The organism is Intrasporangium sp. (assembly GCF_040414665.1).
Lineage (GTDB): Bacteria > Actinomycetota > Actinomycetes > Actinomycetales > Dermatophilaceae > Intrasporangium.
In genome coordinates this window covers 1-85523 of the sequence record NZ_JBEDUL010000168.1, presented here as the reverse complement: position 1 = coordinate 85523, position 85523 = coordinate 1, and the positions used below count along the sequence as shown (strand labels likewise).

Below are 85523 nucleotides of genomic sequence, written 5' to 3'. Positions count from 1 at the left end.
GGGACGCAATCCCATCGAGAAAGGAAAAATCATGACAGAGCCCAACAAGCGAGTAGTACAGCGCCGAAGCGATGGCGACTGGGAGGTACGGAAGCCAGGAGCCGATCGCGCCAGCGCCGTCACCTCGACACAGGCCGAAGGAATCCAGCGCGCCCGCACCATCCTCGGCAACGACGGGGGCGGCGAGTTGCAGGTCCGTTCACTCAAGGGGACGATCCGCGCACAAGACACGGTTGCGCCGGGGAACGACCCAAGGTCATCCAAGGGGTGACCTCGGCGCGCATGTTGGTAATGGAGTTCCTTGCATAGGCGAAGGCGAAAGAGGCTCGACGTGGGATACCGGACCGAGGATGTTTGGGCGACGCCGCACGTCGCGGGCAAGAACGTAGTCCGTCAGCTGCTGGTCCCGGCTCACGACAACGTCGAAGTACTTGAGACTGAGTCGGGCCTCGAAGTGGTGAACACCCCATTCGGGCACTGGTCCGTAACCCGCGCCGATAAACTCCCAACCGAGGGGCCGCTTGCAGCGAGGCTTCCGGCCCGCCGATCAAAGAACTCCCAGATCAGATGGGCAGGTGGTCGAGAGGCGGTTCAAGCGAGCGACGTCATCCGATCCTTCGACGGTGCCATCGGGTTCACCGCGCATGACCAGCCTCACAGCCTGCGGCGCCCGCAGATCGCGGCACTTCACTCCATTGTTGGCTATCAGTCCTCCGGCCTGTCCGAGCCTGGGGTCGTCGTCATGCCAACCGGCACCGGCAAGACGGAGACCATGCTGGCATGGCTGGTCGCGCAGCAGCCCGAACGCGTTCTCGTGGTCGTCCCCTCAACCGCGCTTCGCGATCAAATCGCAACCAAGTTTGAGACCCTGGGAATCCTTCAACTCGAAGGCATTGTCGACCGCTCTGCACTACGCCCCAGGGTCGGACGGCTAGAAGGACGGTTCGTCGATGAAGCCGAAGCGAGATCCTCACCGACCTGCAACGGGCCGGGAAGATTCTGCACTTCGGAACCTCCACCTTCCCCGCCCACTCTATCGTCGAAGGGCAGTGGATCGCACGAGACCGCGGCTTGTCCCGGTTCATGACCGAGCAAGTGACCTACTCGATCTTCTCCCGAGCGATCGAAGCAGACGTACTTCCCATCACCCAGCAGTACCGGATGGGCGTGCTGGTCTGGTCACCCCTGGCAAACGGATGGCTCGCGGGAACCGTCACGCGCGACCAGCCCGTCACCACCCACCGCGCTGCCCTCGCCAGGAACGACTTCGACCTGACCCTGCTGGAGAATCAACGCAAACTCGACATCGTCGACGCTCTCCGCGACATCGCCGCGGACCTTCAGGTGTCCCTCGCCGAACTCGGGCTCGCATTCGCGACGTCCCACCCGGCTGTGACCTCCGTGCTCGTCGGCCCCCGTACTCCGGAACACCTCCGCCAAAACCTCAAGGCCGCAGACCTCACCCTCGACGACGCGACCCTCGACAAGATCGACCAGCTCGTCGCCCCCGGCACCGACGTCGCCCCGCAGGACCGCTACCCCGTACCGCCCAAAGCGATCACCAACCCCCGGCTACGACGCCGATGACTCCCTCGGGAAGCACGCACAAAAGTGCTAACGAAAAGTGCTAAGCAACCTGTAGCTCGGCGTATCGCGGTGGAGTCATCCACAGGTCACATGTCACAGTTGATTTCATGCGGCAGAACGCCCTGTCGAGATTCACGGCGTTCGGGGGTCGAGGTCAGTTCAAGTGGTCCATCCACGGCGGCCCATAGATGCACCGGCCGTCCGGCGAGGTTTAAATCCAAGCCATCTGTGGGGTCTTGGACCCTGGTGCGTACCTCCTGAGCACGACCCGTGCCAGGAGGTTCTCAATGCCCACGTTTTTCGATTCCAGTGCCGACGCCGCTGAGGCGTCTGAGGCGCTGCGGGGTCTCGCGCACGCGAGTCGCACGTTTGATCAGCCTGCGCAGATGTATGGGGTGATCGGTGACCTGTCCTCTGGGATGCGGTCGCTGCTCCAAGTACTGGAACAACTTGCTGACGTGCATGAGCGGAAGGCAGCGCACGCGTTCAATGACGACGGCGACCATGCGGCCGGTGTCCGCGACGCGCTCGCGACGGCCGAAGAGCTGCGCCGGTCGGCTCGCCTGGTCGATCAGGCCTATGACCGCCTCGCGGAGGGATTCGTTTCGGCGGGGCGGATCGCGTGGCATCCCGAACCCGCCGTCGAGGAAGCGATGCCGTCGCGGTGGATCAACGTGGTGTTCCTCCAAGGCGACGAGGCGGATCGGCCGTTGCGCATCCTCGGTGAGCTGGGGCATGTCGATGCGGTGGACTACCTCGCGCAGTGGGACTACGGCGAGGAGACCACGCAGGCGGCGTTGGAGAACGGGTACGTCTACGACGAGCCCGGCGAGGGCACCAGCGACCAGGTGATGATGTCCGGCGACTACGCGCTGGTCGTGAACCCGCACGTCGGGTACGTGTCGCTGTTGCGCCGCCATCCCGAACCCGACGCAGACGCCGAAGTGATCGATGAGCCGTCGCCGTCGCAGGATGGGCCGGAGTTGCTGGTGTCGTACTCGTCGCCGGGTGCTCCGAAGCGTCGTGACGTGCCGCCAGCGAAGCAGGGGCGGTCGTGGTTCGAGCCCGCGAAGATCACGGCGGTCAAGCAGGCCCGGGGGCTCGAACTGTGAACCAGGATCGTGAGCGGCTGCACACTGCCGTGCTGGTCGCGCCGTCGAAGGAACGCCGCAAGCTCCGCAAACAGCGCCGCCGCGCCGAAGCCCGGCTACACGCCGAGCAGCACAAGACCGAACTCGCCGTCGCGAAAGCACGGGCTGAGGCGGAGCGGGCGGAGCGACGCGCCACGATCTACCTACCGAGGAGTGGTGAGGCGGGTGGCGCGCAGCTCGGGACGCCGGGGCGGTTCCGGCTCCCGCGCCATCAGGACACCTCTGCGACCTTGGCGGGGGCGTACCCGTTCGTCGCCGAAGGCGGCCTCGGTGCCGATGGGGTGTTCGTCGGGCAAGACCTCTACTCGGGCGGTTCGTTCGTGTACGACCCGTGGGTGCTGTACGCGCGCGGCATCATCACCGCCCCCAACGTGGTCTTGGCGGGGATCGTCGGCTCGGGCAAGTCCTCTCTTGCGAAGTCGCTGTACACGCGGTCGCTGCCGTTCGGGCGGCGGGTCTATGTGCCGGGTGATCCGAAGGGTGAGCACACTGCGGTCGCTGAGGCCGTCGGCGGTCGAGCGATCGTGCTGGGCCACGGGCTCAACACCCGGCTGAACCCGTTGGACGAAGGGCACCGCCCGTCCGGGTTGTCGGATGAGCAGTGGGCCTCCACTGTCGCCGCCCGCAGGCGCGACCTGATCGGCGCGCTCGCCGAAACGGTGCTGGCGCGGGGGTTGTCGCCGTTGGAGCACACCGCCATCGACCTGGCGTTGACGCATACGGTGCGGGAGAACGAGGTGCCGATCCTGCCGATGGTCGTTGACCGCATCCTCAACCCCAGCACCGACACCGACGGACGCCTCGCCGAAGACGGCCGCCTCGCCGGGCACGCCCTGCGGCGTCTGGTCGCAGGTGACCTCGCTGGACTGTTCGACGGCCCCTCCACCGTGGCTTTCGATCCGACGCTGCCGATGATCTCGCTTGATCTGTCGCGGGTGACGGAGAACTCGACGCTGATTTCGGTGTTGATGACGTGCTCGTCGGCGTGGATGGAATCGGCCCTGCTTGATCCGAATGGTGGGCAGCGGTGGGTGATCTACGACGAGGCCTGGCGGCTGATGTCCCACCCCGCGCTGTTGCGGCGGATGGACGCGCACTGGCGGCTCGCCCGGCACTACGGGATCGCGAACATGCTGATCTTCCACAAGCTCACCGACCTCGACAACGTCGGCGACCAAGGCTCCGCCATGCGCTCGCTCGCCAACTCGTTGCTGGCGAATGCGGAGACGCGGATCGTGTACCGGCAGGAATCCGACCAGCTCGGACCCACCGCCCAAGCACTCGGCCTGACCGGCACCGAGCAGCAACTCCTCCCGAACCTCGGCGTCGGCCAAGGGCTCTGGCGGATCAAAGCCAGGAGCTTCGTGACCCAGCACCAGCTCCACCCCGCCGAGCTCGCCCTGTTCGACACGACGGCGCGGATGGCGACCAGACAATGATGCTGTTCAGGAGACCGGCGGCGTGGTAGATGAGCGCGTGCTTGTCATAGCGGGTCGCGATGGCCCCCCATTGCTTGAGGTGCCGGAGACGGCGTTCGATCATGTTCTGGCTCTTGTTTGACGGGTGCCCCAGGGCAGGCGGACCGTATCTGCTTGTCCAGGGACTGAGGGTGGATGCCACAGCGCGGAGTCACGGCTTGGTTCGAGCGCTAGTCGAAGCGTTTTGGGACTATGCGGGGAGGCTTGACGGATATCGAGGTCGGATCGCCGTCGGAGTCGTTCGATGGTGTGCGGCGCACCCACCCGCTTCTACGAAGGGTGCGGGTTCACGGGAGTTGGGACGCGCGCCCGCGCCAGGCACACCTGCCTCCCACGTTCTCATGGAACTGGTGGGCCTATCGAGTGCTTGCAGGTTCCTCTTGACGCTGTGAACGGGAGGCGGATTCGTCTCGACTGCTGAGACCGAGGAGTACCCCCGCGAGGACGAGTGCGGCACCTATGAGCTGGGTGAGAGCGATCGAGCCGGTGCCGACCAGGGCGACGGAAAACAGCGACGCGAGCGGCACGAAGCCATTGAAGAGTCCTGTTCGACTGGCGCCAAGGCGTGACATCGCCCCGTACCACAGCAGCATGACGAGCACGGTAACCCCGATCGCCAGGAACGCCAGCGCCCCGAGTTCAGTCGCGTCGGGGACACGGAGCATCGTCGCCCCGGTGCTGATCTGGATGCCCGCCGAGGTACCAAGTAGGACAATCGCGGCGATGGTGCAGCCGTAGGTGGTGACGGTGTAGGAGCCGAGGGTGGGGATCACGGGTGCGCCCAGCAGCGTGATCGAGGCAGCACCGATCATCGCGGCGAGTGACCACACCACCCCTTCCACGCTCCACTGCAGGCCGCTATTCGCAGATGCCTGGGCAATGAAGGTGCCGGCGAACACGATCGTCGCAGCCGCCATGAGCCGCAGAGCGGGCCTGGTGCGGGTCTGCGCGGCGCGCACGAGCACGATGAACAAGGGGGCCGCGCCGATGGCGACGCCGACGTTACCGGGCTCGGTGACCGAGGTGGCGTGTACGAGCATCACCCCGTACCCGGCCATCCCGCACACGGCGAGCAGCACCAGCCAGACGGTCTCTCGTCCCGTCGGGAGCCGGAACCGATGCCGTCGGGCGAGCCCCCAGGCGAACAACACGAGAGTGGCGACTGCGAAGCGCACGGCTTGTCCGCCGAGGAGCGGGTAGTCGTGGAGCAGGCTCGCTGCGGCGACCGATCCGCCGATGAGCGCCACGGAGAGCGCGCCAAGGCCTGCGCCGATCCGTTCCTGCTGATTCCATGTCACCCGACCATCCTCACGTCTCCCTGTCATTAGCAGAAGTGGCAGAATGCTTACAGTCCAATCAGCATTGCTAACAACAGTCCGGTTGATAGGTCGGAGGGTCGATGATCGAGCTACGCCACTTGGAGATGCTGCTCGCGGTCGCAGAGCACGGCAGTTTCACCGCCGCCGGACACGCGCTCCGGATCACGCCGTCGGCGGTGTCGCAGCAGATGTCGGCGCTGGAACGGATGACCGGCAGCGTGTTGTTCGAGCGCAGCACGCGCGGCGTGACGCTGACACGGGCGGGCCGCCTGCTCGCCACGGCCGCGCAGTCGATTCACGGCGAGCTTGCCCGCACCCGTCAGAGCCTCGCAGCGTTGGAGACGGGCACGCCGACGCTGACGATCGCGTCGTTCACGAGCGCCGGGGAGCGCATCCTCGCGCCCGCCCTCGCTGATCTCTCCGAACGCTACGGGCAGCCCGTCGATGTGACCGTCCTGGAAGCCGAACCCCACGACGCAATCAAGGCCGTGCGAGACGGTCGCGCCGACCTTGCCATCACCTACCGGCTCGGCGACACCGCACCGCCCGAAGTGGGCCTGCGGTACCGGCCGCTCGTAACCGACGCGCTGCGCCTCGTCGTGCCCGCGCGCAGCCCACTGGGCCAGAGACGGAAGGTGGCGTGGTCTGACCTGGTCGGAGAGTCATGGATATGTGGGTGGGGAGGTCTCGGCGACATCTTCGACCGGTTCGCCCGGGAGCATGGGCTCGAGCCGCAGGTGGCGTGCCGGTCGAGCGACTACGACTTCATGCAGGCCCTTACCGGCGCAGGCGTCGGCCTCGCCCTCATACCGGAACTTGCGCTCACCAGCCGCCACGACACCACTGCGCTGCCGATCAGCCCGACAGCGAACCGGCACATCGGCGTCCATGCCGCCCCGCGCCTTGGGCCGGATCACCCGGCGCACGCGCTCGAAGCTCTCCTGCACGAACGTGCCCGCCCTGCCCTGTAGCGGCCCGCACGGCATCAGCATGCAGACTCGGCTCTGTGCGACGTCCGTTTGACGGAGGTTGATCAGGTGCGTGTCGTGCACCTGAACTGCATGGCTCATCACCAGTTCACCGACCCTGCGGAATCGGCACCCGTCGAGCTGCCTAACGTCGTCGTCACCGTCGATGACGACGGGACACTCGCCGCGACAGTCGATGGCGTCGACCATCCGCAACCAGCGGCGGGTGCGTGGACTCGGGCGACGTTCGGGCCGTTGATGGACGAGATCACCAAAGACCGCACCGTCTCGGTCCGGGTCGAGGTCCGCGAGTGCGACGGCGGGGTGTTCACCGATATCATCCACGCCCGCAAATCAGCCCCACCCGCACGAGCGGCCGAGCAGGAACCGGTGCCAGGCACGCGGCGAGGTCGCCGCGCCGCCGCGCCGCGAGCCCTGCGGCTCATGGAGGTTGAGGGCGAGGGCTTCGTGGCGGGTGAGGATGTCGCCGTCGCGGTCATCGTGAGCCACACCGACGCCGCCGGAACCGGTACCGCTCGGGCGCTGGTCGATCTCGACGACCTCCCGCCCGACGCGACGGGCGAGGTGATCCTGTTCGGGCGCATCTCGGGCAAGACCGCGATTCGGCGGCTGCAATGAACCCGAGACAGGGCGGGAGCATGGGTGACGAACTCACCAACGCCGCCCTCATCGCCCTGATCGGAGCCTTCGGCCTCGCCCTCGCTCTGCGCGGTGCCGGATCGGTCGCCGCGTTCCTCTCCGGCACACCCCAACCGACGGCAGGACCGGCGTCGGGGCTCGGTGTGCTGTTCAACCCCGCCGACCCCGCTGGGGCGCTCGGCGCGGTAGGTCTCAGCCCGGTCGTCTACTGGATCGTCACGACCCTGCTGCTCGCGGTGCTCGTCGTCGGTGTCGCGTGGGCGTGGATGTGGCTGCGCCGCCACAACCGCAAGACCGAGACCCACCCGCACCGCCTCGCCGGGATCGCCACCGCGCACGAGGTCAAGACCACGGCATCCGCGAAAGCACTCCTAGGCCGCGCCGGAACCCTACGCCCATCCCTGACCACGCCGACCCCCGAGGATGTCGGCTACCTCCTCGGCTCAAGTCGCGGCACTGGGGTGTGGGCGTCGGTCGAGGACTCGATCCTGCTGATCGGCCCGCCCCGTTCCGGCAAAGGTCTGCACGTCGTCATCAACGCGATCCTCGACGCACCCGGAGCCGTCGTCACGACGAGCACCAGGCCAGAGAACCTCACCGCCACGCTCCGCGCCCGCCGACGCATGGGTGGGCCGGTCGCGGTGTTCGACCCGCAACACCTGGCCGAGGGCATCCCCGCCGGGCTGCGCTGGTCACCCGTGCGCGGGTGCCAGGACCCTCTGACCGCGATGATCCGCGCCAACGGCCTCGCCGCCGCCACCGGCCTCTCCTCCGGGGGCGTTGAATCCGGCGGGTTCTGGGAAGGCAAAACCCGCACCGCGCTCCAGGCACTGCTGCACGCTGCCGCACTCGACGGCCGTCCGCCCGCTGAGTTGTTCCGGTGGACCCTCGACCCCAGCTCTGCGGCCGAGGCGGTCTCGATCCTGAACTCGTACCCGAACGCGGCGATGGGGTGGGGCGACTCTCTCGGCGCGATGATCGACGCCGACCCCAAGACCCGCGACAGCATCTGGCAAGGCGTCTCCCTCGCCCTCGCAGCCCTCGCCGACCCCCGCGTGCTCGATGCCGTCACACCCGGACCGCACGAGCAGTTCGACCCCGAGACCTTCCTTACCCAGCACGGCACCCTCTATCTACTCGCCACCGGAGCAGGGGCCGGCGCGTCCGCAGCGCTCGTCGCCGCGTTCGTGGAAGACCTTATCGAAACCGCCCGCAGACTCGCAGCACGCTCACCCGGAGCCCGACTCGACCCGCCTTTACTGCTGGCGCTCGACGAGATCGGCAACCTCGCACCCCTGCCGTCGCTGCCGATGCTGATGGCCGAAGGCGGCCGCACCGGGATCACCACCATGCCCGTCTTGCAGTCCCTCGCCCAAGCCCGCGACCGGTGGAGCGAGAACCAGGCCAGCGCGATCTGGGACGCCAGCATCGTCAAGATCATCCTCGGCGGCGCGTCCAGCAGCCGCGACCTCCAAGACCTCTCCACCCTGATCGGCGAACGCGACGAATACACAGACTCGGTGACCCTCGGTGATCGCGGCACCCGTTCGAACCAGCGCTCCGTACGGCGGGTTCCGATCCTGCCACCCGACCGCATCCGCACCCTGCCCTTCGGCACAGGGATCACCCTGCTGCGCTCCGCACCACCCATCGTCACCGACCTACGCGCCTGGCCCAGCCGCCCCGACGCTACCCAGCTCCGCAACGACCGCACCGAACTCGAAGCCCTCCTACGCCGCCCCGCCCCCTGACGCCACGGTCTGGGCGCCGGGGCGCACCTGCCTGATACAGCGGCCACGACGAGCTGGCCGCCTGAGATCAGGAGGAGGCCATCATGGCCATTCGCACTCATCAGTCCATTTCAGGCTTCGTCGCCTCGGAGCCGCAACTGAGCTACACCGAACGCGGGGATGCGCGGCTCTACATGAAGGTCGGAATCGAGCACTACCGCAAGGAGCCCGACAACACCTTTACGCAGTTGGAGACTACCTTCCACGACCTCATCGCATATCGCGGGGCCGCCGAGCAGGGGGCCGAGCGGATCGCCAAGGGCGACAACATCATCGCCGACGGCCGTGTGCGGGAGTACTCCTACGAGCGCAACGGACAGCGCTACGAAGGTGAAGAGTTCATCGCAACTCGCATCGGCCACGACCTGGCGCGCACGCGCTACGAGGTAGATCGAACCGAGCGCATCTCTGGCCGAGACGGCACCGCCTTCACCGCGCCACAGCGTCCCGCACCGTCGAACGCCGCGACCATCGGAATGTGAACGGCGAAGCCATGACTGACTCGTCCGGCCCCGAACACGATGACCTACCGCCTGAGGCAGAATCGCGGTCGCCTCGGTTCGATACTCCTGAGCCGCCGCACCCGGTCAACTGGAATCTGCTCACGGCCAATGATCTCGAAGCGGAGCTGCTCGAACTCAACCGCTGGGTGGATTGGCTTCGCCACACCTACGGCCTTCCGGCCAGTGTCGTGCCGCCGTACTGGCATCGGCACCCCGAACTCCTCTGGGAGCTATCCGCCCTGCACCTGCACTGGTTGTCCGCCTACGACCCCGAGCAGGACGGCTCAGCACCCCTCGGGTGGCACCGCGACTTCGCAGACGCACGCGCCCGACTTCGAGACTGGGTCGCGGCGTGCGGCACACGCCTCGACAGGGACCGACCAACCCGCCAGACGAGCTGGCCCGGCGAAGACCCTGCTGCGCCCGTCGAGGACTCACCCATCACGGATCGCGATGAAGACTTCGTACGGTTCGTGCTCGATCAGGTCGCAGCGCGCCAGGAGGCCGAAGACGCCTTCTTCGCGGCCTTCGACCCGGACACCGGCGAGGTGTGAGTCATGGCGCGGCGGTACACGCGAAAGACGGGCCAGCGGCAGCAGAGCGAGCGCGAACTGACGATCCGCGCCGACTTCCACGAACCGCCCGACCTCGACAAGCTGAGCGAGCTGCTCATCCGTATCGCACTCCAGCGGTCCGGGTCGTGCCCCTCGGGCGGATCGACCACACCGAAGCGTCCCCGTGCCTCGGTGGACCCCTCGTCGTAGAATGTACGCATCCGTCGCGGATGGCGGATGTTGTGGTCCTAGCGCTTCGTCCTCGTGGCGAGGCAAAGTAAACGTGGCCGACTCGGCCTAGTCCTACAGCCTTCGGGCTCTTCTCACGATCAACATCCGCCGTCACATCAGTCCGCGTCGGCAGGACCAGTGACTGTGGACAAGAGCCATGACGACCACCGACGCGAACCGCGCCGCAATAGACAGCCTCGTAGCGCCGACGCCTTTCGTCGGCACGATCGCCGTCTCCTACCTCCGGGTCTCGACCAAGGAGCAGGCAGAGAAGGGCGGCAGCGCCGAAGGCTTCTCGATCCCAGCCCAGCGGGAAGCGAACCAGCGCAAGGCCGACCAACTCGGCGCGACCATCGTCGAGGAGTTCGTCGATGCTGGCGAGTCCGCTCGCAAGGCCGATCGCCCTGAGCTGATGCGGATGATCCAGTACGTCACGAAGTACAAGACGAACTACTGCATCGTCCACAAGGTTGACCGGCTGGCTCGCAACCGCGCCGACGACGTGACCATCCACCTGGCACTCAAGGACGCCGGGGTGACGCTGGTGTCGGCGACCGAAAACATCGACGAGACGCCCTCGGGGATGCTGCTGCACGGCATCATGTCGTCGATCGCCGAGTTCTACTCGCGGAACCTGGCCACGGAGGTCGTCAAGGGCCTGTCGCAGAAGGCAGCGCAGGGCGGGACGGTGTCGAAGGCGCCCATCGGCTACCGCAACATCGGAGTGCGCGACGAGTTCGGTCGCGAGGTTCGTACCGTCGAACTGGACGAGGAACGGGCACCGTTGGTTCGGTGGGCCTTCCAGGTGTTCGCGTCCGGGGATTGGTCGACGAGCCAGCTCCACCATGAGCTGGTGGCACGAGGCCTGACGACCGCACCTTCACCGCGTCGTCCTTCTCGGCCAATCGGCAAGTCGTCGGTGCATCGGATGCTCACGAACCCGTACTACAAGGGCTGCGTCCGCTATCAAGGCGTCACCTTCGCCGGAGCACACGAAGCACTCGTCCCGAACGAGGTGTGGGATCAAGTCCAGACCGTGCTCGGCACTCACCGATCAGCGGCGGACGCGACGCAGATACACGAGCACTACCTGAAAGGAACGGTGTTCTGCGGGCAGTGCGGCTCCCGACTGATCGTCTGCAACGCGAAGAGCAGCCAGGGCACGATCTATCCGTACTTCGTCTGCGGCAGCAGGCACGGCGGCAGGGGCGACTGCACCCGCCAAGCGATGCTCATCGAGCACGTCGAGCGGCTCGTCGAGCAGTTCTACGATCACGTCCAGATCAGCGCGGAGACCAAGCTCGCGCTCTCGTCGATGCTGCACGCACGGTTCGACGAGATGATGTCCGAGGGTGCCGCGGAGCTCGCGGACCTCGCCACGCGTCGGACCCAGCTCGAAGACGAGCAGGAAAAGCTGCTCCGTGCTCACTACGCGGGAGCGGTCCCGTTGGAGCTGCTCAAGCGGGAGCAGGATCGGATCACGGCATCGCTCGAGACGATCCAGAACCGGATCGACGCCCACCACGGCGAGTACGCCTTCGCCCGCACGAACCTCGATGACTCGCTGACCCTGCTGTCGAACGCGGCCGACATCTACAAGACAGCCGACGACGCGAACCGTCGGCTGTGCAACCAGGCGCTGTTCAAGGCGATCTACGTCGATGAGGACAACGACGTTCGGGTCGGCTACAGGACACCGTACGACGGGCTGAGCATCGAAGGCTTGCAGGCCGACGCCCTCACCTGGGCCGCCGAGGCAAGAAAGTTGGGCCAGGCTCGAACCTCGACCAAGGGCGGTCCCTTGGTCGAAAGTTCAAACCTGACCCATTTGGGGTGAGTGACGGGACTTGAACCCGCGACCACCTGGACCACAACCAGGTGCTCTACCAGCTGAGCTACACCCACCAAGTCGCTGCTGACAGCGACGCCAATCGTACATGGTCGACAGGGGTGCTCGTGACACCCGTCAACCGCTCAGCCGGGGTCTCACGGCTCGACGACGTGCGCCTCAGCAAGCGCCTTGGCCGTCGCGCTGTCCGGACCCGGCTGGGGCACGAATACCGCCTCCCGGTAGTACCGCAGCTCCGCGATCGACTCCTTGATGTCGGCCAGCGCGCGGTGCCCGCCGGCCTTCTTCGGGGCGTTGAAGTACACCCGCGGGTACCACCGGCGGGACAGTTCCTTGATCGACGACACGTCGATGATCCGATAGTGCAGGTGCGCCTCGAGATCGGGCATGTCGCGGGCGAGAAAGCCCCGGTCCGTCGCGACGCTGTTGCCACCCAGCGGCGCCTTGCGCGGCTCGGGGACGAACTGCCGGACATAGTCGAGCACCAGCGACTGGGCCTCTTCCAGACTGACGCCTCCGTCCAGCTCGTCAAGGAGCCCAGAGGTGGTGTGCATGTCACGGACGAACTCGTCCATCTGCGCGATGGCCTCGGCCGGGGGTTTGATGACGACGTCGATTCCGTCGCCGAGCACCGTGAGCTCGAAGTCGGTGACGAGCGCCGCAACCTCGACAAGGGCATCGGTCCGAAGCGAGAGGCCGGTCATCTCACAGTCGATCCAGATGATCCGGTCGGAGAGTGCGCGCTGGTTCGCCGCGTCGTTCGTCGTCGTCACCGCACCACCATAGAGGCGCAGGGCCATCGCTCCTGCACTAGCCTTCCGTCATGACTTCAGGGGATCCGTCCCGAGAGCTTGACCGGCTGGAGACCGAGGAGTGGAGCCGCAAGCCGAACCCCACGTGGCGGCCCATGCTCCGCCGCATCCTCACCTTCGGAGTCGCCGCCGTCCTGCTCCTTGTCGCCCTGCTCATCCTGCTCGGCATCATCGGGAACCAGCTCGACGCGCAGGTCGCGATCCTTTCCGCGCTCATGGCGCTCATCCCGCTGCTCATCATCGTGCCGACCTATCTCTGGCTCGACCGCTACGAGGCTGAACCGGTCCGCTACCTCGTGGCCGCATTCCTGTGGGGTGCCCTCATCGCCGTCGTCGGCGCCTTCTTCCTCAACTCGCTCGGCATGGCGCTGCTCGTCGAGTCCCACTGGAGCGATCCGTTCGAGACCGGGGCTGTGTACCTCGCGCCGGTCACGGAGGAGACGCTCAAGGGCCTCGGCATCTTCCTCATCTACCTGTTACGCCGGCACGAGTTCGACGGGATCATCGACGGGATCGTCTATGCGGGGCTGATCGGGGCCGGCTTCGCATTCAGCGAGAACATCCTCTACCTCGGCCAGGCCTACACCGAGATGGGCAACGAGGGCCTCACCGCGACCTTCATCGTCCGTGGCCTCATGGGGCCGTTCGGCCACTCGCTCTTCACGTCGCTCATCGGCATCGGCATCGGCATCGCGGTGTCGACGCGGAATCGTGGCATCAAGGTGGTCGCCATCCTCGGTGGCTGGGTCTGCGCGGTCCTGCTGCACGGCGCGTGGAACCTCGCGGCCATCGCCGGGATCGAGGGCTTCCTCAGCGCCTACATCACCTTCCAGGTGCCGCTCTTCCTCGCCTTCGTCGGCTTCCTCCTCTGGCTGCGCCGACGCGAGGGCCGGCTCATCGGGCAGTACCTGTCTGCGTATGCGGATGCGGGATGGCTGACCCACGCCGAGGTCAGCATGCTCTCGCACCTGAGCGCCCGGAGGTCTGCCCGGGCCTGGGCCAAGGAACGTGGCGGCGTGCCGGCGCAACGGTCCATGGATGCCTTCCAGGACAGCGCGAGCGACCTTGCGCTGCTTCGCTCCCGGATCGTTCACGGCACCGCCGAGCAGGGTGCGGCACAGCGCGAGCAGGTGCTGCTCGAGGCAATCACCGAGCATCGCAGGGACTTCATCGGCACGCCCGTGAGCTGAGCTAGCGGTGGCGTCAACCACGACGCCGTATGCCGCTGAGCTCCCTTCCGCGTCAAGGGTCGAGACGGGGTGGCTGAGTCAACGGAAACGGGGCCTGGAGTGCACGGGCCCAAAAGCGGCTGTGAGCAGGGGAATTCGGCGTGTCGACAATGGCGCCCCCGGCAGGACTCGAACCTGCGACCAAGAGATTAGAAGGCTCTTGCTCTATCCACTGAGCTACAGGGGCTCGCCCGCGTCCGGGCGCTCTTATGATAGGCGGGAGCGCGTCTCCCTTCTCCGCCACCCACTCCCTCAGGCGGTCGAGCGGAGCGAGCTCAGCGGCATACGACCGCGTGTCCCTCCACGACGGCGCTGACGACAGTTTTGATTGGTCCGAGGGGACACGAAAGGATGACACGCGTGTCTGGTTCAGGGGATGGCAACGCCCGGCTGCTCAGGGCGGTGAAGGGCCTTCGCGACGCAGTCGACGCGTCCTCGCTACCCATTGACCTTCCCCAGGTGGACGAAGTCCGCATTGCACGCTCGCGACTGCTCGACCAGCTCGACGACTACGTCATCCCGCGACTTGAGTCCCTCGACGCACCCTTGCTGGCCGTGGTCGGCGGCTCGACCGGTGCCGGGAAGTCGACGCTCGTCAACTCGGTCGTGGGACGTGAGGTCTCCCTGCCGGGAGTGCTGCGCCCCACGACCCGGTCGCCCGTCCTCGTCCACCATCCCGACGACGCAAGGTGGTTCGCGGACCAGCGCATCCTCCCCGGTCTGGCTCGCATCACCGGCAAGCACTCCGCATCGGACGGACCCGGGGCGGTCCGCCTCGTGTCGACCGACGCCATCCAGCCGGGGCTGGCACTACTCGACGCGCCCGACATCGACAGCGTCGTCTCGGCGAACCGCGACCTGGCCGCACAGCTGCTCGCGGCCGCCGATCTCTGGGTCTTCGTGACGACTGCGGCGCGCTACGCCGATGCCGTGCCGTGGGACCTGCTGCGACAGGCATCGGAGCGGGGCACCTCGGTGGCCGTCGTGCTCGACCGGGTCCCGGCTGCCAGCCTCGACGAGATCAGGGTGCACTTGGCCGCGATGCTGCGTGAGCAGCGGCTGGAGCAGGCCCCCATCTTCACGGTCCTGGAGTCGGACCTCGAGGGCGGACTGCTCCCCGCCCCACAGACCCAGCGGCTGCGTGGCTGGCTGGATGCTCTCGCGGGAGACGCCCAGGCCCGGGCCGAGGTCGTCCGGCATACCCTCACGGGGGCCTTGGCATCCCTCGACGCACGGGCGACCGCGCTCTCCGCCGCCTCGGCTGCCCAGGTCAAGGCGGCCGAGGAACTGGTCGACGCCGCTCGAATGGCTTACGAGGACGCGGTGGCCCACGTCAAGGAGGGGATGTACGACGGGACCCTGCTCCGGGGCGAGGTCCTCGCGCGGTGGCAGGAGTTCGTCGGGACGGGCGAGTTCTTCCGCCAGGTCGAGTCGACCGTGTCGCGCGTCCGCGATCGAGTGACGGCGTTCATCAAGGGCGAGCCGGCCAAGGCCGAGCACCTCGGCGAGGCTCTCCAGACGGGGGTGGAGGCGCTCATCTCCAACCGGGCCGAGCTTGCCGCGACGGCGACCGCTCGGGCCTGGCGGACCCTGCCCGGCGGTGAGCCCCTCCTGACCGGCGCGGCGGGTCTGCTGCGCTCGAGTGGCGACCTCGACACCCGGATCCAGCGACTCGTGCGGGACTGGCAGGGCGACATCCTCGAGATGGTGCGCAGCGAGGGGCGCGATCGACGGACGAGCGCGCGAATCATGGCTTACGGGGTCAACGGCCTCGGTGTCGTCCTCATGCTCGTCACCTTTGCCTCGACCGCGGGGATCACCGGAGCCGAGGTCGGAATCGCCGGTGGCACAGCGGTCGTGGGGCAGAAGCTGTTGGAGGCGGTGTTCGGGGACCAGGCCGTGCGCGAGCTGGCCAGGCAGGCTCGCGTGAAGCTGCTCGACCGCGTGGAGGAGCTGTACGCCGCGGAACGGGCCCGCTACGAGGCCGCGGTCGAGACTCTGGAGGTGCGGACCGGTCAGGCGAAAGACGTGAAGAAGGCTGCTGCACAAGTGAGGTCGGCTCGGTGAGCCCCATCAGGATGGGCAGGGCCATGGTCAAGGGCGCCAGCGCCGCCGAGCTGGGGGACCGCACCACGGCCCTTTCCCTCGCGCTCTTCTCGGCTGCCGGGGAGCTGGACGGCGCTGCGGTCGAGCAGGCCCGGCGTGTGCTCGACCGGGCCCAGGAGCGCTCCGCGATCGCGGGCGACCACACCGTCGTCGCCCTGGCGGGCGCGACGGGCAGCGGCAAGTCCTCCCTGTTCAACGCCCTCGTGGGCGAGCAGGTCGCGGAGATCGGCGCGCGCCGGCCGACGACCGCCAAGCCGACCGCCGCCGTCTGGGGAGAGTCCGACGCGTCTGAGCTGCTCGACTGGCTTCGCGTCGATGCCAGGCACCTCGTCGGTCCCGCCGGAGAGGGCGGGCCGGAGGCAGCCGACAAGCCCAACGACAAGCTCACTGACAAGCTAACTGACAAGCTCAACGGCCTCGTCCTGCTCGATCTGCCCGACTTCGACTCGCGTGAGCTGTCCCACCGGCGCGAGGCCGAGCGGATCCTCGAGCTCGTCGACATGTTCGTCTGGGTGACGGACCCGCAGAAGTATGCCGATGCGCGGCTCCACGACGAGTTCGTCGCGCTCATGGCCCACCACGATGCCGTGACCCTGGCAGTGCTCAACCAGACGGACCGGCTCGACGTCAATGCGGTCCAGGTCCTCAAGAAGGACTTCGGCAAGCTGCTCGGCGCGGACGGCATACACGGTGCGTCGGTCCTCGCCACCTCGGCCGTGACCGGGACCGGCGTGCCTGAGCTGCTCCAGCGACTTGCCAATGCGGTTGCGGGACAGGCGGCGTCGCGGCAGCGTCTCAATGCCGATGTCGTTGCGGCAGCACGGCGGCTGCGACACGGGGTGGCCGACCAAGAGGTCGCTGTCGCGCGGCTCGACCGAGATGCACTGGATGCATCGCTCGCCCGAGCGGCCGGTGTGCCGATCGTCCTCGATGCCGTCGGCCGGGACTACCGACGAGAGGCCTTCGCCCACACGGGCTTCCTCTTCGCGAGGTGGACGCGTGGCTTCGCGGCTGATCCCCTCCGGCGCCTGCGGCTCGACCGCACGGGGGGTCGTCCGCCGATCGCCGTCGAGATTGATGGCTCGGATGTGCGTGCCGTCCTTGGCCGGTCGTCCATCCCTGCCCCGAGCGCCTCGGCCGTGTCGGCGGTTGACCTTGCCACTCGCAGCTTCGTTCGCCAGGCGTCCGATGGCCTGCCCGTGAAGTGGGCCCAGGCCGTCGAGGACGCGGTCGACCAGGGGGAGGGAGCATTGGGTGACGCCTTGGACCAGGCGATCGTGGGCACGTCGCTCCGCGCTCGCCGACCGATCTGGTGGCTCCTCGTCAACGTGATCCAATGGATCCTGGGTGTCACGGCGGTTCTGGGGCTGCTCTGGCTCGCGGCACTGTGGGTCGTGGGGTTCGCCCAGATCCCGACACCCGAAACGCCCACCGTGGGCTTCCTGCCCGTCCCTCTCATCATGCTCGTCGGCGGCGTGCTCCTCGGTTTGCTCCTCGGCGTGCTCTCCAGGTGGTGGGCGCGGGTCGGAGCGAGGCGGCGAACGGCCGTCATCGGGAAACGGCTCACCGAAGCGGTCGCCAAGGTTGCTGACGAGCGCATCGTCGTCCCGGTCGACGCGGTGCTGGACCGTCACCGCCAGACGCGCGAGCAGCTGGACCGGGCGGCGGCCTGACTGCGCGTTGCGCGCTGTCCCCATCCCCTCCTGTTCGGCGCCGTCGTCCACAGCGGCCATGGTGCCGCTGGTTGCGGCCCGGTGAAGCGACGACCGTGGTGGAGGAGCGGCACCCACACCGCACCCGCACCCGCCGACACCAGTCGGCGCCGACAGGAGGTTGCACCATGAACGAGACCCGCATCACGGTCCACGGCAACGTCACGGCCGCGCCCGTCGAGCGCACGTCGCGCAATGGCAACGTCTTCACGACGTTCCGGGTCGCGAGCACGCCCCGCCGACGCACTGCCGACGGCACCTACGTCGATCTCGACACCAACTTCTTCAGCGTCATCAGCTGGAATGCACTCGCCGCCAACACCGCGGCGGCCCTGCAGAAGGGGCAGCCGGTCATCGTCGAGGGCAACCTGACGATCAAGACCTACCTCACGAGCGACGGGCAGCCTCGTACCGATGCCGAGATCGAGGCGCAGCACGTCGGGCACGACCTCGTCTTTGGCCGCGCCTCGTTCGAACGGCTGAGCCGGGCGGCCGCCCTCGGGATCGACCGCAACGCCGACCCTGCCGTTCGGCACGCGATGGCCGAGACCAACGGCGTCTCCGTCCCGGTCGACCCCCACCGGCCGGCGAACGTCGACGTCAACGGGGAGGCCTTCGACGGACCCGTGGAGGGCGGGGGTTCCGGTCCCGTGCAGCCGTTCGGCGACCCGGACACGGACGACTACCACGTCGAGGAGACGCCTGCCGCGTGACCGGAGGCGCCAGGGCGCGTGCCCGAGGCCGCCGGCGGGTGTCCCACCAGCCGGCGGATTCGGTGCCCCGGCTGATCGCGGATAGCCTTCTGCGCATGGCCGAGTACATCTACACCATGACCCGGGCGCGCAAGGCGCACAACGAGAAGGTCATCCTCGACGACGTCTCGATGTCGTTCTACCCGGGCGCGAAGATCGGCATGGTCGGCCCGAACGGTGCCGGCAAGTCGACGATCCTGAAGATCATGGCGGGACTCGACCAGCCCTCCAACGGCGAGGCCCGTCTCGCCCCGGGCGCGACGGTCGGCATCCTCCTCCAGGAACCCCCGCTCAACGAGGACAAGACGGTCCTCGGCAACGTCGAGGAGGGTGCGGGCGAGATCAAGGCGAAGCTTGACCGGTACAACGAGATCAGTGCCGAGATGGCCAACCCGGACGCCGACTACGACTCGCTCCTCGAGGAGATGGGCAAGCTCCAGGAGCAGATCGACCACGCTGATGCCTGGGATCTCGACAACCAGCTCGAGCAGGCGATGGACGCGCTGCGCTGTCCGCCGCCGGACCTGCCGGTCACCAACCTGTCCGGTGGGGAACGACGCCGGGTGGCCCTGTGCAAGCTCCTCCTCCAGAAGCCCGATCTGCTCCTGCTCGACGAGCCGACCAACCACCTCGATGCCGAGTCGGTCCAGTGGCTCGAGCAGCACCTCGAGAACTACCCCGGCGCCGTCATCGCGGTCACCCACGACCGGTACTTCCTCGACAACGTTGCCCAGTGGATCGCCGAGGTCGACCGAGGTCGGCTCTACCCCTACGAGGGCAACTACTCCACCTACCTGGAGAAGAAGTCGGAGCGCCTCCAGATCCAGGGCAAGAAGGACGCCAAGCTCGCCAAGCGCCTCAAGAGCGAGCTCGAGTGGGTGCGCTCCAACGCCAAGGGACGCCAGGCCAAGTCGAAGGCCCGTCTGGCGCGTTACGAGGAGATGGCGGCCGAGGCCGAGCGGACGAGGAAGCTCGACTTCGAAGAGATTCAGATCCCGCCGGGCCCCCGCCTCGGCTCGGTCGTCATCGAGGTCAAGAACCTGCGCAAGGGTTTCGGCGACCGCCTGCTCATCGACGACCTCTCCTTCACCCTGCCGCGCAACGGCATCGTCGGCGTCATCGGCCCGAACGGTGTCGGCAAGACGACCCTCTTCAAGACCATCGTCGGCCTCGAGCACCCCGACGCCGGTGAGGTGAAGATCGGCGACACCGTCAAGATCGCGTACGTCGACCAGGCGCGGGCGGGCATCGACCCGAACAAGACGCTGTGGGAGGTCGTCTCCGACGGGCTCGACCACATCAAGGTCGGCAACGTGGAGATCCCCTCGCGCGCGTACGTGTCGCAGTTCGGGTTCAAGGGTCCCGACCAGCAGAAGCCCGCAGGCGTGCTCTCGGGAGGCGAGCGCAACCGCCTCAACCTGGCCCTCACGCTCAAGCAGGGCGGCAACCTGCTCCTGCTCGACGAGCCGACCAACGACCTGGACGTCGAGACCCTCGGCTCGCTGGAGAACGCGCTGCTCGAGTTCCCCGGCTGCGCCGTCGTCATCTCGCACGACAGGTGGTTCCTCGACCGGGTGGCCACCCACATCCTCGCCTACGAAGGCGATGAGGAGAACCCGGCCAAGTGGTACTGGTTCGAGGGCAACTACGCGTCCTATGAGGAGAACAAGGTCGAGCGTCTCGGCCCTGAGGCAGCGCGCCCCCACCGGGTCACCTACCGCAAGCTGACCCGCGACTGACCGAGCGGTCGAGCGGCGCGACATCGTGCGACCCGACGAGCTTCGCGACCTCTACCGAGGCGGTCGCCCCAACGACCGGGCCAAGGCAATCCAGGCGCGCTTCATGCGGATCGCGCGACTCGGGATCGTGCCCATCGCCGGGGTCCTCGAGGTCGTCGGCCGTCGGACCGGCACCGTGTCGCGACTGCCGCTCGCGGTGGCGTGGTATGGCGGACACCGGTACCTCGTCGCGATGCTCGGCCCCTCGACGAACTGGGTCCGCAACGTCGAGGCGTCGGGCGGTCGCGCCGTCTGGGAGCAGGGCACCCGGCGGCACGTGACCCTCGTCCCGGTCCCGGTCGAACAGCGCGCGCCGATCCTGCGCCGCTACCTGCTGACGGCGTGGTCTGCGCGGCCACACCTGGCGGTCCGCTGGAACGCGCCCCTGGCCGACTTCGAGGCTGTTGCGGACCAGTATCCCGTCTACCGAATCAGCCGGGCAGCCACCGGCGGGCAGGCGCTGCCGTGACCACGCCGAAGATCCCGTGGCCCCGACGGGCCGGTCGCCTGACCCTGCGACCGCCGACCCGAGCTGATCTCGACCAGGTCCTCACCTGGCGGAACCGGCCCGAGGTCGCTCGGTGGCTGCTGCGCACGGAGATCGAGCCGGACACCTTCCGTGCGATCTGGCTCGCCGCCGTCGAGGACCCCAGCGACCACTCCGTGGTGGCCGTCCTGGCCGACCCGTCCGGAGACCTCGTCGTCGGAACGGGCTCGCTCAGGGTCCTCGATGCGATGACCCAGTCCCACCTCGCCGACGGCCCGTGGCGCTCGGCCCAGGGTGACCTCGGCTACATGGTCAACCCGGCCCACGCCGGCCGGGGCTACGCCACCGACATCGCTACCGCCCTGCTCGACCTCGCCTTCCACGAGCTGCGGTTGCACCGCGTCACGGCGGGGTGCTTCGCCGACAACGTGGCTTCGTGGAAGGTCATGGAGAAGCTCGGGATGCGACGGGAGGAGCACAGCGTCAAGGACGCGTGGCACGGCGAGCTGGGCTGGGTGGACGGCTACACCTACGCCATCCTCTCGGACGAGTGGCGCTCAGGGACCGGCATCTGACCCGTCCCACCCACGGTCTCAGCAACCTGTCCGTATGCCGCTGGGCCGACTCCTCGTCGAGTGTGCAGTCCGCGCCGGGCTGGGCCCTCGTCGAGTGTGCAGTCCGCGCCGGGCTGGGTCCTCGTCGAGTGTGCAGTTCGCGCCCGGCGTGTTCTGCACACTCGATCAGGAGGGTTGGGCGGGCCGGCTATCCCGAGTGTGCAGTCCGCGCGCGGCGTGTTCTGCACACTCGATCAGAAGGGTCGGGCGGGCTGGGTCCTCGTCGAGTGTGCAGTCCGCGTTCGCGCATTTCCTGTCCACTCGATCAGGGGGTGTGGGCCGCGTCGTCGGCGTGGAGCCACTTCACCAGGGAGGCGACGGCGGCCCGTCCGGCTCGGTTCGCGCCGATCGTCGAGGAAGAGGGGCCGTAGCCGATGAGGTGCACTCGGGGCTCGGCGGCGACCTGGGTGCCGTCCATGACGATGCCACCGCCGCGGGCGCGCAGCTTGAGTGGCGCGAGGTGGTCCAAGGCGGCTCGGAAGCCGGTGGCCCAGAGTATGACGTCGGCTCGCACCAACCTGCCGTCGGCCTGGCGCACCCCATCGGGCTCGATGGCGACGAACATCTGCTGTCGCTCGAGGACCCCCCGCTCGGCGGCCGCGCGCAGCGCGGGAGTCCAGATGAGGCCGGTGACCGAGACGACGCTCTGCGGTGGCAGGCCCCGTCGCACCCGCTCCTCGACGAGCGCGACCGCGTCGTGGCCAGCCTGTGGCGTGAACTCGTCCTCGCGCCAGACCGGTTCGCGGCGCGTGAACCACGACGTGGTCGTCACCTGGGAGATCTCGTCGAGCAGCTGCACCGCAGAGATCCCTCCGCCGACGACGATGACATGCATGCCCCCGAACTCCTCAGCCGACACGTAGTCGGCGACGTGCAGCTGTCGCCCCCGGAAGCTGGCCTGCCCCGGGTAGATCGGCCAGAACGGCTTGGTCCACGTGCCGGTTGCGTTGACCAGCCCGCGGGCGGACCAGACGCCCCGGCTCGACTCGACGAGGAGTCGCCCGTGCGGGTCGTCGTCCTCCCGACGGACTGCCGAGACCCGGACGGGCCGCAGGACGTGCAGGCCGAGCTCCCGTTCGTAGTCGCCGAAGTAGCGCGTCAGGAACTCGGAGCTCGGCTCGCAGGGGTCGACGTCCGGCTGCGGGACGCCAGGCAGGTCGCTGATGTCGTTCACGGTCGCCATCCGCAGAGACTGCCACCGATGCCGCCACGCCCCTCCGGGGCCAACCTCGTCGTCGAGGACGACGTACTGCTCCCGGTCCCGGGTGCCGCTCGGTGCGAAGCCGCGCCGGCGGAGGTGGTAGGCGGCGGAGAGCCCGGCCTGGCCCGCTCCGATGACGAGCACGTCGACGGCCGCCGGGGTGGACACGAGCTCAGTGTGTCAGGTCGAGGCGCATGACCGGCCGGGTCGCGCCGGTGCTGCCGACAACCTCGAAACCGGCGGCTGCAAAGGTCGAGGCCGCTCCGTGGTAGAGCTCGCTCCCACCCACCCGCGTCGACCTGGCCGCGACGTCGACGGGGTGGCCCACGACGGCGGATGCTCCTGACTCGCGGGCCAGCTCGACCGCAGCGCCGAGCAGGCCAGCGGCGATCCCGCGGCGGCGCCATCCGACCTTCACGACGAAACACGTCACCGCCCAGACCGACTCATCACCGAGGTCATCGTTCTGCGCCTCGGCCACGGCGCGCAGTGCGCGATTCCCGGTGACCCGGACGAACGAAGGTCGGGGTCCGACACGGACCCAGCCAACAGGGGTCGTGGACCCAGCCCCGCTGGGACCAGCGGGTCGTCCGGAACCCGGCTCAGCGGCATACGCGATCAGTCCGACGGGACGCGTTGCCGACTGCACCTGGTCGCGGAGGCGGCGTTTGTTGTGCGTCGCCGACCGCTCATACGAGCTGCCCGACGTGACGAAGTACTGGCACCAACACCACGACGGGTCCCCGCGGGTGCCGAAGAGCTCGACCACGTCCTCGAAGCGCTCAGGAGTCACCGGGAGGATCGACATGAGGCTCATGGCCCCAGTCTGCCGAGCCACGCGGAGTCAGCGCGAGAGGGCGAGGAGGACGTGCGCCTCGACGGGTTCGTCCTTGCCCTTGAGCTCGAGCGGACCGAGGGGCTCGGTGACCGCGTCGGGCAGCAATGCCAAGGTGTCTGCCGTGACGGCCACCCCGCCGACGGGTGCCTGGCCCTCGATGCGGGACGCGACGTTGACGGCGTCGCCGATGACGGTGTGGGTCCGGCCGCCCTCGCCGCCGAGCACGCTGACGAGCACCTCGCCGGTGTTGATGCCGACGCGGAACCGGGGCCATCCAGGGTGCTGGGCCGCGATCCGCCCGGTCTCCGCCTGGAGCTCCAGACCGGCGAGGGCCGCCCGCCGCGCGTGGTCGTCCTGGTCGCCGATCCGGTTGAAGGTGACCATCAGGGCGTCACCGATGATCCGGTCGACCTGACCGCCGTGCCTCTTGGCCACGGCCGGGATCGCCACGTTGAAGTACTCGTTGAGCATCTGGGTCACCTCGGCAGGAGTGTGGCTCTCCGAATAGCTGGTGAAGCCCTTGAGGTCGGCAAACAGGATGCTCATCACGCGACGACCTGCGACGGTTGCCTCCTCGTACAGCCCGGCGAAGCGCTCCTCGTGCCAGGACTGCTGCGCGCCCCACGCAACCAGGACGAAGGCCGCGAGCAGGAGCAGGTGCCACTCCCACCAGCTGAGGAACCAGTTCGGCGCCACCGTGACCGCGACCAGTGCCTCGGCGAGGAGGACGAGGGCGGCGGTCATGGCGGCGGGAAGCAGGCCACCGCGCCGGCTCCACAGCCGGAAGTAGAACACGGCTGCGCCGAGGTAGAGCCCGGTGCCCACGATCGCGGCAACGAGCAAGGCACCGCTGGCCCGCTCGGGACCGATGCCCTCGTCGAAGGGTGGCAGCCGCCACAGTGAGAGTGCGGCCCAGACCACCATGAGCAGGAGGAGGCCGAGCCGCAGGATGCGGGCGGTGCGCAGCGCTTGGGCGTTCCGCTCCGGCGGCACCTCGACGACCGAGGCGACCGCGAAGGCCGAGCCGATGATGATCCCGACCGGTGTCGAGATGTTGAAGCCGGCGCTGGCGGCGGGCAGCAGCACGTGTGGAGTTGCCAAGGCGTGCAGGGCGAGAAAGCCGGAGGCCGACAGGAAGGTGAGGGACAGGTACATGACCCGGACGTCACCGCGGCGTGCTGCTGCCGACCCGGTGCCATAGGCGGTGATGGCGCTGAGCACGGCCGCGGCGAGGACGATCCAGAAATGGGCCGGGTCGTGCTCGATCTTGGAGTCCAGCGCCGGTCGGCTGCGCAGCAGGATGAGGCCCGCGAGCGGGATCGCCAGCAGCAGCACGCCGACGAAGCGCCCGGTCCGTGCGCGTGGAGCAGCCGGGCCTGCAGTCCGGATCGTCTCGGCCAACCTCACCTCCCGGCCGGCGCAGGGGAGAGGGCGAGGTAGCGGTGCACCTCCGACACGACGACAGAACCCTCACCCACGGCTGAGGCAACCCGCTTCACGGAGTCGCTCCGGACGTCGCCGACGGCGAACAGGCCCGGCACGCTGGACTCGTGTGGCAGCGGCGGCCGGGGCAGGGTCCAACCGGCGTCGTCGACACCGGCGCCGGTGACGACGAAACCCCACTTGTCACGGAGGACCGCCTCGGGTAGCCAGTCCGTGTGTGGTGCGGCGCCGATCATGACGAAGAGCCCGTCCGCGGGGAGATCGCGCTGCTCACCGGAGGTACGGTCGGACACCACCACGTGACTGAGCCAGCCCTCGCCGCCGCCGCCCACGACTTCGGCGTTGGGGACCACGGTGATGTCAGGACTCGCCTCGATCTCGTCGATGAGGTACTGCGACATGCTCGCGGAGAGGTCCGGCGTCCGCACGACGATGGTGACGTCCGCTGCGTATCGGTGCAGGTGCAGCGCAGCCTGACCCGCGGAGTTCCCACCACCGACAATGACGGCGTGAGCGCCGGTCAACCCGTGCGCCTCGGACACGTTGGCGCCGTAGTACACGCCTGAGCCCGTCAGGGCCTCGAGCGAGGGCACGCCCAGCCGGCGGTAGGCAACGCCGCTCGCGAGGATGACCGACTTGGCCTGCACGCTGCCGGCATCCCCGATGTCCACCCGGAAACCACTGCCCACTGGGTCGTTCGCGACGAGGCCGGTCACCCGTCGGGTGAGCACGAACCTGGCCCCGAAGACCCAGGCCTGCTGGAACCCCCGCTGTGCGAGCTCGGCGCCGCTGAGGCCCCTGGAGAAGCCGAGGTAGTTGCGGATGAGCGAGCTCGTTCCGGCCTGTCCGCCAAGGGAGTGCTCCTCGAGGCAGAGCACCTTCAGTCCCTCGGAGGAGCCGTACACCGCCGCCGCCAGACCCGCGGGCCCGGCGCCGACGACGACGACGTCGACATCGCGGTCCTCGGGCTCGAGGTCGGTCCGGATGCCCCACGCGGTCAGGATCTCCTGGTCGGTCGGGTCGACAAGCACCTTGCCGCCCAACGAGGCGAACCACACGACCAGGGGCCCGGAGGACTCGTCGGGGTCCGGAGCGGTGATGGTGTCGAGGACCTGTCTGGCCTCGGGTGTCCCGCGGTCGAGGTAGGCGTGCGGGATCCCGTTGCGGCTCAGCAGGCTGCGCACCTCATGTCCCCGGCTGCTTCGGGCAGCTCCGACCACGACGACCTCGCGTCTGCCGTCGACGACAGTGCGTGACCAGCCCTGGACGAACTCCGCCACCGTCCGGTGGAACAGCTCGTCGGGGGAGGTCCACGGCTTGAGGACGTAGTAGTTGATCTCGCCGTGCGCCATGGCCTTGAGGATCGCATCGGCGGTGCGACGGTCCGCCCAGGCGCCCCAGGGCACGAGCAGGGCGCGGCCCGCGTCGGGGTGCAGCGAGCGGACCCTCCCGAGCAGCTCCGTGCCCGGCACGTCCTCCAGCCACGGGTCGGCGAGCACGAGAGCAACGGGATCGCCCCGCTCGGCGGCCTTCTCGAGGGTCGCCAGGGCCGCATGGCCGTCCGACTCACCGCGGACGCGGAAGTCGATCCCGAACCGCCGAGACAGCTCGTGCTCGATCCGTGACAGGCTCTCGGGATCCGGATCGACGGCGAGGAGGAGGGGTCGGGTCATGTCGACTCCTGTCGGTGCGGGGCGCGTAGGAGGCGCTGGAGGTGGTGTGGCGTCACCACCCCTCAGTGACGACGGTACGCTCGCACGCCGGTCCGAGCCCGCGGTTTCGGGGAGTTCGGCGGTCAGGCGATGAGGGGGGTGCTCGGCACCTGAGACGACCGGCTGTCGAGCGCTCGTCTCCACGCCACGGCGAGGCGTCGGGCCACTTCGTCGGTCTCGTCGGCGGGCACGCTGAACGGAATCCGCACGAATCGGTCCATCCCGCCGTCCGTGCCGAACTGGGTGCCCCGCGCCAGCCGGACGCCCGCCGACTCCGCAACGTGCGACAGCGCCTCGCCGCGGTCGACCGGCAGCTCGCACCACAGGTTGAGCCCGCCGGGCGGCACGGTGAAGCGCCAGTCCGGAACGTGCTTGCGGAGGGACGCAACCATCGCGTCGCGCCGCCTGCGCGCCTCGGCCCGCCGTTCGTCGAGAAGGGGCTCGCCGGCCTCCAGCAGCTCGACGAGCACGAGCTGCTCGAGCACTGCCGTTCCGAGGTCGAGGCTGTGTCGGGCCTCGAGGATCGGCGAGGCGAGCGCGTGGGGCGCGCGGACCCACCCGACTCGGAGCCCGCCCCACCAGGCCTTCCCGGAACTGCCGAGGGTGAGTGCTCCGCGGGAGCTCGCGGCGAAGGGCGCCGGTGGTCGGGCGTCCAGGCCGAGCTCGACGAAGGTCTCGTCGATGACGGGGACGGTCCTGGTCCGACGCAGGACCTCGGCGACGGTGGCCCGCTCGTCGGCGGTCATGAGTCGTCCGGTCGGGTTCTGGAAGTCGGGCACGAGGTAGGCCACGCGGGCGCCTGCCTGCCTCAGGGTGAGCTCGAGGTGCTCCGGGTCCCAGCCCAGCGGGTCGATGGGCAAGGCCACCGGCCGCAGTCCCGAGCGCCGCACCCCCACGATGGCGTTGGGGTAGGTCGGAGTCTCGAGCAGCACCCTGTCACCCGGATCGAGGGCCGCCCTGAGCACCGCCGACAGCGCCGCGTGGGCACCGGACGTGACGATGACGTCACCCGGGTCGGTCGGCAGGCCACGAGCGTCGTACCAGGCCGCCAGGGCCCGGCGCAGCTCCGGCAGGCCTCGAGGGTGGTAGCCCGGCGTGGCGAGATGCCGGGGCAGGTGCTCGAGAGCGCGCTCGTACGCGCCGGTGAGGCCAGGAGCCGCGGGCAGCACCGCGTAGGTGAGGTCGATGACGTCGTCGGGAAGGTCGCTGGGCACGAGACCGGCCCCCGACAGGGCGAGCCCGGACCGGTCCTCGGGGATCGCGGTCACGCTGCCGGACCCCCGCCGCGTCACGACGAAGCCGTCCTCGCGGAGCAGGTCGAGGGCGGCCCCGACCGTCGTCCGGCTGAGCCCGAGCTCTGACATCAGCGCCCGCTCGCTGGGCAGCCGCGTGTCGACGAGGATCCGCCCGTCGGAGACCAGTCTCCGGATCCCCGTGGCCAGGCTGCGATAGGCAGGTCGCGCCAGGGGCGCCGGCCCGAGCAGCTGCCCGACATTGCGGGCGGAGATGGTGCGCACCGGTCCAGTATCCCAGAACTGGCCATGGAAAAGCGGTCCACTTGCCGAGCAGGATGGGCACATGCGCCGCTCTGTCCCCCTGCTCAACCTCTCGCCCCGTGACCAGTTGCGTGCCGGCAAGCTGCCGCGTCGCCTCGTCCAGCTGCTCGTGGGCCTCATCCTCTATGGCGTCTCCATGGCGATGATGCTGCGCGCCACCCTGGGCCTGAACCCCTGGGACGTCTTCCACGCCGGCCTGACGGGTCGCGTCCCGATCACCTTCGGCCAGGTGACCATCATCGTCGGCTCGCTCGTCCTCCTGCTCTGGATCCCGCTCCGACAGTGGCCGGGGCTCGGCACCATCGCCAACGTCGTCGTCATCGGCCTCGCCGTGGACGCCGCGCTGGCCGTGATGGACTCGCCGTCGGGGCTCCCGGCACAGCTGGCGCTGTTGGTCGCCGGTCTCGTGCTCAACGGCCTCGCCGGCGGGCTCTACATCGGCAGCCAGCTCGGACCGGGCCCACGGGACGGGCTCATGACCGGGCTCGCCCTTCGAACCGGGCTCAGCATCCGCCTCGTCCGCACCGGACTGGAGCTGACGGTCCTCGCGGTCGGCTGGCTGCTCGGCGGCCCGGTCGGCCTCGGCACGGTGCTCTACGCGATGACGATCGGCCCTCTCGTCCAGTTCTTCCTGCCCCGCGTGACCGTGTCCCTCGAGGCCCCGGCGCAACGCCGGGCGCCTTCTCGTGCCGTCAACCCTGTATGAGACGACGACCGAGTCCTAGGCTTGACCAATGCGCCTCGGACTGCAGGTCTCGCACTTCAGCTGGCCGGGAAGCCCGGCCTCCCTCGGGCCGACGTTCGGGCGGATCGCCCGCGACGCGGAGGAAGCGGGGATGGTGTCGCTGTGGGTCATGGACCACTTCTTCCAGATCCGCGTGATCGGACCGCCGGAGCTCGAGATGCTCGAGGGCTATACGGCGCTCGCCTTCGCGGCCGGGCAGACCTCGAGGATCGAGCTCGGCACGCTGGTGACCGGAGTGACCTACCGCCATCCCGGCATCCTTGCCAAGACGGTGACGACCCTCGACGTCCTGTCGGGCGGTCGCGCCTGGCTCGGGATCGGCGCGGCCTGGAACGAGCAGGAGCACCGAGGGCTGGGGGTGCCGTTCCCGCCTGTGCGCGAGCGCTTCGAGCGGCTCGAAGAGACCCTCCAGATCATGCTCCAGATGTGGTCGGAGGACGAGGGCCCGTACCAGGGCGCGCACTACTCGCTCGAGCGGACGCTCAACAGCCCCCAAGCCATCCGTCGCCCGCATCCGCCGATCCTCATCGGAGGAATGGGGGAGAAGAAGACGCTGCGGCTGGTCGCGAAATACGCCGATGCCTCCAACTTCTTCGACGTCGGGGCGAGCCAGCTCAAGTCCACGTGCGAGGTCCTTCGCGGCCACTGCGCCGACGTGGGCCGCGACTACGACGACATCACCAAGACGGTCCTGACGCGCCTGAGCCTGTCCGAGTCGGGCGCGCCGGCCCCGTCGGGAGAGCCGACCGTGTCCGTCGCGGCAGCCGTCGACAAGCTCGGGGCGCTTGCCGACGCCGGCATCGACGACGCGATCCTCGGCATGGGCAACACGACGGATCCGGACGCCTACCCGCTCGTTGCCGAGGTCGTCCGTCAGGTCTCCGGGATCACGGCCGCCGGACGCTGAGGCCCGGCGAGCGGCCACGAGTCGAGGACCCGGCACGCGCGGTTGCCCCACCAGGCAAGGTCGAGCCGCTCCGCCCTGCACTGGGCCGGCACGAGCGACCCGAGCAGGCGCCGGGTCGACTCGACGGTCACGCCGTCCGAGCCGGCAGTGCGCGCGTCCAGGGTCAGGTGCGGCCGGACGTCCGGAAACGCCCCGCCATAGGGTGGACATGACGGGAACTCCGTGAACAGCTCGGCGGTCAGCGAGCGAAAGGGCTCGACGGGGTCCGGGACCAGGTGGATGACACCGTTTGGGAAGACGTCGACCTGCTCGAGCCGATAGCCGAACCCGCCCATGCCGCGAGCGATCTCGTCGATGGTCGACACGACTCGGTCATCGATGTCCGCCGGTGGGAGGAAGGGCCCGAGCACGGTGATGTGCGCGTGGACGAACGCGGGGTCCGCCGAGACGAAGTCCGGGTCGTAGTGCTCGTGCCGCTGTCGTACGAACGGCTCGAGCTCGGGGACGGGGATCTGCAGAACGGTGTGGCCACCGGTCACGAGCGCGACCCGACGAGTCGCAGGGCCAGGGCTGCGTTGGTCGCGCCGATCTGGGCTGGCGTGCGCTTGATGGCTGGTGAGTACCACCGGGCCACGTCGACCGCCATCGACGACAGCGCGAGGGCGGTGTCACCGATGTCCGCGACCTCGAAGACACCATCGGCGACGCCGCACTCGAGGACCTGCTGGAGCACGGCGTCGATGTCCTTGCGCAGCGCCAGCACCACGGCCCGGTGCTCCGGCGTGAGGTGCTGGTGCTCGTACTGGACGACCTTGGCGAGCTGGTACTGCTCGGCGTGCCAGGCGGAGAACCGGTTCATCGCGACCGCCAGCCGCTCGGCAGGATGCTCGATCCCTTCCAGCGCGGCGCGCAGCAGTCCCAGGGCCGACTCGTGCCCGCTCCGGCTGAGGTTGAAGAGCAGCTCCTCCTTGGACCCGAAGTGGACGTAGACGCCCGCCGGGGACAGTCCGGCGCCGGAGGCGATGTCGCGGGTCGTCGTCGCATGGAAGCCCTTCTCGGCGAAGGCTTGCGCTGCCGCACGCATGAGCCGATCGACCGTGGAGGTGTCGCTCGCCTGGCTGGCTGCGAGGCTGGGCGGCGGGGGCCCCTTGCTGGTGTGCGGCACGTTGACAGCATGCCCGAGAGACGCGAGACTAAGCAAGCGCTTAGTTACCCATGAGTCACAGCCGGAGGCCAGCATGCCGCGCAACATCTACGACGAGGACCACGAGGCGCTGCGAGCCTCGGCCCGCGAGTTCATCGACCGCGTCATGCGACCTCGCGCCGAGGAGATGATCGAGCTCAAGTCGATCCCGCGCGACATCTGGCAGGAGGCCGGCAAGCAGGGCTTCTTCGGCTTCGACATCCCGGAGGCCTACGGTGGCGCCGGCGTCGACGACTACCGCTTCAACGCCGTCGTCGCCGAGGAGTGGGCCCGGTTCAACATGGCGACGAGCTCGTGCTTCGGGATCCATGCCGACGTGTGCCCGCCCTACATCGTCGACCTCGGCACCGAGGAGCAGAAGCAACGCTGGCTCCCGGGGATCGCGAGCGGCGACCTCATCATCGGCATCGGCATGACCGAGCCCTCCGGCGGCTCGGACCTCGCTGCCCTCAAGACCACGGCCGTGCGTGATGGCGACGACTGGATCATCAACGGCTCCAAGACCTTCATCACCAACGGCTACCAGGCCGACCTCGTCATCGTCGCCGCCCGGACCGACGCGTCCAAGGGCGCCAAGGGGATCACGCTCTTCATGGTCGAGCGCGGCATGGAGGGCTTCGTCAACGGGCGCAAGCTCGACAAGGTCGGCATGGACGAGTCCGACACGGCCGAGCTGTTCTTCGACAACGTCCGGGTCCCCGACGAGAACCGGCTCGGCGACGAGGGCAGGGGCTTCATCGCGATGATGCAGCGGCTCCCGCAGGAGCGGGTCGGCTCGGGTATCGCCAATGTCGCCCACGCCAAGGCGATCCTCGAGGAGACCATCGAGTACGCCAAGGACCGCAAGGCCTTCGGCCAGTCGATCGGCGCGTTCCAGCACAACAAGTTCCTCCTCGCCGAGCTCGTGACGAAGATCGAGGTCACGGAGGCGTACGTCGACGACTGCGTCCTCGCCCACTCGAAGGGCGAGCTGACCGCCATCGACGCGGCCAAGGCCAAGTGGTGGAGCTCTCAGGTGCAGAACGAGGTCCTCGACGCGTGCGTCCAGCTCCACGGCGGCTACGGCTTCATGAACGAGTACCGTGTCGCGCGGGCCTGGCGTGATGCCCGGGTGACGAAGATCTGGGCGGGCTCCAACGAGATCATGAAGGAGCTCATCGGCCGGGACCTCGGCCTGTGACGGGCGTGCACCAGGGCGCCGTCGCCATCGTCACCGGGGCGAGCCGCGGTATCGGCCTCGGCATCGCCAGCCGGCTCGTGGCCGAGGGTGCCAAGGTGGTCATCACGGCCCGCAAACCGGAGGCGCTCGCCGAGGCGGTGGAGTCGCTCGGAGGGCCCGAGCATGCGCTCGGCATCGCCGGCAACGCCGCCGAGGAGTCCCACCAGGACGAGGTCATCGCGGCCGCCCGCGAGACGTTCGGGGGACTGCACTACCTCGTCAACAACACCGGGATCAACCCGGCCTACGGCCCGATGCTCGACAGCGACGTCACCATCGCCCGCAAGGTGCTCGACGTCAACGTCGTCGCGGCCTTCTCGTGGATCAAGAAGGCCGTCGCCGCCGGGCTGGGGGACGACGCCCACCCCGGCGCCGTCGTCAACCTCGCCTCGGTGGCCGGGCAGGGCGCTTCGGGCGTCATCGGCTGGTACGGCGTCTCCAAGGCGGCCCTGATCCACCTGACGACGGAGCTCGGCTACCAGCTCGGCCCCGACGTCCGGGTCAACGCGGTCGCGCCGGCCGTGGTCAAGACCAGGTTCGCCGAGGCTCTCTACGAGGGCCGCGAGGAGAAGGTGATCCGTGCGTACCCGATGAAGCGCCTCGGCACCCCTGACGACATCGCCGGGGCCGTGAGCTTCCTGCTCGGCACGGACGCCGCGTGGATCACCGGCCAGACGCTGACGATCGACGGAGGCGTCACGCTCGGCGGGGCCCTCTAGCAGAACAAGCGGTCGTATGCCGCTGGGCCGGGTCCGCGCGCATGCGCGGACCCGGCCCAGCGGGCTAGTTCAGACTCGGCTCTCCCGTGATCCACCCCCGTGGGGCGGGCCGGTTCGGCCCCACCCGACAAGGGCGAGGGGTTCAGTTGCCGAGGATGCTGGCGAACCGGCTCACCGGCGCGGGCCCCACGACGGACTCACCGCCGAAGACGAAGCCGGCTTCGATCGATGAGGGATCAGTGCGGTGAACCAGCGACGTCGTGACGTCCGAGGTGGCGACGGGCAGGGAGTCGGTCCGTGCGAGCAGGAGCGGGCCGAGGCCTGCCATGAAGGCGCCACCGGCGAGGGCATCGGGCCAGTTCAGGCCGGTGGAGAGTCCGATCGCCACCGGAGAGTTCCCGGTTTCGGCGCCCCAGAAGGCCTCGGCCAGGATGGCCGCGGTCTCGTAGCGATCACGGCCCGCGAACTCGCCGTCCCACCGGTAGGACGCCGCGGCGGTTGGACCGCCGACCGCAAGGAGCGGGACGCCGGCCTTCCGGCGCCAGTAGAGGTAGCTGGAGACGACCCCCGGCACCGTCGAGCCCTTCGTCAGCACGACCGTGGCCTGGAATCCTCCCGCTGTCGCGCCTGCGGCCAGTCCGTCCGGGAAGTCCTGCCCGGTTGTGACCATGACGAACTGCGGCTCGCCATCCGGGGGGATCGAGGCACTGACCTGCTCGGCGATCTTGACCGACGTCGCGTAACGGTCACTGCCGGCGACTCGTACGACCCGGTACCCGTCACGCTTCAACGTCGCCTCCGTGGCGGACGAGATCGCACCGATCCCGCCAAGCAGGTACACGTCGCCCTGACCGCCGAGCACCCGTCGGATCTCGGCGCGGACATCGGCATGGAGCGAGGTCGGCGGCGTCATGAGAAGCGGCCCCTGAGCCGCGCCGGCCAGCGCCGCGCCGCCGAGGGCGTCGGCGAACGCGTCGGACCGGGTCAGGACGACGGACATCGCGACGTTTCCACCTTCTGTCCCGGCGTCGTCCCAGGCGAAGGACGAGGCGTCGAGTGCCGTCTGGATCCGGTTTGGCCCGAAGAGGCGGACGACGGGGGCCGCGGCGGAGGAGCCGGCCCCGCTCGTCGCTGTGGAGCGCGGCAGCTGAGCCGTGGGGGTGCGTGTCGTCGTGCGCTTCGTGAAGGTCGGGCTGGGGTCGTCCGCGCGGGCTGGACCCGCCACGAACAGTCCGGCAGCGAGCATGGCCGTGGTCAACGGAATGACGCAGGCGCGTCGGAGTCTCGAGTTCATCGTGCTCTTTCACGTGGGGGTGCCTGCGGCACCGGGCGGGCCAAGGGTAGGACAGTCAAGAGCGACCCGCGCGACGGGGGTTGAGCAGGGGAGGACGGGCACCGAGCGAACGCTGGGCTGGGAGCGAGCCCAGCGGCATACGGCCACGATGGAGCGCCCGGGCACGCGCCGAACTGCCGGTTGGGCGGAGGGCGTCATGACAGGCAAGAATGACCCATCATGGAGATCTGGCCCGGACAGACGTACCCCTTGGGGGCAACCTACGACGGGTCCGGTGTCAACTTCGCCGTGTTCTCGGAGGTGGCCGAGCGCGTCGAGCTGTGCCTCATCGACGGCGAGGGGGACGACCTCACCGAGACCCGCATCGACCTGCCCGAGGTCGACGGCTTCGTCTGGCACGGGTACGTCCCGTATCTCCAGCCCGGGCAGCGGTACGGCTTCCGGGTCCACGGGCCATATGACCCGGCCCGCGGCCACCGGTGCAACCCGGCCAAGCTGCTCCTCGACCCCTACGCGAAGGCGATCGAGGGCCAGGCGGAGCAGAGCCAGGCGCTCTTCTCCTACACCTTCGGCGACCCCGACGCGGCATCGACGACGCAGGTCAACACCGACGACAGCCTCGGACACACGATGCTCTCGGTCGTCACCAACCCGTTCTTCGACTGGTCCACCGACCGGCCGCCGCGCCACGAGTACCACGACACCGTGATCTACGAGGCCCACGTCAAGGGCCTGACCCAACTGCACCCGGAGATCCCCGAGGGGATTCGCGGCACGTACGCCGGCGTCGCCCACCCCGCCACCATCGCGCACCTCAAGGCGCTGGGAGTGACCGCGATCGAGCTCATGCCGGTCCACCAGTTCGTCCAGGACTCGCACCTGCTCGACCGGGGGCTGTCGAACTACTGGGGCTACAACACCATTGGCTTCCTCGCGCCGCACAACGGCTATGCGGCCGGCGGGCAGCGCGGCCAGCAGGTGCTCGAGTTCAAGGGCATGGTCAAGGCGCTCCACGAAGCCGACATCGAGGTGATCCTCGACGTTGTCTACAACCACACCGCCGAGGGCAACCACTTCGGCCCGACATTGGCGTTCCGAGGTCTCGACAACCACAGCTACTACCGGCTCGTCAGTGACGATCTCGCCCATTACTACGACACGACGGGCACGGGAAACTCCCTGCTCATGCGCCACCCGCATGTGCTGCAGCTCATCATGGACTCGCTGCGCTACTGGGTGACCGAGATGCACGTCGACGGCTTCCGCTTCGATCTCGCCGCGACGCTCGCGAGGCAGTTCCATGAGGTCGACAAGCTGTCCGCCTTCTTCGACCTCATCCAGCAGGACCCCGTCGTCAGCCAGGTCAAGCTCATCGCGGAGCCGTGGGACGTCGGCGAGGGCGGCTACCAGGTCGGCGGCTTCCCACCGCTGTGGACCGAGTGGAACGGCAAGTACCGCGACACGGTCCGCGACTACTGGCGTGGTGCAGGAGGCGCACTGGCCGAGTTCGCGTCACGCTTCACCGGCTCCAGCGACCTCTACGAGCACACCGGCCGCAAGCCGATCGCGTCCGTCAACTTCGTCACCTGCCATGACGGCTTCACGCTGCGCGACCTCGTCTCCTACAACGAGAAGCACAACGAGGCCAATGGCGAGGGGGGCGTCGACGGCGAGAGTCACAACCGCTCCTGGAACTGCGGCGTCGAGGGGCCGACGACGGACCCGGAGGTCCTGGCGCTGCGCGCCAGGCAGCAGCGCAACTTCCTGACGACTCTCCTGCTCTCGCAGGGCGTGCCGATGATCAGCCACGGGGACGAGCTCGGTCGCACCCAGCTCGGCAACAACAACGGCTACTGCCAGGACAACGAGATCACCTGGGTCGACTGGGACCTGCAGCACGACGAGGAGCGGCTGCTCGCCTTCACCCAGTCGATCATCAGGCTCCGGATGGAGAACCCGGTCTTCCGGCGCCGCCGGTTCTTCGCCGGCAGTCCCGACCACGGCGGCGAGAGCGACCTGGGCGACATCGCCTGGTTCACGCCGAGCGGCGACCACATGGACGAGCCGGCCTGGCGGGAACCGTCGGCCCGATCCGTCATGGTCTTCCTCAACGGCTCGGCGATCCCCGAGCCGGACAAGCGCGGTGAGAGGACGGTCGGCGACTCGTTCCTCGTCATGTTCAACGCCCACCATGAGCCGATGACGTTCACCCTGCCCGACGAGGAGTACGGGCGCGTGTGGATCCCGGAGGTGGACACGGCCGCCCGCGAGATCGACGCGGAGGAGCTCGAGTCCGGCTGGCAGATCCAGGTGGACGCCCGCAGCGTCGTCGTCCTGCGCAGCCCGCGGGGGGCCGACGAGTGAGCGCAGGCCGCCGCATCCTCTCGACCTACCGGCTCCAGCTCGGTCCGGAGCTGACCTTCGAGGACGCGGCGGCGCAGGCGGGGCACCTGGCTCGGCTCGGCGTGTCCCACCTCTACCTGTCGCCGATCCTCCAGGCCACGGCCGGGTCGACGCACGGCTACGACGTCGTCGACCACTCGCGGCTCGACGAGGGCCTGGGCGGGGAGGCGGGCTTCCGCCGACTCGTGAACGCCGCGCATGACGCGGGACTCGGCCTCGTCGTCGACGTCGTGCCCAACCACATGGCGACCCCGGTGCCCGTGTCGCTCAGCGAGCCGCTGTGGTCCGTGCTCCGCGAGGGACGGGCGTCGCCCTACGCGCACTGGTTCGACATCGACTGGGACGCACTCGGGGGCAGGGTGCTCTGGCCCGTGCTCGGTTCGTCGGTGGAGGAGGCCATCGCAGCGGCTGAGCTCACCGTCGACCGGATCGAGGGTCAGGACGTGGTGCGCTATGTCGACCACGTCCTCCCGCTGTCGCTGGGACCAGACGCAGGCCGTATGCCGCTGAGCTCGCTTCTCGCGGACCAGCACTACCGCTTGGCCTCCTGGCGAGACGCCGCGACGGACCTGAACTATCGGCGGTTCTTCGACGTGACGTCCCTCATCGGGGTGCGCGTGGAGGACCCGTCCGTCTTCGCGGCGACGCACCGGGTCGTCGTCGACGCCGTGGTGTCCGGCGACGTCGATGGGCTGCGCATCGACCATCCCGACGGCCTGGCCGATCCGCGCGGTTACCTGGACCGGCTGGCGGCAGCGACGGGTGGGTGCTGGACCGTCGTCGAGAAGATCCTCGAGGGGCAGGAGCGGCTCCCCGACGACTGGGCCTGCGGCGGGACGACGGGCTACGACGCGCTCCTTCGCGTGGGCGGCCTCTTCGTCGACCCGGACGGGGCCGAGCCGCTCGCGAGCCTGGCGGAGGAGCTCCTCGGGGAGGCGCAGGACCCGCACGCGATGACGTGCGTGGCCAAACGGCACGTCGTCGAGCGGGTGTTGCCGGCCGAGGTCTCCCGCCTCATGCGGCTGGTGGCACGCCTGCTGCCGGACGACGACCAGGCGTCGCTGCGCCGCGCCCTGGAGGCACTTCTCGTCTCGATGGACCGGTACCGCGCCTACGTCGAGCCCGGGGGGTCGATGAGCCCGGAGGCGGCGGAGGCGCTCGACGGCGCGGAGCGGCGGGCCAGCAGCCTGGTCGCACCGGACGACCGTGGCGCCGTCGCTGTCGTGGCACACCTCGCCAGGGGCGGGTGGCTGCCCCGCGCGACGGTGGGGGAGGAGGATGCCGGTCGCGAGTTCGTCGTCCGGTTCCAGCAGACGTGTGGCCCAGTGATGGCGAAGGCGGTGGAGGACACCGTGTTCTACCGCCACGTGCGGCTCGTCGGGCTGAACGAGGTCGGGGGCGACCCCATGCGCTTCGGCGTCGCGGTGCCAGAGTTCCACGCCTTCGCTGAACGCGTGGCAGCGGACTGGCCGCTGACGATGACGACCCTGTCGACGCACGACACGAAACGGTCGGAGGACGTTCGCGCGCGCCTTGCCGTGCTCTCCGAGCGCCCGGCTGAGTGGTCCGCCTGGGTTCGCGAGGCGTGGGCGATGGCCGCGGCTCACCGCGACGAACGGGTCGATCCGCTCACGGAGTACTTCCTGTGGCAGACGCTGGTCGGGGCCTGGCCCATCAGCGCCGAGCGGCTCGTCGGCTATGCCACCAAGGCGGTGCGTGAGGCGAAGCTGCACACTGCGTGGGTCGACGGCGACGCGCGCTACGAAGCCGCCGTGGCCAGGTTCTGTACGGGCATTGCGACAGACGCCGAGGTCACCCGGCACATCGAGGACTGGCTCGCCGCCGGTGCGCCCGCGATTCGAGCAAACACGTTGGGCCAGAAAGTGGTCCAGCTGCTCATGCCAGGAGTCCCCGACCTCTACCAAGGGTCCGACATCGTCGACCTGTCACTCGTCGACCCGGACAACCGGCGCCCGGTCGACGACGACGACCGGGCTCGGCGCCTTGAGCGGCTCGATGCCGGTGAGCCGCCGCGAGACCTGTCCGACGAGAAGCTCCTGGTCACGGCAACGGCCCTGCGGCTGCGGCGTGCGCGGCCCGAGGTCTTCGCCGGGGCCGGGGCCGGCTATGCACCGCTTGCCACCTCGAGTGAGCACGCCGTCGGCTTCCGTCGCGGATCGGGTGGTCCGGACGACGTGCTCGTCCTCGCCACGCGGGGTGCGGGACGACTCGCGAGCCGCGGTGGGTGGAGTGAGGCGGTTGTCACGCTTCCAGCGGGCTCGTGGCGGAACCTGTTGTCCGACAATGGTGTTGCCGGTGGTTCGGCGATGCTCCGCGACGTCGTGCCGCTCGATGGCCTGCCGGTGGCCATCCTCGTGCGGGACGACGTGAGGAGGACGCGATGATGTCGCCGATCAGGGTGTGGGCCCCGGACGCCCAGGTCGTCGAGTGCGTCGTGGTCGGGGGGGACCGTCACGCGATGTCGACTGAGGAGGGTGGCTGGTGGTCGTGGACACCGACCTGCGACGGCCCCGTCGACTACCTCTTCGCGCTCGACGCTCGCGACCCGATCCCGGACCCACGCAGCCCCTGGTTGCCGCACGGTGTGCACGGCCCCACGCGGACCTTCGACGAGGGTGCCTTTGCGTGGACCGACGGCGACTGGCGGGGCGCCCGGGGCGGCGAGGGCGCCCTGGGCGCCGTGTTCTACGAGCTGCACATCGGCACGTTCACCCGGGCCGGCACCTTCGCCGGGGCGATCGCCGGCCTCGACCACCTCGTCGACCTCGGCGTGGACGTCGTCGAGGTGATGCCCGTCGCGGCCTTCGGTGGGCCTCACGGTTGGGGCTACGACGGGGTGCAGCCGTACGCCGTCCACCAGCCCTACGGAGGACCGGAAGCCCTCCAGGAGTTCGTCAACGAGTGCCATGCCCGCGGCCTGGCCGTGTGCCTCGACGTCGTCTACAACCACGTCGGTCCGGTCGGCAACTACCTGCAGGCCTTCGGACCGTACTTCACCGACCGTCACTCCACGCCGTGGGGGCCGGCGCTCAACTTCGACGGACCGGGCAGTGACGAGGTGCGTCGCTGGGTCATCGACAACGCGCTGCGATGGTTCCGCGACTTCCATGTCGATGCCCTTCGCCTCGACGCCGTCCATGCGCTGCACGACGACTCACCCCACCACGTCCTCGCCGAGCTGAGCGACGAGACGGCCGCCCTGTCGGCCCGCCTCGGCCGTCCCCTCGAGCTCGTCGCGGAGAGCGACCTCAACGACCCCGTCATGGTGGTGCCGACGGCAGCGGGCGGACGCGGCATGACGGCCCAGTGGGACGACGATGTCCACCATGCCCTGCATGTCGTGCTGACCCGCGAGCGGCAGGGGTACTACGCCGACTTCGCCGGAGGCACCGAGGCCTGGCCGGAGGGAACCCCGCTGCGGATCCTGGCCAAGACGCTCACCGAGGGGTTCTTCCATGACGGGCGGATGTCGACGTTCCGGGGGAGGGTATGGGGAGCCCCGGTCGACCGGACAACCACGTCCGGTCATCGGTTCGTCGCCTACCTTCAGAACCACGACCAGATCGGCAACCGCGCCCTGGGCGACCGGATCAGCGAGACGATCTCTCCCGGCCAGCAGGCGATCGGCGCCGCGCTCTACCTGCTCTCGCCGTACACCCCGATGGTCTTCATGGGCGAGGAGTGGCGGGCCAGCACGCCCTTCCAGTTCTTCACCTCGTTCGACGACCAGTGGCTCGCCGATGCAGTGCGCAAGGGACGGCGCGAGGAGTTCGCTGCGCACGGGTGGACCGCGGCGGACATCCCCGACCCGCAGGATCCCGCGACGCGGAGCGCGAGTGTCCTCGACTGGACGCAGCTCAGGCAGCCGGGCCACACCGAGATGCTCGACTTCTATCGGGAGCTGATCAAGACCCGTCGAGGCGAGCCGGACGCCAGGTCGGGGGACCTGCGTGCGACCGCGGTGGACGTCGATGACGAGGACGGCTGGCTCGTCATGCACCGGGGCCACGTCCACGTCGTCTGCAACTTCCGGTCGAGGTCACAGGTCGTGCCTCTCAAGGGACACCTCGTCGACCGGGTCCTCGTGTCGTGGGGCCGGGCGCCCGTCGTCGACGAGTCGGGCGTCCGCCTCGACGGACATGACGTCGCGGTCATCCGCACCCGCTGACCGACGTGGCTGGGCCGCACCAGGCTCGGGGGCCGGGCCCGACGGACGACCGCGACCGGTGGCTCTGACAGGCTTTCGAGTTCGGGCGCGTGCTGCCGGGGCTCGTCGTGGTAGTCCATCGGCCCGTCGGATCCCCGGGAGCCGTGGTCCCGACGACGCTCGCCGGGTCAGGCGTCCTTGACGCGGACCGCGCCCTCCTGTCCTCCGACCATCGCGCGTCGCTGGCGGACCACCTGACCGATCCGGACTCAATCGGCCCGGCACGGGGGTCAGGGCCTCGACGACGCTCGCCGGGTCAGGCGTCCTTGACGCGGACCATGCCCTCCTGCGCGGTCGTCGCGACGAGCTGGCCCTCCTGGAACATCTGGCCGATCCCCAGACCACGGCCGTTCGAGGCGGACGGGGACTCCTGGACGTAGAGGAACCACCGGTCGGCAGCGACGGGGCGGTGGAACCACATCGAGTGATCGAGGCTCGCCACCCGGAGGCGGCGGTCGCCCCACAGGAGGCCGTGTCGGCGCAGCACCGGGTCGAGGAGGGAGTAGTCGCTCGCGTACGCGAGGACGGCGGCATGGATGAGCGGGTCGTCGGGGAGCTCGCCGAGGGCCCGCATCCACACCTGCTGCTCGGCCACCGCGTCGGCCGACGGCATGAGGAAGGTGGCCTCCTCGACCGGACGCTGCTCGATCGGGCGCTCATGGGCGATGTGCTGGGCGGCCGGATGGTCGATGTGACCGAGCAGGTCGGCGAGCGAGCGCAGCCCCTCGGGACCGGGCAGCTCGGGCATCGTCAGCTGGTGCTCGAGGCCGGGGGCGTGCGCCTGGAACGATCCCGTGAACGACATGATCGGCGCGTCGTTCTGGATCGCGTGGACGCGCCGGGTCGAGAACGACCTCCCGTCCCGCATCTCCTCGACCGCGAAGCGGATCGGCTGGGTGTCGTCCCCGGGCCGCATGAAGTAGCCGTGCAGCGAGTGGATCGGGCGGGGCCCCTCGCGCTCCTCGACCGCCTTGAGGGTCAGGCCGGCTGCCATGACGCACTGGGCCAGCACCTGACCGCCGAACACCCGCTGGTGTGGCATCCGCTGGCTGCGACCCTCGAACACCCGCGCCTCCGTCGCGCCGATCGAGGACGCAGCGCTCTGGCCGGCGATCCCCGTGACGGAGATGTGCGCCGTGCCGAGCTCCCGCAGGGTGAGCACGTCGATGAGGTCCTCGATGGGCGACAGCGTCGGGGTGAGGTCGTCGGTCACAGCCTCGACCCTAGTGCCGTGGCAGCGCAGACACGCCGCGCAGGCAGCGAGGCACCGCAGCTCAGCAGGCGTCAGGCCTCGAGGGCGAGCACGAGTGGCAGAACAGCTGGTGCACCTGCCTCGCGAAGGAGCGCGCCGGCGACCGTCAGCGTCCACCGCGAGTCGGCGACGTCGTCGACGAGGAGCAGTGGCCCCGGTATGCCGCTGAGCCGGCGTCGCAGGTCATCGCCCAGCCCCAGCCGTCCCCACGTGTTCGCGAGGCGAAAGGCGCTGTTCCCGCCGGGCTCTCCGACCGGTCCGCCGTCGACGAGGTCGAGTGGCCCGAGGTAGGGGAGCCGGCCGAGCTCCCCGATGCCGGCGGCGAGGGACGACACGAGCTCGGGTCGTCGGCGGGAGGGCACGGAGGCGATGGCGACCGGCCGCTCGGCCCAGTCCCAGGTCCGCAGCACGTCCACGACGGCCCGGAGCACCTCGTGGGGCACCGGCCGGTCGCCTCCCTCGCCGGCCGTGGCCCGGAGCAGCTCGCGCAGCCGTTGGCCCCACCCGAGGTCGCTGAGGCGCGCGACCGCGCGGCCCTGGGCAAGGGCGACCTCGGGCGCGATGCGTCCCTTGACCGGGACGCCGAGCCGGTCCATCCCGGTCGGCCATTGTGCGCGGGGCTCGAGGACGACGCCGGGCTGCTCGAGACGGGAGCGAGCCGTGTTGATCGCGGCATCCGGTATGGCGGTGGCGAACCACGCACCGGCGCACCCGTCGCACCGACCGCAGTCCTGTGCCGTGTCGTCGTCGAGGCAGCGCTGGAGGAAGGCCATCCGGCAGCTGTCGGTCCGCTCGTAGTCCACCATGAGCTGCTGCTCCCGGTCCCGTGCCTCGGAGACCCGCTGGTAGCGCTCCGCGTCGTAGGTCCACGGCTGGCCCGTCGCGGCCCAGCCACCCGGGACCCGCTGCACCGCGCCGTCGACATCGAGCACCTTGAGCAGCAGCTCGAGCCTCGTCCGGCGCACATCGACGATGGACTCGAGCGCCACCGTCGACAATGCCCGGCCGCTCTCGACGAGGGCGCGCAGGACCGCATCGGCCTGGTCCTGGCGAGGCATCGACGCGGACGCGAAGTAGCGCCAGATGTCCTTGTCCTCGGGGCCCGGCATGAGCAGGACGTCGGCCCGCTCGGTCGCACGGCCCGCACGCCCGACCTGCTGGTAGTAGGCGACCGGGGAGGACGGCGCCCCGAGGTGCAGCACGAAGCCGAGGTCCGGCTTGTCGAAGCCCATGCCAAGGGCCGAGGTCGCCACGAGCGCCTTGATCTCGTTGTCCCGCAACGCCTCCTCGAGCCGGATGCGCTCCGCCGGCTCCGTCCGCCCGGTGTAGGCGGCAACGTCGTGGCCGGCGTCGCGCAGGGCAGTGGCGACGTCCTCGGCGGCAGCCACGGTCAGCGTGTAGACGATGCCGGAGCCCGGCAGGTCGGCGAGATGCGCGATGAGCCACGCGAGCCGCTGCTCGGGGGAGGCGAGGGGAAGCACCCCGAGGCGCAGCGACGCTCGGGCGAGCGGGCCCCGGAGCGTCAGCACGTCCCGGCCGCCACGCGAGCCGTCGTCATCGCGTCCACCGGCCGACAGCTGCTCGACGACGTCGGTCACGACGCGCGCATTCGCCGTCGCCGTCGTCGCCAGGACCGGTGTCTCGTCGGGCAGGGTGGTCAGCAGGTCCCGGATCCGTCGGTAGTCGGGCCGGAAGTCGTGACCCCAGTCGCTGATGCAGTGCGCCTCGTCGACGACGAGCAGGCCGCACGTGGCAGCGAGGGCGGGGAGCTGCTCGTCGCGAAATCGCGGGTTGTTGAGCCGCTCCGGGCTCACGAGCAGCACATCCACCTCGCCCCGGGCCAACGCCCCTGAGACGGCAGCCCACTCGTCGGCGTTCGTCGAGTTGAGCGTGACGGCGCGGATGCCGGCCCGCTCGGCTGCGGCGATCTGGTCCCGCATCAGGGCCAGCAGCGGGCTGACGATGACGGTGGGCCCGGCACCCTCCGCTCGTCGAAGCGCCGTCGACACGAAGTAGACGGCCGACTTCCCCCACCCGGTCCGCTGGACGACGAGCACGCGGCGCCGGGACGTGACGAGCGCCTCGATCGCCTCGAGCTGTCCCTCGCGGAAGCCGACCTCGTCGCGCCCGACGAGGCGTCGGAGCGCGACGGTGGCGCGCTCGCGAAGGTCGGTCGCTGGCGGGGCGGTCGGTGAGCTCGGCATGGCACCCACCGTACGGGCCGCTGGTGACCGAGCTCAGCGGCATACGGCATGGGCTGTGGACGACGGGTACCGCGAAGGGAGGGCTGTGGACGGCCCTGCAAGGATGGACCCATGGAGCCGTACGCCGCCCACGTGTCCCTGCGGTGGTCCGACATGGACGCCTACGCGCACATCAACAACGTCCAGTTTCTCCGCCTGCTCGAGGATGCTCGGGTCATCGGCTTCCGGGACTGGTTCGGCCAGGAGCGGTCCCTCCTCGACGAGGGCGTGCTCGTGGCGCGGCACGAGATCGAGTACCGCCAACCGCTCGGCTTCCGCCACGAGCCGGTCGAGATCCAGATGTGGGTCTCGCGGATCGGCGGGGCAGGGTTCGACGTGGCCTACGTCGTCACCGACCCCGACGGCGTCCGTGCTGCGGGAGGTGATGCGGGAGGTGACGGAGCGGGCGGGCAGCGCACCGTCTACGCCGTTGCCGAGACCGAGCTCGCGCTCTACGACTTCGCCTCCGCGTCCCCGAGGCGGATGCGGCCGGAGGAGCGACAGATCCTCGAGCAGCTCTTCGGCGACCCTGCACCGTTCCGGAGGCGGCGGCGGTGAGCGCCGTCACGGAGCAGATCGACTTCGGGGACCCGTCCGGCCTGAGTGACCTCGCGACCTTCATCAGCAGGGCGCGAGTCGCTCTCCCTGACGGCGCCATCCGGCTCCAGGTGCCCGGACGGGGACTGCTCGTCGTCACGGTGGCCGTGCTCGAGGGCTCGGGCGTCCTGGGGGACGGGACCGTGCTCGGCCTCCGAGCGGTCGAGGTCCGGGCCGCCACGCCCGGGATCGACGCGACGGTGGCCTTCGCGTCGATCACCGACCGCCTGGCCCGACACCATGGCACCGAGACGACGTTGAGCGTGCCCCCGACGACGGTGTCACCGCCCTGGGCCGGGCTGACGCCACCGCGGGAGGGCTGGGAGCGCGTCGGGGCGCTCGAGGCGGCCGACGTCACGAGGGCCGCCGAACGGGGCATCGCCGACGTGGCGGAGGGCACTCCGGACGGAGCGGGCGGCGCTGTGGTGGCGGCGCTGCGACGCCGGGTCTGGGGGGCGATGACGCGGACCGTCCCGCCGATCGCGGCCGGGCTCGCCTTCGGGGCGCATGTCCTCGGGTTCGTGCGGGAGGGGGAGCCGACCGCCGTCGCGACGTGCGGACGGTGGACCCGGCTCAGCACGTCGCGGGGTCACGTCCTCGTGCGCTGAGCCCTCGGTCTTCGCACCGCACGGCAGGGCGTATGCCGCTCAGCCGGCTCCCGTCCACACGTTGCGGTCGGTGAGCACGTCCTTGAGGACATCGATGCGGTCGCTGACGAGACCGTCGACGCCGAGGTCGAGCAGGCGGTGCATCTCGTCGGGGTCGTCGACCGTCCACACGTGGACCTGCTTGCCGAAGTGATGGGCGGCGTCGACGAGCTTGCGCGTCACGACGGTCACCTCCCGGCGCCCGAGCAGGTACGTCGGCGGGACCTGGAAGACATCGGCCGGGGACCGGAGCATGCGCGACAGGGCACGCGGTCCGAACCGCATGAGGATCGTGCCGGCATGGGACGCTGCCGTCGCGACCCGACCGGCGGACACCTTCCGGAAGGTCGTGATCTCCCGCTGGTAGAACGATCCGACGCACACCGAGTCGTACAGGCCGCGGTGCTCGATCAGCTCCCAGAGCAGCTCGCCCGTCCGCGGTGCCTTGAGGTCGATGTTGAGCTTGATCTCGGGAAAGGTCTCGATGACCTCGCTGAGGAGCGGCACGTGCTCGCCGTGACCGACCCGGGCCCAACGGACCTCGTCCCAGTCCAGGCTCCGGATCCGGCCCTGCTGGTCCGACACGCGGTCGAGCCGGTCGTCGTGGAAGGCGACGAGGCGGCCGTCGCGCGTGGCGTGGACGTCGGTCTCGATGTGGGTGTAGCCGAGGTCGACGGCGTTGCGGAAGGCGGTCATCGTGTTCTCGATGCCGAGGTTCGGCTCGTACAGGGCGCCCCCGCGGTGCGCGAGGGCGACGGGCGTTCGAGCCAGGTACGGCCTCGTGCTCATGGGTCTGAGGCTATCCGTTGCCCGGCGGCCGGTTGGTCACGGCCACCTCGCCCATACGGTGGCGTCCGTCGGCACCAGGCCTGCGTCGAGCGGCGCCGATGCGGCTATCACCTCGGCCCCGTCCGGCAGCGGCACCGGCTCGGCGCCGAGGTTGGCGACGACGAGGACGCGGTCCCCGTCGGCGCTGCCGTTGACGAAGGCGACGACGTCCGGACCGTAGCCCCGGACGAAGGCCAGCGAGCCGGACCCGAGCGAGAGTTCGCGGCGCCGGCGCAGCAGGGTCCGATAGAGCTCGAGCGTCGAGCCGGCGACCCGGTCCTGCTGGTCCACGGCGTAGCGGCCGTAGCTGCTCGGTTGGGGCAACCACGTGGCCGGGCTGGGTCCGAAGCCGTGGCCCGGCGCGTCCTTGGTCCAGGGCATCGGCACCCGGCAGCCGTCGCGTCCCTTCTCCTCGCCGCCGCTCCGCACGAACGTCGGGTCCTGGCGCAGCTCGTCGGGCAGGTCGGTGGACTCGGGCAGGCCGAGCTCCTCGCCCTGGTAGAGGTAGGCGCTGCCGGGCAGCGCGAGCATCAGCGTCGTGGCGGCTCGGGCGCGCCGGAGGCCGAGCTCGTGGTTGGGCTGCGGGTCCTCGGCGCCGATCCCGTTGGGGCGCCTCGTGCCCGGCTCGTAACCGAGCCGCGTGGCGTGGCGGACCACGTCGTGGTTGGACAGCACCCACGTCGAGGGTGCGCCGACGGAGTCCGCGGCGAGCAGGGACCGCTCGATGACCGCCACGAGGTCCTCGCCGATCCACGGCGTGCCGAGGAAGTCGAAGTTGAAGGCCTGGTGCATCTCGTTCGGACGCGTGTAGAGCACGGCCCGCTCCTGCGGCTCGACCCAGGCCTCGGCGCACAGGATGCGGTCCGGCTCGCCGTACGAGTTCAGCACCCCGCGCCAGGACCGGTAGATCTCGTGGACACCGTCCTGGTCCCAGTACGGGATGTGGTGCGTCGGCTCAGGCGCGTGGCCGTCGAGCACGTGCGCCGCCGCCTCCTCGGTGTCACCGAGCATGTGGGTGCGGGCCCGGTGATCGGGAAGGCCGTCCTTCTTGACGAGGCCGTGCGCGACGTCGACGCGGAATCCGTCCACGCCTCGGTCGAGCCAGAACCGCAGGACGGACTCGAACTCCGCCCGAACCTCGTGGTGGTCCCAGTTGAAGTCCGGCTGGGTGGAGTCGAACAGGTGCAGGTACCACTGGCCGGGCGTGCCGTCCGGCTCTGTCAGTCGGGTCCACGCCGGCCCACCGAAGACCGACTCCCAGTTGTTCGGGGGCAGTACACCTCCGGCCCCGCGGCCGTCGCGGAAGACGTAGCGCTCGCGCTCGGGGGAGCCCGGGCCGGCCGCGAGTGCGGCCCGGAACCACGCGTGGGCGTCGGAGCTGTGGTTCGGCACGAGGTCGACGATGACGCGCAGGCCGAGGTCGTGGGCCCGCCCGATGAGCTCGTCGGCGTCCGCGAGCCGACCGAAGAGGGGGTCGACGTCGCGGTAGTCCGCCACGTCGTAGCCCGCGTCGGCCTGCGGGCTCGGGTAGAACGGCGACAGCCAGAGCGCGTCCACGCCGAGGGTTCGGAGGTGTCCGAGTCGTGCCGTGATGCCGGGCAGGTCGCCGATGCCATCACCGTTCGAGTCGGCCCACGACCGCGGGTAGACCTGGTAGATCACGGCGTGGCGCCACCATGCGGACTCGCGCTGATCGGCGGCATGGATCACGGGAGAGACGCGCAGCGTGGGACGGGACGGGGTTTGCGTCGAGGTCACCGGGCCCATCATCGACCATCCGGCCGCAAAGACCAAGCAAGACCTGCAAGTTCTTGCATGCGAAGCCAAGGCGGACACGCTCGGGCCTGCGACACTGGCCCACTGATTCGCGCGGCGAATCAGTGGGCCAGTCGCCGCAAGCCTGCACAGCGCCACGTCCGGCTTGACACGCCCCCCGACCTGGTCGCGCCGGCCCGACGAGTCCGCGCTGCAACACCATCGTCAAGCAACGCGCCAGACGCGCCGACCTGCACTGGGGTTGTGTCGGTGTCCGCTGGTAGGCAGGACCGATGAACTTCGGATTCGTCGTGCCGTATGCCGCTGAGCTCGCTTTCGCAGACCTGGCCCGGCTGGGCGAGGGGCGAGGGTGGGACGGGGTCTTCACGTGGGAGGCGCTCTACGGCGTCGACGCGTGGGTCGAGCTCGGCGCCGCCGCGATGGTCACCTCCTCGATCCGGCTGGGCACCCTGCTGACGCCGGCATCGCGACACCGGCCGTGGGACCTCGCCTCGAAGGTCGGCTCGGTCGACCGGATCAGCGGCGGGCGGGCCGTCATGTCGGTCGGGCTCGGCGCCCTGCATCCCGGGTGGCTGGCCTTCGAGGCTGACGAGGGTCGCGCCGTCCGGGCGAGGAAGCTCGACGAGTCGCTGGCCATCTATGCCGGGCTGCTCGGTGGCGACCCGGACTTCACCTACGAGGGCAGGCACTACTCCGCCGGTCACAACGACTTCCCCAAGCCACCGCCCACCCCGCAACGCCCACATCCGCCGGTTTGGGTCGTCGGTGCCGCGACCGTCGGCCGCGACGGTCGCCAACGATCCCTCGAGCGGGCGGCGCGCTGGCAGGGGGTCATCCCGGCGATCCATCCGCCGTCCGGTGAGGGCGCAAAGTCGGTCGAGGACTTCGGCGCCGTCATGGACTCGGTCCGGGAGCTGCGGGCCGCGGCGGGGCTGGCCATGGACGGCTACGACGCGGTCATCGAGGCCGACTCGCACGGCTCGTTCACCACGCTCGAGCCTGCCGAGCCCGGCGTCTGGGAGCAGGCTGGCGCGACCTGGTGGATCGAGAGCTGGTGGGACCTGCCCGAAGGTCCGGACGGCCTTGCGGAGGTCCGACGCCGGGTCGAGGCGGGCCCGCCGCGTCCCTGAGCGACGCGTCGCGGCGGGCTCAGCGCTGGCCGCGGCCCAGGTGCAGGCCCAGCCCCCGCCCGCCACCGATGACACCGGCGTCCACGGCCTTCTTGACCGCGTCTGCCTCGGCCTGGGTGAGCTTGCCGTCCTTGACGGCCTGGTCGAGCCGGTCCGTCAGGGCCTTGTCGCGCTCGGCCTGGTGAGCCGCTTCGAGGTCCGTAAGGGCGCTGCTGACCTTGCTCGAGTCGATCCCGAGCTCCTTCGCGAGGGCATCCGCGAGCTTCTGCTGCATCTGGTCGCGGAGGGCCTGGCGGTCGGCCGTCGCGTCACCCTTGGCCTTGGCCCGGAGGTCCTTCAGCTCGGCCTTGAGGTCGCTCCGCACTGCGGTCAGGGCGTCCCGCAGCTTGGCCTGGTCGACCCCCAGCTTCGAGGCGAGCTCGGAGAGGTCCCCTCGGAGGGCGCCCATGCCACCCATGCCGTGCCGGCCGCCCGCACCCCAGCCCTGACCGTTGCCATCGCCGTTGCTGCCACTGGACCCGCTCTGGGTCGTGGGCGACGGCGTGGGGGTGGCCTGGTCAGCCTGGGCTCCGGACGAGATGCCGAATCCGATCGCCAGCGCAGCCGCACCCACCGCCGCGATGCCGGCCATCTTCTTGTTGATCGCTGTCACGTCGCGTTCCCTTCATGCCTTCCGCAGCCAACGCGTGGCCCTTGCCATCAGCCAACACCAGGAAGGATGGCTGCGCCCGGTCAACGTGCTGTGAGTCCCTGTGAGTTCGTGGGACGCCGGGAACGGCGCGGATCAATAGGCTCCGTCCGGTCCCGGGGTGTTGACCAGTGAGTACGCGGCCCGAGTGAGGTAGTCGCGCAGTCGGTCGTCCAGGTCCGGCTCGAGGCCCAGCGTGTCGACGGCGTTCATCATGTGGAGCAGCCAGCGATCCCGCATGTCAGGGGTCACGCGGAACGGCACGTGGCGCATCCGCAGGCGGGGGTGCCCGCGCTGGTCGGAGTACGTCGTCGGGCCACCCCAGTACTGCTCGAAGAACATGCGGAGCCGGTCCTCGGCCGGGCCCAGGTCCTGCTCGGGGTAGAGCGCCCGGAGCTCGTCGTCCTGCGCCACGCCCCGGTAGAACTCCCCGACGAGCTTCGCGAAGGTCTGGTGGCCACCGAAGTCGTCGTAGTACGTCACGGCGCCGATTGTCCCAGACGGGCAACGGCGCTCAGGCCTGGCCTCCGTAGGGCGGGACGGCCGGGAGGACGGTGGGCGACCGGACCCCCTCCCGGTCGAAGGCGTTCTTGATCCGCTCCCGCAGCTCCCGTTGCACCGAGAAGTGCTCCTGGGCAACGGTCCGGACCGAGACCCGCACGGTGACGACCCCGCCCGTCATCGACTCCACGCCCACCGTCGGCGGCCCGAGCAGCTTCTTGTCCCAGGGCGAGATGTCGCGCAGCTCGTCGGCAACGGCCTGGATCAGTCCCTTGACCCGCTCGACGTCCTCGTCGTAGGGGACTGGAAGATCGACGACGGCGATGGACCAGCCCTGGGAGCGGTTGCCGATCCGGATGATCTCGCCGTTGCGGACGTACCACGTCACGCCGTTCGCGTCGCGTAGCTGGGTCACCCGCAGCGACACGGTCTCCACCGTTCCCACGGCCTCACCCGTGTCGATGACGTCACCGACGCCGTACTGGTCCTCGACGATCATGAAGATCCCCGACAGGAAGTCCTTGACGAGGCTCTGCGCCCCGAAGCCCAGTGCGACTCCGCCGACGCCGACCGAAGCCAGCAGCGGCCCGAGCGGGATCTCGAGCAGCGCCATGACCGTGAGCGTGGCGACCGTCAGGACGACGATCGTGACGACGTTGTGCAGCAGCGAACCCATCGTGCGGGTCCGCTGCAGGTGTCGCTCGTTGGCGAGGCCGATCGCCTGCGCCAGTGCCCGCCCCGCACCCGGCTGGGCGGCGCGCTGGGTGTGTCGAGTCGTCGCTCCCGCGACGACCCGGTCGATGAGGTGGTGCAGCAGTCGCAGAGCGACGACCGCCAGCGCGACGGTGACGATGATCTGGAGCGGAGTCCCCACAAACCACTCACCCACCTGGGCCCACGTGAGCGATGGAAGCGAGCTCAGCGGCATACGGACCATTGTGTATGCCGCTCAGCTGACTCGAGTGGCGAGGCTCACTGGCGCTCGGCGTCCTTGGCCTGCGCGCTCAGCGCGCGGGTGATCGTGTCGCGGTTCTCCGCCACGGTGCGCACGAGACCCGCCGGGGCGTCCTGGTGGGAGTCGAGCCACGCGTCCGAGGCGGCCTTGAGCTCCTTGCTCGCGAGGCTGAACGGGTAGAAGCCGCCGACGACCCGCTCACCGATGGCGACGCTGCGCGAGGCCCAGGCGTCGACGAGCATGGCGTGGTACTTCTCGACGTACGGCTCCAGGAGCGTGAGGTCGGTGCTGCGGCGGAAGCCGTTGCCGATGGCCTGGACCATCTGGTTGGACAGGTCGTTGCGCTCCACCGCCTTGGCCCACGCGTCCGCCTTGGCCGCAGCGGTCGGGCGAGCGGCCAAGGCCTCCGCGGCACGCTCCTTGCCGGTCGCGGTGGGGTCCCGGTCGAGCTCGGCCTGGATCTCGTCCGACTCCGCCACGCCGAGTGCGGCCAGGGCCAGGGTGAAGGTCCAGCGCAGCTCCGTGTCGACGGTGAGCCCCGGCAGTGACTCGGCTCCGGTGAGCAGCGCCCGCAGGGGCGCCTCGTCGGCGGGGTCGACCGTGGTGTTCGCCCAGCCCTCGATGAGCTGGAACTGGGCGTCGCTGCCGGGCTCGGCTGCCTCCGCCAGGCCACGCAAGGTCGACGAGAGCAGCGCCGCGGTCTCCGCGCGGTGGGCCGGCGCCGTGTAGAGGCGCGTCGCCGTGGTGATCTGGGTGAGCAGCACCCGCAGCAGGGTCGAGTCGTGTTCACCCGGCAGCGAGTCGAGCACGAGGCGGACGAAGTCACGGGCCGGCATCTCCGCGTCGCGGGTCATGTCCCAGGTCGCTCCGAGCACGAGGGACCGCGGCAGGGAGCCCTGGAAACCACGGGGCAGGTCGAGAGCGGTGCGCAGCGACCGCTCGTCGAGGCGGATCTTCGCGTAGGCCAGGTCGTCGTCGTTGAGCAGGAGCAGGTCGGGCTGGGCGCGGCCGACGAGGTCGGGCAGGTCGGTGCGCGACCCGTCGATGTCGACCTCGAGGTACTGGGACCGGACGAGCGTGTCACCGACCCGGTCGTACAGGCCGATGCCGAGGCGGTGCGGGCGCAGCGTGGGGTACTCGCCCGGTGCGGTCTGGGCGACGGCGAAGGAGCGGTACGTGCCGTCCTCGGCGACCTCGAAGACCGGCCGGAGCGTGTTGACGCCGGCGGTCTCGAGCCAGAGCTTGGCCCACGACGCCAGGTCGCGCCCGGATGCCTTCTCGAGCTCTCCGAGCAGGTCGGCGAGGGTCGTGTTGCCCCAGGCGTGCGCCCTGAAGTACTCCCTCAGGGCGGCGACGAAGGGCTCTCGTCCGACGTAGGCGACGAGCTGCTTGAGGACGGAGGCGCCCTTGGCGTAGGTGATGCCGTCGAAGTTCACCTCGACGTCCTCGAGATGGCGCATGTCCGCGGCGATGGGGTGCGTCGAGCTGAGCTGGTCCTGGGTGTAGGCCCAGGCCTTCTCGGCGGTCCCGAAGGTCGTCCAGGCGCTCGTCCACTCGGTGGCCTCCGCCTGACAGGTCGTCGAGGCCCACTCGGCGAACGACTCGTTGAGCCAGAGGTCGTCCCACCACTTCATCGTCACGAGGTTGCCGAACCACATGTGGGCCAGCTCGTGGAGGATCGTCAGCGCGCGGCGCTCGATCTTCGCCTCGGAGACCTTCGACCGGAAGACGTAGACCTCCGTGAAGGTGACCGCCCCGGCGTTCTCCATCGCGCCCATGTTGTACTCGGGCGTGAAGACCTGGTCGTACTTCTCGAAGGGGTAGGGCTGGTCGAACTCCGCCTCGAAGAAGGCGAAGCCCTTCTTCGTGCAGTCGAAGATGTTGTCCGCATCGAGGTGCTGCGTCAGCGACCTGCGGCAGAAGACGCCGAGGGGGACGGTGCCGCCACGGGTCTGCACCTCGTCGCGGACCTCGTCGTACGGGCCGGCGATGAGCGCGGTGATGTACGAGGAGATGCGCTTCGTCGGCGCGAAGGACCACGTGGCCACCTCGGTGTGGTCGACGACGCCGGCCGGGTTCGGCTCCGGGGTGGGGGAGTTGGAGATGACCTTCCAGTGTGCCGGGGCCGTCACGGTGAACCGGAAGGACGCCTTGAGGTCGGGTTGCTCGAAGACGGCGTACATCCGACGCGAGTCGGGCACCTCGAACTGGGTGTAGAGGTAGACCTCGTTGTCGATGGGGTCGACGAACCGGTGCAGCCCCTCACCGGTGTTGGTGTAGCGACCGGTCGCGTCGACCGTCAGCTCGTTGACTGCGGCGAGGTCGGGCAGCGTCACCCGGGAGTCGACGAAGACCTCGGCGGGATCGAGCTCCCTGCCGTTGAGCGTCACGCGCTGGACGGACTCAGCGATGAGGTCGATGAACGTCGCGGCTCCCGGCTCGGAGCAGGAGAAACGCACGGTGGAGACCGTCCGGAACGTCTGTGGTCCCGTCGTCAGGTCGAGCTGGACGTCGTAGCTCTCAACCCGGAGCAGGCTGGCGCGCAGCGCCGCCTCGTCGCGGGTCAGGTTCTTGCCGGGCACGAAGGCCTCCTCTGGGGGACGGGTCGGGCACGGTCGTCCGCAGGTGGGGACGGCTCCGTCGCGGGGGACATCCTCGCACGGATGTGGGCCGGATCGGTCAGTGGCCACTGGCCGCGGGGAGGCCCCGGGCGGGTGCGAGGATGAGGTCATGGTCACCGAGCACAAGCATGTGGAGATGTGGTTCGACCCGATCTGTCCGTGGGCGTGGATGACCTCTCGCTGGCTCATGGAGGTCGAGACGCTGCGAGACCTCGAGGTCACGTGGTCGGTGATGAGCTTGGCCGTGCTCAACGAGCACCGGGACCTCGACGCCGCGTACCGCTCCCTCATGGACAACGCCTGGGGTCCCGTCCGGACCATCATCGCGGCTGCCGAGGAGCACGGCCCCGACGTCGTCAAACCGCTCTACGACGCGATGGGGACCCGCATCCACCTGCGCAAGGTCAAGGACTTCGACCAGGTCATCCGGGAGTCGCTGGCCGACGTCGGCCTGCCCGAGCGACTCGCGTCCGCGGCGCACCACAAGACCCACGACGCGGCGCTGCGACGCAGTCACAAGAGGGGGATCAGCCTCGTCGGCACGGACGTCGGCACGCCGATCATCTCGGTCGAGGGCATCGCCTTCTTCGGACCGGTCGTGACCCCGGCTCCCAAGGGCGAGGACGCTGCACGGCTCTGGGACGGGTGCGTGCTCGTCGCCAGCACTCCGGGGTTCTACGAGCTGAAGCGAACGAGGACTCAGGGCCCTATCCTCACCTGAGCCACCCTTCCTCCCCGCCAACCCGACGCAAGGACGGACATGCGCATCCACATCGCCGGCGACCATGCGGCCTACGAGCTCCAGCAGGCCCTCATCGCGCACCTCGAGGGGGCTGGCCACGAGGTCATCAACCACGGCCCGTTCCACTATGACGAGCAGGACGACTATCCCGTCTACGTGCTGCGGGCCGCGGAGGCCGTGGCTGCCGAGTCCGGTTCTCGTGGTGTGGTGCTCGGCGGCTCAGGGAACGGTGAGCAGATGGCGGCGAACAAGGTGCGCGGCATCCGCGCCGCCCTGTGCTCGTCGTCCGAGCTGGCCGCTCTCGCGCGAGAGCACAACGACGCCCAAGTCCTCTCCATCGGAGCGCGGTTCACGAGCGTGGACGAGGCCACGAGCATCGTCGATACCTTCTTGGCCACAGAATTCTCCGATGAGGCGCGGCACCGTCGCCGCGTGGGTATGGTTTCGGCGTACGAGAGCGATCGGACCCTCCCCGCGCCGCCCGACACGACCGACTGAACGACCAACTGAAACGACGAGGATCGCTGCCCGCCGGACCTTCCACGGCCCCTTCGATCCATGGATGGAGGCCTGTGGCCGTCAACGAGAGCTTCGTCTCTCAACGCCCCGCCATCGCCACTGGCACGATCCGCCGAGCCCGCATGCTCATGCCCTGGATGTCGCGTTCCCCCTGGGTTCTCGTCATCGCTCTCATCCTGGCCGGACTGGCCGCGGGTTGGGCGATCGCCACGTGGCCCGAGCACATGCCCTGGGGCATCTTCTCGTTCCTCGTCGTCGTCGCCGGCCTCTTCCTCGAGCCCCGGCACCTGGTCGTCGTCTACATCACCCTGTTCACGACATTGGCGGTGGTCGGGGCGGCTCTCGGTGACCGCAAGGGAGCGACCTTCGGCACCGAGGTCGTCACGTTGGCGATCATGCTGCTCATGATCTGGCTGGCGCACGCCCGGGCCCAGGTCGGTGTCGTGGGCGTGAGTGGCGAGTCGATGCTCGTCGACATGCGCGACCGCCTCCGTGCCCAGGGGGAGCTGCCGGAGCTGCCCCCGGACTGGTCGGCGGAGATGGCCCTCGAGTCGGCATACGGCGACGGCTTCGCGGGTGACTTCGTCGTCGCGGGGCGCTCCACCGACGGCAGGATGCTCGAGATCGCCCTGGTCGACGTCTCGGGCAAGGGCCGTCAGGCGGGCACCCGGTCGCTGCTGCTCTCCGGCGCCCTGGGCGGACTGCTCGGCGAGATGAGCGAGAACGGCTTCCTCCACGCGGCCAACAACCACCTGCTGCGTCTGCGGTGGGCCGAGGGCTTCGCCACGGCGGTCCATGTCGCGATCGATCTCGGCACCGGTGACTTCTCCATCGGCTACGCCGGGCACCCGGCCGCGGCGCAGTTCGCCGCGGGGTCGGGCCGGTGGCGGATGCTCTCCGGCGGCCGTGGCCCGCTCCTCGGCGTCATCGAGAGCGCCGAGTTCCCGCGCGAGACCGGAACCATTCGACGCGGCGACGCCCTCGTCCTCTACAGCGACGGCGTCATCGAGGCGCGGGACAAGGCGCTCATCGACGGCATCGACCGGATGCTCGGACGCGCGGAGTCCTTCGTCACGAAGGGGTTCGAGGGCCTCGCCCAACGCCTCTGCGACCATGCGCTCGCGGGCCACGGCGATGACAGGGCCGTCGTCACGATCTGGCGGCGCTGACCGGCGGCACGCGACGTCACTACGATGCCTGCGTGACCGAACCGGCCCAGGAGCGCGAGCTCGCGAGAGCGCGACGCCAACCCCATGACGTGCCCGACCTGCCCGAGGGCGTGACGCCCGCGCGGGTGCGCAGCTTCGTCAGGCGGGGTCGGCTGTCCAGCCTCACCCTCGATCGACTCGAGCGGTTCGGGCCGGCGCGGGCGCTGCCGGCCGGGCGATTCGAGCCGGAGCGGGCCTTCGGGCGGATCGCGCCGGTCGTGCTCGAGATCGGCTGTGGGCACGGTCACGCCGCCATTGCCCATGCCGCCGAGTTTCCCTCCTGGGACGTGCTGGCCATTGACGTGCACACCCCGGGCCTGGCCCGGATGCTCGCCTCCGCAGACGAGGCGGGAGTGCCGAACCTTCGCGTCGAGCAGGCGGACGCGGTCGTCTTCCTCGAGGAACGCGTCGCGGACCAGACCTTCGACGCGATCCACCTCTTCTTCCCGGACCCATGGCGCAAGAAGAAGCACACCAAACGCAGGTTCGTGTCGCCCACGAACCTCGACCTGCTCGCCCGGGTCCTGAAGCCTGGCGGTTATGTCCTGATCGCCACCGACCAGGACTTCTACGCCGAGCACGTCCTCGCGGAGGCGGCCGCGCATCCGCGCTTTCGCGCGAGCCGGAGCGAGCGTCCGCGCTGGCGGCCCGAGGCCGGCTTCGAGGCCAAGGGGAGGGCGGTCGGCCGCGAGATCCACGAGCTGCGCCTCGACCTCGTCGGGTGAGGCTGACCCGGTGAGTCCTCTGGCGACTCAGCAGGTCAGCTCTCCGAGTGGGCAGGCGACGCGTCGATCGACCGCTCCGGCCGCGGAGACAGCTCCTCAGGCCCGGGTCAGGGGCACGGGTACAACGGCCTGCAGCTGCTCGAACGTCATCCCATGCGTCTCGCGGACGCGGACGCCTTCGGGACGGATGAGGAACACCGCGACGTCGGTGTAGACCCGGGTGACACAGCCGACTCCCGTCAGGGGATAGGTGCACCGCTCGACGAGCTTGCTCTCACCGTCTCGGGTGAGAAGGCTCATCATGACGTAGGTCTCCTTCGCGCCCAAGGCCAGGTCCATGGCCCCGCCGACGGCCGGGATGTCGTCCGGGTGGCCGGTGTGCCAGTTGGCCAGGTCCCCGTTGGCGGCGACCTGGTAGGCGCCGAGGACGCAGATGTCCAGGTGTCCGCCGCGCATCATCGCGAACGAGTCGGCGTGGTGGAAGTAGGACGCCCCCGGCAGCTCGGTCACGGGGATCTTGCCGGCGTTGATCAGGTCGAGGTCGATCTCATCGCCCTGCGCAGCGGGACCCATGCCGAGCATGCCGTTCTCCGTGTGCAGCGTGACGTGCTGCTCGGGTGAGAGGTGGTCGGCGACGAGGGTGGGCTGGCCGATGCCGAGGTTGACGTACGCCCCGGTCGGGATGTCGGCCGCCACGAGCGCGGCAAGCGCGTGCTTGCCGAGGCGGTCGGGCCCCTCGCTGAACGTGCGTACCGGGTTCGTCCCAGCACTCATTGGCCCTCCTCCGGTTGCGGGGTCGCCTCGGTCGGGACGACGACGACCCGGTCGACGTGGATGCCCGGGGTCACCACGATCTCGGGGTCGATGCCGCCGACCGGCACGAGCTCGTGTACCTGGACGATCGTCGTCGTCGCCGCGGCGGCCATGATGGGCCCGAAGTTCCGGGCGGTCTTGCGGTAGGTGAGGTTGCCGACCCCGTCGGCTCGGTGCGCCTTGACGAGGGCGTAGTCGCCCCGGATGGGGTACTCGAGCACGTAGTGGCGGCCGTCGATCTCGCGGACCTCCCGACCTTCGGCCAGCTGCGTGCCGTAACCGGTCGGCGTGAAGAAGGCGCCGATACCAGCGCCGGCCGCGCGAATCCTCTCGGCGAGGTTGCCCTGCGGCACCAGCTCGAGGTCGATCTCGCCGGCCCGGTACTTCGCATCGAAGTGGTGGCTGTCGTGCTGTCTCGGGAAGGAGCAGATGATCTTGCGCACGCGGCCGGCCGCGATGAGGGCTGCCAGCCCGGTGTCACCGTTCCCGGCGTTGTTGTTGACCACGGTGAGGTCGCCGGCGCCGCTCTGGACGAGGGCCTCGATGAGCTCGACGGGCTGACCGGCCGTGCCGAAGCCGCCGATGAGGACCGTCGCGCCATCAGGGATGTCGGCAACCGCTTCCCTGGCGCTCTCAGAGATCGTGAGCATGTGGATTTCTTTCTCCTTCAAGCGTTTCCGTATGCCGCTGAGCTCGTTCACGCGGTCTGGCTCACTCAGTGGGAGGTGACGTTCTCGAGCACCACCGCGAGGCCCTGGCCCACGCCGATGCAGATGCAGGCGACGCCCCATCGCTCCCCGGTGCGCTGCAGGTCCCGCGCGAGGGTGCCGAGGATCCGACCGCCGGAGGCGCCGAGTGGGTGCCCGATGGCGATCGCGCCGCCGTGCCGGTTGACGATCTCGGCGTCGATGGGCCACGCGTCGATGCAGGCCAGCGACTGGGCGGCGAAGGCCTCGTTCAGCTCGACCGCCGACACGTCGTCCCACGTGATGCCGGCCCGGGCCAGCGCCCGGTTGGCAGCCTCGACCGGCGCGTAGCCGAAGAACTGCGGCTCGTTCGCGCTCGCGCCACGACCAGCGATCCGCGCGATCGGGTCGAGGCCCAGCTCGTCCTGGGCCCGCTCGCTGCCGAGGAGCACTGCGGAGGCGCCGTCGTTGAGCGGCGACGCGTTGCCGGCGGTCACCGTGCCCCCCTCCTTCCGGAAGGACGTCGCGAGGCCGGCCAGCCTCTCCACCGTCGTATCGGGCCGGATCGCCTCATCGCGCGAGAGCTCCACACCGGGCACCGCGACGACCAGGTCGTCGTAGAACCCGTCGGACCACGCCCGGTCGGCCAAGCGGTGGGACCGCTCCGCGAAGGCGTCCTGACGGTCCCGCGTGATGTCGTACTTCTCGCGGAGCTGCTCGGTTGCCTCGCCGAGCGACACCGTCCACTCGGCCGGCATCGTGGGGTTGACCAGGCGCCACCCGAGCGTCGTCGAGGCCAGGCTCAGGTTGCCGGCCGGATATGGCTTCTCGGTCTTGGGCAGCACCCAGGGCGCTCGGGTCATCGACTCGACGCCACCGGTGAGCACCACCTCCGCGTCACCGGTCTCGATGGACCGCGACGCGACCATGGCCGCGTCCAGGCTCGAACCGCACAGCCGGTTCACCGTGGAGCCCGGCACGCTCGTCGGAAGGCCCGCGAGGAGGGCCGCCATGCGCGCGACGTTGCGGTTCTCCTCGCCGGCGCCGTTGGCGTTGCCGAACACCACCTCGTCGATGTGCTCCCCGGCACCGTCACCTTCCAACCCCGGTGCGCGCTCGACGATCCGCCGCAAGACGAGCGCCGCGAGGTCGTCCGGACGCTCCCCGGCGAGGGCGCCGCCGAACCGCCCGAACGGCGTGCGAACGGCGTCGTAGACAAACGCGTGGCTCGGCATCCGTGGTTTCCTTCCGTTGGTCGGAATGCGAACGATTGTGCGCAATACGAACAAGCGAAGTGTAGACCATCTCCTTCCGCCGGGAACGAGAACGGCCGCACCACGCGAAACCGCCGCTCGCGGCATGGTTACTACCGACCTGTCGGCAGGCACCTGGGGAGTGCGCGCGGCCCAATCGCCGCTTCCAGGACCAGTCAGCGTGATGCTGAGTCGAGCGGGAACCGCATGAGCGTCGCGGCCCCGTTGGCGAGGGCGCCGTTGGTCAGGTACATGACTCCGGTGCCGAAGACCGTCTGCGTCGGGTAGGACAGGCCATTGGTGCGTCCCGCGATGGTGCGCAGCGCGCCGGTCGCGACGTCCACGGCCACGAGCTTGTTGGACTGGTTGACGGTGACGTAGAGCAGGCCGTCCGGGCCGAACGCGATGCCGTCACCGGTGACCAGCTGGTTCGAGCGGACCACGGTCGAGACGGTGCAGCCGTCCACGCCGCCGGCGATGGTCATGATTTCGCCGGTGGCGGCCACGACGGCATACAGCTGTCCATTGTGGAAGGTGATGCCGTTGATCCCGAGCGCCTTGCCACCCGCCAGCGCCGGATCCTGGCACCACGTCGCTGTCTCCCCGCTGACGGGGTCCACGGTGAAGACGCGCCCGCCCCGGCTGTCCGAGACGTACAGGAGTCCGTCGCGCACGGCCAGGCCGTTGGGGAAGCTGTCCGGGAAGGTGGTCACGAGCGTCGGAGTCGCGTTCTCGGCCGCGACCGGCAACGAGTACAGCCAGCCGTCGCCGTCGAACGAGGCCCTCGCGAAGTACAGCCGGTCGCCGACGACGGTGACACCGGTCAGCAGGGAGCTGCCGCCCAGGTCGACGGTGCCGACGACCATCGTGGACCCGTTCGTCACGCGCCGGATCTCACCGGCGAAGCCCAAGGACACGAACGGTATGCCGTCCGCGAGGGCGACCGACTCGGGGAAGCTGCCCGGCTCGAAGGTCGACACGATCGTGCCGTCGGTGTGCGGTCCTCCCGTCAGTCCGGCCCCGGCGACGCCGGGCGACATCATCGCCATCACCAGAGCTGCCGCCAGGGCGGCCAGGGCTGCTGCACTTCTCGAGACCCGGGACATGACCGGCTCCTTCCACCGCTTGGCGGCGTACCCGATGTCTCGAGCCAAGGCCCGGGAGCTGGCCACCGGTAGGGCCGAACGTCCTCGAATCGACCCGCCGGCACGGGAACCGGCACCTGACCGGAACCTGCCATGGACCTGTGAAGACTCTGTCGGGGCAACAGGATTTGAACCTGCGACCTTCCGCTCCCAAAGCGGACGCGCTACCAAGCTGCGCCATGCCCCGTCGCGCCCCGGTGGACACGATGAGACCCGCGGGTGCGGGTCGATTCGTGATGACCGGACGCGAACCAGTAGGCTAGCGCCTCGGATCGCCGGACCAACCAGCGGCCCTGCGGGCGTAGCTCAATGGTAGAGCCTCAGTCTTCCAAACTGATTACGCGAGTTCGATTCTCGTCGCCCGCTCCAAATTCGCTTGGGCTCAGTCGCACCATCTGCCTACCGTGGTGGCGTGCACCGAACTCCCCTCCACACCGCCCTGCAGGACAGGGATGCGGTGCTCCGCGCCTTCCTGGCACCTGACGGTTCGCTCACCGACATCCCGACCCGGTTGCGCAAGCGCCTGGTCATCCTCGACCACCTCGCCCAGGAGTTCGAGCCGGGGCAGAAGTTCGACGAGACGGCCGTGAACAACCGGCTGCGTGCCTTCCACCCGGACGTCGCGGCCCTGCGCCGCTACCTCGTGGACGAGGGCTTTCTCGACCGGGCCGACGGACTGTACTGGCGCTCTGGCGGCTCGGTCGACTGACCAGGCCCAGCGGCATACGGCCAATGCTGCCCATGCTGTCGTATGCCGCTGAGCTCACTCCCCACGGAAGCCGAGGGTCTCGCTGAGGTGGCTCTCGGCGCCCTCCGCCTCCAGTCCCTTCTCGACAGCGGCGGCGGTCCGCGGTGACGGCCAGGCGTGCCACCAGAAGAGCGCCGCCGAGACCGGGAGGGCCACGAGCAGCGGCAGCCAGGAGTGCGGGGTCGCGAGGAAGGACACGGCGAAGGCGACGAGGACGGGCAGCTCGGCGACGGCGGAGCGCAGGACCGTGGTCGACCCGAAGTAGTGCAGGCTCGTCCGGGCGGCGTTCTCCCGGGGAAGGCCCGTGGGAAGGGACGGAACGGAATAGCCGAAGACGACGATGACCCCGGTCGCCACGACGACCGATGCGAGGACGATGCTGACCGCCAGCCAGGAGGGCGGGACCGGTTCTGTGTGGACGGGCAGGTCGACGAGGATCCGCGTCGCCGTGAGCATCAGGGCTCCCATCCCGATCGCGGCACTGAGCAGCTGGAGCGGCCGAAGCGCGGCGAGTGCGGCCGGCGCATCGTCGGGGGTCGGCGACGGGAGAGGCGGGGGCATGGGGCAGAGCATAGGAGGAGCGCATTTAGTGCGCGGACACGTCGACCTATAGCATGGTGCGTCGGTGCGCCCGGCGGGCGTCAGCCGTTGCGCCATCCCTGTCCACATCCCCGTTCACAGCCCCTTGGAGTACCCGCAGTGAAGAGTGCGCTCGAGACCCTCAGCCCGACCCGGGTCAAGTTGACCGTCGAGGTCCCTTTCGAGGAGCTCAAGCCGAGCCTCGATGCGGCCATCAAGCACATTGGCGAGCACATCCAGGTGCCGGGCTTCCGTCGAGGCAAGGTCCCGGCACGGATCATCGAGCAGCGCGTCGGTCGCGCCGCCGTGCTCGAGGAGGCCGTCAACAACGCGCTGCCGGAGCTCTACGGCAAGGCCCTCGAGGAGAACGCCGTCCGTCCGCTCGGCCAGCCCGAGATCACCGACCTCAAGGTTCCGGCGACCGATGGTGAGGACTTGAGCTTCATCGCGGAGGTTGACCGGCGTCCCGACATCGAGCTGCCCGACTTCTCGGACCTGGAGCTGACGGTCGACGAGGCCAGCGTCTCCGACGACGACGTGGAGGAGCGCCTCGACGCGCTCCGTGCCCGCTTCGGCACCCTCAAGGGCGTCGACCGGCCCGTCCAGGACGGCGACTTCGTGTCCATCGACCTCTCGGCCGAGGTGGAGGGTGAGGAGATCGACGCGGTCAAGGGCGTCTCCTACGAGGTGGGCAGCAAGAACATGCTCGACGGGATGGACGAGGCCCTCATCGGCATGCAGGCCGACGAGACGAAGACGTTCACCGCACCGCTCGCCGGCGGCGATCGGGAGGGCCAGGACGCCAACTGCACCGTGACCGTGCTGTCGGTCAAGGAGCGAGAGCTCCCCGAGCTCGACGACGAGTTCGCCCAGCTCGCCTCGGAGTTCGACACGCTCGAGGAGCTGAAGGCCGACCTCACCGAGAAGGCCGGGACCGACGCCAAGTTCGCGCAGGGTGTGGCCGCCCGCGACAAGCTGCTCGAGGCCATCCTCGAGCGGGTCGAGGTGCCGGTGCCCGAGGGCGTCATCGAGGCCGAGGTGCACTCGCACCTCGAGGGCGAGGGACGGCTCGAGGACGACGAGCACCGCGCCGAGGTCGACGAGAACACCCGCAAGGGCCTGAAGACCCAGCTCCTGCTCGACGCGATCGCCGAGAAGGAGGAGGTGCAGGTCCAGCAGGCCGAGCTCATCGAGTTCCTCGTCATGAACGCCCAGCAGTACGGCATGGACCCGAACGCCTTCGCCCAGTCGCTCGACCAGGAGGGCCAGATCCCGGCCATGGTCGCGGAGGTCGCCCGCCGCAAGGCGCTGGCGTCGGTGCTCGAGAAGGTGTCCGTCAAGGACACCGCTGGCAACGTCATCGACCTCAACGAAGCCATGCCTGGCGTCGAGGTCGACATCGAGGGCGACGAGGCGGAGGCCTCCGCCGAGTCGCCCGACTCCGTGGAGTCGCTCGACTCGACTGACTCGGCGGACTCGGCAGACTCGAAGGTCGAGAAGACTCAGGCCTGAGAGCCTGGCTGATCTCCGCCTGGCCCCCGACCGGACTTCCGGTCGGGGGCCACGTGCGTTCGGCGGAGGTTTACCGGATTCCGGACAGTCGCTTGACATCATGTCAATCGAAAAGACAGCATGTCGGTCAGGATGGCCGGTGACGGCCACGATGACGTGACGCTGACGAAAGGCCTGCCATGACGGACCCGGTGACTGCCGGTGGTGGAACCATCAACACCGTCCTGGGTCCGGTCTCCGCTCAGGACCTGGGCGTCGTCGCGGTTCACGAGGCACTCTTGTCGGTGGTCCCCGGAGCCGAGCACGGGTTCGACGTCACCATGGACCGTGCTGAGATCTTCGAGAGCCTGAGGCGGCAGCTGGCGGACTTCCGTGAGCAGGGTGGCAGGACGATCGTCGACAGCACCGGCATGTTCCACGGCCGGGACCTGACGCTGTACGAGGCGCTCTCGCGGTCGACGGGCGTGCACATCGTCGCCTCCACGGGGATGGGCCCGGAGGAGATGCTCGGCGGCTACTTCCTCACCCCACAGACCAACCCGCCGACCCCGTGGCCGGCCGAGAAGTTCGCCGACCTGTTCACCCAGGAGGTCGTCGAGGGCATGGTTGTCCCCCGCGTCGAACGGCGAGCCGCCGCTGGCCTCGTGGCCACTGCTGCGAGCCCCGAGGGCATGACCGCCACCGAGGAGAGCCTCTTCCGCGGGGCTGCGCGAGCGGCCCTGCGGACCGGCGTCCCGGTCTCCGTCCGCTACGGGAAGGACGCCGTGCACGACCTCGAGGTCGTCCTCGACGAGCAGCTGCCGGCGGACCGCGTCGTCGTCGGCGGGCTCGACCGCAGGGATGCTGTCGCTGACGGCGCGGTGCTGGAGATCGCCGGCCGGGGAGCCTTCGTGGCCCTCGACCACGTGGGTCTGGAGGACGCTGTCCACGTCACGGACCGCGAGCGCGCCGGGCTGGTCCTCGAGCTGGTCGCGGCGGGCCACGCGGACCGGGTCGTCCTGTCCAGCAACGCGATCGGGGTGGCCAAGGGCCATGCCCCCGGCGATCCCGGCGCCGCCCTGTCGTTCGGCCAGGTCCTGTCGACGTTCGTCCCGTTCCTCAGGTCCCACGGGGTCAGCGACGAGGACCTCCAGCGCATCCTGGTCGAGAGCCCGCGCGCCCTGCTGACGATGTCTCAAAGGTGAGTGTTGTGTCGAGAGTGAACACCGTGCTGGGAGCGATCCCGGCTGAAGAGCTGGGGATCGTGGCGGTCCACGAGCACATCGGCTACGGCATGCCCGGCTCCGAGCTGGACTCGAGATGGTGGAAGACCCCGGAGGAGCGGTACGAGGAGACCGTCCCCAAACTGCGTGCCTTCCATGAGTACGGGGGTGGGACCTTCGTCGACGCGACGGGCATCTGCAACGGCCGGGACGTCGACTACTACGCGTCGTTGTCCGCCAAGACCGGCGTCCACATCGTTGCCTGCACCGGCTTCGTCGGCGGCGACACCGCGTTGCCGTTCTTCGCCCGGGCCAGCGTCGAGTACCTGGCCCAGCAGTTCATCCACGAGATCACCGTGGGCATCGGGGACACCCGCAGGCGCGCCGGTGTCATCAAGGTCGGCGTGAGCCGCGGTGGACGCATGACCGACCTGGACAAGCGCATCTACCGGGCTGCGGCTCGCGCCGCCCTCCGCACAGGCGTCCCCATCCTGACCCACCTGGCCATCGACGCCGAGACGGCGATCGCCATCTTCGGCGAGGAGGGTCTGCCGCTCGACCGGGTGCTGTTCGGGCACGCCGACGACGGCGTGAACGCCCAGAAGACGCGCGACACCTGGATCGCTGAGCGGGGAGGTCGGGTCGGGTTCGACACCTTCGGCTACGAGACCGAGCTCGAGGACCCGCCGTTCTGGGCCCGCCCGCGCAAGGAGCGGCTGGACCACTTCCTCCGCTTCATCGAGCAGCACCCGGACAAGGCGCTCGCGTCGGCCGATGCCAACTGCAGCCCCTTGGGCTGGCCGGGCGTCAAGGGCCACACCGTCAACTACATCTTCGAGGACCTCATCCCGGATCTGCGCTCGGCCGGTGTCGGCGAGGCCCTGATCACGAGGCTGTTCGTCGACAACCCGGCCGACTTCCTGACCATCAAGAACTGACACGAGGACAGATCCAATGAAGCATTCAGACCTCAAGAACCTGACCGTCGCCATCGTGGGCGCCGGGTACGCCGGCGCGGCCACGGCCAAGGCCCTGAGCCTGCTCGGCGCCGACGTCACGGTCTACGAGCAGGCGACCCAGATCCGTGAGGTCGGCGCCGGCATCGGCCTGCGTCCCTCCACGATGGGCCGGTTCCGCCAGTGGGGGATCTTCGATGCCATCGCCACGGTGAGCTCCCCGAGCGACTACTTCGAGATCCTCACCGCCACGGGCGAGCCGATCATGAAGGAGGGGTGGCCGGAGATCGAGGCCTACGGCGCGAAGACCCACCTGATCCACCGCGGTGACTTCATCGACGCCCTGGTCGGTGTCCTCCCCGAGGGGATGGTGCAGTGCGGCCACAAGCTCGAGTCCATCGAGGACAAGGGGGACCGCTCGGTCCTCACCTTCGCCAACGGCACCGTCGTCGAGGCCGACCTGGTCGTCGGGGCGGACGGCATCAAGTCCGTGGTGCGCCAGCAGCTGTTCAGCGACGCGGGTCCGGTGTTCTCCGGTGAGCGTGCCTACCGCGCGGTGATCGACGTCGCGGACGCGCATGGGCTTGCGGTGGACGACAATCTGCGGATGTACCTCGGTCACGGCACGAAGGTGTACGTCCTGCCGCTGCGCCACCGCAACCAGGTGTCATTCGATGTGACCAGCCTGTGCCCGGACAGCACGTGGACGCCCGCGGTGACGAAGGACGAGCTGCTCGCCGAGGTCGAGGGCTTCGACCAGCGGATCGTCGACATCACCCGTGACCTCGACATGGACAGCGTCAACGTTCGCGCGGTCTACGACATCGACCCGGTGGACACCTGGCACTCCGACTCCGTCGCGCTCGTCGGCGATGCGGCTCACTCGATGCTGCACCACCAGGGCCAGGGCGCGAACTCGGCGATCCTCGACGCGGGCGCGCTCGGTGACGCCCTGGCCGACGCCGACTCCGTCAAGGACGCGCTGGCGCAGTATCAGCTGGTCCGCAAGCCGGTGACGGACGAGCTGCAACGCATCTCGCGTCAGGGGTGGCGCGAGGACGAGGTCAACGACGTCTTCCCGGGGCAGAAGCCCGGGTCGCAGCAGCCGCAGGCCTGACGCCGTGCCGTTGCACCCGGAGATCGCCAAGGTCCTGGCCGCCCTGCCGACGCCTGCCGGCGGGCCGCTCGACCCGGCCGCCATGCGGGCGGCCGAGGAGGCACAGGTGCCTCCCATGGACGAGCGCCTGCCCGTGTACGCCGTTGAGAACCTGACCGCATCCACCGCAGTGGGGGACGTGCCCCTCCGGGTGTACACGCCAAGGGGCTCAGCGGCATACGGCCTGCTGGTGTATTTCCACGGCGGCGCGTTCTTCCTCGGGAGCCTGGAGACGCACGACCACGTCGCACGGTCGCTGGCGAAGGCGACCGGGCTCAAGGTCGTCTCCGTCGGCTACCGCCTGGCGCCCGAGGTCGCCTATCCGGCCGGGCTGCAGGACTGCTACGAGGCGGTCCGCTGGGCGGCGGAGAACGGCGAGAGCCTGCAGTGGGATGGGGGGATCCTGGCCGTCGCCGGCGACAGCTCGGGAGGCACCTTCGTCGCGGCCGTCGCCGCCAGGGCCCGCGACGAAGGGTTCGACCGGATCACGCACCAGGTGCTGTTCTACCCCTCGCTGGACCTGGACTTCGACGTCGACCGCTATCCCTCCTTGCGGGAGAACGCCGAAGGGTACGGCCTCGAGACCGCGGGACTGAAGCCCTTCAACGCCTTCTACCTCGAGAGTGGGGCGGACCCGGCCGATCCCCTCGTGTCGCCGATCAAGCGCGCGGACCTCTCCGGCTTGCCACGCGCCCTTGTCATCACGGCGGAGTTCGACCCGCTGCGTGACGAGGGAGAGCGCTATGGCCAGAGGCTGAGGGAGTCCGGGGTGGACGCGACCGTCAGCCGCTACGCAGGTGCCAACCACGGGTTCGTGGCGAACTTCTCCTGGATCCCGGAGTTCCACCGCGCCTTCGACGAGACCGCCGACTTCCTGAGCAGAGAGCCATGACGCGCGAGGTCACCGTCCACCCCCTCGTCTCGCCGTGGGGGCGCTTCGGCCTCTACAGCTTCTTCATCGATGCGCCGGAGCCGGCCATCGTCGACACGGGGATCGCCTCGTCCCCGGCTGAGGGCATGGCTCCGGCACTGGAGGCCCTCGGGCGCCGGATCGAGGACGTGCGCTGGATCCTGCTCACTCACGGCCACATCGACCACGTCGGCGGTGCCCACGCCCTGTGGGAGCTGACCGGCCGGAAGGCGCGGGTTGTCATCCACGAGGACGACGCGACGATGCTGCGTTCGCGCCGTGCCCACGTCGAGGAGTACCTCGCCGGCCGGGGCCGATTCCTCGATGACCCCGAGGGCGAGGCGAAGGTGGCTGCTGCAGCTGACGCCGTCATCTCCGGCGAGATGGAGCCGGCTCTGCTCGTCACGGGCGGCGAGACCCTGACCCTCGGCGGTGACGTGACGGTCTCCGTCCACCCCATTCCCGGCCACACGCCCGGCTCGGTCGCCTACGTGCTCGACGGGCAGCGGTCCGTCTTCGTCGGTGACGCGGTCCAGGTGCACGGAGCCGCCAACGGGTTCCCCGGCTACGCGGATCCAGTGCGCTACCGCACGAGCCTGAGGTACCTGCGCGACGAGGTCCGTCCACAGCATCTCTATCTCGGACATCCGTACCGCACCGGCGGCGGGGACCCCTACGGCGTGGAGCTTGACGACGAACAAGCGCAGCGGGCGCTCCAGGAGAGCCTGGACATCGAGGCACGGATCAGCGCGGCAACCCAGCGGTACCTGGACGAGGGCGTCCGGGTGACGGAGTCGGCCTGCTCACCGTTCGCGTTGGTGGCGCAGGAGCTCGGCTACCACGGAGATCCGACCCTGGAGCCGTCGCCGTTCTTCACGACGATGCACGGCTACCTCACGCAGTACACCCGGACCCTCTTGGGAGAGTCTTGAGACAGGACAAGGAGCTACCAGGCCATGGCTGACCTCCGGACATGGGACGCGGGCGGACAGACCATCCGCATCAGGAAGGACCTGCGGGTCCCCATGCGGGATGGCGTCCAGCTTGCCGCCGACGCGTACGAGGGTGTCGAGGACAAGCCGCGCCCGGCCCTCGTGGCGCTGAGCCCGTACGGCAAGGAACTCCAGGCTCTGGCCCTGACCACACCACCGCAGCGTCGCCCCAGCCCGATGTGGGACGGCTGCATCGAGGCCGGTGACATCGCCCGGGTCGTCGCCGAGGACTACGTGCACGTCATCGGTGACCTGCGGGGAACAGGCGACTCCGGCGGCCAGCACATCGGCAACTACAACGCGGGGGGCATCCCGCTCGGCCAGGACGCCTACGACGTCATCGAGTGGGTCGCCGCGCAGCCGTGGTGCGACGGGAACGTCGGCATGATCGGCATCTCGTACTTCGGCTCGATGCAGGTGTTGGCCGCCGCTGAGCGTCCGCCGAGCCTCAAGGCGATCTTCGTCTCCGGTGGCCACTACGACTTCTACGAGACCACCTATCACGGCGGCATCATGTGGCTCATGCCGCGCGCCGCCCGCGAGGGTCGCGGAGGGGACTCGGGGTGGGCGTTCACGGACCGGGTGAAGTCCCGAATGCTCGAGGCCTACTCCCCGGAGCAGGTCAAGGAGCGGGTCGCGGCGCGACTGCAGGACCCGGACATCGCCGCGTGGCCCAACCTCGTGCACGTGCTCCACTACCCGAAGAACCACGAGGCGTGGTTCGACATCATCCTGAACGAGCTCGACGGGGAATGGTACGAGGAGCGCAACCCGATCACCTTGGCCGCCACCATCGACATCCCGGTGTGGCTACAGCTCGACCACGGCCGCGGGTGGACCCTCGACGGCACGATCGAGCTGTTCAACGCACTCAAGGGGCCCAAGAAGCTGGACATCGGGCCGTACCCGCCCATGCAGTCACGCCCCTTCATCGAGGAGCACGACACGATGTTCCGCTGGTACGAGTACTGGCTCAAGGGCATCGACAACGGGGTGATGGACGAACCGCCCGTGACCGTCTTCGTGGAGGGCACCCGCGAGAGGGTGACCTCGCAGCAGTGGCCGCCGAAGCCCGTGGAGTACCGGCCGCTCTACCTGCGCCCGCGCCACCAGCTGTCTCCCGAGCCGGAGCCGATGGGCACGGAGTTCGCCGCACCCGACGGGTTCTACCAGGCGCCGCTCACGGTGACCGACCAGGTCCAACTGCTCAGCTGGAGCACCGCGCCGTTCGACGAGGACGCCGAGATGATCGGCGCGGGTGCGGCCCATCTCTTCGCCGAGATCGACCAGGAGGACACCAACTTCATCCTGCGCCTCTGGGACGCCGCCCCGGCCGGCAAGCGCCAGCTCATCACCACCGGCTACCTCAAGGCCTCGCACCGCGAGCTCGACGAGCGCACGACCGAGGGCAACCCGTACCACCCGCACACCCGCACTGAGCCGGTCGAGCCGGGCAGGATCGAGGAGTACGTGCTCCGCCTGTACCCGTTCGCGAATGTGTTCAAGAAGGGGCACCGCCTCGTCGTGGAGCTGTCCAACTGTGAGCCGCTGGCCGACGAGCACAACGCGCTCCTGCCGCCGGATGCCTTCCATCTTCCGGTGGGCCGACCCGTCACCCACAAGATCTACCGGGACGCCGCGCACCGGTCGCGGCTGGTCCTGCCGTTCACGACCCGGCCGACGGAGACGCAGTAGCTCTCGCGACCCAGAATCGTGCCACTCAGCAGCCTGCCGCCGAACGGTAGGGGCGGGGCCGCTGCCCTGGAGCCTCGGTTCAGCCGTGGTGGGCAGCCATCGCGTCGACCGAATCGCGCGTCACCGGAACAGTGCTGAACATCGGGGACAGTTCCTCTGGGCTCAGCGCGGTCGGGCCGTAGAGCCAGTCCACGAAGGCGTAGTCGTGGGTGCTGCGCTGGCGGAGGATCTCGTTGCGGATCTCCCGCTTCTCGCCCTCGAGGTGCCAGAGCTCACCCCATGTCCGGCTGGTCCCGAGCACCCGGGCCGTGTGCTTCGTCCGGACGTCGCTGTAGGCCCGCACGACCGGGTCCCAGTCGATGGTCGTGCCGGTGGCACCAGCCCCGAGAGCCTTCTCGGCGTGGGAGCCGAGCACCCAGGCGTCCTCGATCGCCATGATCGCGCCTTGGGCGATGTACTGGAGCGGGGCATGCGCCGAGTCGCCGAGGAGGATGACGCGCCCCGCCACCCAGTTCGGCAGCGGCTCGCGGTCGAACATGCGCCACCAACGGTCACGCCACATGAGCGGCAGCCCCGCCTGGATGTTCTCGTGCATGCCCTCGAAGGCAGCGTCCAGCTCATCCGGAGTGCCCCAGTCCTCGTCACCGGCGACGGCCTTGGGCGACTGGAAGACGGCGACCTGGTTGAACATCTCGCCCTGACGCAGCGGGTACTGCACGAAGTGGCAGCCGGGACCCACGTAGACGACGACAGCGTCGGTCATCACGTTGAGCTCGGCCACGGCCTGGATCGGCACGGCGCCGCGGTAGGCGACGTAGGTGGAGCTGACCGGCTCGTCGTCACTGAGCAGCGCGCGGGCGACCGAGCGGATCCCGTCGGCCGCCACGACGAGGCGCGCCTCCTGACGGCCACGCGAGGTGATGACGGCAGCCCCGTCCTCGACGTCCTCGTAGGCAGTCACCATCGTGCTCGTGACGAGTTCGACGCCGGATCGCTGACAGGCGCGCAGCAGCGTGCCGTGGAGGTCGCTGCGGTGGATGACCATGTACGGGTACCCGTACCGGTCGTGGAGGTCGCGCAGGTCGAGGCGGGTCAGCTCGCTGCCGTCGACGGCGTCCTTCATGACCATGTGGTCGGGCAGGACCCCGAGGCTGATCACCTCGTCGAGGAGGCCGAGCTGGTCGAGGATGCGCGTGCAGTTCGGGGCGATCTGCAGGCCGGCGCCGACCTCACCGAACTCCGCCGCCTGCTCCAGCACGCGAACGGTGAGGCCGAGCTGGGTGAGGCGCAGGGCCGCGGCCAGTCCACCGATACCGCCACCGACGACGATGACGGCCTTGTCTCGATCTGTCATTGGGGTCTTCCTGTTCGTGCGGCGCCGGCTCACAGCCAGCGGGGGAGCGTGGGTGACCGGGTGCCGTCGCTGGCCGCGAGCGTCGAGCCGTCGCTGCGACCGGCGAGATAGGCCGCGAGCTCGGCGAGCGGGCCCGTCACCTCGAGCGCAACGGGGCCCCGATGCCCGACCGACCAGGTGCCAGGGCCGTCCGCCTCATGGAGCGTCAGCGCCGGGTGGTTGGCCGTACCGGACCGCTTGACCGTGATGTCGTCCAGCAGGTCGCGCAGGAACCCGTCGGGCAGGTCCGCGAAGGTGGTCCCGCTGCCGAGGTCGACTGCGTGGACCATGACCTCGCGCGCTCGCATCCAGGGCACCTCGGAGGCCGGAACGGTGCGACCCTGGGCGGTGCGGACCGGCTCCTCCCACTGCTCGCCTGTCAGTCCGTCCAGGTCTGCACGCAGCGCCGCGGCCGATCTGTTGTACCAGGCACGCAGGTCACTGACCGGCCGGGTCGAGCCGACCTCGATGTCGGCGTCGCGTTGCCCGGGGGATGCGTACATCGGCGTCTCCATGCCGGTGCGTGCCCAGGCCACGAGGTTGCGCAGCGCATCCGCGTTCGCCGAGACATGGGCGACCAGATGCCGTCCGGTCCAGCCGGCCAGTTCGGTGGGTCCCGCGAGCAGCTTGTCGCTGGCCGCGGCAAGGGCGCGGTCGAAGATCACCGTGCCCTCGTCCAGCCAGGCGCGCGAGCGGTCGAGCGGCGGAGCCATCAGGCGGCCGCCTCCGAAGCGCCATCGGCGACGACGAGGTTGTCACACCGGCCCAGGCCGTCGATCTCGGTGACGACCCGCTGGCCCGGCTGGAGATAGACCGGAGGCTTGCGTGCGTGGCCGACGCCGCCCGGGGTGCCGCTGGCGATGACGTCCCCCGGGCGCAGCGTGATCATCGTCGAGAGGTAGGCGACGAGGGCGACCGGGTCGAAGAGGAGGTCGCCGGTGTTGTCCTCCTGCCTGACCTCGCCGTCGACGAGGGTGCGGATCGCCAGAGCCGGACGCGGTCCACCGACCTCGTCGGGGGTGACGAGCCAGGGGCCGAGCGGGGTGGTGGCCTCCCAGTTCTTGCCCTGTAGCCACTCTCGGGTGCGGAACTGCCAGTCGCGGCAGGTGATGTCATTGAGGACGGCGAACCCGGCGATCGCGGCAGCGGCAGCTGCCTCGTCGGCGCGCCGCACAGTGCTGCCGAGGACGATCGCGAGCTCGCACTCCCAGTCGAACTCCTCGGTCTCGACCGGGCGGCGGATGTCGTCGCTGGCGCCGATGAGGGTGTCGGCGAACTTGGAGAAGACCGTCGGGTACTCGGGCAGGTCGCGACCCATCTCGAGGATGTGGTTGCGGTAGTTCAGGCCGATGCAAAGGATCTTGCCGGGCTGGGCGACGAGGGGGGCGTAGTCCACCTCCTTCAGCGGCACCGTCTCGCCGCCAGCGGATGCGGCCGCCCTCAGGTCGCCGGCGGCCAGGAGCGCTCCGACGTCAGTAGCCCCGAGCAGGACCGCCTGTTTCGCAGCCTCGTCTATCCGTGCGGCGCGGGTGCCGCCAGCGGTGCGCAGGGTGGCCAGTTTCATCGGGTGGTCTCCATCCGGTAGAGGTTGAGCTTCTCGAAGATCGGGGCGTCCGAGAAGCGGAACAGGTCCAGGGCGCCGGAGTCGGAGTCGGAGGCGCTGGCCTCGGACCTGATCGACAGCGGCTGCCACGAGGGCACGACGAACAGGTCCCCGCGCTGCACGGTCCAGGAGCGCTCGCCGACGGTCACCGTTCCGGTTCCGTCGAACACCTGGTAGACGGAGGAACCGACCTCGCGCACCGGCGCGGTCTCGGTGCCCTTGACGATCCGGTGGAACTCGGTGCGGATCGTGGGCAACACGTCCCTGGCGTTCGTCGGGTTGGTGAAGCGGATGGCCGCATGGCCGGGTTCGAGGGTGCCGGGGAAGCCGTCGGCCTCCAGCTCGAGCTGGTCCGTGAGCGCCGCGTCGGTGTCGGCCCAGGGGTAGCGCAGCAGCGGGCTGCCCTGGCGCTCATCCAGCATCGACACCGGGCGCAGGCCCGGGTGGCCCCACAGTCGCTCCGACCTGGAGCGCTCGGGCGTGGCGTGCTCGGCCTCGCTGATCTCATCGCGGCCGAACTCGAAGAACTGACTCTCGGTGACGTACTGGAACGGGATGTCGAGCCCGTCGATCCATGCCATCGGCTCGCTTGCCCCGTTGTGGTGGGCGTGCCAGTGCCAACCCGCCTGCGGCAGGAAGTCTCCTCGCGTCATGGGGATGGGGTCCTCGCCGACGACGGTCCACACGCCCTCGCCCTCGACGACGAACCGGAAGGCGTTCTGGGTGTGCCGGTGCTCCGGGGCGTCCTCTCCCGGCATGAGGTACTGGATCGCCGCCCACAGCGTCGGAGTGGCGTAGGGCTTGCCGTCGAGGGAGGGGTTCGCCAGCGCGATGGCGCGTCGCTCACCGCCGCGGCCGACGGGGACGAGGTGTCCGGCCTGGCTGGCGAGGTCGAGCAGGGTGTCCCAGCGCCAGAGGTGCGCGGTCGCCTTCGACTGCGGGTGCGGGGGCATGAGATCGCCGATCTCCGTCCACAACGGGACGAGCAGCTCCTTCTCGAAACCGCGGTAGAGCACATCGAGCTCGGGGCTCGGCGTGGGTTGGTCAGGCGCGTCGCTCGCCGAGATCCGCACGGGCGACACGGGGCGCCCGCTGACCGGGTTCACCAACTCCTCGGGCATGGGTGTCTCCTTCTGTCTGGCGTCGATCCAACGAAACACTGCTTTCCACATGGGCGACTACCATCTTCTGCTATGAGGAAGAAGCCTCCCTATCCGCTGGCCAGCGTGGACAACGCGCTGGTGCTCGCGACAGTCCTGCGGACCGAGGGCTCCCTCTCCGTGACGGAGGCGGCCAGCCGCCTCGGCGTGGCACTGTCGACGGCCCATCGGCTCCTCGCGATGCTCGTCTACCGCGACTTCGCGGTCCGCGACTCGTCCCGGCGCTACCGCCCCGGCCCTGCCTTCGCCCTCGAGGCTCACCGCGGGCTGGGCACGGGACTGCTTCGCGACGTGGCAGCGCCCCACCTCGAGGCGCTGGCGCGCCGGACCGGTGAGTCGGTCAACATGGTGGTGCTCGTCGGCGCGTTCGTGCACTTCATCGCCTCGTGGGAGAGCACCAAGCCGCTGCGGGTCGGCAGCCGGGAGGGGATGACCTTCCCGGCCCACCTGACGTCCGGCGGCCTCGTGCTGCTCTCCCAGCTGTCCGACGACGCCGTGGCCGACCTCTATTCGGATGAGCGCTGGGCCGGTCGCCCGGAGCAGCGGCCCGACGTGGTCGAGCTGCACCGCGAGCTGGCCCGCGTTCGCCGGGTCGGGGCCGCGGTGCAGCGCAACCGCAGCGAGGCCGGTGTCTCGGCCGTCGGGGTCCCGGTCGTGGTACCCGGGGTGACGCCGAGTGCGGTGACCATCGCGATGCCGACCGTCCGTTACGACCCGACAGAGCTGCAGAGCTGGCTGCGACAGCTGCGGACCACCGTGGCAGACGTCCAGGAGGCGCTCGCGGGGGAGGTGTCGGCGATGCGGCTCTCGGCCGCTCCGGCTTCGGGAGCAGCGCGACGATCACCGACGGATGGGTAGGAGCACCGGTACACCGCGACCGGAGGAGGACCCGTGACCGACTTCGACAACCGACCCGCCGATCCAGCGATCACCGAGGGGGACACCGACCCGGACACCGGCTCGGAGAACCATGCGAACCGCGCCGGTGGCGACGCGGACGGCAGCACCCCCGCGAAGCCATCCCTGGAGGAGTCGCTCGACCAGGCAGGTGACATCGCGGGCCGGCCGACCCACACTGAAGAGGACCCCGCGGCTGGCTGACCGCTTCTCGACCAGGGCCGGTTCCCGGGCATACGCAGCCCCCGGGAGCCGGCCCGCATTTTCGCGGTTTGTGCGCTCAGGGCGAACACGGCGTGGTCCGGGAAATCGCACCCCACCCCCGGGCGTTAGGGTCAGTGACGAGCCAGCCGACCGGGCGAAACTCCGGCCTGGCGGGTACACCTTCGACGATGGAGACACGGTGACTTCGGACATCTCCGCCAACGGCGCCAACGGCCTGGGCGGTCTCGACGACCACATCTACAACCGCCTGCTCAAGGAACGGATCATCTTCCTCGGCTCAGACGTGCGCGACGAGAACGCGAACGCCATCTGCGCACAGCTGCTGCTGCTCTCGGCGGAGGACCCGGACAAGGACATCTGGCTCTACATCAACAGCCCCGGCGGCTCGATCTCGGCCGGCATGGCGATCTACGACACGATGAACTGGATCCCCAACGACGTCGCCACCGTCGCGATGGGCATGGCCGCGTCGATGGGCCAGTTCCTGCTCTCCGCCGGCACGCAGGGCAAGCGCTACGCCACCCCGCACGCCCGAGTCATGATGCACCAGCCGTCGGGCGGCATCGGTGGCACGGCGACGGACATCAAGATCCAGGCCGAGCAGATGCTCTACATCAAGAACCAGATGGCCCAGCTCATCGCCGAGCACACCGGCCAGACGATCGAGCAGATCACCAAGGACTCCGACCGGGACCGCTGGTTCAGCGCCGAGGAGGCCAAGGATTACGGCTTCGTCGACCACGTGTTCACCAGCTCCGGTCAGGCCACCGAGGGCGAGAGCATCGGCCAGGCGGACGCGAAGACCGACGAGAAGTGAGAGAAACGATGATGATCAACCCGACGAACCGCCTCGCCGTCCCGGCTCCGCAGAGCCGCTACATCCTGCCGCAGTTCGAGGAGCGCACCTCCTACGGCATGAAGCGGTCCGACCCCTACAACAAGCTCTTCGAGGACCGCATCATCTTCCTCGGCGTCCAGGTCGACGACGCGTCCGCCGACGACATCATCGCGCAGCTGCTCGTCCTCGAGTCGCTCGACCCGGATCGCGACATCCTCATGTACATCAACAGCCCCGGCGGCTCATTCACGGCGATGACCGCCATCTACGACACGATGCAGTTCGTCCGGCCGGACATCCAGACGTTCTGCATCGGGCAGGCGGCGTCGGCGGCGGCAGTGCTGCTCGGTGCGGGTGCGGAGGGCAAGCGGTTCGCGTTGCCGAACTCCCGGATCCTCATCCACCAGCCCGCGCTCCAGGGCGGCGACTACGGCCAGGCGTCCGACATCGAGATCCAGGCCAACGAGGTGCTGCGCATGCGCACGTGGCTCGAGGACACCCTGGCCAAGCACACCGGCCGGACGTCCGAGACGGTCCGCGACGACATCGAGCGCGACAAGATCCTCTCCGCCGAGGACGCCAAGGACTACGGCCTCATCGACGAGGTGCTCGCCTCGCGCAAGGCCTCCCTCGAGGTCTGAGCCTCCTTTCAAACCGAGTCCGTATGCCGCTCAGCCGGCCCCGCGCGGAAGGTGACCATCCGCTGGGGCTGAGCTGGGCGGCATACGGCTAAGTTTGGGTCCATGGCGAGCACTGAGTTCGAGTCGGCCGTTGCCTCCGTCAAGGACCTGACCGAGGACCCCGGCAACGACGTCAAGCTGAGGCTGTACGCGCTCTACAAGCAGGCGACCGAGGGCGACGTGTCGGGCAAGCGGCCGGGATTCACGGACTTCGTCGGGCGGGCCAAGTACGACGCATGGGCCAAGCTGTCCGGGACCGCCGCCGAGGACGCCGAGAGCCAGTACATCGCGATCGTCAAGGACCTCACCGCCCCCTGACCCAGTTCCGCAGCACCCGGGCCGCACCTTTCCCGCCGTGGCTGGGATAGTGCGGCGCTCGTCGGGTGACAGCCGCACTATTCCCGCAGCGGCTGGGATAGTGCGGCGGCCCGAGCCGGCCCTGTGGATCAGTGCCGCGCGCAATGACCGCGGACCGTCACTATCGAGCATGCCATCGCCCCAACCGAATCCGTTCCGGGCCCGCAAGGCCAGGAATCCCGACACCGGACGTCAGGAGTGGGTGCTGCCGGAGGGGATCACGCCGTGGGACTTGCGCACCTCGCGCTACCGACGCCTGTTCAACGGCGTCTACGTCGAGGCATCGGCGACGGTCACTCCCCGACTGCTCGCCCGTGCGGCGCTGCTCCTTGCGTCCCCCACGTCCGTGGCATCGCACCAGACAGCCGCTCGGATCTGGGGCGGGATCGTTCCCGATGACGGCCGCACGCACATCTCGTGCGTCGGTCGGCGTCCGCAGGTGGCTCGCCTCGTCGCGCATCGGATCAGCCGAAACGGTCAGGAGTACACCAACGTCGACGGAGTCCGGGTAACCACTCCGCGGCAGACCTTCGTCGACCTGGCCGGCCACCTCGGCCTCGTCGACCTGGTCGTCCTCGGCGATTCCCTGGTCAAGGCCGAGCTGATCACGCCCGAGCAGCTCGTCGAGGCAGCCGCCTCGCTCCGTGGCCGGTCCCGACGCCTCGCGAGACGGGCTGCGTCGCTCGTCAGGGCAGAGGTTGACTCCCCGATGGAGTCGCGACTGCGCATGCTCATGATCCTGGCCGGGCTACCCGAGCCTGTCGTCAACCACACGATCCGGTGGCCGAACGGGATCGTACGGTTCCGGTTCGACCTCAGCTACCCGGACCATCGGCTCATCATCGAGTACGACGGGCGCCAACACGCTGAGGGCAGGCAGTGGGACATCGACGTCGACCGACGAGAGTGGATGGATGGCAAGAGCTGGCGGCTCGTCGTCGTCCGGTCCAAGGACATCTACCGCACGCCGGCACTGACCCTGTCGCGGATCATGGGCGCCATGCGGGACAAGGGGATGGGCGTGCCTCGACTGTCGGACGAGTGGCGAGAGCACTTCCCGAGCCTGCCCGAGGACGTGGCCGAGCCAGCCTGACACCCGTGTGAGTGACACGTACGTGGTTTGTCAGCCGACAGCGGACAAACGGCGTTGCACGAGCACGGGTGGGTCGCTCCGTCGTCTAATAGGAGTCGACCCCTTAGATTGGGGTCGTTGTCGACGTCAGGAGCAAATCGGTGGCACGGATCGGAGAAGGCGGAGACCTGCTCAAGTGCTCTTTCTGTGGGAAGAGCCAGAAGCAGGTCAAGAAGCTCATCGCGGGCCCCGGTGTCTACATCTGCGACGAGTGCATCGACCTGTGCAACGAGATCATCGAGGAGGAGCTCGCCGAGTCGAGCGAGCTCGGGCTCGACCACCTGCCGAAGCCGCGGGAGATCTTCGAGTTCCTCGAGCACTACGTCGTCGGCCAGGACAACGCCAAGAAGTCCCTGGCCGTCGCCGTCTACAACCACTACAAGCGGATCCAGGCCGGGGAGGGCCCCAAGCGGGACGAGGACCACGTCGACATCGCCAAGTCGAACATCCTGCTCATCGGGCCGACCGGCTCCGGCAAGACCTACTTGGCCCAGACCCTCGCCAAGATGCTCAACGTCCCGTTCGCCATCGCCGACGCGACAGCGTTGACCGAGGCGGGCTACGTCGGCGAGGACGTCGAGAACATCCTGCTCAAGCTCATCCAGGCCGCCGACTACGACGTCAAGAAGGCCGAGACCGGGATCATCTACATCGACGAGGTCGACAAGATCGCCCGCAAGTCGGAGAACCCGTCCATCACGCGCGACGTCTCCGGCGAGGGTGTCCAGCAGGCGCTGCTGAAGATCCTCGAGGGGACCACGGCGTCGGTGCCACCCCAGGGCGGACGCAAGCATCCGCACCAGGAGTTCATCCAGATCGACACGACGAACGTGCTCTTCATCGTCGGTGGCGCCTTCGCCGGCCTGGAACGGATCATCGAGAGCCGGGCGGGTCGCAAGGGGCTCGGCTTCGGCCAACCGCTGCACACCCCGAAGGACCACGCGGACAGCTTCGCCGACGTCATGCCCGAGGACCTGCTCAAGTTCGGCCTCATCCCCGAGTTCATCGGTCGCCTGCCCGTCCTCACCACCCTCGCGCCGCTCGACCAACAGGCGCTCGTCAACATCCTGACGCAGCCTCGGAACGCGCTCGTCAAGCAGTACCAGAAGATGTTCGAGATCGATGGTGTCGAGCTCGAGTTCACCGAGGACGCCCTCGAGTCCGTCGCCGACCAGGCCCTGCTGCGCGGCACCGGTGCGCGTGGACTGCGCGCGATCATGGAGGAGGTCCTCCTCCCGGTCATGTTCGACGTGCCGAGCGACGACGGCATCGCCCGGGTCGTCGTGACCCGCGAGGTCGTCCTCGACAACGTCAACCCGACGATCGTGCGGCGTGAAGCGGAGCCGCGAGCCAAGCGCCAACGCAAGGAATCCGCCTGACCGTCAGGGCCTGAGCAGCAGAGGGGGAGGGAATGATCGCACCCTTCCGCCTGCAGGCCGGTGACCGGGTGCCCGTGCAGCAGTCCACGACGACGTGCGGGTCGGCGTCCCTCACGGTCGCACGCATGCTCGTCGACCCGGCCTTCGCGCGGTGGATCCGCCTCGGCGTGGACAAGGACGCCAAGGACGACGACGTCCCCGACGCGCACACGGTCGAGCAGCGTTTCGCTGCCCACGAGCAGGTCGTCGCCCGGCGAACCAATGCGCTGGTCGGAGCGGGCGGCCGAATCCAGTTCCCATGGCCGCGGGCCCTCGGGACACCGCCGTGGGGCGCCATCGGGGAGCTCGAGTACGGTGCGGCGGTGCCCTGGGCGGACTACGACATCGAGTGGTTCCGGTTCGTCCGGCGCAGCACCCTCGAGGAGTCCTACGCGTCTCTCCAGCGGCGAGTGCGCGACGGTCGGCCCGCACTGCTCTACATCGGCAATGCCTGGCTGCCCCGCCATGTCGTGCTCGTCATGCCGGCGACGCGCGGCCAGGAACTCGACGTGTACGAGCCGTCCATCGGGCGGGTCATCGACCTGCCGAAGGTCGGGTTCGTCGAGCGCCGCCTCCGGATTGCCGGCTGGGACATGCCGTGGGGCGCGGTCTGGGACGACGCCCCTTCGTGACCAGCCGTCAGGCGTTCAGCTGCCTTGGGCGGGTGGCTCACTGCGCAGCAGGAAGATCCCGATCGACAGCCCTCCCAAACCGATGACGTATGCCGCCGGGCCGGCTTCCAGCCCACCGCCTCGGAGCGTGTTGGCCAGGAGCGCAACAGCGGGAGCAGCGAGGGCTGCGACCAGCACCAGGCGAAGCCACCGGCGCAGCGTCCGAGTCGAGAAGTCGCCGGTCGGCGGGGTTGTCGCCGCCAGGGCTGCGGCCGAGTGACCGACGAGGAGCGCGAGGGCGGCCGGCACCGACCACAGGGAGAAGCTGCCGGACGGGGTGAGGACGAACCAGCCGACCAGCATCAGGCCCCAGTAGGCGAGCGGTACACCGGACCCGGTGTAGCTGAGGGTGACGAGGGGGACGAGGACGAGGGACCACCAGACGGGGTCGAAGCCGCCCGAGGCCTGCCACAGGGACTGGAGGAAGACCGCTGCGCTGGCCGTCCCCAGCAGCGCGAGGCCCAGCTGCGGGAGCGACCACTGGCGACCGCGGCCGAAGCTGACAGTCCGCCAGGTCCGGCTCGTGGATTCGGCACCAGTGGAGGTGTGGCCGGTGGGCGGCGTCGGCTCGGTCGTCATCGTCGCCTTCCCATCCGCGGCGCCGAGGCCCGCCGAGCGATGTCGCGCAGGACGTGGTCCAGCGACCCGGGCCCGCGCCAGGGCACGACGGGGACGCCGCGTGTGACGAGCGAGTGCACCTGGGCCTGACGGGAGAGGAGGCGGATGCGCCAGGCCAGCGCCTCGTAGACGTTCCCGGGGTTGTCGGTCAGATGCTCTGGAAAGGTGTCGACGACGACTGTCGTCATGCCCCGGGAGGCCAACGTATGGGCCAAACCCACCATGGTCTGGTCGACGAGCGGGGTCAGGACGAGACAGAGGGCGTTGGCGTCCACGCCGCGAACGGCCCGCTCGCCGTCGTCCCGGCGCTCGCTCGCGGGGGAGATCGAGGCCAGGGTCTCGAGGACTCGCCGCAGGTGTCTGGCGCCGGATCCCGCTCCGAGACGGGGGACGTTGGCCGCCCCGACCGTCCGCAGTGTGAGGCGATCGCCGCTGCTGAGGAAGTGCTCGCTGATGGCCCCCGCTGCCCGGACGGTGAGGTCCAGGCTCGTCGGTCGACCGTCGATCCCCTCACGTGGCCCGAGATCGCTGAAGGCGTCGACGAGCAGCAGGACATGGGCGTCCTCGTCTGCGTAGGTCGAGGTGACGTGCAGCTCGCCGGTGCGCAGCGACACCGGCCAGTGGATCCGGCGGAGGCGGTCGCCGGGGTGGAACTGTCGGATCGTGTTGAACTCGCTGCCCGACCCGGGCCGGGCCGAGCGGTTGAGGCCGATGAGGCCACGCGGGTGCGGGGTCGGGGCGCTGGCGTCGAACGCAGCCGGGACCGGCAGCGTCGCCGTGGCGAGATCCGGCACGTCGGTGGGGCCGACATGGTAGGCCCCCCAGTCGCTCGACATCGAGACGCTGACGGTGCCGACCTCGCGCCGCCCCCATCGGGTGGTGCGCAGCGCGAGCGAGCCGACGCCGTTCTCGATGGGGGCCACGCCGCTGCGCGGCTTGCGCTCGACCCATCGGGACGAGGCGAGGGTGAAGACGCCGTCGGCGCCGGGCGCCCCGTTGACCCGGACGACGAGAGACGCGATGTCACCCTCGCGTAGCGTCCCGTTGCTCAGCGTGACCTCCGCGACGGCGGCCCCTCGAGGTCGGGTCAGCTGACCCCAGATGGCGGCGACCACCAGCGGGGCGGCGATCACGAGCAAGTCGGGACGGCTGCCCACGACGGCCGCCACGGCCGCTCCGGCGGCCAGGATCACCGCCCGCACGTGCGCCGCCGACGCGGTCCACCGGCCGAGCGGGCGGCTGGACGTCGTCTGGGGCAGCAGGATCGGCACGTCAGGCCTCGAGACTGCCCAGGGTGCCCGTCGTGCCAGTCATGCTCGCGGCACCGCGCGGCTCTCGCTGGGTCGGCGCCGGGGTTGGCACCGACCGGAGCAGCCGGGTCACGACGTTGCTTCCGCTGACGTCGCTCATCCACAGCTCGGGCTTGACCGTGACGCGGTGGGCGAGAACCGGCTTGGCGACGGCCTTGACGTCCTCGGGGGTGACGTAGTCCCGTCCGTCGATGATCGCGTAGGCGCGCGAGCAGAGCAGCAGGCCGAGCGCCCCGCGCGGCGAGGCTCCCATGAGGACGTCGCTGTGGGTCCGGGTTGCTGCCGTCAGGGCGACGCAGTACCGGCCGACCGACTCGTCGACGACCACGCGCTCCACGGCCGCCTGCATGGCGAGCAGTTCGTCGGGTGTGACCACGGCGTCCAGGGTCTGCTCCTCCTGTTGGCGCTCCATGCGGTTGGCCAGGATCTGCCACTCCTCGTCGACGGACGGATAGCCGAAGGACACGCGCATGATGAAGCGGTCGAGCTGTGCCTCCGGGAGCGGGTACGTGCCCTCGTACTCGACCGGGTTGGCCGTGGCAAGCACGTGGAACGGGCGGGGGAGCGGGAAGGTGCGCCCCTCGACGGTCACCTGCTTCTCCTGCATGGCCTCGAGGAGTGCGGCCTGGGTCTTGGGCGGGGTGCGGTTGATCTCGTCCGCAAGCAGCAGCCCGGCGAAGATCGGGCCTTGGCGGAACTCGAAGTCCCCGGACCGCTGGTCGAAGACGAAGGAGCCCGTGATGTCACCGGGCAGCAGGTCAGGGGTGAACTGGGCCCGCTTGAAGGTCAGGCCGAGGGTCTGCGCGAAGCTGCGGGCGGCCAGCGTCTTGCCCAGCCCGGGGAAGTCCTCCATGAGGACGTGGCCACCGGCGAGCACGCCGGCCAGGACGAGGCGCAGCGGCTCGCGCTTGCCGACGATGGCACGCTCGACCTCGGTGAGTACCGCGTTGCTGAGGTCGCTGACGCGACCGAGATCGAGGTTGCCGGCATCGGGGGCACTGAGGTTGGTCATCGTCACCACTGCTCGATTCGTCGGAGGATCTGGTCAAGTCGGTCGGGGCGGTACAGGTCCGGGGGCGGAATGGTCACGAGGAAGTCCCACAGCTCCCGGGGCATGACGCCCTCGGCCCACCTGGGCTCCTCCTCGATGACGATGCCGTGCTTGGCGAAGAGGCGCTCACGGATGATCTCGCTCAGGCGGGTGTGCAGCTGGTGCACCAGCTCGGCGCGGCCCTCCGGGCGTGCGTTGGCGCCCTCGAGCCGCGTGGCGAGACCCACGACGTGGTAGTCGTTGCCCCGGTTGCCTGCGGAGAGCTCGGTGTCCGTGAGCGGCCAGACGACCACTTGCTGGCTGGCGAGGTGGTCGACGGCAAACCACGCCAGCGCGCCAGAGGCGACGAGGATGGCCGCGAGCCGCGGGACGTCGGGGCGCAGGCCGATCAGCCCGGTGAACAGGGTGAGGGCCACCCAGAGCACGACGATGGCCCCGACGCGGCGGCGCCAGGGACGCAGGGCAACCGCCACCGTCCGTATGCCGCTGGGCTGGGGGTTCACCGCCGGTGGCCTTCCGCGTGGGCCGGGTCGGGACGGGCCGCGACGTCGTCTGCGCCGATCGGCTGACGCCCGAGATCGTTCCGGATCGTGGCCAGCGCGGTGACGGCGCGCCGCCGATGGTCCTCGGCCAGCGGGTGGGTGGAGAAGCGGGCCTCACGGTAGAGCCCGGCCAGCTCCGCGAGGCTGCGCGGGTCGACGTCCCAGACGCGCAGGACCCGGACGACGTACTCGGTCGAGGTCTCGGCAGGGTGCCGGGGGAGACCGGCTGCGCCGGCGGCATCCTCGAGGGCCACCCAGGCAGCGACGATGGCGTTGCGAGGCGCCCCCCGCTCGAGCGCCTCGAGGCCATGGTCCGCGCCTGCCAGGACCTCCTCGGGCACCTGGGGGCTGTCGAAGTCAGCCTCCTCCTCACTGGCGAGCCGCGGCGCGACCCGGTGCAGCAGGTCGCGCACGGCCAGGACGAGGAGGATGAGCACCCCGAGGATGACGAGCACGACCATGACCTGGACCAGCACCGCGAACAGGCCCGCGAGGTCCCA

General features: G+C 69.5%; 81 protein-coding genes and 4 tRNA genes. 50 read left to right on the top strand and 35 right to left on the bottom strand.

The annotated features are described in order from the left end of the window. The 5 genes from ABF401_RS18510 to ABF401_RS18490 form a co-directional block, all read left to right on the top strand. Positions 1-271 (top strand): DUF2188 domain-containing protein (locus tag ABF401_RS18510; protein WP_353511055.1); only part of this gene is annotated, 271 nt, incomplete at its 5' end. Between the two features lie 60 nt (positions 272-331). Further along, entirely contained in the window at positions 332-1087 is a 756-nt protein-coding gene (locus ABF401_RS18505) for a DEAD/DEAH box helicase family protein (protein ID WP_353511054.1), read from the top strand. Continuing rightward, on the top strand, positions 979-1587 hold the full coding sequence (locus tag ABF401_RS18500) for an aldo/keto reductase (protein WP_353511059.1): 609 nt from the start codon (positions 979-981) through the stop codon (positions 1585-1587). Before ABF401_RS18505 ends, ABF401_RS18500 begins: the two co-directional genes overlap by 109 nt. Positions 1588-1874: 287 nt before the next feature. Beyond that, positions 1875-2699 (top strand): hypothetical protein, encoded by an 825-nt coding sequence (locus ABF401_RS18495; RefSeq protein WP_353511053.1) that lies wholly within the window; start codon positions 1875-1877, stop codon positions 2697-2699. After that, entirely contained in the window at positions 2696-4177 is a 1482-nt protein-coding gene (locus ABF401_RS18490) for a putative type IV secretion/conjugal transfer ATPase (RefSeq protein ID WP_353511052.1), read from the top strand. The genes ABF401_RS18495 and ABF401_RS18490 overlap by 4 nt, the downstream gene beginning before the upstream one ends. 395 nt (positions 4178-4572) lie before the next feature. Here the strand turns inward: ABF401_RS18490 and ABF401_RS18485 are convergent, their stop codons facing one another. After that, positions 4573-5541 (bottom strand): DMT family transporter, encoded by a 969-nt coding sequence (locus tag ABF401_RS18485; RefSeq protein ID WP_353511051.1) that lies wholly within the window; start codon positions 5539-5541, stop codon positions 4573-4575. 74 nt (positions 5542-5615) lie between these two features. Here ABF401_RS18485 and ABF401_RS18480 point away from each other — a divergent pair, with 74 nt between their 5' ends. From ABF401_RS18480 to ABF401_RS18450, 7 genes are all read left to right on the top strand, one after another. Further along, entirely contained in the window at positions 5616-6506 is an 891-nt protein-coding gene (locus ABF401_RS18480; RefSeq protein WP_353511050.1) for a LysR family transcriptional regulator, read from the top strand. A gap of 255 nt (positions 6507-6761) precedes the next feature. Continuing rightward, the gene (locus ABF401_RS18475; protein ID WP_353511049.1) at positions 6762-7142 is read left to right on the top strand and encodes a hypothetical protein; all 381 of its coding nucleotides are present in this window, start codon (positions 6762-6764) and stop codon (positions 7140-7142) included. Continuing rightward, complete coding sequence (locus ABF401_RS18470) at positions 7139-8914, top strand: type IV secretory system conjugative DNA transfer family protein (RefSeq protein WP_353511048.1); 1776 nt, start codon at positions 7139-7141, stop codon at positions 8912-8914. Before ABF401_RS18475 ends, ABF401_RS18470 begins: the two co-directional genes overlap by 4 nt. An 83-nt stretch (positions 8915-8997) precedes the next feature. Beyond that, entirely contained in the window at positions 8998-9435 is a 438-nt protein-coding gene (locus tag ABF401_RS18465) for a single-stranded DNA-binding protein (protein WP_353511047.1), read from the top strand. 11 nt (positions 9436-9446) lie between these two features. After that, a complete protein-coding gene (locus tag ABF401_RS18460) occupies positions 9447-10010 on the top strand; it encodes a hypothetical protein (protein WP_353511046.1) in 564 nt (187 codons plus the stop codon). A 3-nt stretch (positions 10011-10013) separates the two neighbouring features. Further along, positions 10014-10220, top strand: coding sequence for a hypothetical protein (locus ABF401_RS18455; RefSeq protein WP_300149202.1), 207 nt, complete (start codon positions 10014-10016; stop codon positions 10218-10220). A 178-nt stretch (positions 10221-10398) separates the two neighbouring features. After that, a complete protein-coding gene (locus tag ABF401_RS18450) occupies positions 10399-12078 on the top strand; it encodes a recombinase family protein (protein WP_353511045.1) in 1680 nt (559 codons plus the stop codon). Here the strand turns inward: ABF401_RS18450 and ABF401_RS18445 are convergent. Both ABF401_RS18445 and orn read right to left on the bottom strand, forming a co-directional pair. Then, positions 12071-12146: transfer RNA gene (locus ABF401_RS18445), tRNA-His, on the bottom strand. The two genes, ABF401_RS18450 and ABF401_RS18445, sit on opposite strands and share 8 nt — an antisense overlap. A gap of 81 nt (positions 12147-12227) precedes the next feature. After that, positions 12228-12863, bottom strand: coding sequence for an oligoribonuclease (gene orn, locus ABF401_RS18440; RefSeq protein WP_502908285.1), 636 nt, complete (start codon positions 12861-12863; stop codon positions 12228-12230). 50 nt (positions 12864-12913) lie between these two features. Between orn and ABF401_RS18435 the strand changes: the two genes are divergently transcribed. Then, complete coding sequence (locus tag ABF401_RS18435) at positions 12914-14092, top strand: PrsW family intramembrane metalloprotease (protein ID WP_353511043.1); 1179 nt, start codon at positions 12914-12916, stop codon at positions 14090-14092. Positions 14093-14242: 150 nt separating this feature from the next. On the opposite strand, the gene ABF401_RS18430 is transcribed toward ABF401_RS18435, so the two are convergent. Next, positions 14243-14318: transfer RNA gene (locus tag ABF401_RS18430), tRNA-Arg, on the bottom strand. Positions 14319-14482: 164 nt separating this feature from the next. On the opposite strand from ABF401_RS18430, the gene ABF401_RS18425 reads away from it, so the two are divergent. The 6 genes from ABF401_RS18425 to ABF401_RS18400 all read left to right on the top strand — a co-directional run bounded on the left by ABF401_RS18425 (position 14483) and on the right by ABF401_RS18400 (position 21541). Beyond that, entirely contained in the window at positions 14483-16198 is a 1716-nt protein-coding gene (locus ABF401_RS18425) for a dynamin family protein (RefSeq protein ID WP_353511042.1), read from the top strand. Further along, the gene (locus ABF401_RS18420; protein WP_353511041.1) at positions 16195-17910 is read left to right on the top strand and encodes a dynamin family protein; all 1716 of its coding nucleotides are present in this window, start codon (positions 16195-16197) and stop codon (positions 17908-17910) included. Before ABF401_RS18425 ends, ABF401_RS18420 begins: the two co-directional genes overlap by 4 nt. A 167-nt stretch (positions 17911-18077) precedes the next feature. After that, positions 18078-18662, top strand: a complete 585-nt coding sequence (locus tag ABF401_RS18415; RefSeq protein WP_353511040.1) for a single-stranded DNA-binding protein — start codon at positions 18078-18080, stop codon at positions 18660-18662. Positions 18663-18757: 95 nt separating this feature from the next. Continuing rightward, the gene (gene ettA, locus ABF401_RS18410) at positions 18758-20440 is read left to right on the top strand and encodes an energy-dependent translational throttle protein EttA (protein ID WP_353511039.1); all 1683 of its coding nucleotides are present in this window, start codon (positions 18758-18760) and stop codon (positions 20438-20440) included. Positions 20441-20465: 25 nt separating this feature from the next. Further along, entirely contained in the window at positions 20466-20948 is a 483-nt protein-coding gene (locus ABF401_RS18405) for a nitroreductase/quinone reductase family protein (RefSeq protein WP_353511038.1), read from the top strand. Beyond that, complete coding sequence (locus tag ABF401_RS18400; RefSeq protein ID WP_353511037.1) at positions 20945-21541, top strand: GNAT family N-acetyltransferase; 597 nt, start codon at positions 20945-20947, stop codon at positions 21539-21541. Before ABF401_RS18405 ends, ABF401_RS18400 begins: the two co-directional genes overlap by 4 nt. A 304-nt stretch (positions 21542-21845) precedes the next feature. Here the strand turns inward: ABF401_RS18400 and ABF401_RS18395 are convergent, their stop codons facing one another. From ABF401_RS18395 to yczR, 5 genes are all read right to left on the bottom strand, one after another. Continuing rightward, positions 21846-22949: an FAD-dependent oxidoreductase gene (locus ABF401_RS18395; protein ID WP_353511036.1), complete on the bottom strand. Its 1104-nt coding sequence runs from the start codon at positions 22947-22949 to the stop codon at positions 21846-21848. A gap of 4 nt (positions 22950-22953) precedes the next feature. Further along, positions 22954-23598 carry a GNAT family N-acetyltransferase gene (locus tag ABF401_RS18390; protein ID WP_353511035.1) on the bottom strand — a complete coding sequence of 215 codons (645 nt, stop codon included), beginning with the start codon at positions 23596-23598 and terminating at the stop codon, positions 22954-22956. A 27-nt stretch (positions 23599-23625) separates the two neighbouring features. Continuing rightward, entirely contained in the window at positions 23626-25020 is a 1395-nt protein-coding gene (locus tag ABF401_RS18385) for an adenylate/guanylate cyclase domain-containing protein (protein WP_353511034.1), read from the bottom strand. Between the two features lie 2 nt (positions 25021-25022). Next, on the bottom strand, positions 25023-26735 hold the full coding sequence (locus ABF401_RS18380) for an NAD(P)/FAD-dependent oxidoreductase (RefSeq protein WP_353511033.1): 1713 nt from the start codon (positions 26733-26735) through the stop codon (positions 25023-25025). A gap of 122 nt (positions 26736-26857) precedes the next feature. Continuing rightward, the gene (yczR, locus tag ABF401_RS18375) at positions 26858-28291 is read right to left on the bottom strand and encodes a MocR-like transcription factor YczR (protein WP_353511032.1); all 1434 of its coding nucleotides are present in this window, start codon (positions 28289-28291) and stop codon (positions 26858-26860) included. A gap of 61 nt (positions 28292-28352) precedes the next feature. On the opposite strand from yczR, the gene yczE reads away from it, so the two are divergent. Together yczE and ABF401_RS18365 are read left to right on the top strand one after the other, a co-directional pair. Then, the gene (gene yczE, locus ABF401_RS18370; RefSeq protein WP_353511031.1) at positions 28353-29036 is read left to right on the top strand and encodes a membrane protein YczE; all 684 of its coding nucleotides are present in this window, start codon (positions 28353-28355) and stop codon (positions 29034-29036) included. Between the two features lie 28 nt (positions 29037-29064). Further along, a complete protein-coding gene (locus ABF401_RS18365) occupies positions 29065-29982 on the top strand; it encodes an LLM class F420-dependent oxidoreductase (protein ID WP_353511030.1) in 918 nt (305 codons plus the stop codon). Here ABF401_RS18365 and ABF401_RS18360 read toward each other — a convergent pair. Continuing rightward, positions 29949-30521 (bottom strand): 2'-5' RNA ligase family protein, encoded by a 573-nt coding sequence (locus tag ABF401_RS18360; RefSeq protein ID WP_353511029.1) that lies wholly within the window; start codon positions 30519-30521, stop codon positions 29949-29951. The genes ABF401_RS18365 and ABF401_RS18360 overlap by 34 nt on opposite strands. Next, the gene (locus tag ABF401_RS18355; protein ID WP_353511028.1) at positions 30518-31147 is read right to left on the bottom strand and encodes a TetR/AcrR family transcriptional regulator; all 630 of its coding nucleotides are present in this window, start codon (positions 31145-31147) and stop codon (positions 30518-30520) included. The genes ABF401_RS18360 and ABF401_RS18355 overlap by 4 nt, the downstream gene beginning before the upstream one ends. A gap of 73 nt (positions 31148-31220) precedes the next feature. On the opposite strand from ABF401_RS18355, the gene ABF401_RS18350 reads away from it, so the two are divergent. Next, positions 31221-32366, top strand: coding sequence for an acyl-CoA dehydrogenase family protein (locus ABF401_RS18350; protein ID WP_353511027.1), 1146 nt, complete (start codon positions 31221-31223; stop codon positions 32364-32366). Beyond that, positions 32363-33124, top strand: coding sequence for an SDR family oxidoreductase (locus ABF401_RS18345; protein ID WP_353511026.1), 762 nt, complete (start codon positions 32363-32365; stop codon positions 33122-33124). The genes ABF401_RS18350 and ABF401_RS18345 overlap by 4 nt, the downstream gene beginning before the upstream one ends. 142 nt (positions 33125-33266) lie before the next feature. On the opposite strand, the gene ABF401_RS18340 is transcribed toward ABF401_RS18345, so the two are convergent. After that, positions 33267-34418, bottom strand: coding sequence for a cell wall-binding repeat-containing protein (locus ABF401_RS18340; RefSeq protein ID WP_353511025.1), 1152 nt, complete (start codon positions 34416-34418; stop codon positions 33267-33269). Positions 34419-34637: 219 nt separating this feature from the next. On the opposite strand from ABF401_RS18340, the gene glgX reads away from it, so the two are divergent. Genes glgX through treZ form a run of 3 tightly spaced genes read left to right on the top strand, consistent with a single transcriptional unit; the run spans position 34638 to position 41010 of the window. Further along, positions 34638-36782 carry a glycogen debranching protein GlgX gene (gene glgX, locus ABF401_RS18335; protein WP_353511024.1) on the top strand — a complete coding sequence of 715 codons (2145 nt, stop codon included), beginning with the start codon at positions 34638-34640 and terminating at the stop codon, positions 36780-36782. Then, positions 36779-39226 (top strand): malto-oligosyltrehalose synthase, encoded by a 2448-nt coding sequence (gene treY, locus ABF401_RS18330; protein WP_353511023.1) that lies wholly within the window; start codon positions 36779-36781, stop codon positions 39224-39226. The genes glgX and treY overlap by 4 nt, the downstream gene beginning before the upstream one ends. Beyond that, the gene (treZ, locus tag ABF401_RS18325) at positions 39226-41010 is read left to right on the top strand and encodes a malto-oligosyltrehalose trehalohydrolase (protein WP_353511058.1); all 1785 of its coding nucleotides are present in this window, start codon (positions 39226-39228) and stop codon (positions 41008-41010) included. Before treY ends, treZ begins: the two co-directional genes overlap by 1 nt. A 295-nt stretch (positions 41011-41305) precedes the next feature. Here the strand turns inward: treZ and ABF401_RS18320 are convergent, their stop codons facing one another. Both ABF401_RS18320 and ABF401_RS18315 read right to left on the bottom strand, forming a co-directional pair. Beyond that, positions 41306-42262, bottom strand: coding sequence for an acyl-CoA thioesterase (locus ABF401_RS18320; RefSeq protein ID WP_353511022.1), 957 nt, complete (start codon positions 42260-42262; stop codon positions 41306-41308). A 71-nt stretch (positions 42263-42333) separates the two neighbouring features. Beyond that, positions 42334-44505, bottom strand: coding sequence for a RecQ family ATP-dependent DNA helicase (locus tag ABF401_RS18315; protein ID WP_353511021.1), 2172 nt, complete (start codon positions 44503-44505; stop codon positions 42334-42336). Positions 44506-44616: 111 nt separating this feature from the next. On the opposite strand from ABF401_RS18315, the gene ABF401_RS18310 reads away from it, so the two are divergent. Together ABF401_RS18310 and ABF401_RS18305 are read left to right on the top strand one after the other, a co-directional pair. Continuing rightward, entirely contained in the window at positions 44617-45102 is a 486-nt protein-coding gene (locus tag ABF401_RS18310) for an acyl-CoA thioesterase (RefSeq protein WP_353511020.1), read from the top strand. Beyond that, on the top strand, positions 45099-45749 hold the full coding sequence (locus tag ABF401_RS18305; RefSeq protein ID WP_353511019.1) for a DUF8185 domain-containing protein: 651 nt from the start codon (positions 45099-45101) through the stop codon (positions 45747-45749). The genes ABF401_RS18310 and ABF401_RS18305 overlap by 4 nt, the downstream gene beginning before the upstream one ends. Positions 45750-45788: 39 nt before the next feature. On the opposite strand, the gene ABF401_RS18300 is transcribed toward ABF401_RS18305, so the two are convergent. Continuing rightward, complete coding sequence (locus ABF401_RS18300) at positions 45789-46577, bottom strand: glycerophosphodiester phosphodiesterase family protein (protein WP_353511018.1); 789 nt, start codon at positions 46575-46577, stop codon at positions 45789-45791. Positions 46578-46613: 36 nt separating this feature from the next. Then, positions 46614-48383 (bottom strand): glycoside hydrolase family 13 protein, encoded by a 1770-nt coding sequence (locus ABF401_RS18295; RefSeq protein WP_502908287.1) that lies wholly within the window; start codon positions 48381-48383, stop codon positions 46614-46616. Positions 48384-48664: 281 nt separating this feature from the next. On the opposite strand from ABF401_RS18295, the gene ABF401_RS18290 reads away from it, so the two are divergent. Further along, positions 48665-49522: an LLM class flavin-dependent oxidoreductase gene (locus tag ABF401_RS18290; protein WP_353511017.1), complete on the top strand. Its 858-nt coding sequence runs from the start codon at positions 48665-48667 to the stop codon at positions 49520-49522. A 19-nt stretch (positions 49523-49541) separates the two neighbouring features. Here the strand turns inward: ABF401_RS18290 and ABF401_RS18285 are convergent, their stop codons facing one another. From ABF401_RS18285 to pepN, 4 genes are all read right to left on the bottom strand, one after another. Beyond that, positions 49542-50174 (bottom strand): hypothetical protein, encoded by a 633-nt coding sequence (locus ABF401_RS18285; protein ID WP_353511016.1) that lies wholly within the window; start codon positions 50172-50174, stop codon positions 49542-49544. Between the two features lie 132 nt (positions 50175-50306). After that, complete coding sequence (locus ABF401_RS18280; protein WP_502908284.1) at positions 50307-50693, bottom strand: globin; 387 nt, start codon at positions 50691-50693, stop codon at positions 50307-50309. Between the two features lie 31 nt (positions 50694-50724). After that, the gene (locus ABF401_RS18275; protein ID WP_353511015.1) at positions 50725-51639 is read right to left on the bottom strand and encodes a mechanosensitive ion channel family protein; all 915 of its coding nucleotides are present in this window, start codon (positions 51637-51639) and stop codon (positions 50725-50727) included. Positions 51640-51683: 44 nt separating this feature from the next. Further along, a complete protein-coding gene (gene pepN, locus ABF401_RS18270; protein WP_353511014.1) occupies positions 51684-54248 on the bottom strand; it encodes an aminopeptidase N in 2565 nt (854 codons plus the stop codon). 148 nt (positions 54249-54396) lie between these two features. Here pepN and ABF401_RS18265 point away from each other — a divergent pair, with 148 nt between their 5' ends. The 4 genes from ABF401_RS18265 (at position 54397) to trmB (ending at position 57481) form a co-directional block, all read left to right on the top strand. Continuing rightward, a complete protein-coding gene (locus tag ABF401_RS18265) occupies positions 54397-55008 on the top strand; it encodes a mycothiol-dependent nitroreductase Rv2466c family protein (RefSeq protein WP_353511013.1) in 612 nt (203 codons plus the stop codon). A gap of 39 nt (positions 55009-55047) precedes the next feature. After that, a complete protein-coding gene (locus tag ABF401_RS18260) occupies positions 55048-55527 on the top strand; it encodes a ribose-5-phosphate isomerase (protein ID WP_353511012.1) in 480 nt (159 codons plus the stop codon). 74 nt (positions 55528-55601) lie between these two features. Next, a complete protein-coding gene (locus tag ABF401_RS18255; RefSeq protein ID WP_353511011.1) occupies positions 55602-56717 on the top strand; it encodes a PP2C family protein-serine/threonine phosphatase in 1116 nt (371 codons plus the stop codon). Between the two features lie 32 nt (positions 56718-56749). Then, entirely contained in the window at positions 56750-57481 is a 732-nt protein-coding gene (gene trmB, locus ABF401_RS18250) for a tRNA (guanosine(46)-N7)-methyltransferase TrmB (RefSeq protein ID WP_353511010.1), read from the top strand. 96 nt (positions 57482-57577) lie between these two features. Here the strand turns inward: trmB and ABF401_RS18245 are convergent, their stop codons facing one another. From ABF401_RS18245 to ABF401_RS18225, 5 genes are all read right to left on the bottom strand, one after another. Then, positions 57578-58255: a 3-oxoacid CoA-transferase subunit B gene (locus ABF401_RS18245; protein WP_353511009.1), complete on the bottom strand. Its 678-nt coding sequence runs from the start codon at positions 58253-58255 to the stop codon at positions 57578-57580. After that, positions 58252-58944, bottom strand: coding sequence for a 3-oxoacid CoA-transferase subunit A (locus tag ABF401_RS18240; protein WP_353511008.1), 693 nt, complete (start codon positions 58942-58944; stop codon positions 58252-58254). The genes ABF401_RS18245 and ABF401_RS18240 overlap by 4 nt, the downstream gene beginning before the upstream one ends. 65 nt (positions 58945-59009) lie before the next feature. Continuing rightward, positions 59010-60215, bottom strand: coding sequence for a thiolase family protein (locus ABF401_RS18235; RefSeq protein ID WP_353511007.1), 1206 nt, complete (start codon positions 60213-60215; stop codon positions 59010-59012). Positions 60216-60409: 194 nt separating this feature from the next. Then, positions 60410-61339, bottom strand: a complete 930-nt coding sequence (locus tag ABF401_RS18230; RefSeq protein WP_353511006.1) for an NHL repeat-containing protein — start codon at positions 61337-61339, stop codon at positions 60410-60412. 152 nt (positions 61340-61491) lie between these two features. Then, a tRNA-Pro gene (locus ABF401_RS18225) sits at positions 61492-61565 on the bottom strand. 108 nt (positions 61566-61673) lie between these two features. Here ABF401_RS18225 and ABF401_RS18220 point away from each other — a divergent pair. Beyond that, a tRNA-Gly gene (locus ABF401_RS18220) sits at positions 61674-61747 on the top strand. A gap of 43 nt (positions 61748-61790) precedes the next feature. Beyond that, positions 61791-62087 carry a DUF2087 domain-containing protein gene (locus tag ABF401_RS18215; protein WP_353511005.1) on the top strand — a complete coding sequence of 99 codons (297 nt, stop codon included), beginning with the start codon at positions 61791-61793 and terminating at the stop codon, positions 62085-62087. A gap of 54 nt (positions 62088-62141) precedes the next feature. Here ABF401_RS18215 and ABF401_RS18210 read toward each other — a convergent pair whose 3' ends face one another. Then, positions 62142-62687, bottom strand: coding sequence for a hypothetical protein (locus tag ABF401_RS18210; protein ID WP_353511004.1), 546 nt, complete (start codon positions 62685-62687; stop codon positions 62142-62144). Between the two features lie 138 nt (positions 62688-62825). On the opposite strand from ABF401_RS18210, the gene tig reads away from it, so the two are divergent. The 7 genes from tig to ABF401_RS18175 all read left to right on the top strand — a co-directional run bounded on the left by tig (position 62826) and on the right by ABF401_RS18175 (position 71128). Continuing rightward, positions 62826-64217, top strand: a complete 1392-nt coding sequence (gene tig, locus ABF401_RS18205) for a trigger factor (protein WP_353511003.1) — start codon at positions 62826-62828, stop codon at positions 64215-64217. A 179-nt stretch (positions 64218-64396) separates the two neighbouring features. Then, the gene (locus tag ABF401_RS18200) at positions 64397-65401 is read left to right on the top strand and encodes a phosphotriesterase family protein (RefSeq protein ID WP_353511002.1); all 1005 of its coding nucleotides are present in this window, start codon (positions 64397-64399) and stop codon (positions 65399-65401) included. Positions 65402-65406: 5 nt separating this feature from the next. Continuing rightward, positions 65407-66357 carry a phosphotriesterase family protein gene (locus ABF401_RS18195; RefSeq protein WP_353511001.1) on the top strand — a complete coding sequence of 317 codons (951 nt, stop codon included), beginning with the start codon at positions 65407-65409 and terminating at the stop codon, positions 66355-66357. A gap of 16 nt (positions 66358-66373) precedes the next feature. Continuing rightward, a complete protein-coding gene (locus ABF401_RS18190) occupies positions 66374-67492 on the top strand; it encodes an FAD-dependent oxidoreductase (protein ID WP_353511000.1) in 1119 nt (372 codons plus the stop codon). A 4-nt stretch (positions 67493-67496) separates the two neighbouring features. After that, positions 67497-68423, top strand: coding sequence for an alpha/beta hydrolase (locus tag ABF401_RS18185; protein ID WP_353510999.1), 927 nt, complete (start codon positions 67497-67499; stop codon positions 68421-68423). After that, entirely contained in the window at positions 68420-69373 is a 954-nt protein-coding gene (locus ABF401_RS18180) for an MBL fold metallo-hydrolase (protein ID WP_353510998.1), read from the top strand. Before ABF401_RS18185 ends, ABF401_RS18180 begins: the two co-directional genes overlap by 4 nt. Positions 69374-69397: 24 nt before the next feature. Continuing rightward, positions 69398-71128, top strand: coding sequence for a CocE/NonD family hydrolase (locus tag ABF401_RS18175; RefSeq protein ID WP_353510997.1), 1731 nt, complete (start codon positions 69398-69400; stop codon positions 71126-71128). A gap of 79 nt (positions 71129-71207) precedes the next feature. Here the strand turns inward: ABF401_RS18175 and ABF401_RS18170 are convergent, their stop codons facing one another. Genes ABF401_RS18170 through ABF401_RS18155 form a run of 4 tightly spaced genes read right to left on the bottom strand, consistent with a single transcriptional unit; the run spans position 71208 to position 75245 of the window. Then, entirely contained in the window at positions 71208-72482 is a 1275-nt protein-coding gene (locus ABF401_RS18170) for an FAD-dependent monooxygenase (RefSeq protein ID WP_353510996.1), read from the bottom strand. 29 nt (positions 72483-72511) lie between these two features. Continuing rightward, on the bottom strand, positions 72512-73234 hold the full coding sequence (locus ABF401_RS18165) for a maleylpyruvate isomerase family mycothiol-dependent enzyme (protein ID WP_353510995.1): 723 nt from the start codon (positions 73232-73234) through the stop codon (positions 72512-72514). After that, positions 73234-74085, bottom strand: a complete 852-nt coding sequence (locus tag ABF401_RS18160) for a fumarylacetoacetate hydrolase family protein (RefSeq protein WP_353510994.1) — start codon at positions 74083-74085, stop codon at positions 73234-73236. The genes ABF401_RS18165 and ABF401_RS18160 overlap by 1 nt, the downstream gene beginning before the upstream one ends. Next, positions 74082-75245, bottom strand: coding sequence for a cupin domain-containing protein (locus tag ABF401_RS18155; RefSeq protein WP_353510993.1), 1164 nt, complete (start codon positions 75243-75245; stop codon positions 74082-74084). Before ABF401_RS18155 ends, ABF401_RS18160 begins: the two co-directional genes overlap by 4 nt. A gap of 72 nt (positions 75246-75317) precedes the next feature. On the opposite strand from ABF401_RS18155, the gene ABF401_RS18150 reads away from it, so the two are divergent. From ABF401_RS18150 to ABF401_RS18115, 8 genes are all read left to right on the top strand, one after another. Then, positions 75318-76142 (top strand): IclR family transcriptional regulator, encoded by an 825-nt coding sequence (locus ABF401_RS18150; RefSeq protein ID WP_353510992.1) that lies wholly within the window; start codon positions 75318-75320, stop codon positions 76140-76142. Between the two features lie 33 nt (positions 76143-76175). Next, positions 76176-76385 (top strand): hypothetical protein, encoded by a 210-nt coding sequence (locus ABF401_RS18145; RefSeq protein ID WP_353510991.1) that lies wholly within the window; start codon positions 76176-76178, stop codon positions 76383-76385. A 199-nt stretch (positions 76386-76584) separates the two neighbouring features. Beyond that, on the top strand, positions 76585-77223 hold the full coding sequence (locus ABF401_RS18140; RefSeq protein ID WP_353510990.1) for an ATP-dependent Clp protease proteolytic subunit: 639 nt from the start codon (positions 76585-76587) through the stop codon (positions 77221-77223). Between the two features lie 8 nt (positions 77224-77231). Continuing rightward, positions 77232-77885 (top strand): ATP-dependent Clp protease proteolytic subunit, encoded by a 654-nt coding sequence (locus tag ABF401_RS18135; RefSeq protein WP_353510989.1) that lies wholly within the window; start codon positions 77232-77234, stop codon positions 77883-77885. A gap of 102 nt (positions 77886-77987) precedes the next feature. Then, positions 77988-78242 (top strand): acyl-CoA-binding protein, encoded by a 255-nt coding sequence (locus ABF401_RS18130; RefSeq protein ID WP_353510988.1) that lies wholly within the window; start codon positions 77988-77990, stop codon positions 78240-78242. A gap of 169 nt (positions 78243-78411) precedes the next feature. Continuing rightward, entirely contained in the window at positions 78412-79374 is a 963-nt protein-coding gene (locus ABF401_RS18125; protein WP_353510987.1) for a DUF559 domain-containing protein, read from the top strand. A 140-nt stretch (positions 79375-79514) separates the two neighbouring features. Next, a complete protein-coding gene (gene clpX, locus ABF401_RS18120) occupies positions 79515-80792 on the top strand; it encodes an ATP-dependent Clp protease ATP-binding subunit ClpX (RefSeq protein WP_353510986.1) in 1278 nt (425 codons plus the stop codon). A 32-nt stretch (positions 80793-80824) separates the two neighbouring features. Beyond that, positions 80825-81463: a hypothetical protein gene (locus ABF401_RS18115; RefSeq protein ID WP_353510985.1), complete on the top strand. Its 639-nt coding sequence runs from the start codon at positions 80825-80827 to the stop codon at positions 81461-81463. Between the two features lie 15 nt (positions 81464-81478). Here the strand turns inward: ABF401_RS18115 and ABF401_RS18110 are convergent, their stop codons facing one another. The 5 genes from ABF401_RS18110 to ABF401_RS18090 all read right to left on the bottom strand — a co-directional run. Then, entirely contained in the window at positions 81479-82081 is a 603-nt protein-coding gene (locus tag ABF401_RS18110; RefSeq protein ID WP_353510984.1) for a hypothetical protein, read from the bottom strand. Beyond that, positions 82078-83391, bottom strand: coding sequence for a DUF58 domain-containing protein (locus ABF401_RS18105; protein ID WP_353510983.1), 1314 nt, complete (start codon positions 83389-83391; stop codon positions 82078-82080). The genes ABF401_RS18110 and ABF401_RS18105 overlap by 4 nt, the downstream gene beginning before the upstream one ends. Position 83392: 1 nt before the next feature. Next, positions 83393-84442, bottom strand: a complete 1050-nt coding sequence (locus ABF401_RS18100) for an AAA family ATPase (RefSeq protein ID WP_353510982.1) — start codon at positions 84440-84442, stop codon at positions 83393-83395. A gap of 2 nt (positions 84443-84444) precedes the next feature. Beyond that, complete coding sequence (locus ABF401_RS18095) at positions 84445-84984, bottom strand: hypothetical protein (protein WP_353510981.1); 540 nt, start codon at positions 84982-84984, stop codon at positions 84445-84447. Further along, on the bottom strand, positions 84981-85523 hold a 543-nt coding region (locus ABF401_RS18090; RefSeq protein WP_353510980.1), incomplete at its 5' end, for a DUF4129 domain-containing protein. The genes ABF401_RS18090 and ABF401_RS18095, both read right to left, overlap by 4 nt.

What these genes read in the sequence shown, in the direction of transcription:
- ABF401_RS18495 (WP_353511053.1), top strand. Translation starts at nt 1,875, where the DNA reads ATGCCCACGTTTTTCGATTCCAGTGCCGACGCCGCTGAGGCGTCTGAG.
- ABF401_RS18485 (WP_353511051.1), bottom strand. Translation starts at nt 5,541, where the DNA reads ATGACAGGGAGACGTGAGGATGGTCGGGTGACATGGAATCAGCAGGAA.
- ABF401_RS18480 (WP_353511050.1), top strand. Translation starts at nt 5,616, where the DNA reads ATGATCGAGCTACGCCACTTGGAGATGCTGCTCGCGGTCGCAGAGCAC.
- ABF401_RS18475 (WP_353511049.1), top strand. Translation starts at nt 6,762, where the DNA reads ATGGACGAGATCACCAAAGACCGCACCGTCTCGGTCCGGGTCGAGGTC.
- ABF401_RS18470 (WP_353511048.1), top strand. Translation starts at nt 7,139, where the DNA reads ATGAACCCGAGACAGGGCGGGAGCATGGGTGACGAACTCACCAACGCC.
- ABF401_RS18465 (WP_353511047.1), top strand. Translation starts at nt 8,998, where the DNA reads ATGGCCATTCGCACTCATCAGTCCATTTCAGGCTTCGTCGCCTCGGAG.
- ABF401_RS18460 (WP_353511046.1), top strand. Translation starts at nt 9,447, where the DNA reads ATGACTGACTCGTCCGGCCCCGAACACGATGACCTACCGCCTGAGGCA.
- ABF401_RS18455 (WP_300149202.1), top strand. Translation starts at nt 10,014, where the DNA reads ATGGCGCGGCGGTACACGCGAAAGACGGGCCAGCGGCAGCAGAGCGAG.
- ABF401_RS18450 (WP_353511045.1), top strand. Translation starts at nt 10,399, where the DNA reads ATGACGACCACCGACGCGAACCGCGCCGCAATAGACAGCCTCGTAGCG.
- ABF401_RS18435 (WP_353511043.1), top strand. Translation starts at nt 12,914, where the DNA reads ATGACTTCAGGGGATCCGTCCCGAGAGCTTGACCGGCTGGAGACCGAG.
- ABF401_RS18425 (WP_353511042.1), top strand. Translation starts at nt 14,483, where the DNA reads ATGACACGCGTGTCTGGTTCAGGGGATGGCAACGCCCGGCTGCTCAGG.
- ABF401_RS18415 (WP_353511040.1), top strand. Translation starts at nt 18,078, where the DNA reads ATGAACGAGACCCGCATCACGGTCCACGGCAACGTCACGGCCGCGCCC.
- ettA (WP_353511039.1), top strand. Translation starts at nt 18,758, where the DNA reads ATGGCCGAGTACATCTACACCATGACCCGGGCGCGCAAGGCGCACAAC.
- ABF401_RS18390 (WP_353511035.1), bottom strand. Translation starts at nt 23,598, where the DNA reads ATGAGCCTCATGTCGATCCTCCCGGTGACTCCTGAGCGCTTCGAGGAC.
- ABF401_RS18380 (WP_353511033.1), bottom strand. Translation starts at nt 26,735, where the DNA reads ATGACCCGACCCCTCCTCCTCGCCGTCGATCCGGATCCCGAGAGCCTG.
- yczE (WP_353511031.1), top strand. Translation starts at nt 28,353, where the DNA reads ATGCGCCGCTCTGTCCCCCTGCTCAACCTCTCGCCCCGTGACCAGTTG.
- ABF401_RS18365 (WP_353511030.1), top strand. Translation starts at nt 29,065, where the DNA reads ATGCGCCTCGGACTGCAGGTCTCGCACTTCAGCTGGCCGGGAAGCCCG.
- ABF401_RS18350 (WP_353511027.1), top strand. Translation starts at nt 31,221, where the DNA reads ATGCCGCGCAACATCTACGACGAGGACCACGAGGCGCTGCGAGCCTCG.
- ABF401_RS18340 (WP_353511025.1), bottom strand. Translation starts at nt 34,418, where the DNA reads ATGAACTCGAGACTCCGACGCGCCTGCGTCATTCCGTTGACCACGGCC.
- glgX (WP_353511024.1), top strand. Translation starts at nt 34,638, where the DNA reads ATGGAGATCTGGCCCGGACAGACGTACCCCTTGGGGGCAACCTACGAC.
- treZ (WP_353511058.1), top strand. Translation starts at nt 39,226, where the DNA reads ATGTCGCCGATCAGGGTGTGGGCCCCGGACGCCCAGGTCGTCGAGTGC.
- ABF401_RS18315 (WP_353511021.1), bottom strand. Translation starts at nt 44,505, where the DNA reads ATGCCGAGCTCACCGACCGCCCCGCCAGCGACCGACCTTCGCGAGCGC.
- ABF401_RS18310 (WP_353511020.1), top strand. Translation starts at nt 44,617, where the DNA reads ATGGAGCCGTACGCCGCCCACGTGTCCCTGCGGTGGTCCGACATGGAC.
- ABF401_RS18300 (WP_353511018.1), bottom strand. Translation starts at nt 46,577, where the DNA reads ATGAGCACGAGGCCGTACCTGGCTCGAACGCCCGTCGCCCTCGCGCAC.
- ABF401_RS18295 (WP_502908287.1), bottom strand. Translation starts at nt 48,383, where the DNA reads ATGGGCCCGGTGACCTCGACGCAAACCCCGTCCCGTCCCACGCTGCGC.
- ABF401_RS18290 (WP_353511017.1), top strand. Translation starts at nt 48,665, where the DNA reads ATGAACTTCGGATTCGTCGTGCCGTATGCCGCTGAGCTCGCTTTCGCA.
- ABF401_RS18275 (WP_353511015.1), bottom strand. Translation starts at nt 51,639, where the DNA reads ATGCCGCTGAGCTCGCTTCCATCGCTCACGTGGGCCCAGGTGGGTGAG.
- ABF401_RS18265 (WP_353511013.1), top strand. Translation starts at nt 54,397, where the DNA reads ATGGTCACCGAGCACAAGCATGTGGAGATGTGGTTCGACCCGATCTGT.
- ABF401_RS18260 (WP_353511012.1), top strand. Translation starts at nt 55,048, where the DNA reads ATGCGCATCCACATCGCCGGCGACCATGCGGCCTACGAGCTCCAGCAG.
- ABF401_RS18245 (WP_353511009.1), bottom strand. Translation starts at nt 58,255, where the DNA reads ATGAGTGCTGGGACGAACCCGGTACGCACGTTCAGCGAGGGGCCCGAC.
- ABF401_RS18240 (WP_353511008.1), bottom strand. Translation starts at nt 58,944, where the DNA reads ATGCTCACGATCTCTGAGAGCGCCAGGGAAGCGGTTGCCGACATCCCT.
- ABF401_RS18235 (WP_353511007.1), bottom strand. Translation starts at nt 60,215, where the DNA reads ATGCCGAGCCACGCGTTTGTCTACGACGCCGTTCGCACGCCGTTCGGG.
- ABF401_RS18230 (WP_353511006.1), bottom strand. Translation starts at nt 61,339, where the DNA reads ATGTCCCGGGTCTCGAGAAGTGCAGCAGCCCTGGCCGCCCTGGCGGCA.
- ABF401_RS18210 (WP_353511004.1), bottom strand. Translation starts at nt 62,687, where the DNA reads ATGCCCCCGCCTCTCCCGTCGCCGACCCCCGACGATGCGCCGGCCGCA.
- ABF401_RS18200 (WP_353511002.1), top strand. Translation starts at nt 64,397, where the DNA reads ATGACGGACCCGGTGACTGCCGGTGGTGGAACCATCAACACCGTCCTG.
- ABF401_RS18190 (WP_353511000.1), top strand. Translation starts at nt 66,374, where the DNA reads ATGAAGCATTCAGACCTCAAGAACCTGACCGTCGCCATCGTGGGCGCC.
- ABF401_RS18180 (WP_353510998.1), top strand. Translation starts at nt 68,420, where the DNA reads ATGACGCGCGAGGTCACCGTCCACCCCCTCGTCTCGCCGTGGGGGCGC.
- ABF401_RS18175 (WP_353510997.1), top strand. Translation starts at nt 69,398, where the DNA reads ATGGCTGACCTCCGGACATGGGACGCGGGCGGACAGACCATCCGCATC.
- ABF401_RS18170 (WP_353510996.1), bottom strand. Translation starts at nt 72,482, where the DNA reads ATGACAGATCGAGACAAGGCCGTCATCGTCGTCGGTGGCGGTATCGGT.
- ABF401_RS18165 (WP_353510995.1), bottom strand. Translation starts at nt 73,234, where the DNA reads ATGGCTCCGCCGCTCGACCGCTCGCGCGCCTGGCTGGACGAGGGCACG.
- ABF401_RS18160 (WP_353510994.1), bottom strand. Translation starts at nt 74,085, where the DNA reads ATGAAACTGGCCACCCTGCGCACCGCTGGCGGCACCCGCGCCGCACGG.
- ABF401_RS18155 (WP_353510993.1), bottom strand. Translation starts at nt 75,245, where the DNA reads ATGCCCGAGGAGTTGGTGAACCCGGTCAGCGGGCGCCCCGTGTCGCCC.
- ABF401_RS18150 (WP_353510992.1), top strand. Translation starts at nt 75,318, where the DNA reads ATGAGGAAGAAGCCTCCCTATCCGCTGGCCAGCGTGGACAACGCGCTG.
- ABF401_RS18135 (WP_353510989.1), top strand. Translation starts at nt 77,232, where the DNA reads ATGATGATCAACCCGACGAACCGCCTCGCCGTCCCGGCTCCGCAGAGC.
- ABF401_RS18130 (WP_353510988.1), top strand. Translation starts at nt 77,988, where the DNA reads ATGGCGAGCACTGAGTTCGAGTCGGCCGTTGCCTCCGTCAAGGACCTG.
- ABF401_RS18125 (WP_353510987.1), top strand. Translation starts at nt 78,412, where the DNA reads ATGCCATCGCCCCAACCGAATCCGTTCCGGGCCCGCAAGGCCAGGAAT.
- ABF401_RS18115 (WP_353510985.1), top strand. Translation starts at nt 80,825, where the DNA reads ATGATCGCACCCTTCCGCCTGCAGGCCGGTGACCGGGTGCCCGTGCAG.
- ABF401_RS18110 (WP_353510984.1), bottom strand. Translation starts at nt 82,081, where the DNA reads ATGACGACCGAGCCGACGCCGCCCACCGGCCACACCTCCACTGGTGCC.
- ABF401_RS18100 (WP_353510982.1), bottom strand. Translation starts at nt 84,442, where the DNA reads ATGACCAACCTCAGTGCCCCCGATGCCGGCAACCTCGATCTCGGTCGC.